This window comes from Paenibacillus sp. sgz302191 (genome assembly GCF_057749925.1).
Window position 1 is genome coordinate 286,260 of sequence record NZ_JBYLHY010000005.1, and the last position, 99,368, is coordinate 385,627.

Annotated in this window: 82 protein-coding genes, 1 pseudogene and 1 riboswitch (1 of these 84 only partly in view); of the genes and pseudogenes, 18 read left to right on the top strand and 65 right to left on the bottom strand. The window is 51.1% G+C overall.

Annotated features, from left to right (window positions below; genetic code table 11):
* Positions 1-3,547: the 3' portion of an invasin domain 3-containing protein gene (locus AC3G2T_RS09805; RefSeq protein WP_488435306.1), read on the top strand. 2,180 nt of this gene lie to the left of the window's left edge; 3,547 of the gene's 5,727 nt are visible here — the last part of the coding sequence; its start codon lies off the left edge, out of view; its stop codon occupies positions 3,545-3,547.
* Positions 3,548-3,634: 87 nt separating this feature from the next.
* Here the strand turns inward: AC3G2T_RS09805 and AC3G2T_RS09810 are convergent, their stop codons facing one another.
* From AC3G2T_RS09810 to AC3G2T_RS09935, 26 genes are all read right to left on the bottom strand, one after another.
* Complete coding sequence (locus tag AC3G2T_RS09810) at positions 3,635-4,594, bottom strand: ABC transporter permease (RefSeq protein ID WP_488435307.1); 960 nt, start codon at positions 4,592-4,594, stop codon at positions 3,635-3,637.
* Positions 4,594-6,099 (bottom strand): sugar ABC transporter ATP-binding protein, encoded by a 1,506-nt coding sequence (locus tag AC3G2T_RS09815; RefSeq protein WP_488435308.1) that lies wholly within the window; start codon positions 6,097-6,099, stop codon positions 4,594-4,596. The genes AC3G2T_RS09810 and AC3G2T_RS09815 overlap by 1 nt, the downstream gene beginning before the upstream one ends.
* A 25-nt stretch (positions 6,100-6,124) precedes the next feature.
* Positions 6,125-7,120, bottom strand: coding sequence for a substrate-binding domain-containing protein (locus tag AC3G2T_RS09820; RefSeq protein WP_488435309.1), 996 nt, complete (start codon positions 7,118-7,120; stop codon positions 6,125-6,127).
* A gap of 120 nt (positions 7,121-7,240) precedes the next feature.
* Positions 7,241-8,725, bottom strand: coding sequence for a sugar ABC transporter ATP-binding protein (locus AC3G2T_RS09825; RefSeq protein ID WP_488435310.1), 1,485 nt, complete (start codon positions 8,723-8,725; stop codon positions 7,241-7,243).
* A gap of 5 nt (positions 8,726-8,730) precedes the next feature.
* On the bottom strand, positions 8,731-9,549 hold the full coding sequence (locus AC3G2T_RS09830; protein WP_488435311.1) for a helix-turn-helix transcriptional regulator: 819 nt from the start codon (positions 9,547-9,549) through the stop codon (positions 8,731-8,733).
* A 222-nt stretch (positions 9,550-9,771) separates the two neighbouring features.
* Positions 9,772-10,890: a Gfo/Idh/MocA family protein gene (locus tag AC3G2T_RS09835; protein ID WP_488435312.1), complete on the bottom strand. Its 1,119-nt coding sequence runs from the start codon at positions 10,888-10,890 to the stop codon at positions 9,772-9,774.
* A gap of 56 nt (positions 10,891-10,946) precedes the next feature.
* Positions 10,947-11,783, bottom strand: coding sequence for a carbohydrate ABC transporter permease (locus AC3G2T_RS09840; protein ID WP_488435313.1), 837 nt, complete (start codon positions 11,781-11,783; stop codon positions 10,947-10,949).
* Positions 11,784-11,795: 12 nt separating this feature from the next.
* Complete coding sequence (locus tag AC3G2T_RS09845) at positions 11,796-12,704, bottom strand: carbohydrate ABC transporter permease (RefSeq protein ID WP_488435314.1); 909 nt, start codon at positions 12,702-12,704, stop codon at positions 11,796-11,798.
* Positions 12,705-12,706: 2 nt separating this feature from the next.
* Complete coding sequence (locus AC3G2T_RS09850) at positions 12,707-14,563, bottom strand: GH32 C-terminal domain-containing protein (protein ID WP_488435315.1); 1,857 nt, start codon at positions 14,561-14,563, stop codon at positions 12,707-12,709.
* A 147-nt stretch (positions 14,564-14,710) separates the two neighbouring features.
* Positions 14,711-16,330, bottom strand: coding sequence for a response regulator transcription factor (locus AC3G2T_RS09855; protein ID WP_488435316.1), 1,620 nt, complete (start codon positions 16,328-16,330; stop codon positions 14,711-14,713).
* 6 nt (positions 16,331-16,336) lie between these two features.
* Positions 16,337-18,118 (bottom strand): sensor histidine kinase, encoded by a 1,782-nt coding sequence (locus AC3G2T_RS09860; RefSeq protein ID WP_488435317.1) that lies wholly within the window; start codon positions 18,116-18,118, stop codon positions 16,337-16,339.
* A gap of 83 nt (positions 18,119-18,201) precedes the next feature.
* Positions 18,202-19,554, bottom strand: a complete 1,353-nt coding sequence (locus AC3G2T_RS09865) for an ABC transporter substrate-binding protein (RefSeq protein WP_488435318.1) — start codon at positions 19,552-19,554, stop codon at positions 18,202-18,204.
* Positions 19,555-19,703: 149 nt separating this feature from the next.
* Positions 19,704-20,714: a Gfo/Idh/MocA family protein gene (locus AC3G2T_RS09870; RefSeq protein ID WP_488435319.1), complete on the bottom strand. Its 1,011-nt coding sequence runs from the start codon at positions 20,712-20,714 to the stop codon at positions 19,704-19,706.
* A gap of 35 nt (positions 20,715-20,749) precedes the next feature.
* Positions 20,750-21,421 carry a class II aldolase/adducin family protein gene (locus AC3G2T_RS09875; RefSeq protein WP_488435320.1) on the bottom strand — a complete coding sequence of 224 codons (672 nt, stop codon included), beginning with the start codon at positions 21,419-21,421 and terminating at the stop codon, positions 20,750-20,752.
* Positions 21,422-22,789 (bottom strand): four-carbon acid sugar kinase family protein, encoded by a 1,368-nt coding sequence (locus AC3G2T_RS09880; protein WP_474679933.1) that lies wholly within the window; start codon positions 22,787-22,789, stop codon positions 21,422-21,424.
* Positions 22,786-23,718, bottom strand: a complete 933-nt coding sequence (locus AC3G2T_RS09885) for a sugar phosphate isomerase/epimerase family protein (protein ID WP_488435321.1) — start codon at positions 23,716-23,718, stop codon at positions 22,786-22,788. The genes AC3G2T_RS09880 and AC3G2T_RS09885 overlap by 4 nt, the downstream gene beginning before the upstream one ends.
* Entirely contained in the window at positions 23,718-24,833 is a 1,116-nt protein-coding gene (locus AC3G2T_RS09890; protein ID WP_488435322.1) for an isocitrate/isopropylmalate dehydrogenase family protein, read from the bottom strand. Before AC3G2T_RS09890 ends, AC3G2T_RS09885 begins: the two co-directional genes overlap by 1 nt.
* 18 nt (positions 24,834-24,851) lie before the next feature.
* Positions 24,852-25,589, bottom strand: coding sequence for an amidohydrolase family protein (locus AC3G2T_RS09895; RefSeq protein ID WP_474679930.1), 738 nt, complete (start codon positions 25,587-25,589; stop codon positions 24,852-24,854).
* 16 nt (positions 25,590-25,605) lie between these two features.
* On the bottom strand, positions 25,606-26,421 hold the full coding sequence (locus tag AC3G2T_RS09900; RefSeq protein ID WP_488435323.1) for a carbohydrate ABC transporter permease: 816 nt from the start codon (positions 26,419-26,421) through the stop codon (positions 25,606-25,608).
* A gap of 14 nt (positions 26,422-26,435) precedes the next feature.
* Positions 26,436-27,314, bottom strand: coding sequence for a carbohydrate ABC transporter permease (locus AC3G2T_RS09905; protein ID WP_488435324.1), 879 nt, complete (start codon positions 27,312-27,314; stop codon positions 26,436-26,438).
* A 58-nt stretch (positions 27,315-27,372) separates the two neighbouring features.
* The gene (locus AC3G2T_RS09910) at positions 27,373-28,710 is read right to left on the bottom strand and encodes an ABC transporter substrate-binding protein (RefSeq protein ID WP_488435325.1); all 1,338 of its coding nucleotides are present in this window, start codon (positions 28,708-28,710) and stop codon (positions 27,373-27,375) included.
* Positions 28,711-28,855: 145 nt separating this feature from the next.
* Entirely contained in the window at positions 28,856-30,109 is a 1,254-nt protein-coding gene (locus tag AC3G2T_RS09915; RefSeq protein ID WP_474679926.1) for a glycoside hydrolase family protein, read from the bottom strand.
* 68 nt (positions 30,110-30,177) lie between these two features.
* Positions 30,178-30,816, bottom strand: coding sequence for a GntR family transcriptional regulator (locus AC3G2T_RS09920; RefSeq protein ID WP_474679925.1), 639 nt, complete (start codon positions 30,814-30,816; stop codon positions 30,178-30,180).
* Between the two features lie 182 nt (positions 30,817-30,998).
* Positions 30,999-31,376 carry a hypothetical protein gene (locus AC3G2T_RS09925; protein ID WP_474680247.1) on the bottom strand — a complete coding sequence of 126 codons (378 nt, stop codon included), beginning with the start codon at positions 31,374-31,376 and terminating at the stop codon, positions 30,999-31,001.
* Positions 31,377-31,432: 56 nt separating this feature from the next.
* Positions 31,433-31,855, bottom strand: a complete 423-nt coding sequence (locus AC3G2T_RS09930) for an SAM domain-containing protein (RefSeq protein ID WP_474679924.1) — start codon at positions 31,853-31,855, stop codon at positions 31,433-31,435.
* A gap of 22 nt (positions 31,856-31,877) precedes the next feature.
* Positions 31,878-32,282, bottom strand: a complete 405-nt coding sequence (locus AC3G2T_RS09935; RefSeq protein WP_474679923.1) for a hypothetical protein — start codon at positions 32,280-32,282, stop codon at positions 31,878-31,880.
* Between the two features lie 590 nt (positions 32,283-32,872).
* On the opposite strand from AC3G2T_RS09935, the gene AC3G2T_RS09940 reads away from it, so the two are divergent.
* Positions 32,873-33,322 carry a hypothetical protein gene (locus tag AC3G2T_RS09940; RefSeq protein WP_474679922.1) on the top strand — a complete coding sequence of 150 codons (450 nt, stop codon included), beginning with the start codon at positions 32,873-32,875 and terminating at the stop codon, positions 33,320-33,322.
* A gap of 271 nt (positions 33,323-33,593) precedes the next feature.
* On the opposite strand, the gene AC3G2T_RS09945 is transcribed toward AC3G2T_RS09940, so the two are convergent.
* Positions 33,594-33,764: a hypothetical protein gene (locus tag AC3G2T_RS09945; RefSeq protein WP_488435326.1), complete on the bottom strand. Its 171-nt coding sequence runs from the start codon at positions 33,762-33,764 to the stop codon at positions 33,594-33,596.
* Positions 33,765-33,864: 100 nt separating this feature from the next.
* Between AC3G2T_RS09945 and AC3G2T_RS09950 the strand changes: the two genes are divergently transcribed.
* Complete coding sequence (locus AC3G2T_RS09950) at positions 33,865-34,272, top strand: DinB family protein (RefSeq protein ID WP_474679920.1); 408 nt, start codon at positions 33,865-33,867, stop codon at positions 34,270-34,272.
* 584 nt (positions 34,273-34,856) lie between these two features.
* Here the strand turns inward: AC3G2T_RS09950 and AC3G2T_RS09955 are convergent.
* From AC3G2T_RS09955 to AC3G2T_RS09980, 6 genes are all read right to left on the bottom strand, one after another.
* Positions 34,857-43,400, bottom strand: coding sequence for an RHS repeat-associated core domain-containing protein (locus AC3G2T_RS09955; RefSeq protein ID WP_488435327.1), 8,544 nt, complete (start codon positions 43,398-43,400; stop codon positions 34,857-34,859).
* 99 nt (positions 43,401-43,499) lie between these two features.
* A complete protein-coding gene (locus tag AC3G2T_RS09960) occupies positions 43,500-43,772 on the bottom strand; it encodes a hypothetical protein (RefSeq protein ID WP_474679918.1) in 273 nt (90 codons plus the stop codon).
* A gap of 48 nt (positions 43,773-43,820) precedes the next feature.
* Positions 43,821-44,096 carry a hypothetical protein gene (locus AC3G2T_RS09965; RefSeq protein ID WP_474679917.1) on the bottom strand — a complete coding sequence of 92 codons (276 nt, stop codon included), beginning with the start codon at positions 44,094-44,096 and terminating at the stop codon, positions 43,821-43,823.
* 54 nt (positions 44,097-44,150) lie between these two features.
* Complete coding sequence (locus AC3G2T_RS09970) at positions 44,151-44,678, bottom strand: hypothetical protein (protein ID WP_488435328.1); 528 nt, start codon at positions 44,676-44,678, stop codon at positions 44,151-44,153.
* A gap of 598 nt (positions 44,679-45,276) precedes the next feature.
* Positions 45,277-46,068, bottom strand: a complete 792-nt coding sequence (locus AC3G2T_RS09975) for a TrmH family RNA methyltransferase (RefSeq protein WP_488435329.1) — start codon at positions 46,066-46,068, stop codon at positions 45,277-45,279.
* A gap of 5 nt (positions 46,069-46,073) precedes the next feature.
* Positions 46,074-46,733 (bottom strand): potassium channel family protein, encoded by a 660-nt coding sequence (locus AC3G2T_RS09980; RefSeq protein ID WP_488435330.1) that lies wholly within the window; start codon positions 46,731-46,733, stop codon positions 46,074-46,076.
* A gap of 147 nt (positions 46,734-46,880) precedes the next feature.
* Here AC3G2T_RS09980 and sspI point away from each other — a divergent pair, with 147 nt between their 5' ends.
* Entirely contained in the window at positions 46,881-47,084 is a 204-nt protein-coding gene (gene sspI, locus AC3G2T_RS09985; protein ID WP_488435331.1) for a small acid-soluble spore protein SspI, read from the top strand.
* Between the two features lie 791 nt (positions 47,085-47,875).
* Here the strand turns inward: sspI and AC3G2T_RS09990 are convergent.
* From AC3G2T_RS09990 to AC3G2T_RS10005, 4 genes are all read right to left on the bottom strand, one after another.
* Positions 47,876-48,970, bottom strand: a complete 1,095-nt coding sequence (locus AC3G2T_RS09990; protein WP_488435332.1) for a Gfo/Idh/MocA family protein — start codon at positions 48,968-48,970, stop codon at positions 47,876-47,878.
* Positions 48,971-48,997: 27 nt separating this feature from the next.
* Positions 48,998-49,627, bottom strand: coding sequence for a ThuA domain-containing protein (locus AC3G2T_RS09995; protein ID WP_488435333.1), 630 nt, complete (start codon positions 49,625-49,627; stop codon positions 48,998-49,000).
* 36 nt (positions 49,628-49,663) lie between these two features.
* A complete protein-coding gene (locus AC3G2T_RS10000) occupies positions 49,664-50,824 on the bottom strand; it encodes a Gfo/Idh/MocA family protein (RefSeq protein ID WP_488435334.1) in 1,161 nt (386 codons plus the stop codon).
* 98 nt (positions 50,825-50,922) lie between these two features.
* Positions 50,923-51,951, bottom strand: coding sequence for a LacI family DNA-binding transcriptional regulator (locus AC3G2T_RS10005; protein WP_488435335.1), 1,029 nt, complete (start codon positions 51,949-51,951; stop codon positions 50,923-50,925).
* A gap of 280 nt (positions 51,952-52,231) precedes the next feature.
* Between AC3G2T_RS10005 and AC3G2T_RS10010 the strand changes: the two genes are divergently transcribed.
* The 3 genes and pseudogenes from AC3G2T_RS10010 (at position 52,232) to AC3G2T_RS10020 (ending at position 53,545) form a co-directional block, all read left to right on the top strand.
* Positions 52,232-53,080, top strand: coding sequence for a diguanylate cyclase (locus AC3G2T_RS10010; RefSeq protein WP_474679908.1), 849 nt, complete (start codon positions 52,232-52,234; stop codon positions 53,078-53,080).
* A pseudogene (locus tag AC3G2T_RS10015) lies at positions 53,059-53,268 on the top strand (EAL domain-containing protein); the annotation flags it as partial. The gene AC3G2T_RS10010 and the pseudogene AC3G2T_RS10015, both read left to right, overlap by 22 nt.
* A gap of 40 nt (positions 53,269-53,308) precedes the next feature.
* A complete protein-coding gene (locus AC3G2T_RS10020) occupies positions 53,309-53,545 on the top strand; it encodes an EAL domain-containing protein (RefSeq protein WP_474679907.1) in 237 nt (78 codons plus the stop codon).
* 40 nt (positions 53,546-53,585) lie between these two features.
* Here the strand turns inward: AC3G2T_RS10020 and AC3G2T_RS10025 are convergent, their stop codons facing one another.
* The 6 genes from AC3G2T_RS10025 to zwf all read right to left on the bottom strand — a co-directional run bounded on the left by AC3G2T_RS10025 (position 53,586) and on the right by zwf (position 60,716).
* Complete coding sequence (locus AC3G2T_RS10025) at positions 53,586-54,362, bottom strand: YheC/YheD family protein (RefSeq protein WP_488435367.1); 777 nt, start codon at positions 54,360-54,362, stop codon at positions 53,586-53,588.
* The gene (locus AC3G2T_RS10030) at positions 54,244-55,512 is read right to left on the bottom strand and encodes a glycosyltransferase family 4 protein (protein WP_474679906.1); all 1,269 of its coding nucleotides are present in this window, start codon (positions 55,510-55,512) and stop codon (positions 54,244-54,246) included. The genes AC3G2T_RS10025 and AC3G2T_RS10030 overlap by 119 nt, the downstream gene beginning before the upstream one ends.
* Positions 55,513-55,821: 309 nt before the next feature.
* Entirely contained in the window at positions 55,822-56,154 is a 333-nt protein-coding gene (locus tag AC3G2T_RS10035; protein WP_488435336.1) for a hypothetical protein, read from the bottom strand.
* 135 nt (positions 56,155-56,289) lie between these two features.
* The gene (locus AC3G2T_RS10040; protein WP_474680245.1) at positions 56,290-57,873 is read right to left on the bottom strand and encodes a peptide chain release factor 3; all 1,584 of its coding nucleotides are present in this window, start codon (positions 57,871-57,873) and stop codon (positions 56,290-56,292) included.
* A gap of 74 nt (positions 57,874-57,947) precedes the next feature.
* Positions 57,948-59,015, bottom strand: coding sequence for a metallophosphoesterase family protein (locus tag AC3G2T_RS10045; RefSeq protein WP_488435337.1), 1,068 nt, complete (start codon positions 59,013-59,015; stop codon positions 57,948-57,950).
* A gap of 165 nt (positions 59,016-59,180) precedes the next feature.
* Positions 59,181-60,716, bottom strand: coding sequence for a glucose-6-phosphate dehydrogenase (gene zwf / locus AC3G2T_RS10050; RefSeq protein ID WP_488435338.1), 1,536 nt, complete (start codon positions 60,714-60,716; stop codon positions 59,181-59,183).
* Positions 60,717-60,915: 199 nt separating this feature from the next.
* Here zwf and AC3G2T_RS10055 point away from each other — a divergent pair, with 199 nt between their 5' ends.
* Complete coding sequence (locus tag AC3G2T_RS10055) at positions 60,916-61,281, top strand: hypothetical protein (protein ID WP_488435339.1); 366 nt, start codon at positions 60,916-60,918, stop codon at positions 61,279-61,281.
* Positions 61,282-61,359: 78 nt separating this feature from the next.
* On the opposite strand, the gene AC3G2T_RS10060 is transcribed toward AC3G2T_RS10055, so the two are convergent.
* Complete coding sequence (locus AC3G2T_RS10060) at positions 61,360-61,803, bottom strand: GNAT family N-acetyltransferase (RefSeq protein ID WP_474679902.1); 444 nt, start codon at positions 61,801-61,803, stop codon at positions 61,360-61,362.
* A gap of 187 nt (positions 61,804-61,990) precedes the next feature.
* Between AC3G2T_RS10060 and AC3G2T_RS10065 the strand changes: the two genes are divergently transcribed.
* Positions 61,991-62,689 carry a hypothetical protein gene (locus AC3G2T_RS10065; RefSeq protein ID WP_474679901.1) on the top strand — a complete coding sequence of 233 codons (699 nt, stop codon included), beginning with the start codon at positions 61,991-61,993 and terminating at the stop codon, positions 62,687-62,689.
* Here AC3G2T_RS10065 and cysK read toward each other — a convergent pair.
* The 11 genes from cysK to AC3G2T_RS10120 all read right to left on the bottom strand — a co-directional run bounded on the left by cysK (position 62,641) and on the right by AC3G2T_RS10120 (position 75,211).
* Positions 62,641-63,642: a cysteine synthase A gene (cysK, locus tag AC3G2T_RS10070; protein ID WP_488435340.1), complete on the bottom strand. Its 1,002-nt coding sequence runs from the start codon at positions 63,640-63,642 to the stop codon at positions 62,641-62,643. The genes AC3G2T_RS10065 and cysK overlap by 49 nt on opposite strands.
* 189 nt (positions 63,643-63,831) lie before the next feature.
* Positions 63,832-65,256, bottom strand: a complete 1,425-nt coding sequence (locus AC3G2T_RS10075) for a M20 family metallopeptidase (RefSeq protein WP_488435368.1) — start codon at positions 65,254-65,256, stop codon at positions 63,832-63,834.
* A gap of 49 nt (positions 65,257-65,305) precedes the next feature.
* Entirely contained in the window at positions 65,306-66,610 is a 1,305-nt protein-coding gene (locus tag AC3G2T_RS10080) for a helix-turn-helix domain-containing protein (protein WP_474679899.1), read from the bottom strand.
* Between the two features lie 132 nt (positions 66,611-66,742).
* A complete protein-coding gene (locus AC3G2T_RS10085) occupies positions 66,743-67,999 on the bottom strand; it encodes an amidohydrolase (protein ID WP_474679898.1) in 1,257 nt (418 codons plus the stop codon).
* Between the two features lie 56 nt (positions 68,000-68,055).
* Positions 68,056-69,588 (bottom strand): AbgT family transporter, encoded by a 1,533-nt coding sequence (locus AC3G2T_RS10090; protein WP_488435341.1) that lies wholly within the window; start codon positions 69,586-69,588, stop codon positions 68,056-68,058.
* Positions 69,589-69,847: 259 nt separating this feature from the next.
* Complete coding sequence (gene lepB, locus AC3G2T_RS10095; protein ID WP_474679896.1) at positions 69,848-70,399, bottom strand: signal peptidase I; 552 nt, start codon at positions 70,397-70,399, stop codon at positions 69,848-69,850.
* Positions 70,400-70,422: 23 nt separating this feature from the next.
* Complete coding sequence (locus AC3G2T_RS10100; RefSeq protein WP_474679895.1) at positions 70,423-71,067, bottom strand: response regulator transcription factor; 645 nt, start codon at positions 71,065-71,067, stop codon at positions 70,423-70,425.
* Positions 71,051-72,124, bottom strand: coding sequence for a sensor histidine kinase (locus tag AC3G2T_RS10105; protein ID WP_474679894.1), 1,074 nt, complete (start codon positions 72,122-72,124; stop codon positions 71,051-71,053). The genes AC3G2T_RS10100 and AC3G2T_RS10105 overlap by 17 nt, the downstream gene beginning before the upstream one ends.
* A gap of 36 nt (positions 72,125-72,160) precedes the next feature.
* On the bottom strand, positions 72,161-72,823 hold the full coding sequence (gene liaF / locus AC3G2T_RS10110; RefSeq protein WP_488435342.1) for a cell wall-active antibiotics response protein LiaF: 663 nt from the start codon (positions 72,821-72,823) through the stop codon (positions 72,161-72,163).
* A gap of 1,421 nt (positions 72,824-74,244) precedes the next feature.
* On the bottom strand, positions 74,245-74,880 hold the full coding sequence (locus tag AC3G2T_RS10115; protein WP_488435343.1) for a PspA/IM30 family protein: 636 nt from the start codon (positions 74,878-74,880) through the stop codon (positions 74,245-74,247).
* Positions 74,881-74,905: 25 nt separating this feature from the next.
* A complete protein-coding gene (locus tag AC3G2T_RS10120) occupies positions 74,906-75,211 on the bottom strand; it encodes a LiaF transmembrane domain-containing protein (protein ID WP_474679891.1) in 306 nt (101 codons plus the stop codon).
* A gap of 160 nt (positions 75,212-75,371) precedes the next feature.
* Positions 75,372-75,520: riboswitch (cyclic di-AMP (ydaO/yuaA leader) on the top strand.
* A 9-nt stretch (positions 75,521-75,529) separates the two neighbouring features.
* On the opposite strand from AC3G2T_RS10120, the gene AC3G2T_RS10125 reads away from it, so the two are divergent.
* Together AC3G2T_RS10125 and AC3G2T_RS10130 are read left to right on the top strand one after the other, a co-directional pair.
* Positions 75,530-76,321: a stalk domain-containing protein gene (locus AC3G2T_RS10125; RefSeq protein ID WP_474679890.1), complete on the top strand. Its 792-nt coding sequence runs from the start codon at positions 75,530-75,532 to the stop codon at positions 76,319-76,321.
* A 176-nt stretch (positions 76,322-76,497) separates the two neighbouring features.
* Positions 76,498-77,202: a polysaccharide deacetylase family protein gene (locus AC3G2T_RS10130; RefSeq protein WP_488435344.1), complete on the top strand. Its 705-nt coding sequence runs from the start codon at positions 76,498-76,500 to the stop codon at positions 77,200-77,202.
* A gap of 58 nt (positions 77,203-77,260) precedes the next feature.
* Here AC3G2T_RS10130 and AC3G2T_RS10135 read toward each other — a convergent pair whose 3' ends face one another.
* Positions 77,261-78,451, bottom strand: a complete 1,191-nt coding sequence (locus tag AC3G2T_RS10135; protein ID WP_488435345.1) for a GNAT family N-acetyltransferase — start codon at positions 78,449-78,451, stop codon at positions 77,261-77,263.
* 558 nt (positions 78,452-79,009) lie between these two features.
* On the opposite strand from AC3G2T_RS10135, the gene AC3G2T_RS10140 reads away from it, so the two are divergent.
* The 5 genes from AC3G2T_RS10140 to AC3G2T_RS10160 all read left to right on the top strand — a co-directional run bounded on the left by AC3G2T_RS10140 (position 79,010) and on the right by AC3G2T_RS10160 (position 84,832).
* Positions 79,010-80,032, top strand: a complete 1,023-nt coding sequence (locus AC3G2T_RS10140; RefSeq protein WP_488435346.1) for a LacI family DNA-binding transcriptional regulator — start codon at positions 79,010-79,012, stop codon at positions 80,030-80,032.
* 166 nt (positions 80,033-80,198) lie between these two features.
* The gene (locus AC3G2T_RS10145; protein ID WP_488435347.1) at positions 80,199-81,518 is read left to right on the top strand and encodes an ABC transporter substrate-binding protein; all 1,320 of its coding nucleotides are present in this window, start codon (positions 80,199-80,201) and stop codon (positions 81,516-81,518) included.
* A 75-nt stretch (positions 81,519-81,593) separates the two neighbouring features.
* The gene (locus tag AC3G2T_RS10150) at positions 81,594-82,478 is read left to right on the top strand and encodes a carbohydrate ABC transporter permease (RefSeq protein ID WP_488435348.1); all 885 of its coding nucleotides are present in this window, start codon (positions 81,594-81,596) and stop codon (positions 82,476-82,478) included.
* Positions 82,478-83,320, top strand: coding sequence for a carbohydrate ABC transporter permease (locus tag AC3G2T_RS10155; RefSeq protein ID WP_474679883.1), 843 nt, complete (start codon positions 82,478-82,480; stop codon positions 83,318-83,320). The genes AC3G2T_RS10150 and AC3G2T_RS10155 overlap by 1 nt, the downstream gene beginning before the upstream one ends.
* 24 nt (positions 83,321-83,344) lie before the next feature.
* Entirely contained in the window at positions 83,345-84,832 is a 1,488-nt protein-coding gene (locus AC3G2T_RS10160) for a glycoside hydrolase family 32 protein (protein WP_488435349.1), read from the top strand.
* Positions 84,833-86,030: 1,198 nt separating this feature from the next.
* Here AC3G2T_RS10160 and AC3G2T_RS10165 read toward each other — a convergent pair.
* From AC3G2T_RS10165 to AC3G2T_RS10185, 5 genes are all read right to left on the bottom strand, one after another.
* Positions 86,031-87,296 (bottom strand): molybdopterin molybdotransferase MoeA, encoded by a 1,266-nt coding sequence (locus tag AC3G2T_RS10165; RefSeq protein ID WP_474679881.1) that lies wholly within the window; start codon positions 87,294-87,296, stop codon positions 86,031-86,033.
* A gap of 19 nt (positions 87,297-87,315) precedes the next feature.
* The gene (gene moaA / locus AC3G2T_RS10170; protein WP_474679880.1) at positions 87,316-88,320 is read right to left on the bottom strand and encodes a GTP 3',8-cyclase MoaA; all 1,005 of its coding nucleotides are present in this window, start codon (positions 88,318-88,320) and stop codon (positions 87,316-87,318) included.
* Between the two features lie 112 nt (positions 88,321-88,432).
* A complete protein-coding gene (gene mobA / locus AC3G2T_RS10175) occupies positions 88,433-89,059 on the bottom strand; it encodes a molybdenum cofactor guanylyltransferase (protein WP_488435350.1) in 627 nt (208 codons plus the stop codon).
* Positions 89,056-89,700, bottom strand: coding sequence for an MOSC domain-containing protein (locus AC3G2T_RS10180; RefSeq protein WP_474679878.1), 645 nt, complete (start codon positions 89,698-89,700; stop codon positions 89,056-89,058). The genes mobA and AC3G2T_RS10180 overlap by 4 nt, the downstream gene beginning before the upstream one ends.
* Before the next feature lie 98 nt (positions 89,701-89,798).
* Positions 89,799-91,118: a molybdopterin-dependent oxidoreductase gene (locus tag AC3G2T_RS10185; protein WP_488435351.1), complete on the bottom strand. Its 1,320-nt coding sequence runs from the start codon at positions 91,116-91,118 to the stop codon at positions 89,799-89,801.
* 191 nt (positions 91,119-91,309) lie between these two features.
* Here AC3G2T_RS10185 and AC3G2T_RS10190 point away from each other — a divergent pair, with 191 nt between their 5' ends.
* Both AC3G2T_RS10190 and AC3G2T_RS10195 read left to right on the top strand, forming a co-directional pair.
* Entirely contained in the window at positions 91,310-91,903 is a 594-nt protein-coding gene (locus AC3G2T_RS10190) for an RNA polymerase sigma factor (protein WP_474679876.1), read from the top strand.
* Positions 91,884-92,672 carry a DUF4367 domain-containing protein gene (locus AC3G2T_RS10195; RefSeq protein ID WP_474679875.1) on the top strand — a complete coding sequence of 263 codons (789 nt, stop codon included), beginning with the start codon at positions 91,884-91,886 and terminating at the stop codon, positions 92,670-92,672. Before AC3G2T_RS10190 ends, AC3G2T_RS10195 begins: the two co-directional genes overlap by 20 nt.
* Positions 92,673-92,765: 93 nt before the next feature.
* Here AC3G2T_RS10195 and AC3G2T_RS10200 read toward each other — a convergent pair whose 3' ends face one another.
* The 4 genes from AC3G2T_RS10200 to AC3G2T_RS10215 form a co-directional block, all read right to left on the bottom strand.
* Positions 92,766-93,254 carry a DUF6147 family protein gene (locus tag AC3G2T_RS10200; protein WP_488435352.1) on the bottom strand — a complete coding sequence of 163 codons (489 nt, stop codon included), beginning with the start codon at positions 93,252-93,254 and terminating at the stop codon, positions 92,766-92,768.
* Between the two features lie 17 nt (positions 93,255-93,271).
* On the bottom strand, positions 93,272-94,018 hold the full coding sequence (locus AC3G2T_RS10205; RefSeq protein WP_488435353.1) for a thioesterase II family protein: 747 nt from the start codon (positions 94,016-94,018) through the stop codon (positions 93,272-93,274).
* A gap of 2 nt (positions 94,019-94,020) precedes the next feature.
* Positions 94,021-97,914: a non-ribosomal peptide synthetase gene (locus AC3G2T_RS10210; protein ID WP_488435354.1), complete on the bottom strand. Its 3,894-nt coding sequence runs from the start codon at positions 97,912-97,914 to the stop codon at positions 94,021-94,023.
* 21 nt (positions 97,915-97,935) lie between these two features.
* The coding region (locus tag AC3G2T_RS10215; RefSeq protein WP_488435355.1) for a condensation domain-containing protein at positions 97,936-99,368 on the bottom strand (1,433 nt) is incomplete at its 5' end.

Here is a 99,368-nt window from a genome sequence, read left to right on the forward strand (position 1 = left end):
GCTGAGCGCCGTGTCGGATAACGCCGACGGCTCCTATACGGCGACGCTCACGGCTCCGACGACGATAGGTACGGCGACGATCAGCGCATCGGTCGACGGCAGTGCGATAACGTCGACGGCCAGCGTTCAGTTCGTGCCGGGCGCGCCGTCGGCGGCGAACAGCACTGTCGACGCGGGCAGCGCCTCGCTTGCCGCTGACGGGACAAGCCAGACGACGGTGACCGTCAGGCTGAAGGACGCTCAGGGACATGCTTTGACTACCGGAGGGTCGGCGGTCGTCATCAACTCGACACTTGGCACGCTGAGCGCCGTGTCGGATAACGCCGACGGCTCCTATACAGCGACGCTCACGGCTCCGACGACGATAGGTACGGCGACGATCAGCGCATCGGTCGACGGCAGCGCGATTGCATCGACGGTGAGCGTTCAGTTCGTGCCGGGCGCGCCGTCGGCGGCGAACAGCACTGTCGACGCGGGCAGCGCTTCGCTTACCGCTGACGGGACAAGCCAGACGACGGTGACCGTCAAGTTGAAGGACGCTCAGGGACATGCTTTGTCGACCGGAGGGTCGGCGGTCGTCATCAACTCGACGCTAGGCACGCTAAGCGCCGTGTCGGATAACGCCGACGGCTCCTATACGGCGACGCTCACGGCTCCGACGACGATAGGTTCGGCGACGCTCAGCGCAACGGTCGACGGCAGTGCGATTGCATCGACGGCGAGCGTTCAGTTCTTGCCGGGCGCACCGTCGGCGGCGAACAGCAGTGTCGATGCGGGCAGCGCTTCGCTTACCGCCGACGGGACAAGCCAGACGACGGTGACCGTCAAGCTGAAGGACGCTCAGGGACATGCTTTGTCGACCGGAGGGTCGGCGGTCGTCATCAACTCGACGCTAGGCACGCTAAGCGCCGTGTCGGATAACGCCGACGGCTCCTATACGGCGACGCTCACGGCTCCGACGACGATAGGTTCGGCGACGATCAGCGCAACGGTCGACGGCAGCGCGATTGCATCGACGGCCAGCGTTCAGTTCGTGCCGGGCGCGCCGTCGGCGGCGAACAGCACTGTCGATGCGGGCAGCGCTTCGCTTGCCGCTGACGGGACAAGCCAGACGGCGGTGACCGTCAAGTTGAAGGACGCTCAGGGACACGCTTTGTCGACCGGAGGGTCGGCGGTCGTCATCAACTCGACGTTGGGCACGCTAAGCGCCGTGTCGGATAACGCCGACGGCACCTACACGGCGACTCTCACGGCTCCGACGACAGTCGGCAACGCGACGATCAGCGCATCGGTCGGCGGCAGTGCGATACCAGCGACGGCCAGCGTTCAGTTCATGGAGAGAGACATGAGCGCATCTCACTCAACGCTCACCGCAAGCGATCTGGTCGTTCGGGCAGATGGCAAAAGCACCGCTTCGATCTTTGTAACGCTCAAGGACGCAGACGGCCATCCGCTAGCCGACAAACGAGTGAGTCTTCAAGCGAAAAACGGACGGTCGATCATCCAGGCAGTTTACGGAGTAACCAATGCGGATGGCATAGCTGCCTACACGGTGAGCAATACTGTAGCGGAGAACGTTGTTTATTTTGCAAAAGTAGAAGCAAGCGGACTATCGCTAGATCAAACCGTGGAGATTGTGTTTACTTACGATCAGCCTCCGGGTATCCGACTGCAAGAGGATCCTGCCGGCCCAACCTTTGGGAGTGTGACCATAACGGTTACTGCATCCGTATACGGTGAATTCAATAGCGTTTCGTCGGTCAAATGGGCGGCAGGAAGACGTTCGATCGCCGATTTCGATAAGATGGGTGTGGAAATCACGGACCGTTTTACCGTGCAAAAGAACGGGATTTATTCGGTCTATGTGGCAGATGCGGCCGGCAATGCGAACGTCAGCCTGATCGAGGTTACGAACATCGTTCCTTTGAGCGGCAATGCGAACTTGACCGGCTGGCAGCTTACAGGCTTGGGTGGGGCGGCGAAGTTTGATTTTAATCCGGGGATTACGAACTATACGGTGAATGTAAATCATTCGGTATTAGGTTTGAAAATGATGCTGACAACCTCGGATGTTTATTCCGCCGTCTATGTGAACGGATTGCAGGCAGCAAGCCATTCGATTACAAATGAATATCCGCTTGTAACGGGCCAAAACACGTTCGAGGTCATTGTCAAAGCTCAAGACGGTTCAACTAAAACGTATACCCTCAACGTGATTCGTTCAACCGAAAGCTCCAATTCCCTTCCCGGTTCCAGTTCCGGTTCAACTAGTCCTTCAGGCGCTGCAAATCTTTCGAGCGATTCGTTTCCGGACAATTGGCTTCTGATAGCGATAAATGACAAAAAGGTTTCCGTGAAAGCCTCGGTTCAAATAGATGCGAATGGATTGAAATCCATCGATATTCTATTAGATACAGACATTCTAAACAGAGCGCTTGACCCGTTATCTGCCGCATTTCAAGCGAATCTATCGATTGCGGTTGAGGATGTGGCGGACAAAATAACTCTGCGGCTTCCCGGCAAAGCTGTCACGCTCATTGCTGAGAAAGCAACTGTCATTGCTTTAAAAACACAACACGGCCAATATCGCCTGCCGCTTTCTGAGATCGTAAACCGGGAATCGGATTGGACGAACGATACGGAAGCTCAAATAACGATCGGGCGTGGCAATGACGAAGCGATACTTGGACTGCAGGATGCGGCAAATAAAGGCGGTTTCCGGTTGGCGGCGGGTCCGATTTATTTTAATGTGCATGTAACGCGTCATGGCGAGACAAAAGAGATTTCCAGCTTCAGCCGTTATGTGGAGAGGATCATTTACTTGCCGACGGATGTCGGAACGGTTTCAACGGCCATGGCTTGGGATCGGAAACCCGATGTGCGTCCGGTGCCGACGGAATTTACCAAAGTAGATGGTCGGCAGGCCGCCGTTATTCGCAGTTTCTCGAACAGCGCTTTTGTACTGGTATACAAACCGTCCCAATTAACAGACGTTCAAGGACACTGGGCCCAAGCTGAAATTGGCGATATGAATAGCAGAATGATCGTACATGGTGTAGATGGAACCCGATTCGCTCCTGAAACTGCTATCACTCGCGCAGAACTCGCTTCTTTGCTTGCAAGGGCGTTGGGTTTGCCGGAAAAAGGAGATGACGCCGTTTTCCGGGACGTAGCCAAGTCGAGCTGGTACAGCGGCGCTGTTGCAGCAGTTAAAGAATACGGAATTATGGATGGCTTCGAAGATGGAACGTTTGGTCCAAATCAGGAGGTATCGCGCCAAGAAGCGATCGTAACGTTCTTTCGAGCACTGCGACTGGCCAATGCCGCTTCGATAACTCCCGGTAAGCAAACGGATTTAACCGCCTACGCCGATAGCCATCAAATTGGCGACTGGGCGCGCGATGCGATGCGTACAGCTATTAAAGAGGGTCTGGTGAAGGGGTATGGACATGAGCTGCGTCCTCAAAAGTCATTGACTCGTGCCGAGACGACCGTGCTCCTTTACCGGGTACTATTAAAAGCAAGATTAATCAATGGAAAAAAATGAAACAAAAGACGAGCCGGACGGCTCGTCTTTTAGATGTATGGTCATCTTGACTATCCTCAGCAATTTATGGAAAAATCCCTTCCGCTTCTAATCTTTCTTTTGCAGCAGCACGGCAATAATGATAATTAGCCCTTTAACCAGACCTTGAAGATAAGGCGACACGCCTATCAGATTCATCGTATTATTTAAAATGCCCAGGATCAAAATTCCGAAAAATGTGCCGATGACCTTGCCGCGCCCGCCTGTCATTCGGGTGCCGCCAATAATAACAGCTGCAATGGCATCCAATTCGTACGATAATCCCGAGCTTGCGGAGGATATGGAGTTCAGTCTTGAGGATTCGATAACGGCAGCCAATCCCACAAGTATGCTGCATAGCATGTATACGCCGATCTTCACTCGATCGACCCGAATCGCGGAAAGCAGCGCCGCCCGTTCATTGCTGCCAATGGCGTAAACATATCTGCCGAATTTGGTTTTATGCAAGAGTACATAAATCACAATGGTAACCGCCAGGAAAATGATGATCGGATATGAGATGCCAAAAAGCTCATTGTTCGCGATCAAGGTGTAACCCTTGACTTTCCCGGCAATGCTCCCGCCATTCGCTATGTAGAGCCCTAACGACCTGGCTGCAGCCATGACACCGAGAGTAGCGATGAATGCAGCAATCTTCCCCTTGGTAATCATGATTCCATTAAGGAATCCGATGGCCGCCCCCGCCCCGAGCGCTGTCAATAATGCGATGGGAATGCTTCCCGTATCATTCAGTATAATGATCGTAATGGCCCCGATAAAGGCAAGAACCGCGCCAACAGAAAGATCAATGCCCCCGGATAGCATCACCACCGACATACCTAGCGAAATAATCCCAATAATGGAAACTTGGCGCAAAATATTTACCAGGTTGTTATATGAAGCAAAATCTCCTCCATTCACGACGACTGCGAACAGAACGATCACTACAAAGGCGATGATTACGCTATATTCCGACCATAACCAGTTCATGTGACGCATAAAAGGTTGAGTCCTACTATTCAGGTTCATTATGCTATTCCCTCTCTTTTGGCGCCGGTCGCATAAAGCATTACCGCTTCTTCAGTAATTTCATCTCTGCACAGTGTGGCTGCGATCTCGCCTTGGTACATGACCTTCACTTCATCGCAAAGCTTCTGCAGCTCGGGAACTTCAGACGATAAAAGAATAATGGCCTTGCCCCTTTCCGCCAATCCCATAATCAAGTGATAAATTTCGCTCTTGGCCCCGACGTCAATCCCCTGCGTTAGCTGATCGAACACGAGAATGTCCGAATCAACCTCAAGCCATTTCGCAAGAATGACCTTTTGCTGGTTTCCTCCGCTAAGTGCGGTAATCAGGACACTGGGGTCGGTCACTTTAATGTTCAACATCTCTTGATATTCAGCAAATTTCGCTTTTTCTTCTTTCGATCTAATCAAACCGCTCCGCGAAAAATGATCCAGTGCAGAGATGCTCATATTTTGCAACACGTTCATATCCTTAATGATGGCATTTTCTTTTCTATCCTTTGGAACGAAGCCAATTCCCGCTTGCAAAGCCTGTCTGGTATTTTTTATATGGCGAGGAACGCCATTGACGGAAATCGTACCCTTCGTTTTATTTCGGAATCCAAAAATGCTTTCAAACAACTCCGTTCTTCCATCGCCGGCCAAACCGACAAAGCCGAGAATTTGACCTTTATGCACGGAAAAATGAATATTTTTGAAAATCCGGCCGCAGCTTAGCTGTTTCACACTCAACGCTTCCGCGCCTATATTCCTTTGCCGGTAATACTCGATTCCGCCCACCGTTTTCCCGACCATCAGCTTCGTAATGCTTTCCTCATCGGCATCCCGGATATCTCCTGTACCCGCTACATAACCATCGCGCAGTACCGTGAATCGGTCGCAAATTTGAAATATTTCTTTTAGCTTGTGTGAAATATAGATGATGCTTACTCCGGATTCCTTCAATGTGCGCATGATTCGCATGAGACTCTCAACTTCGTGCTCGGTTAAGGATGTCGTCGGTTCATCCATGATGATGATCCTCGCATTATCCAATAAAGCCCGAGCGATCTCAATAATTTGCTTATAAGATGCTCCGATGTCTCTGACATATTTTCTTGGGTCGATCTCGATTCCCATTCGATGGAGTGTTTCCGTCGTTTTACTGCACATATCAGCTACATTTAAGAAGCCAAACCGGTTCGTCAATTCATTGCCTAGAAACATATTTTCATATACCTTCAAATCGGCAACGACATTCAGCTCCTGATGTATAAAGCTGATCCCCTTCTGCTTCGATGCCCGAGGATTCGCGAAATGAGCCTTCTCCCCCTGAACGGCCACATCTCCCCGATCCGGCTGCAATACGCCGCCCAAAATATTCATCAATGTGGACTTGCCGGCCCCATTCTCACCTAACAAAGCGTGAATTTCGCCCTTTTGGACAAGCAGTTCAACGCCTTTCAGAACGGGAACTTGATTAAACGATTTGTAGATATCCAGCATCTGCAGTACATGTTCCTTCATCCGCTTCTCCCCGCATTGCATGTAATCAGTAGTTGGCATTCGGATCGTAATATTGATTCACATTGTCCTTCGTTATTCGGTTCGCTTCCAATGTGATCACTTTATTTGCGGGACTGTCGCCATTCAAGATTTTCACAGCTGTTTTTACCGCATCTTTAACCATCAGAGGCGAATATTCAAAGGTTGCCTTGATCAGACTGCTGCCGTCTTGAATCATTTTGTACACTTCCTTGTTTCCGCCTGTCCCGGTGATCACTTTAATATCGGTGCGGTTGGCTTCTTTAACCGCTTGCAGTACGCCAAGAGCCATCTCGTCATCATGAGTAAATACAGCGTCGATTTGCGGTTGAGCTTGCAGTATGTTTTGCATCACGTTCAGCGATTTTTCCTTCTGAAAATCACCGGGCTGGCTTGAGATAATCTCCATGCCCGGGTAATCTTTGATCGCTTCTTTAAAGCCTTCGCTTCTCATTGTCGTTACACTTGAAGGTACACCGATGATTTCAACAATCTTCCCTTTTCCTCCCAGAACTTCCGACAAATATTTCCCTGCGCCTCTCCCGATTCCTTTATTGTCGCCTTTAATTAAAGCAGTAAAATTATCGCTGTTGATTTCCCTGTCCACTATGATCAAAGGAATGCCCGCCGCCTTGATCTTCGCCGCGGCAGGCGTTATCGCGTCACTTTCGATCGGCAGCAGCACAATCGCATTGACTTTCTTGGAGATCAGATCCTCAATGTCGTTCGTTTGCTTGTTCGGATCGGCTGCTGTCGTAATGACATACTCGATCCCTTGAGCCTTGGCTTCATCCTTCGCATTGCTGATGATGGCGCCCAGCCATCCATGGTCGGCAGCCGGGAACGACATGCCGATCACTTTTTTGCCGGCCTTATTATTTTCGCCGGAAGAATTACCGCCAGCACCTTTGGCATTGTTCTCATTGTTTCCTCCGCAAGCAGCCAGCGCCAACATCATAACGAGCGCCAGGATGGCGACGACCCCTTTTTTCACCATTTTCATTGCTGTACCCTCCCAAATTATGAATGTTTGAATCTCGCTTACACGTTCCATTTTCCGGGATTTGGAAGCGAATTCACAGACTGTATCTTGCGCCATCCTTATGTTTTTTTGCGATATACTTTACTCAAGCGGAGATCCTGTAGCAAGCCTGTATATATTCTCTTCCGTCGCTTCATTACGATGCAATTCCGCAACCATCGTACCCTCATACATGACAGCTATCCTTGTACATAATCCGAGTAACTCCGGTACATCGGAGGAAAAAACAATAATGCCCTTCCCTTCCGCCGCCAGCTCGTGAATCGCAGCATAGATTTCACCCTTGCTCCCCATATCAATCCCCCTGGTCGGCTCGTCAAGGATAATAAGATCGCATTCCGATACGAGCCACTTCCCGAGCATGACCTTTTGTTGACTGCCCCCGCTTAAATATCGAACCTCTTGATTCATGTAATCTACCTTAATGCCCAGGTCAATTACCGTATCCAATGCTGCATCCAGCTCGCGCCTCGGGCTTAACAGCCGGCCTTTCAGCATCTTGTCTAATGCGGATATGGTCAGGTTGCTTTTCACACCCATTTCGTGGAACAATCCTTCCTCCATCCGATTTTGGTGGACCAGCCCAATACGAAACGCCTTTGAATTCAAAATATCCTTGTAACGAATCTGCTCTTCTTTCCATAACACCGACCCGCTCACGTTCTTGTCTTGTCCAAACAGCGCTCTCGCCAATTCCGATTTGCCGGAACTGACCAGACCCGCCACTCCCAAAATTTCACCTTCATGCAGCTTCAAGTTCACATCGTAAAAATGCGGCCTTTTGGTTAACCCCTTCACTTCAAATAAGGGTTCACCCTCTCCCTCCAAAATAGGGGGAAAATAATCCTCGAAGTGATGACCGAGCATCAATTGAACCAAATGCTCATGCGTCATACCTTTGATATCGGTTGTGAGCACCCTGCTGCCATCGCGCATGATCGTTACGCGGTCGCAATATTCCAAAATTTCTTTAATGCGATGCGTAATAAACACGACGGAAACCGACTGTTCCTTCAGCTTTCGTATCACGTCGAACATCCTCGCGCTTTCTACACCGGACAAGTAGGATGTCGGTTCATCCATGATCAAAATTTTTGATTTGACAGCTAAAGCTTTTGCGATGGCAACAATAGACCGTTGACTGAAAGTCAGGTCTCTTACCAGAGTACTCGGGTGAACGGAAAATCCCAGCATTTTGAGTAGACTTCGGCTTTCATTTTTCATATAACGAAAGCGTGGAAGGATGCCGGCCATGCACGGCTCCACCCCAAGAAAAATGTTCTCGCTCACGCTTAAATCGGGTACCAACACAGGTTCTTGCTGCAGCATGGCAATCCCCAACGATTGTGCATCCTGTATCGATCTGATTTGAATAGGGGCATTGTCCAGCTCGATTTGTCCTTCATCGGGTTGGATAATACCCGTCAATATTTTCATTAAGGTCGATTTTCCCGCCCCGTTCGGACCGATGAGCGCATGTATTTCACCTGGCGCCAACTCGAAGTCAACCTTTTCAAGCGCTTTTACATTAAGAAATTTTTTACTTATGGATTTTAGCTTGAGCAAGGCAATCACCCCTTTCGGTTATCCCGACTTTTGCGAAATTCTCTGGGCGACAATCCCGACATTTTTTTGAAAATTTGATTGAAATGGGTCAAGTTAGGGTAACCGATTCTTTCTGCAATCTCATAAACCTTCATATCGGTACTCGTCAACAATTTTTTCGCTTCTTCAATGCGGCAGTGAATGACATATCGAATGGGAGCCATTCCGGTTTCATCCTTAAAAACATGAGCTAAATGATGCGGGCTCACATGAACCAACTTGGCCAGCTCAGCTAACGTCAATTCCTTCTCAAAATGAGCCTCGATATATCCCTTCACCAGTTGACCTAACGATGCTGTATTTGCTTGATGCGGCCTTTCCCATTGCCGGATTAATATAACTGCAAGCGATTGCAGGCTGCTGCTGATCATTTCGGAAGAGCCCAAATGGAAGTTCTCAAATTCCCGGCGAATCGTTTCCAAGTAATTTTCAACGGCTTGACGTTCTATACCTAAGGCAAGTACGGGACGCCCTTCTTGCTCGACCAGACTCCCCTTCGATCTGCCGTTGATATGAATTCCTATTGAGACCAAGATTCCTTTCAACGATTGGGATTCCGCCGCATGCAGCTTCATCTCGCTTCTCGGGTGTATCAGCAGCACTTCTCCGCTCTTCAGAGCATAGCTGGCATGATCGTTCATACCCGTACAATATCCTTCCTTCACATAAAAAAGAGAGGTATATTCCTGAGTGCGAATAGGGATAGGAAAGCTATCATTCTCCGTAATCAGCTTGATGGAAAGGAGAGCCGGCGGATCGATGAATAGCTTTTGTTGTTCGCCCAACCGTTTCTCCCCCCTCAAAATTCGACAAATGCTGGTACCTAAAACGTTTTCAATTTATCTTATCGGATTCAAACTCTGCATACAATCAGCAAAATGGGCAAAATTATTTCGGTATTTTGTTAAAAAAAAGAACCGGGTGCAATCCCCGGTTCCTGCCGCTATATGCCTCCTGCCGCCTTTAGCCCTAGAGCCAACGCACCGTAAAGACCGGCGTTGTCTCCATTACCGACTGAAGGAATTCATTTCTACCAGCACCGTATCTTCATAGACGTGCTTCTTGCCGAGGAGAATGTCCTGAAGAAGAACGGGTTGACCGGTCGTCGCCGACTCCAGTGCCGCAAATACAACCCCCAGTGCTTCAAGGCCTTTTTCCGCGCTCGAAATCGGTTCCTTTTGTTCCGCTATTGCTTCCCACAATTCAACATATGAATGGGCGAATGGGTTTTGCACCGTGTCGGGAGCATATCGCGCGATAATTTCCGACATCGGAATAACCATCCCATCTTCCAGCTTTACATGCTGACCGGGACGGAGGCAGCCCTTGCTGCCATAAATCCACATTCCGCCGACAGCTTCTCCATGTGCAGCCGTACTGCACATCCAATGCCCCAGTCCGCCGTTTTCATAGCGGAACACCGTTACCGACGTATCTTCTCCGGTAGGATGTATGACGGTTTCACCGTCAGTCAACGTTTTCTCGAAAATATCCGTATAAGCGAATACTTCTTTGACAGGGCCGTTCAATTCGGTAAATAGATGAGTTCGGTGCACGCCATGATCATTGATCCACCCTGCTCCCGCTCTACCCTTCATATGGCGCCATGCCGTTCCTGCGAAAAACTTGCGGCCGAGCGTAACCGTCGCGTAGTCGAGTATCATGTACACAGAACCGATCATTCCGTCCTTGACTGCCCGGACCATCGCCACATTGGCACTTCCCAACACACTCGGCTCGGATACGGTCAAGACCTTACCGTACGACTTCGCATCGGCTACCATCTTTCTTCCGAATAATGGGGAAATGGCGAGAGGTTTTTGCATTTGCACATGAACTCCGGCGGCAAAACAGTTCTCGGCCACGGTATGATGCAGATCATGATTCAGCAAAACGGAAACCGCGTTCAGCCCGCCTTTTTCCAGCATCCGCCGATAATCCGTATACACAGCAGGCCTGCTGCCGAGCCTCGCTTCCGCCACCGCCGCAAACGCCTCAGCCCGGTCCAGCCTCAGATCGCAAACAGCAGTCAAATCGAAGGTCGTTCTGCCTTCCAGCTTCAATTGTTCCAGCCCTTCAAGATGGGCCATTGAAATCACGCCGCAGCCGATAAAACCAAGCTTCATTTTCAGGAGCCCCCCATTTCCCGCTATTCCTTTGAGGAAATAGCTGTATTGTTCATTCACCCTTTAATGCCGGACATTGTGATGCCTTGAATGTAATAACGCTGAAGGAACAGAAACAGCAGCAAAATCGGCACGGTGGAGATGGTGTTCGCTGCCAAGACTTTGGACCAATCCGTCCCTTCATTGGAAGAAAACGCGGAAATAGCCACCTGAATCATCTGCATCTTCTGATCGTTGATCACGATGAGCGGCCAAAGATAGGAGTCCCAGTTACCGAGAAACGTCATTAAGCCTAGTGTAATTAACGCCGGTACGGCCGCAGGAAGCACAATGGAAACGAAGGTACGCGGCAAGCTCGCTCCGTCCATGCGGGCCGCCTCCATCATTTCGTCAGGAACCTCCGCGAAAAACTGCCGCAGCATAAAAATGCCGAATACGGACAGCATCGAAGGCACGATTAGCGCCTTATAGGAATTGAGCCAGCCCAGATCGTGCATCAACAAGTAGTTCGGGACGAGCGTCACTTCACCCGGAATGATCATGGCGGACATGAACAAAGCAAAGACGACGTTTTTGAAATGAAAACGAAGCTTGGCAAAGGCAAAGGCAGCCAAGGAATTAATCACGAGCACAAGCGCCGTTACCGTTGTTGCCACGAAAAATGTGTTCCATATATAACGAAGGAACGGATTTCGTGCATTAAAGATGACGTTATCGTAGTTGCGGGTCGTCCACTCTACCGGCAGAAGCAAGTGTATTTGAAGCGACGTATATTTAAACAGCTCCTGATACGGGCGAAACGAGCCGGCCACCATCCAAACAATAGGCGCAACGGAGATCATCGCGATCACCATCATGATCAGCATCCTGCCGACCGAACATATTTTGTTCAAAAACAACTCCCCCTAGGCCTCTGCGTCTTTATCAAACAATTTCATTTGCAGCAAAGAAATGGTCAGCACGATCGCGAACAGAACAAATGCGGCGGCAGTCGCATATCCCATCCTCATCTGGGTAAACGCCTGCTTGTATATATAATAGACGGCCGTTTCCGTCGAGCCATTCGGCCCGCCGTTCGTCAATACGAATACAAGCCCTGACAGCTTGATGGCATCAATCGTTGTCATAATCACGACAAAGGCGGTTGTCCGATGTAACAGCGGAAGCATGATTTTGAAAAACTGCTGCAGCCTGTTTGCGCCGTCAACTCTCGCCGCTTCGTACAAATCAGGCGAAATATTGTTCAGCCCGGCCAGGAAGATGATCATGAAAAATCCGGCCCCCTTCCAAATTCCGAGCATAATGATCCCGTTCATGGCCGTATCCGGATTGGACAAGAAGTTCGTCGCCGGCAAATGAAAGGCTTTTAATACATTGTTCAGCAAACCGAACTCCTTGTTATAAATGAGCTTGAATACCGTTGCCGCCACCGCAGTCGAAATAATGACCGGAATAAAATACAGCGTTCGGAACAAGCTTGTCGCCGCAGTTTTTTTCCGGATCAATAAAGCGAGCCCCAGGGCAATACTCGTTTGGATCGGAATGACAATAACCGCAAAGTAAAAAGAATGCTTCAGGCTGTTAAAAAAGGAACGGTCCTTCATCAAATGAACGTAATTATCCAATCCGACGAACACGCCGCCGGTACCCACGAGCGAATAATTTTTAAAGCTGATGATGAACGCCTGTAGCATCGGATAGAACACAAACACAAGCAATAGGGCGAAAGCGGGCAAAATAAAGCCGAGGGCCGTGGCCTGCTCATGTTTCCGATAGCTGCTCTTCGATTTTTGGTTCATGATAGTAGAATCCATCGCTATCCCTCCGCGTTGCTGTCATAAACAAATACGTTGAAATCCGAACTCACGCTGCCGTCTGCGCTAGTCGCTTTGATGACGGCTTGGCCTTGCCTCAGCCCTTTCACGATAACACCGCCTTCGGCCGCCTCAACAGCTGCGACGGAAGCGTCGCCGGATTCCCACTTGATCTGCTGGGAGGCGCCGAGCGGAAGGACTAAGGCTGCCATCTTCCTGCTATCGCCTGCAGGTACATCCAGCGTGTTCTTGGCAAACATAATGCGAAGCGGCTTGGAGCTGTCCGGGTCTTCATCGCGCCAAATCGACCGCATCGGATAATAACGGGCCGTATTCAGCATGACGCCGCCTTCCGCCGCGATCAGTTCCAGACCGCTGCTTGTCGGATCCGGGAAGATGATATTGGAAAGAACGGCCTCGCCGTCGTTGGCAAATACCTCGAGGCTCGATGCATCGACGAAAAACCGGAGCTTCAGCTTATTCTCCTTCAGCTTCACCGGCGCGGACACGGCTTCCGCAAACCCTTTCTCAAACGAGGTCACGCCCGATTGCGTACGATCGACGGTTAGCTGCCCGGTCTTGGCGTCGTAGCTAACACGGGTCGCTTGGCCGTCTCCTTGTCTCAGATGGAAGGTCAATTTCGCATTCGGCTGAACGGTTAATTCCGTTTCCAACTCATAAGACGTACCCCTTATGCCCGCGAACGGGTTATGGTTGGCGGCCAACAGTTGCCGAGGTAAAGATACCGGTTTGCCCCGCAGTGTTTGCAGTTCCTTGATCGGCTCTTGAATTAGCCGTAGGCCTTGCCCCTCGACTTGTCTAAGCCGCAGCTCCCGGGGAATCGACATGTTCCCTTTCCATGGACCGGTAGGCATGGAGAACGGATAGCGCCAGTTGGACATCCACCCCAGCCATATGCGGCGGCCGTCCTTTGCCGGAATATCGGAGTAGGATACGGCTGCATAGAAATCTTTGCCAAAATCTGTCCAGAGCACGTCCGAGGGTTGATTCTCGTTCTTGAACGTCGTTCCGTCGAACGACCCGACGAAGTATTGCGCGGTTGATCCTTTAGTTGCCGCATTGCTGCCGATGCTAACCGTCAGCACCCATTTCTTCTCTTTGGTACCTTCTACAGGCAGCTCGAACAGATCCGGGCATTCCCAGACAGCCGCATGCGAGCCTTGGTCACTGCCGAACTCGCTGGCCATCTTCCACCCCTTCAGATCGGGTGACGTATAGAAGCGGACACGGTTATCGACCGAGACGACCATGACCCAGGAATGGCTCGGTTCGTGCCAGAACACTTTCGGATCCCGGAAATCTTTCAGCCCCGGGTTCGGGATAACCGGATTCCCCTCGTACTTGGTCCACGTTCTTCCTTTATCGTTGCTGTACGCGATGCTCTGGGATTGAGTGCCGCTTTTAAAATGCGTAAAAATCGCGACGAGGCCCGCTTGGCCTCCGAAAAATCCGCTCGTATCGTGCCAATCGACCACCGCGCTGCCGGACCATATTTCTCCCAGCGAATCTCTGGCGAGAGCTGACGGCAGATGCTCCCAATGGACCAGATCCTTGCTCACCGCATGTCCCCATTGTCCGCTGTTTTGATAAAACTGATGATACTCGCCCTCAAAGTACACCATTCCGTTCGGATCGCTCATATTGCCGGACGGCGGCGACAAATGATACTGCTGGCGAAATGGTTCCGTATAATGAATCGGATCGCTCGAATATACGTATGCCGTTCCGCCCTGTGGTAAAACCGTTTTACCGCGACTTGTCATCAGAACCGCTCCTCCAAACCCTATGAGTACGACCGCGGAAACCCCTGCGGCCCATAACCAAGATTTCGTTTTCATGCTACCTCCAAGCTTTGCAGGATGTGCTGTACTTCAATTGTAGAGAAAGGGGCTGACGAAAGATTTCATTTTCATCTGATCTTTTCTTTCAATTTGTTTTGCAGCACGAAAAGCCCGCAGCTTGGGCAGGGGCTCGTCATTTTTCATTTATTGCCGGTGCTTCAACAGCTCTTCCCGGTATTCCTTGGGACCTTTGCCGTACCACTTCTTAAAGACGGTGCTGAAATAACTGGGACTGGAATAGCCGACCAAGGTGGCGATATCTGTCAGCTTCAGTTCGTTTTCCTGCAGCAGCGCCGCTGCCTTGCTGAGCCGCAGGCGGGTCACATAGTCGCTGAACGTAGCGCCGACTTGCTGCTTGAACAAGCCCGACAAGTAGGTTTCATTGATATAAAACATATCGGCCAGGGACGATAAGGTGAGCTCATAGGAGAAATTTTCATCCACATAGTTGCGGATCGCCTCGAGCATCTTTTGGCCGCTGGAGAAACGCGTTTGCCTTACCCGCTCCATCACAAGCTTCGCCATTTCTTGCAGCTGCTCCAGCACTTGCTCCCGCGACGAATAATCTCTGACCGTCATCTGACAATTCCACAAATAGTTTTGCAATGTCGGATCGCCGAGCTCGAACTTTTTGGCCACCGCATTGAACAGAAGGATCATGCGGAGCGTCAAAAACGTAAATACAAACATAGGCGTATCCGGATTCGCGGAGAAGATCGCATGCAACTGCTTCGTGAATGCGGGCATATCCACATTTTCTATGGAATGCATCAGTTTCCGCTCCACTTCCGGCGAAAGGGCGTGCGTCATTTCCAGCATATTGGTGCCTGTGCCCTCCTTGTCCGTATGAACGGTGCTTTGGCTCCACGCCAGCATGCTTGAGGCATAGCCGTCCTTGAGCTGCTTTAATCCGTTAATAGGCTCGCCGATGCCGATGACGCTTTCCACTTTCAAAAAGCTCTTGATGTTGCGTTTCAGTTCGCGCACAAACGACTCCACGAAGCTCCGCGGCTGCTTACGCTCCCCAATCCGAATTAAAAAATGCATCATCGCCGGATGGCTGACCTCGTAAAAAGGATAAATGCTCTCCCATTTCTCCGCCGTTTCCCGGCAAATCATCCGGAAAGCCAGATAGAGCAAATCTTTCCGTTCATTCCAATCGTCCAGCCGCCCTTGCGGAATTCTCATTTCCACCGTAACAAACTGGGCGACTGCATGATCCTCAGCCAAAGGCCCCAGTTGCAGCTGCTGCATCCGCTCTGTGACAGCCGGCACACTAAACCATTCGTCCTTGACCAACTGCCAGATTAACTGCTCCTGCATCATTTGAAGCAATTGATCAAGTTTCATTTGTTCCTGAGCCTGCTCGCACTCCCGCTTGCGGTCCTCCTCCAGCTCTACTGCAAGTTTTGCAAGCATGGCTGTCAATTCACCGCGAACCACCGGTTTTAACAAATAATCTTTCACCCCGAGCTGAATGGCGGCCTTCATATATTCAAAATCGGAATAACCCGAAAGCACGATCATTCGGAGACCGGGGTATGCATCTTTGCATGATTTTATGAGAGCAATGCCGTCCATTTGCGGCATCCGGATATCCGTAATGATCACATCCGGCAAGGGCCGTTCGCCGAGCAACTGCAAGGCTTCCGCACCGCTTGACGCTTCCGAATCGATATGGTATCCCGCGGCATGCCAATCGATTTTGGCCTTAATGCTGTTGCGGACACCCGCCTCGTCATCCACCAGCATCACTCTGTACACATGCAGTCAACTCCTTACAATCGGCAGGTACAGCGTAATCGTTGTCCCTACGCCTAACGCGGAATGTATGCCCAAATCGAATTTTCCCCCGTACATGAGCCGGCAACGCGACAGCACGTTGCGCAGCCCGATGCTCCGCCCTTCGCTGCTCAGAATCGCGGTGGGCTCGCTCTTCCCGATTCCGTCAAGCAAATCACGCACCAATTCCGGCCTCATTCCGATTCCGTTATCCCGGACCGTGAGCTGAAGCCGTTCATCCCGCAATTCGGCTTTGATGCAGATGCGCGCTGCGCCTTCTTTCTCCAGACTGTATTTCACGGCGTTCTCAACGAGCGGCTGCAAAATAAACTTCGCTATGGCAAGCTCCCCGGTCTCCGCCGCTTCCTCCACGGTAACGCTCAACCTTTCTTCATGCCTAAGATGGAGAATGAACAAGTAGTCCCGAATATAGTCCATTTCTTCGACCACCCGGACCAAATCGCTATTCAAATTCAGCGAATACCGCATCATTTTGCCTAAAGCTTCCGTGGCATCCATGACCAGGTCTTCCCTCTTCATCGCCGCCAGACCGCTGATGATTTCAAGCGTATTATTATAAAAATGCGGATTGATCTGGAGCAGCAGCGCCTTGTATTCGGCATTCGTCCTGCGCAGACTCGTTTCGAACTCCGTCTCGATGAGATGTCTCAATCTGAAGGTCATCTGTTCAAACACGCCTGCCACGTAGTCGACCTCACTGTGCCCGTCCCTTACCTTGGGCATGAATTGCACCGCTTGTCCGAATTCGCCGCGCTGCACATACTTCATTGCCCTGGCCATTGCGCTGAGCGGCTTGGTGATGCCCGCGGACAGCCAATATGCCGCCGCCATGGCAAGAAGAAGCAGGAGAATGCTGACAAATAAAATCGTTTGCCGAATATGGGAGATTTTCTCGTAAAGTTCCGTTTCGGGAACGATACCTGCAATGATCCAGTCCTGTGCGGGCAATTTGCGGAAAAAGAACAAATTCGTCTCTTCGCCCCGCCGGATCGGAAACACTCCGTTATCCGCTTCCCGGTACTGCGCATCGATTTGCCCAAGCGCAGCCTTCCAATCAACCCCGCCCTCTGCAATATTTTGATTCAGCACACTCTGCCCTTCATGTGTCAGCAAAATCACGTTTCCCGTCTTTCCGATCGAGATTTTCTCAATCGTGTCTCGAAGCAGGGAAGTCGGATAATTGACTTTTATAACGCCTGCATTTCTCATCGATTGAAGCTGGATCAAAGGAAAAATGAGACTGTTCACAAATCGGGACCTCATATATTCGTCGGGCTGATCGACATCTTTATGCGCCGCCGTCCAGCGCTTGTTCTCCGTTACATATGCCTGATACCAGTTGCTGATCTTGTACGTTTGATCCCTCGTCCATATCCCGCCGGCTTCATCGTCAAAGGCACTGATGGAAATACCGTTGGAATTGTTTACCGCGTAGGATGAAAAATATTCGCGCAATCTTTGCTTGGACAATACCCGCTCTTGAATCGTGCTTTGCGGATTCAATAAAACATTCAGCCAATCCTGCGTAATCCGGCTGCTCAGCGCCTGATTTCCCGTATCCTCTACTTGCTTTAGCAGCGTCGCCGCATGGGAAGCAAACTGATCGATCGTTTGGGTCGTTGAAGACTCGATGGACGCTTTAATAATGTCGGTCGATTCCTTGCTGAAAATATAGGCCAGCAGGGCAAAAGGCAGGATCAGCAGCAGAGAAAAGACGGCCATCAGACGGCTTCGCATGGAAAAAAGCACAATATCCCCCCTGAGTTGACGGATGCCAAACAACAACTACGACAAAGAGACAATCTTATCATGATTCGTCTCATTTGTCTATCTTATTGTTTTTTCTTCTGCGCTTCCGCATCCGCATAGGCTTTATCGATCGTCGTAATCGCTTCCGCGACAGATGCGTCGATCGGTCTTTTGCCGATCGTGACGTCCTCGAACATTTTGTTCACCGCATCGGCCATTTGCGGGAAGATCGGCGTAATCGGCCGCGGTCTGCCGTATTTCTGGTTTTGTGCGACGAAAATATTTTTCGGATACTGGCCGAGCTCCGAAAATTCCTTGGCCACCGAGTAACGGGACGGAATATCTTTCGTCATCTCGCAGTACATCTTTTGCCCGTCATGCCCGGTTACATAATTGACAAACTTCCACGCTTCGTCCGGGTGCTTGCTATTTGCCGAAATTCCGAGCGCCCAGCTTCCGTTGGCGACGGCTTGAGCGGTTTGTTTCGGCAGCGGAGCAATATCGTAGTCCACGCCAAGCTTGAAATCAGGAAATTTATCTTTCAAATTCGCAAGCGACCAGGAACCGTCGATCGTAATGCCCAGCTTGCCGTTCGGGAACGGATCCGGCGGATACTCGAGTGCGGATACCTTATCCTTATTATACAGGTCCGTGAAGAATTGGATCGCTTTCTTCGTCTGCGGCGAGTCTAAGTAGCCTTTGGCCGTTTTGCCGTCAGGGCTCATCAAGTCGCCGCCGAATTGCCAAATGATCGGATATTTGAAATAAGCCGTACCGCCTGCGCTGCCGAAGCCTTGGGCGGGATCGATACCGAAAACGCCTTTAGACGGATCGTTGATCTTTTGGGCCGCGTCAAGCACCTGATCCCAGGTCCAAGGCTCGTCGGGATTTTTGGAAGGGAGCGGAATGCCCTTGGCTTCAAACATTTTTTTATTGTAGAACATGGCGATGGAAGACTCCGTTAAAGGCGCCATATAGATTTCGTTTTGATACGTATATGTCGCCAATGTCGATTTCGGGATATCATCCATATTGCCATCTGCTTTGAAGTACGCGGTAAGCGGCTTTATCGCTCCGGCACTAGCGTACGAAGCGACGGTCGGAGCATCCAGAGCCATAATGTCCGGCGGGCTGCCCGATGCGATCGATACCCGCAGTTTCGTATCATAATCCGAATACGGTACCGGCGTCATCTCCACCGAAATATTCGGGTACTTCTCCATAAAGGATGCGACCAGCTTGTCATAAGCGGCGTTCTCCGTATCGTTTCCCGAGTTTCTCCAAAACGTCAGCTTCACTTTGTCTTCTTTTTTCACAGCAGCATCGGTTTGCTTAGGTTCGGCAGAAGACTTCGCAACCTCGCCTTGACTTGAACATCCTGCGAGCAGTCCGCCGGCCACCACAGCACTGCATATGGCTTGACTGAGTCTTTTCATAACATTGTGCCCCTCTCTTGATTGTCTGTTGTTCTTTCATGTCATCATCTTATCAAATGAAAGGGGCGAATAAATTCAAAATTCTCTGCTTTGTTCTTATAAAATGCTCATCATATGCCTGCATGGTGCCCAAAAGCAGCTTTCAAACGCTACATGGCGTTTGACTGCATGGATTCATAACATGAGAATAGAATTCGCATATTAGTCAAATAATCCAAGCCGGAAGTCTCAAATCCTCCTCCTGACGAAAGGCAGTCTACAAAGTGCTGCTGCGTAGCGATCGCGCTTCCCCCTTTATAGCCTTCGCGTATTTCATATACATACTCTTGCTCTGCGCCACCTCTATTTGTCAGGAAGATGCGTCCTTCCTCATCAAGCCGGAGCTTTCCTTCCGTGCCTTCGATCATCATGCAGCCGTAGGTTGGGGACCGGTTGATAGTTGTGTAGGCGACCCGATTTGCATCGTAAACGGCAAGAATGCCATTTTTAAAATTAGCGAACATAATGGCCAAATCTTCTCCGCGGATAACCGGATTAATCCTCCGGGATTGACAATATACGTTGTTTATTTCTCCGAACAAAAACCGAAACGTATCGATAAAGTGAATTCCCGTTTCAAACATCAGGAACTTTTCCATTTGTTTGAAGTAGGGTTGAACGGGATACGGGTCATTGCCCCATCCGTCGCCTGGACGCATATGAAAATAGGCATAATAAACGTCGCCGAGCTGTCCCTCGTCCATCATTTTTTTGATATGACGATACCATGGCTGCCAGCGCCAATTTTCGTTCACCATCAGCGGAACATTGCGTTCTGCCGCATAATGGACCAATTCCTCGCTTTCTGCGAGCGTTGGTGCAAGAGGCTTTTGACACAAAATGGGCAGTCCCAAATCAGCCGCATATCGAACATATTCAAAATGAGACGCAGGCGGTGTACAAATATCTATAAAATCCGGCTTAACTTCCGTTATCATCCGATTAAAATCTTGAAAACTACGAATGCCGTATTTATCGGCGAGATGCTCCGCTTTCGCAGCATCAATGTCATAAATCGCAACCATTTCCGCGCTGGAAACGGATTGCCAAGCTTCCAGCTGCACATCGGAAAAGTGACCTGCTCCAATAATAACCCCTCGGTATGTCTTTTTCCTCTCCATCTTTCCAATCCTTCCCCAATCCGATTGTTAGCTATTCAAAAAGTTCTACGCGGCTTATAACCCGCATTATCCAAGAAATCCGCCGCCACATCAGAAGATAATGTTTGCAGCGAAATATCGCCTGTTCGTGCCGTAATGATCATTCGGCTTGCCATCTCCAGTGTCTCAAGCGCCATTCTCGCTTCCTTGACGCTCGTATCGAAGACGATCACGCCGTGATTTCTTAGGATGATAATATTGGCCTGCTTGCTTTTCTCCCCGACAGCCGCCCCCAGCGTCCGGGAACCGGGATGAAAGTAATCAACGTAAGCTACCCGCTCCAAATAATACATGGATTCTACGAAAAGCTCGGACATATACGGTATATTCGTGCAAGACATCAACGTGGACCAAAAAGGAGATGCATGAAGAATGGCATTGGCATCCGGCCGGTGCTTATAGATCTCGGCATGCATCGGAATTTCTTTGGATGGCTTCAGAGCCCCCTCCCATTCCATCTTTTCAATGTCCACTTGGACAAGGTCCGCCGGAGATAGCTGCCCCAAGTCGGTTCCGGAACCTGTAATGATCATTTTATTCTCCGACAGACGAGCGCTAATATTCCCGGAATTTCCCCATGCAAGCTGTCTGTCCAGCATATATGCGCCCAATTTGCATAAAATCTGTCTTAATTCAAGCTCTTTATTTTGGAAAATCGTTTCATTCAACTAGGAGCCACTCCTTCCGTCTGCCACTCTCAAGAAATAATCAGGCTGTCCAAGCTGCCCGCCCTTCAGAGCGATCTCAATCCCGTTCATAACCGGGTCTTTGGAATATCCGCGACATAAGGGCGCGCCAGGCGCAGTACGCTGCAACAATTCCAGCGCCTCTATCCCCATCGATAAGGCTGCAAATCCCGAAGTATCTCCTCCCGCCAAAATAACCCGCTGAATGCCAAGCATCTCGACCAGACGTTTGCCGATTTCACCCATTTTGCATCCAATCATTTCACCGGTGCTCGAGATGGGGACGCCTTGCCGGGAAAGCTCGTCATGCAGCAACCTAATGCTGCTGTCCTCCGGTCCGTCCGCGGTGTACAAGATCAAGCTTCTGCCTTCCAGCCACAATTGTTTAGCTTCCTTCAGGATACGATCACAAGCGTCATCGCTTTCATTCTCTTTCAACAATTTCAAAACATCTACTTTCATTTTGCAAAAGCCGTTTCCAGCTGCCTGGTCGATTTGCATATTGGTAACCGGAGAACAGCTTCCGGACAATACGAGGGTTTGCTGCGGTTCCAGGTCCGGTTCAACCCGATTCTCAAATGCATATCGTTCTTTCCAATAGGAGCCAAGAGCTAGAGACATGCCTGAAGAACCTATAACAAACATGGGCTGGCGTTCCGACGCTTCCCCAATCAGTTCGCCGATGGAATGCATATGCCCTTCATGTAGCGCATCCAGCAGTAAGGCATTCTTCTCTTTCCGGAGCAAGCTCTCCCACCAGGCTTTCCGTTCATCTGCGGCAAGTTCAAGGTCCGATACCGAAAATAAAGATATCGTTCCATTCATTTGCAGGGAAAAATGGCGCTGTAAATCGGCCTCCTTCATCGGTGTTACCGGGTGTCTGGACATCGAAGGATGTCGGTCCAGACGATAAACATCCCCCTGAAATGCGGCAAAATGATTTCCAAATACCGTGTACCTTCTTAACTGCGGCGCCGCCACTAAAATGGGAATCGCAGCTTGTTCGCGATACAATTCTCTTCCGATTTCTACGACTTTTCCGATGCTTCCGATTTCGGGCGAAGAATCGGCGGTAGAGCACATTTTGTAATGCAATACCTGCGCATTTAATTGTTGTAATTGCTGCAGAACCGGGCTCAATTCCTTGTCCATCGCGGCAGGGCTCATTGTACGAGCAGTACCGGCTACACCTATGCAATGAACGTGGGAAAAGGCCTTCAGCATATCGTTCGTGGGAGGTTGAATGAACAAAACCGTCCTGACGCCCTGTCCTTCCAACACTTCCATCGCATCCGTCGAACCGGTAAAGTCATCTCCATAGAAGGCCATCCATAATTCATGAGCAGTCATAAATTGCGATCCCCGCTTTCACGAAGGAATTCACGCCATGCCAGTTGCAGCGTACGCTTGGCATTCGCAATGAGATCGGATGGTCTTTCCGCCGGCGCGCATATCAATTCGAAGCTTACCGAGGAAGATCGGGTTGCATGAATATAGCCTGCTTGCAAAAGTGAGTGGAAATAAATTACAAGTTGTTCAATATCATTCTCTCCTGCATGATACCCGAAATAAGGATGAGAGTCCCCATATCTTGCGTCGTCAGTCCGCATTACCGTATTGCCGACATGCACATGGCCGATCCATGGGTTCAACTCCCGGACGGCGGCTGCGATATCGGCTCTTACCATAGGGATATGGCTCAAATCCAACAATAGCTTTACATGATCCGTCGGTTTCATATATTGAAATAAGCGAACCGTATCTTCCACGGAGCCGATCAAACGCTTCCTATCCACATCGTAGTCGAACATTTCCATGAGAAGTTTCATATTGCGCGCTCGCGCTTGCTCGCCGAGAAGCAGGACTGATTCAGCTAATCGTTCGATCGCCAGGCTTCTATTTCCTTCGATATTCGGGCCGCTGATAATTTCAAACATATCGGCTCCGACAGCTTCCGCTTCGTCCAGGGCGTTCAGCATGCGTGCTAAAGCCTTCGACCTGACCGCTTCATCAAGGCTCCCCAAATCCAGCTGCTCTCGAAAAATCGCCGGCTGTGCCAGATAGCTGTTTTTCATACGGCAGATGTCGAGCCTTTTTTTGAATTTGGCTCGGGAATCGGGGTTGCGAATACCTGAAATTTCAATTCTCCGGAAGTAAGTGTCATGCAATACATGATCAACCGCTTGCAGCAAAGATTCATCTTCCTGAAATGCATCCGGATACATCGCATTGAAGATGATTCCCATCTCTAAATGATCTTCAATCCTCGGCGCAAACATTATTTCGCCCACTCGTTCACCGAATGATTCAATGCTTCCACGACCGCATTGCCGACATCCGAAGTGCTGCTTTTACCGCCAATGTCTCCCGTTTTCGCTCCGCCGTTTGCCAAAATTCGTTTGACAGCCTCCTCAATTCCTTGCCCCGCGGCAATAAGGCTGTTATCCGCATGCTTTTCTCCGAGCCAATCCAGCATCATAGAGAGCGATAAGATCATAGCGTATGGGTTGGCGATATTTTTGCCGGCTATGGATGGAGCTGTGCCGTGAGCCGGTTGAAACAATGCATGCCGATCGCCGATATCGCCGGACGGAGCCATCCCGAGTCCCCCAACCGTAGCCGACGAAAGATCCGATATGATATCGGCAAACATGTTTTCCGCTACGACGACATCAAACATTTGCGGGTTCATCACTTGGTACAAAGTCATAGCATCGACATACACATAATCCCGCCCGATATTCGGAAACTGATCGCCGACACTATCATAAACACTTCTAAAATAGGCATAGGAACTAAGAACGTTCGCTTTATCTACGCATGTTACCAAGGATGCTCCGTCTGAGACGCGTCCTTTTCTTTTCTCCGCCAATCGGAATGCATAGCGGGAAATTTTCTCAATACCGGTTCTGGTCATGATGATCGTATCCGTCGCTACCTCGCCTCTTACATTGCAACCGCCTGTACGGGAAGCGTAGAGACCTTCTATGTTCTCTCTTACAATGATGTAATCGATGCCCCGGCTCACATCCCGGAGAGGACTGACAATGCCTTCGTAAAGCTTGACCGGTCTTACACCCGCATACAAATCCAAGTCAAATCGCAAGCGGAAAATAACGTCGCCGTTCACTTCCCTGCCATCCGGATGACGTGCCTCCGGTAAACCGATAGCCCCCATAAGCATTACATCTGCAGCCTTGCAATGGTCGAATGTGTCTTCCGGCATCGTAACCCCTGTCCGCAAAAATCTTTCCGCCCCGGCGTCGAAAGACTCTAATTCAAACCGTGCGTTGCTTAGATGGGATTCTACCGTTTTTAATACTTTCAAAGCCTCGTCGGTAATTTCCGTCCCGATGCCATCTCCCGGGAGGACCGCAATTTTATAAACCTTCATGTCCTTCGCTCCTCAATGTTATAATTTAAAAATCCGCTTGGCATTGTTATGAAAAATATCGTCAAGCTGGGCTTCTGTTAGACCAATGGAACGATATTTCGTAATTTCCACAGGTAAGTTCGTGACATGGTCCGATCCCATGATCATCCTCTGATGTCCGATCGCGTTAATCATTTTCACAACCGTATACGTAGGGCACCAGGACGGCTCCAGAATCATATTTTCGCATGTTTTGGCAGCTACGATGGCTTCATCGGTGTATATCGCGAAGCCTGCATGCGCAAGAATAAAGGTCACATCCGGAAACTTTCGAGCCGGTTCGATTAATAAAGACGGCAAGGAAGAAGGTGTACCCAGACCTGTATGGACGATTACCGGAATATTCAACTTTCGTGCAGTTTCGTATATTTTATTGCAGCGATCCGACAACGGAGAGATGTTATGCCCGTATGGATGCAGTTTAACCGCAATAAATCCCAGGTCCTTCACGCACTTTTCAAGCTGCTGGACATAGGGTTCCTCCTCCATCCACGGATCCAAACTCGCGATTCCGTAAAATTCCCCAGGGTGTTTACTAGCCAGCCGGGCAATTTGTTCATGTACATCCTGGATATTTTCCAGCGTCGGTTGGGGCATCACCAAGCTCGTCGCGACGCCGTTACGTTCCATCGATTCCAGCAACTCTGTTTCTGTTGTCGTTACGCCTGAAAATTTGGAGGTGCCTAGATGAACATGTGTATCTATAATCGAAAGCATACGGATTCCTCCCTTCTTATCCTTTCACTGCACCGGCAGTCATCCCGGCAACTACCTTTTCCTGGAATATGATATACAAAATGACGACCGGAATCATAGCAATTGCCAGCCCCGCAGTCATCGGTCCAAAGTCAGTCATATACTCGCCTTTCATCCCATAGATACCTTGGGTTAAGGTTTTCAGTACCGGATTGGAAATCAGAACGTAGGCGAACAAATACTCATTCCAACAGGACAGCATCGCCAATATGCCTACAGTCGCCAAACCAGGCGTAGACAGCGGCAGAATGACCGAGAAAAAGGTTCGATACCGCCCTGCGCCGTCCATAATCGCCGCTTCTTCCAATTCCTTGGGCAGCGTCCGCATAAAGGATACCAAAATGAAAATCGTGAGCGCTAAATTGCTAACGACATACATTAGAATCAAGCCGACATGGTTATTAATCAGATTGAGTTCTTTAAGGATTGAAAAGGTTGGAATTAGAATGGTCTGTGCGGGAATCATTATTCCTAGGGCAAAAAACGTATAAATCATTAAACTTGGATAAACGCGCGCCAAGATATATGAAGCCATCGCTCCGAAAAGTAAGATTAGCACTACAGAAATGACCGTAATGTAGAAGCTATTAAGAAAGGTTGCTCCAATATTTCCGCTGGTCCATGCCTTGACATAGTTTCCGAATTGCCATACCTTCGGCAGCGAGAACGGACTGCTGTAAATTTCGGTGTTGGTTTTGAAAGAGCTTAGAAACACCCATAAAAACGGAAATAATGTTGTCACGCTATATGCGGAAAGCAGCACATATTTGATCGGTTTCTTTGCTTGAAGCACCGCCAACCCACCTTTCAGTATTCCAGAGAGTCTTTGCTGGAAAAGAATTTTTTGAACAGGACCGTAAACACCAAAGCATATACAGCAATCGTCACTGAAATTGCACTCGCATAACCAAATTCATAGGAAGCGAATGCTTTCATGAATAAATACACGGAAGCAAAAGCTGAAGCAACGCCGGGGCCCCCTTGGGTAATCGCCCAGGAATGCTCGAACGTTTTCAGCGCACCTGTAACACCCAAAATAATACACACTTGCAAAACATCCCACATCATAGGAAGGACAATACTGAAGAAAGTACGGCCCGACGATGCGCCGTCGATTTCGGAACTTTCGAATATTTCTTTCGGAATACTCTGCAAGGCAGCCAGGAAAATAATGAAGAACAAGCCGATCGTTTGCCATACTTGCGGTGCTGCCACGGAATAAAGAACAATGTTCGGATCGGACAACCAGTTTTTCTGGAGAAAGGATAAACCAAGAAAATTTAAAATTTGATTCAGCAATCCGCCCTCCGAATTGTACATCAGGGAAAACATCAAGCCGATCGCCATCGGCGACACGACCACCGGCAGAAAGAAAACCGTTCTGAAAAATTTAAATCCTCTCTTGATTCGGAGTAATAAATACGCCAGAATCAATGCGGCCGGAATTTTAATCGTCAACGTAAGAACGATTATTACTAACGTATTTTTCATCGTCTTCCAATAATCCGAATCGTGCAACAGCTGCGAGAAATTGGAAAATCCAATAAATTCCGGTTTCTGTACCGCATCCCATTCCGTCATGCTGTAGTAAATCGAGTACAGGACGGGCACGATAAAAAACAGTAAAAACAGCAAAACGGCTGGTGCAAGGAAAATAGCGGAAAATAAACTGCGTTTTTGTGTCATGCCATCACCCAATTACAATAAATTTTTTAGGAGGGATGTCGTCCCTCCCCAAACTGTTTTATTTCTTCTCGCCTGCAACGGCCGTCTGTACCTTATTAATAAAATCGTCCGGTTTGATCACGCCTGCAAACAATTCATCCATTGCACGATTGAAAGCTTCCGTGGATTTCGCGCCGGGCAGCATGGATTTCGTAAATGGTACAACGCTGTATGAATTCGTGAAGCTGAATACTTTGGCAGCGAACGGATCCAGGGAGTTCCCAGTCGTTTTCAAGGACTTGGCAGGCATCAAGCCTGCGCCGGCTAACGCAGCGTTCATTTGATCGGACAGCAAGGCATCTGCTACTGCGACAATCGCATCTTTTTTGGCCGGATCTTCGAACGACTTTTTATTTATGACCAAGCTCATCGTATATCCCCCGATCGTGTAAGACGCAGGATCTTTTACCGCACCTTCCATTTTAGGGACATTTATTAATTCCGATTTTGCAGTAGTCTCTTTGCTCAAGTTAGGCAAAGACCATGGCAAGGTGAACAGCATCGCCGCCTTACCTTCATTGTAAGGAACTACAGATGGAGCCCAATCGCCGTTGGCAACCGTATCATCCGGGAATATCTTCAAGGATTTCATCTCGCTGACGATTTGTGCGGCTTTCTTGAAGGCATCCGTATCAAATTTATAATCTTTGCTTATTTTCTCCGCATCTTCTACGCCGCCCGCGAATTGCGTTGCGATCGCCGAATAAAACCAATGGCCCGGGTTGGAGCCTTTGCTGCCCATTGCAAGCGGGATGATACCGTTTTCACGCAATACCTTGGAAACTTGTTTAAATTCCTCATAGGTCTTCGGCGGTTGAAGCTTATACTTGTCGAAAATTTCTTTGTTATACAAGAAGAACGCCTTTGACGTTTCGAGCGGAACCAAATAGGCTTCGCCGTCGACTGCCGTGTCTTTCCAAACTGCATCTGACCATTGATCTTTTTTGACCGATTTGCTTGCCGCAAAATAATCCTTCATGTTCAAGGCGACTTTGCCGTCAATGAGCGGACGCATGTACGATTCCCCCGCCCAGTATAAAAATATATCCGGGGTATTGTTGCTGGCCATGTCCACTTTGAGCTTGGTTTTCAGTTCATCGCCCGGAGCAAATTCTTCAACTAGATTGATCTCCGGATGCTGAGTCCGAAATGCGTCCAATTGCGCTTTGAATACCCCAGCTTTGCCATCCGATCCGCCCCAAGTATGCGCAAAGCGTATCTTTACAGCTTTACCACTCTTGGAGGGGTTTGCTTTTTCATTCGCGGAGTTATTTCCTCCGCTGGGCGAGCAGCCCGCCAATACGAGCATGCCCGCTAGAACCGTAAATACCGTTGATTTGAAACGCTTTCTTAACATTCTTTTTCCTCCCCTTTTTTTTGATTATTGAAAGCATAAAATGCGATCAACCGCAATCATGGAGCTATTGGCCGGCCCTTTCGAAATCGCTTTCAAAACGACCTGATAACGATTTCAGATGTTTAACCGGCGATGGCCGGCTCATTTATAAACTCGCTCTACGCTCCAAAACCTCACCGTTTTTCAAATGTACGACTGCCTTCCACTCCCGATCGCCGGGACGCACATGCCAAGCTAGCTGCCTCCAGTTAGAGTCGAAGTTGACGGTAAACGGTTCCACGTAGTTGGTGTATACGAGTTCACCATTGCAATAGAAATCCACATAGTCAATGGCCTCTGGATACAAGCTGGCGAGGCGAATCCAACGTTGTCCTTCAAATTCCATCTCCGGCTCCAGACCTTGCAGGTAAAATCGATCTTCTTCCGGTATCTCCGGCACTTTGATGCCGATACCCTCAGCCATCCGGTACGCGAAGAATTGGTCCTCTCCACGAGTGATCCCCCAATCGCAAGGCGGCTCCTGCTTAGTCATATTGTTATAGTAACCCCACGAGGTACCTGTACGGTAAGCAACGCCCATATTGCCAATGGCCTGCGAATCTTCGTTGCAGACGACCGGTTTCCCCGGTGCCCACTTCTGTACCTGCCGAATACTGTTGTAATAACTCTGTCTGGTTAAGTGGTTGCCGTGAATAAGGATAACGTCGCTCTCCTTGCATACCCCTTCATCGATGAAGCCCCCTGTACCGCTGCAACCGACCGGTAAGCCGCCGGATTCCTTCCGTGCGATCTCCATGAGTGCCACCATGCCTTCCGGCGTATAAATCAACGGATGCGGCTTTGCGATGTCATGCTCATTGCACACTTCGATTATGACGTTGGTATATCCACCGTCCTTCAGGAATTTCGAGGCAACGCGTACTGCGTTAAGCACCGCGCGGGCGTCCTTGAGTTGGAAAACCTGGCCAGGATAAAAATAGCTGACGATTACGACCATTCCCAGCTCGTCGGCTGCACGAATCAAGCGATCCATACGCGCGGCATAAGCTGGATCGAGCTCGCTCCCGTCCGGACCGAACGGATTGTTGTCAACCGTGTTGTTGTTGATTGTAAAGCAGGACCCTCCACCTTGAAAGCCAACGGTAAACGCACGCAGTCCGTATGCATACCATTGCGGCAATGCGGAAATTAAGTCGTCCGTATTCCGCTCGGGGTTGAATTCTCTCCCGAACCGGTTGTATCGGCTCCGATCGGCTTTATCGTCGAAGATGCCCTGAATGAATCGGGCGTTCATCAATAGCCCGTGCGCTTCAGGACGGCTTCCGGCAATTTCGGAATATATCTTCTGCCCATTGATCTTAAAATGCTCGCCTTGGATGCTTAACACTGTTTTACTCATTCAACTCACTCCCTTTTAGTATCCCGTGCACCGTATACGAAGAATTACAAAAAAAAGAAATGGAATGGTCACTTATTATTTTTCACTGCTTCTATGGATTTACGAATATGCGCGACAGCTGCCCGTTCAGCCTCATCCTCTGACCGGTTTTTTATCGCTTGAATGATATCCATATGATCGCTGATTGTTTCATAAGGAGGGCGCATTAATCCTTTTAAATAGGTAATGCTCAAGACTTGAAACTGATTGAGCATGTTTGATAACATGACACTGTTGGCCTGCTTGGAAATCCGGTTATGAAACTCCCGATCGGCTTCACGATAGGCGGACCAGTCTTCATCCGTTATTTTAGCCATGGCTTCCTTAAAAAGGTTTTCCAATGCTTGAATATCTTCATCGGTCATATATCTTACGCATAGCCGACTTGCCAAACCTTCGAGTACGGCACGGATTTCAAAAGCCGCAATCATTTCTTCAGTGGTGTATTGCTTAACGTACGTCCCTCTTCCGTTGGTTTCGATCAGACACTCCTGGGTAAGTTGAGCAATCGCCTTGCGAAGCGGTGTTCTGCTTACACCCAATTGATCGGCAAGATTGTCTTGAATGATCTTTTCTCCCTGTTTCAATTGACCGTCAAGAATCAACTTTTTTAATGTCTTATAAGTCAATTGGTCCAAATCTTCATACTCGATTTTTATAGCACTCAATTATAATACCCCTCCTTCCTTTTCGACCACTTTCTTTCGTATACGGTGTACGAATATTTGATGGTTATACAGTATCATTATCCCCGTAAAATTGCAAGCGTTATTATAATGTCAGAAAGGATTAGGAAATGTTTGTAGTTCGATTCTGAATGGATTGCTTCGCTCGCGTGTGATGATGTAGTCTAATAAGCCTTTACTGTTAGCATCTTGAGCAATACTTCTCCTTCAGACTTAAATGTTTTATTATTCTCAAGGAATTGCTCTACTTCTGATAATTTTGCAGGTCTATATCCCGGACCTCCACAGCCACATGAATGATAGGTAAATCCGCTATTATATAGAATCTCTACTTTCATCCACTGCTTCACATCATTCTGTTTGGGTGCCTTGAAATCATGTCCCATGTCGTTCATAGTTCCGCTACATTGTGGGCATTTATATGCTCTATTCTGCACATCACGTTTACTTAGTTCACGATCAGATATTTGCTTAAATGCTTTTCTGCATTGAAAGCATGCGTAGATATCTTTATAAGGACCATACATTGCATATCGACACATGATTAACACCTACCTTTCTCCGTGCATTTGGCTACTTCGAGCCTTTTTATTTCCCCTCAACATCGCATACTGTTTATTTCAGCACATGATTCATCTACAAACGCCCTGTATCTGACATACATCACATTTGGATCTTCTTCATTCAAAAAATACTGAACCCAGTAAGCTTCATAATCCCGATTTAATTCTTCTTTCTTTTCCACACAACAAACGATATCTTCCGTTAGATTTGCTGCTGGCAGCCCGTATAGCTCAAGTATTCCCGCTAATGTTTCCAGGAGCTTTCTATCGTTCGGCTTCATGATATCAATACTAAAAAGGTCAAGTTCGGCAGTCATTAAGCATATGAATCCGCTTTCTGTATCCAAGTTAAATACTTCAAATTCCTTTTGTAGATCGGCATCTAACCTTGTGCAAAATCCATTCCTTTGTGAAATTTCTTCAAGCTCTTCTAGCTTGGGTATTTGTACTTGTTTCATAGACTCCACCTCCTGCCTATCTTCAGTCCCACCAGGCATACAAGTATGTATCCGTAATCAATTCATCCGCGTTTGCAGAGAACATCTTAAATTCGTTCCTTATTTTCGGATTGACTTTCTCCTCCAGCGCAAAAAGAGTCGTAATCGTTACTCGATAATCCTTGCGATGAGGGCTTACCGCATATCCCTGTACTAAGACTTGAGGGTGCTTGATCATAAACTCATAAATCTGAGCGACACTCGGCGAACTATTTTCGCGATCTTCCGGATCTATATATTTTTGTCCAATTAACTTCCTCAAAACATCGACATTCACGTAATCAAAACGACGAATGCTTCCCGAACCTCGTTTATTCTCCCACTCTCCAGGAATGTCTAAAATGAGATCTCGGTTTTCGTAATCCATATTAAAAACGAAGTCAGTCATGATCTCCCTCTTCCAACCTTATTTCTAAGCTTAATGTAAGGTTATCCTCGTTAATTCGTACGCCATTTCTTCATCACAAGCAAATCCATTATTCTTGAACCCTCATATCATCTTCTACTCTAGCACCTTACCATTAACTCAAATCCAGAGTTGTCCATCCAAAATCATGAATCTTATTCCTGAAGATACTAAACTCCTCTTCGGATTCAAATACGATCTTACATCGCGGCTCACTGTATAGCCCAATAAAGGGCGGCTTTGCAGTTATATCCCTAACTCCAACGCATTCCTCGCCGTATCTTTCGAAGCAATCGGCAGTTCACGATCCAAAATGATTTTGCCATGTTCATCTTCGAATTCAGGATGAATCATATAGATGCCAGTATTGGCGATGTCATCACCGTCGTAGGAAAAATCACACTCAAAATTAGGTCTTTACTATGCATCTATAAAAACCAAGATCAATCTGCCTAACAATTCTATACTACCACAATTTGATTGGGACAAAACCAGAGAAAACGATTTTGCAGGAATACAAAAATTATTGTGGAACTTCTTTATTCAGAGGAATTTGTTGGAGGGAAAGATAGATGTTGTCTGATACCATAGTTAAATTGATACCCGAAGATATAAACTTTATGCCCGAGAATTTAAAAATTGATCAGGCTCGAACCTTCCTCGAATCCATTTTCGCAACTGCGGTTGTATCTGTTGAGAAATCGGAAAAGACCCAATTCGTTGATCAAGGAGAAAACTTTATTAAAATTACGTGTCCAAATTGCGAGACGATCGTTGATCTGGAATGGTGGCACGATGCGATGGATACCGCTTGGAAAACTTCATTCGAGGATTTACATGCACAACTTCCATGCTGCTTCTCAAATATTTCCTTGCACGACCTTATCTATGATAGGCCAGCAGGATTCTCGCGGCTTATTTTGAGCGTAGAAAATCCCGAAAATGCTCTAAAAAATGAGCAATTACTTGAACTGGAGCAGATGCTCGAAGGTAAGCTACGGCAAGTTATTGCTCGTATCTGAACTTTATTTTTACGCACACACAACCGCCGATTACACGATACAAAACTTCTGCTCTGAAAAAAATTCTTTTGAGGGGTCCCAAATGACAGCAAAGTTGCATATGCGAATCCAAAGACGAGATAGACTTCTGGATAGGACTGGGAATGGAAAATGAAACAATTGATATGGTAAGGTAAAATCTTCTTTCGATCTCAGAAATTGAAAAGCTGAAATCACGTTTTTAAAAATAGTACTCCTTAAAAAGCAGACTGAATCTGAGTGATTTACTTGTTCAATTTATCAATACTGTTTCCTTCAGAACCACAATCAAAGCCCGAACCTTTACTTTTGGGGCATCCGATGAAGGTGGAACTGCAAACACCCCCTCTGGAAAGTCATCTTCATAACGACAGAGTTCTTCTATAAGCTTTTCATTTACTTTTTTCATTGAATTCCCTTTCACGCTAGGCCTTTCCTTTTCATAAATACTACTCACTTCCGAGAAGACACGTTTTCACCCGATACATAATCATCCATCACTTTACTTCTCTATGCCACGTGATTTGGACGAAAACATTTGGTTAATTCCAATTGCTGAAGGAAAAGCATCAGTAGCGGAAATTGTTTCACATCTTAAAAATTGGGATAATTACCTCATCTATACGATTATCCCAGCAATTAAAAATGGCGAAGGAATGTTCTTTCCAAATTTCGATTCGTTTAACAAAAAAGCTTATGAATATGCCCGTTCGGGAATTTCCAAAATAAGTATGCTTGACGAATTTAAGCAAACCCGTCGTCAGTTGGTTGACATACTGCTAACTGAGCCAGATATCGCTACTAAACATGTGCCCGCAAACGGCGTAGAATATTGCCCACATACAAACACGCCCTACTCCTTGCTCTACATCATCCACGAATTTATCGAACATGACATTCATCACAAAAATCAAATTTTATCAGTAATCTGATTCTTTCAGATATTGAGAATGATAGTTTAATTAACCGTCCTTTTGATGGGCGGTTTTCTCCGTCTTTAACATGCTTTTAATTGCTTAACCGTCGTAAAATCGCACATTTACATGTATTCAGCAGTATTCCTGGACAGTTATTTGGGGACGTGGGCTGGTGTGAGTTATAAGATCATTTGAGACAAAACCAACACGTTTAGGGCTGTTTTTATAAGATTGCCTGAGACTGTTTATAACATACGATTGGACAAACCTTATATTTTTATAAGATAAGCTCAGACAAACAATCAAAAAAACATTGTCTTTAAGCCTTGATCACGTTTTTCAATTAAAAAAAACCATGTGTAATGCCCCCAGTCATAGAAAATCGCCGATTGAGAACAGGAATTTATTTGACGCCTACACCCAACTGTATGTAGACAATGGCAAAACCTATAAGGAACACAATATTACAGAATAATGCTCATCCCCGGTTGGATTGCCGGACGTACAACATAAAGAGCTAGGAAACAGCCCCTCTGCTTCCTAGCTCTTCAATTAGGCGGTGAAAAATTTTTTCTATTTTTTACGGCTCAGCATAATCATCAGGTGGCTTCAGACACTCCGTTTTGTGTAGAGCCAGCAAAAACTCCTATAGCTCTAGATATTGCTGTCCCATATTTTTCGGCAAAGTTCTCATAGCTGGTTGTAAATTGCAAAAAGCCGCTCCCTTCAAAAGTGTAGTATATGGTATCATCAGGTAAGAAAACCCTTGTTGTTATGCTGGTTTGCTTGGTGGACATGAATCTTGCTCCCGCTGCGCCGTTTATACCCCCAAAGAAACCGCCTACTCCTCCCGCTATACCAAGGCTTTTACCCCAATTTACATCGTTTCCCTGTGCCATATCCATCAAATTTGCCACAGTTTGCCCCACTACAGTTCCTACCCCATCAGATACGGCGCCTATACCGCTGCCCAGGGCATAAAGCTGTTTCGAGGACATTTGTCCAACTCTGGATGCTGCTGTTGAAGTCAGCTTGCTGCTTACACCAGATCCGACCCCCCATGCTACTGCACCTGACACTGCGCCAACTCCTATTGACGCAAATATATCCGTCACAGACCAATCACCACTAACACCTGCCTTAATCAGAGAGGTTCCCGCGTTTACACCACCAGCAATAACCGAACCTGTCAGCATAGATGTAACAGTGGTAGACGCAACTGCACCTGCTGTAGCACCTGCTGCAACGGCATAAGCCCCCACACCTGTGCCTGCCAGCAGCCCTGCAAGGAAACCAATTCCAAGTCCCGCAAAGATATCTTTGGCTATCTGCCCTCCTGAATGTCCACTTACACCTGCATATATTCCGCCTCCGACAGCCCCTAATGCCGCCCCTGTAGCCGCAGTTATGGCAACAATTGTAGCAAAAGCCATTTGTCCGTCAGGATCAACCAGAGATATGGGGTCATTTCCTGCATATATATAGGGACTGAAATACTGCCCGGCAGAATCCATTGAATAGAAACGTCCAATTGAAGGGTCATACATCCTAGATCGGTAGTTGTAAAGACCTGTTTGTCTGTCCAGTTCCTGTCCTGTATACAGGTAATCCGAAATACTGCCTTCCCCATATGGAGTACACATCATACCCCCAAAAGGACTATATGCATAGGCGGCCAGTACCTGCCCGGATAAGCCATCTGCGACAGCCCTTACCGAAGCTTGATGGTCATTAATAAATAAAAGCTCCCGCGCATCCTTGTACTGCTTAATAAGCCCTCTCGGACCATATATATGACTGGTCACTGTTGTGCTGCCGTCCCCAAATTTGGTCAATTCAACCAATGGATAGTTGTTCAAGCCGTGGATGTAAAGTTTTTTACATGCAGCAGTGGTTTTCAATACCCTCTGTTCTCTTCCGGCATATCCAAAAGAAACTGTATCCCCATCGGCGTCAGTTATGCGGGTCACTTGACTGTTGAATTTATTATAATTAAGCTGTTCAAATCTGCCCGGTACTCTTGCTATGGCTCCGTCAAGATTATATTCACAGCGCCGACTGTTACTGCCAATCATTTCAATCACTTTGTTGCTTCCGGCCTGGTATATATATTCAGTATTCTCTGTCACTCCATCATTTATTGCCAGAATGTTGTTATTGGCATCATAAGTTGTAGGAGTTACAGTCCCTATACTCCATTCATCGTCGGCTGTGTTTTGTGCTGTTCCCAGCCTCCCTAATCCATCATAGGCATAACGGTATTCATAGGATGGCGGAAATAATCCTTCGGTATCGAGCATCAAATACCGGCTTTCTACTGAGGCAATCCTTCCATTGTAGTATGCCGCACCATTGTATCCATTTTCACTATAATAGATTCTTTCCCTAAAATACCTGTCCTCCGTACCGGTTATCCACCCTGGAGAATTGTAGCTGTAATTCCTCTGAATTTTCATATCCCCAACTCCGTGTATGGTTTCAGAGCCGAGCATTTGATAAGCGGAATAGGCAAGTTCAGCATGGCAATTCGGTTGCTCTTCTGTTCCTATCGCACACAACCTGCCTATATTGTCATAGCTGTAGCAGATGTTGATATCCCCTGCGGGATACCGTATTTCGACTGCATCTCCAAGGTTATCGTATTGGTATTTTGTCAAATACTTCTCATTGCCAAAGGAAGGAGCGTATATGGAATAGTCGGTCACATTGCCGTTTATATCATACATGAATTCTTCCACTGACATGATCTCACCATTACTTTCCTGTTCATATACAGTCACTTCGGTCATCCTACCTATTTGATCCGGATTTGGATTTCCATCGGGACAGCCGGGATTGCTGTCATATACGTATTGCTTGAAATGCAGGTATTCCGTATCTGGGGGAAGCCATCCCGTTTCATCAGCATACTGCCAAAGTGTATCAAGGCTGCCATTATAATATGAAACTCCTACAGCGAGAACACGGCCTATCGTATCATACAGCCAGTATAAAATATACGGCCTGGCTGCTGCATAGCCCTCCGGGTTTTGCATAAATCGCAGCTTTCCGGAAGTGGTGTATACATAATTATACATACCGTTTCCAGGCTCAGAACCGGCATCCGGCATCCTTTTTTCTACCAGTTGACCCAGCAGGTTATACTTGTTTTGGATTTTCATGACAGTTTTGCTGCTCTCGTCTTGTGGTGAACGATACCAGTTAGGCGGCAAAATTGTTCTTGTAACTCCAGAAAACTCTGCTGTGTAGGAATAATGCTCTTCATAGGTGCTTATGGCATTATCGGCCTGCTGCGCGTTTTTAATCTCGGCAATTTGGGTTCCGCGCTTATCTGTTATACGCATTTGTACCCTGCCATTTTCATCCTTTGTTGTCTGGACAAGATACTGTCCAACCGGCAATTGGAGCGGTTCCTGCCCTGTATTTGCATGATAGGTAATGGTCTTGTAATGATTGCTCGCCAGGTTGACTGCATAGGTGCTGCCCGGCTTTCCTACAGCAATTTCACGTCCCAAGGGTGATGCCTCATAGACTTTTCGTGAAAATGGATAGCCTTCATCGTCAGAGTAGCCATCACCACCCGGGCTGTAATAAAGGCCTACTTCTCCTCCCATTGTGCCATTTTCCCAGTTCATTACAGCAAAGTCTTTGCGATAGGCTAATACGGGTATTGCCTCTTCCGGTGCCAGCTGTGCTTCTTTTGTCGTACATGCCTCCTGCCCTATATCATCATAAACGACTCCCGATACTAGAGATTTTCCATCTATTAGCTGTTGGGTTTGCCTTGTCTTGCCTGATCCGTCTGTATATACTAAACCTGTAATTGGCTCTTTTACAGCCATGATATTGCTCAGCGCAACAGGTTGGGACAGCAAAAGGCCAAACCTTCCGGATATTTGCTGCTGCGCGTTATACCCAAATATCTGGATGCCGTCTCCATAAAACAATAAGGTATTTTGAGACACAATGACGAGCCAGTTGGTTATTTTCATTTCCGGCTGCAGCTTTGTCATAACAGCAGAGCTTGATACAGAATAGTCGTACAGCTCCCACTGTCCTGAGGCAGCATTCCATAATACCTGCATACTATCGCCTATACGTACCCCTACATCCGTAATGATAGGTGCTTCTCTGGTGATGATAAATTCTTTTCCATCATAGTCTATGCATAGGACGGGACGGTCGGATAATTGTATCTGCCATTTTCTGTCCATGATCACAGGATGTATGCTGATTTTAGCTGCCAGTGAAGCAAATTTCTCCATCAGCATTGGCGGCATTCCACCGCTGTTCATTTGTGCTATACAATCTTTGTCCATCTGTATGCTTTCCTTTTGTGACAATCCTTCCATACTAATACAGACACAATAGTTATTCTGATAGTCTGGCCTTATCATATCAAGACTTATACTTTCATGTCCGAGATAGCAAAGTGTACCTTCATTTATTTCAAACTGCCCAGGGACATCAGTTTCAAAAAACTGCTGCCAGTCAGGATAGCTGTAGAAATCAATGTACCTACCGCCCAAACGTGCCTGAACTTCCAAGGTGCTATTGGGATACAAGGGATCAAATGAATGGTTTCTTTTCCTTGAATAAGCTGTACTGGAAACCTTCGCCATATTATCATCAGGCCCTTGTATGCCTATCGTCCTTTGATATTCATCAAATATATAGCGAATTACTTCTCTGTTTGAACCCAACTGGGCAAGTGTAAGGCAATAATCCGGATCATACACCATACCGTTGTACGTGCACAGGAAAGGTGAAAACCTTATATCATCCAAAAGGTAACTTTGGGTTGTTTTATTGTTATCAAAGTAGATTTCAATCTCAAGATTTCCCCCCTCCTCCGTTTGTGGAACAGCGATCCTGCTGCTTATATAGCTCCACTCCATACTTGTAGGTGGTATGACCGATATCTGTCTTGATATCTCCTGCTGATCTTTTTTCAGTATGACATGACAGCCCGCTTCTCCTGTGTCGCCGTCAAAGCCATCCGGTGTCTTTATCCAAAAGCTCACAAGGTAAGCATTGCTGCACCTAGCTATCTCCAGCTTGGTCTTGAGACCATCTAAAGCTGCTCCCGGCCTTATTTCTACACTGTTTTTGCCACAGTGGCCCTCACCTATCACCAATCGGGCATTGGCATCAAACTGCCAATCATGCGTATTCTCATATTCTTCGAAGCTGCCGAACAGCACCTCATCTGCATTTGCATTTACAAAACCTGCAATTGCCAGCATTTGTTTCTCATCATACTTTGCAACCTGTTTTATGCCGTCAATATCAATCATTTCGCAAAGCAAGCCTTTACTGGTCCGTTTTACCGTCTCAGCTACCTGCACCCATTGGGTAGGTATGCTTTCACTTTGGAATGGGAAATCGGGTGTGTCGGTATATGTACTCAGCATATACTGTTTCCATGATGCAGGAATCTGAAGGATTTCTTCGCCTGTATCCTGTTCCCATAATTTCCACGTTTCCACTTTCACACCGATTATAATTCCATCTACCATGCTTTTCTCCTGGATCACAGGAGTAAGATAGTTTAAACCTGTCGCAATTTCATATCCTTCAAAAAGGTATTTGTTTTCTGTGCTGATGATTTCCTCTTGCCCATTTATATTATAATTGCTTGTTTGCACAAGTGAATCCTGACCGTTTACAAGGTTTTGCTGGTATACCGCAGTGTTCTCTACCCCATCCGTTATAGCCGTTTCACCACGCATCCTGACATACCCGTTAACCAATGTATATAGATTCTGTCCATCCGACCTTGTTGTATATGCCCTCCACGAAGTGGTGACAGCTTCCACACACTTATCTTCATTGTTGTATGACTTTTTCTTGTATAGCATGCCATCTAACAAGCTGTAATAATTCTGCTCGTCATTTCCTTCCAAAGTGGATGGATATGCATGGGTGTTCACATCAGGCATAATGCCATTGAAATAATTGTAGACCGTATATCCATATTTGCCGGTTCCGCTTCCGTATAAAGCTTTTACCTCATAGTATTTTGCAACCGTACATGAGGGGTCTGCCAAAGCACTCTGGAAATTATACTGGTAGCTTGTATAGTCAGTGTTATATCCGTCATTGATCGCAATGGAGGTTACCGGATAATCCTCAATACTTCCTGCAATATGATTGCTGATGTATTTATTAAGCTGTATGCTGCCGGCTTCTTCAAACTTTTCACCTTTGGCATATAGCGCAAGCATCCCCCCCCTTGAAGGTGCTTTGCCATTTAAATTTACTTCAAGACCTGTTTGTATGCTTTCGGCTATTTTCCCGACAATCTGGTAATACACGGCATCTTTCATACTGCCATTCCGGTTGATATAGATATTCTCACTTCTGCTTACCTTGCCATCCGACAAGTAATAAGCCGTAGTGCTTGTGGGATTACCCTCATCGTTACAGTTCAGGGCTATTATAATCTCAGGGGCACAATTTATTACCGCCCGGGTATCCACTATATTGGGCATGATATAAACAGGATTCTGTATGGGATTATTACCGTCCGGCTTAACCCAGTTTGTACCGCGATAAAAAATTTCCTTATCGAAAGTCACATAATCTGCACCAGCTGTGGGGTAGTATTGCAGCTTATATTTATATTTGTCATGCCACGGCATATCGCCGGGCATATCATATGAACCGGTGCCTGATGCAGGCTGGTACAAATGGTACTTAGCTACCGGATCGGTATGGTAGGATTGATCCACTCTTGAAGACAAAATCAAATCCTCGGCATAGCCATACCAATTAAATACCATTTTGCTGTCCGATGAGCCCTGATCCATGCTTTTCCCTTTCCACTCAGCCCCATTATAGCGGTACAGGAACGGGCCACTGGCAACAAGACTGTCCTCGATAATCCCCGTCGAAATCCAAGGCAGTATGGAGGTGTACATGTAAAATTTCTGTGCTTGCGTCTGCTGCCGGATCGTTGTGAATCCTTCGTCCCATTGAAATATCAACAGGTTATATTCACAACCGGTGGTATAATAATAGCTTATATATGCAAACGCTGCCATGGACTGCCCTGCTGCCCACTGGTAAAAAGGACTACCCGATGAATTTCTGGCCAGTTTTATCTGGGTGGGAGAGTACTGTGGACCATTATGCCACTCGCCTTTACCATCCCGGTAGAACATTTGCATTCTGTTGTTTTGCGAATCATTTCGGGGGCAGTCCATAACAATGTAATACCCGTTTCCTGCGGTCAAAGAAACATCACTGCGATTAGGATTGGGGCATGCTCCCAAATCTTCCTCTATCCATTTTTTTTGCAACATATCCCAACTCAGTCTTGTCATTTTGTTATCCGGGGCATTCTCTGACGCGTTATATACAATAACGAAGCTGTCTCCCGCAACAGACTGCGGAAGCCATTTATTGTAATTAAAACTCGCTTCATAAGGCAGATGCCACTGTCCTTGGCACCATTCGTTTTTGTGAAATACAAAGACCTTGTTCACTGGAAACGAAGTGCCTTCCGTTTTGTACAGCAATGCAAAAAAATCATCTCCTGTTTGCACATTCAAGCTTTCAATATCTATGTTTTCTTGAATGTCTCCACTGCCATTAACAACCCATGACCATCCATACCATTTCCCTACCCAGGAATATACCGTCAAACGCATGATGCTGTTGTCCTCACTGTACCATATCACTACAGCATAATCGCTGCCATACCATATTCTTGGAGAACCTTTGCCCGGCCATGGGTTATCAATCTGCATGCTCCTGTCACACAGCTTCAGTACATTTTTTTCGTATGTGTATGTAACACTTCCTCCATCGGGATATGTGATTTTCCTGACGCCCCCTCTATGCTGATTGGGGTCATTCGTCCAGATATACTCAAATAGGATGCCCGGCAGTGAATTTCCATCAGGGTTTTTTCTCACCATATTTGTCAAATAGCGCTTATTGAAGTGAGGGTTGCTGCTGTCATCCGATACATTTTTGATGCAGAAATCAAATTGCACCGAGAAAAGACGATGCCCGTTTACGCCATGAACCTGGATGCTGTCAAGATACTTGGTCTCATAGCAATCCTGATAGGGATTGGGACTATTATCCGGTACTTCCTTATGAGGATCAGCATACTCCGTGATTTCCTTGTCTCTATAAAAGTAAATGACCTTCCTCCCAAATACGTCAGTTATACTTTTCAAATAGCACGCCTTTGTATATACCCTGCCACTTTCGCTTCCAACCTTTTGCTCTACAGTTTCGTACTCATATTGAATGGTATCACCCCAAAGGCTTGATGCAGTATGCATATTCCATACTCTGGGATACTGCTCCTGGCCATCTGTAAGACTGCTGCTTCCTATCCAGTTGCCCCAGCGCACCCCCCATTGTATCTGGTTCTGTCCACAGGTCTTATTGCCATTATTGTCTATGTACACCCCTCCGCCAAAGGAATAGGTGATTCCATTCTCTTTTATTACAACCCAGCGTTCAAAGTCGGGATAGTAGGATATTTTCCAGAATTGATAGTCTACCGTTTCATACCCCAGTCCTCCATCGTATACCAGCAACCTCTCATCCTTCGGTAGGATTTTATACTGCGTCTCATTCGCATAGTCGGTTACAAGCCAATTTTCATCTGCCTGCCGATAACATACCTTGGCATTAGTACCTATACGTATCCCGTTTTTATGAAATAGACCGGCTAGTTCATGTGATATTTTTCCCTCTGCCAGAAGTAATTTTGAAGTAGAAGGCAAATCAAACAAAGATATTTCTACTGTTGTCCTGACCAACGCCAGGGCATTTCCGCCCGTTTCCAGCGTGTAATTGATGTTAGGAGTCTCATAGGCATTACTGTTTTCCCTGTAAATCCTGTCATATGGCATCTCCCAGCCCAACCCCATTATTCCGGTAGGGGCTTGTTCATTTGTTTTGTTTATCTGTGATTGGACATTGCTAAGATAAATAGCGGTCACATTGACATCCAATCCGTTTCTGCCGCTCAAGCTGACGATATTCTCACTGAAATTGACATCTCCACGAAAAAGGTTCACACTGTTTTTTATATCGCCGACCGATTTGCTGTCAAATTGGAATGTTCGTATTTCAGGTATCTGAATTTGATTCATGGTGTTATTTTTTTCTCCCATGTCAAGCCTCCCACTTAGCTTGGATACGATATTATAGGGCTCCATATGCTGATTACATATGAAACCCTATTATTATTCGCTGTGTACCTTATTTATTAATTACATCTCTACGACACACGTTATATTAATAGTACCGGTTGCATTGTTGCCGCTGCTATCATTTCCCTGACATATTGCCTTTACTGTTACTTGTTTACCTTTAACAGTAGTTTCACATTTGACAGTTGCCTTTTTTAAGTGGTTGTCGCTCCTAGGATATGAAAGTTGATACCCTTGTACAAACGCCGTTGCGCTTAACAATTCTTGTTGAAATATAAATGTGGCGGAATCTCCGTTGCTTACAGCCTGACTTACAAATACTATCGCCATCATATTCCACTCCTTTACTTCTTGAGTTATAGCAGGTTAGGCCGTCCTAGTTTATTCAAGCTCAGCCAGGCATAAAATATCAACATTTCCAGGTGCACGATTGTTGGAATCATCATACATCTCACATGTAGCAGATACCGATACATTATTTCCCGATACGGAAATAATTGATGCTTTGACTTTCTGTTCTCTGACATGGTTGTCACTATTAGAATATTCCATCGTATATCCTTGCACTAATGTACTAGCACTTGCCACCTTTGATGGAAACGTAAAGGTATGTGTCTTACCATGTCCTACTGTTTGACTCAGACTCTTAAAAGCCATTTCACTCCACTCCTTTTCTGATTTTATACATCAACGAGAAACATGCAGGAGGTATCATACAACTGCTATACATGTGATATCAACACTTCCATAGGCATAGTTATTGGAATCGTCATGCATTACACAGGTTGCGGTTACTGTCACCTGTTGTCCAGATATACTTGCAATTTCTGCGTTGACATTGATTTTCCGGACATGGTTGTCACTACTAGGATATCTCACAGAATAGCCCTGAATTCCCACGGTTACATCAGAAACCTTCTGGTTGAACGTGAAAGTGTAAGACTTCCCATGTTCAACATTTGCATTATTAAATACTAACGCCATAAAAACCTCACTCCTTTTTTTAATCAGTTGGAGAAACGCGAGGAAATCACTGCCTGCCGTCTCCCATTCGTCATTCGAGAGGTGCCGGAACATGTCGGGTAATTGCGCCTGCTCTATGCGGACGAGCTTCTCCACAATCTGTCCGACTTCCGAAGGCGTGGGATCGAATTGCACGCCGATGATCCAATACAGCGTTTGGCGAATCAGTTCCTCTCGTTCCAGGCTTCGAAGCTTCGAAGTATCCTTGCCCGCCAAATCCAACCACAGCCGATGCGCTCGGCTTGGAGTCTGGCGTGCTTGGCCTGCCAAGCGGCAAATGCGGTATCGCGGAAGGTCGTCCAGCTTTTCGACTGCAAGGCTCTCAACAACGCTTCTTCCCGATCCGCTCCCATCGCCACCATGATGATGATCTCCCCGTGGGATGTAGAATAAATACCAACTGGCTGGGTGCAGCCTTTTTTCGGGTCACCCCCCTATAAATGATGCAGCAGTCAAAAGTTTTGTTAACTTAAGGGCAAGACATCGTACCGCTGCTCGTAACGATAATTATATATTCAAAAAAAGGAAAAGTATGTCAAACCAACTCAACAGTCAGCCCTATATTTGGTCCAAGTTCTTAAGTCAGATGTATGGTGACCGGCAAAGTCACCGTCAGCACATTAGGCGCGCGGTTCATGAACCATACGCGTTCGCTTTGGATTTCGGCGTCGCTTCCGCATCATCTTCATATATAAACCAGATGGCATCAAAATCCTTGTATTACAAGGGTTTTGATGCCATCTGGTTGTCTCGTTTTGATGTTATAATCAGTCTCAATTTACGTTATAACTCACACACAGGAATTATTGTTTGGTCACACAAGCCGCTGACGCGAAGCCTCGAACAGCAGCACCGTCGCGGCCATGGCGACGTTGAGCGACTCGGCCTGACCCTGCATCGGGATGATGACCTGCACATCCGACAGCGCCGCCACCTCCGGCGAGACCCCCTTGGCCTCGTTGCCCATGACCAGCCATGTTGGCCGGCGCAGGTCCGTTTCGTAGCACGAGCGTTGCGCTTGCAGGCTCGTGGTGACAAGCTGCACACCGCGTTCGTGCGCGCGCGGCAGCAGCTCCAACAAATCTGCCTCCACGATCGGCAGATGATAAAGCGATCCCATCGTCGAGCGGATCGCCTTGGGATTGTACAGATCGACCGTACCTCGGCCGATCACGACGGCGCCGGCGCCGACCGCATCCGCGCTGCGTATGATCGTGCCGAGATTGCCGGGGTCCTGGACGCCGTCCAGGACGACCGCCAAATCCGGCCCGGCCGCAAGCAGCTCCTCCGCAGTCAGGCCTTGCTTGGCTACAACGGCCAAAACCCCCTGCGGCGTCTGCGTATCCGAGCATTTTTCCAGCACAGCCTGACTCACCGCTATCCGCTCCACATGAGCGGGTACCGCTTCCACCAGGCTGCCGGGCAAACCTTTTTCCTTGCTGTAAATAACGCTCAGCACGGGGGCTCCCGCCCGAACCGCTTCCTCCACCAAGTGGTAGCCTTCGATCAAATATTTCCCCTGCTTGTCCCTGCCGCGGCGATCCAGCAGCTGCGCCCATTCTTTGACGCGGGGGTTTTGTACCGACATAATTTCAATATGTATCATGATCCCTACTCCGCAAAAGTCACTTCAAAAGTTTGAAGATCCGTATTTTTCCCTACGATGACCAAAATATCATGCTCCTTAAGAGGCTCTTCGGCGCTCGGCGGGATGATCAGGTTTTGGCCCTGTTTGATAGCGATGACGTTGCAGCCATATTTGGCGCGAATGTCGAGATGCCGCAAGCTTTTGCCGATCATCTGCCGCGAGACTTGAACCTCCACGATGCTGTAATCGGCGGAAAGCTCGATATAGTCCAAAATGTTAGATGAAATCAGGTGATGCGCGACGCGCTGGCCCATATCTCTTTCCGGAAAAATGACTTTATCCGCGCCGATTTTTTTCAGCACTTTTCCGTGCAGTTCGTTCACAGCTTTCACTACGATCGTAGCAATGCCCATTTCTTTTAAAATGAGCGTAGTCAAAATGCTGGCCTGGATGTCCTCCCCGATCGCTACGATAACAACGTCAAAATTGCGTATGCCCAGAGCCCGGAGCGCGTCCTCGTCCGTCGAATCGGCTTGAACCGCATGAGTGACCAGAGGTGAAATTTCCTGTACGACCGCTTCCCGGTCATCGATGGCAAGAATCTCAAATCCGAACTGCGACAAAGTTTTGGCAACACTCGCACCGAACCTGCCTATGCCGATAACGGCGAATTGTTTCTTCATTCGCGTTCATCCTTCCCTGCTTTTGACATAAGTTCAATTATAACATACATCAGGCGGCATCTCACTTTCGAAAAAAAGCATAAAGCATGAAGCCGCGCAAACTTGAGCATATTAGAAAAGATAACGAAAGGGAAGCGAGGTTCTTGCATGAACATCACCTTAAGACAGGCTATCATCCAGCGCGTCCAAAATAAATCGAACGACGAGCTTCAGGAAATTATTGAGGAATCCATCGGCGGAGAAGAACGCGTGCTTCCGGGGCTGGGCGTTCTTTTTGAAATTATTTGGCAGCACAGCAACGCAGACATCCAGAACGGGCTTGTCGACACACTTAAGGAACATCTGGAATAATCCGCGCGCCAATCGAGCCTCGGGGCCGGGCGCATAAAAGCGGCAGCCACGGACGGGAAAATCAGTCCTAAACTGCCGCTGTTTAATACCCTAAAAATCGTCCATCATCATGCCATTGTCCGAACATCTTATTTATACGGGAAACGTTTATGATACAAATTGGTATCGTTCTGCACAGACCGGATATTGTCGAGCTTTAAGCCTAATTGATCTAACCGTAGGACACGTTCTTTATTAGCTCTGTCCAGTTGCTGTTTTTCAGGCTGCCCTGGAAAGTCGCGACAGTCAGTTAGGACTATGGGAAACAGTGAGGCCCTAATTGGAGGGACAGCCGCTTTTTCTGGGCGTTAGCCTCTTCTTGTGAGTCGCTGAACTGAACAAAATGGGCAGTAGACATCGTCGTAGGGAAAAACCTGCGAAAATGCAGGTTTTTCCTCCAAAATTAGCTTATTTTTGCGAAAAGCCTGCAAAAGTGCAGGAATTTTTGCTAAAAGTGAACCTGAGCCCCTGTCCGCGCTGAAAAGCCTGCACAATTGCAGGAATTGTTCGTGGCCAGCGATCAAGGACGCAAATTCATGTATTTTTGCAGGTTTTCTTCGTACAGCCGGGCAGATTGTAGTTATCGCCACTAACGCGGGGGGGTTCAACAGCCTGAATACTTTTAAAAATAACTACTACTGATACATGTATATTCAGTGTTTCTCCGGCACCGGTTTATCCCTCGCCACCCCTACCGCTCCGCATAAAAAAACACCCCCTCGCACGAAGGAGAGGGGAGTGTTGTAAAACTATTATAGTCCGGAAAATACCGGAAGGGGTGCAGGCTTTTCACAGCTGCTTTGCATGATGTAGTGCTTGCCTTCGGCAGATGCGTCATGAAACCCATGCATCGCTTCCAGTACATGGTACGCCAATTCGCCGTTCGCGCGGTGCGCCCCGGTGTCGCCGTCCAGCAGCGCATGAGCCATCGCGGCTACGCCCAGCCCGCGCGAGTTGTCCGTATAGCCGTGAGTCAGCGGAATCGGCTCCCAGTCGCCGCCGTGCCTGTGCAAATAAACCGGCCCGCCGAACGTATTCGGATCAGGGACGCGCAATGTGCCGCGGCTGCCGTAGATTTCGATATTCGGAAGCTTGGTGCCTCCCGAAATATCGAAGCTCGTGACCAGCGTGGCAATCGCTCCGCTGTGGAAATCAAGCACGCCGGCTACGTGCGTAGGCACTTCGACCTGGATTTTTTGGCCGTATTTCTTCTGGCTCGTAATCGTCCGCTCCGGGTAACTGATGCCCGCGGAACCCGTCACGCGGCGGATCGGTCCCAGCAAAGCAACGAGCGCCGTCAAATAATACGGCCCCATATCGAACATCGGCCCGCCGCCCAGTTGATAATAAAACTCGGGATCGGGGTGCCAGAACTCGTGGCCCCTGGCCATCATGAAGGCTGTCGCCGCCACCGGCGTGCCGATCCAGCCGTCTTCGATCAGCTTGCGGCACGTCTGAATGCCGCCGCCGAGGAACGTGTCCGGCGCGCTGCCGACAAGCAGCCCTTTGCTGCGCGCCTTCTCCAGAATGCGCTGCCCGTCCTCGCGGGTTACCGCCAAGGGCTTTTCCACATATACGTGCTTGCCCGCTTCCAGCACTTGCAGGCACACTTCCGCGTGCGCCGCCGGAATCGTCAAATTGATCACGATGTCTATGTCCGGATCGGCCAAAAGCTCGCTAACGGAATACGCTTTGGCGATTGCAAATTCTTCCGCTCTCGCTTTGGCCCGCGCGAGGTCCAAATCCGCGCATGCAGCCAGCTCCAAATGAGCGAATTTCGGAATATTGGTCATATATATCGCGCTGATATTGCCGCATCCGATGATGCCAACCTTGATCTTCTTCATTCCAGTTCCATCCTCCTGATCTGTCGCTTATCTGGCCGCCCAAAGCATCCCGCGGCGCATCAATTCAAGTGTCTGCGGCATGCTCACGATGTTCGCCTGATGCCCGAGCGAGCAATAGTAAACCTTGCCTTGCCCGTACGTTTTCGTCCAGACCACCGGCATTTCCACATCGCCGAAATCGGTCACGGCATGCACCTGAATCGCCGGGTCGATATGCATGTAATATTTTTCCGAGACAACGACAAAATCTTCGATCCCCTCGGTCAAAGGATGCGCTGCGTCCTTAATTCGCACGGTATAGGTAACGCCGTCGTTGCCGGGATGGGCTACCCACTGGCCGCCGACCATGTACTGATACTCCACCTCGTTGCGGAACGAATCCCCCATTCCGCCGTGGCAGCCGGCAATTCCCGTACCGCCTTCCTGAACGGCGGCGATCATGGGAGCAAGCTGCTCCTTCTCGATCTTGCCCATCGTCCAGACGGGAACGATCAGATCGACGCTTTTCAGCCGTTCGGCGTCTTTGAAACTGTCCAGCGTGTCGGAAATTTCGACCTGGAAGCCTTCTTCGCGCAATACGCCGCCCAAAATGGCCGCTACTTCCTCCGGCTGATGGCCGTCCCATCCGCCCCATACGACTAACGCTTGTTTGCTCATATCCGGCAATCTCCTCTCGTTTCTAGCCAATCTGTTTTAAACTTCGCTGATTCGCACCCACCGGCGCTCGGCGATCGATTGATCGACGGCTTCCAGCACTTCCTGACATTTCACGCCATCCACAAAATTCGGAACCGGCTGGCGGTCTTCCGACAGCGCGTTCATCAGCTCCACAACCTCGTGAAGAAACGTATGCTCGTATCCGATCGTATGGCCTGGAGGCCACCAGGCATCCATGTAGGCGTGCGAAGGATCGGTTGCCAGCACGCGGCGAAAGCCCTGCACATCCTCCGCATCGTCCGTAAAATAAACCTGCAGCTCGTTCATCCGCTCAAAGTCGAACTTCACGCTGCCCTTGCTGCCGTTGATTTCAAAAGCGTTCGTGCAGCGGTGCCCGGGAGCGAAACGCGTCGCCTCGAAGCTGCCGAGAGCGCCGCCGGCAAAACGCGCCATGAACAGCGTCGCGTCGTCGACCGTAACAGGCCCGCGGGGGGCATCCTTGCTGCCCTTCGCGCTGAGACCTGTCATCGAGGCCGGCATCGGGCGTTCTTTGACGAACGTCTCGCTCATGCCGATGACCTCCGTCATTTCCCCGATCAGGAAGTGCGCCAGATCGATCAGGTGTGCGCCCAGGTCGCCGTGCGAGCCGGAACCGGCGACTTCCTTTTGCAAGCGCCAGACGAGCGGGAAGTCCGGATCGACGATCCAGTCCTGCAGGAACCAGGCGCGGAAATGATAAATCTGGCCGAGGCGGCCGTCGGCCACCAGCTTTTTCGCCAGCTGCACCGCCGGAGCGAACCTGTAGTTGAAGCCGACCATGTGCTTCACCCCGGCCGTCTCAGCCGCCTGCAGCATTTCCCTTGCGTCCGCAAGGGTCAGCGCCAGCGGCTTCTCGCAGAACAGATGCTTGCCGGCCTTGGCCGCAGCAAGCGCGATTTCCTTGTGCGCGTCGCTCGGCGCATTGATATCGACGATGTCGATATCCGGATGCGTGACCAGCTCGCGCCAATCGGTGACGTGCCCTTCCCAGCCGAACTGCTCGGCTGCGGTTTTGACACCGTTTTCATCACGGCCGCAGATGAGCTTCATTTTCGGTACGGCCGTTTGCGGGAAAAACATATGTAAATCCCGGTACGCATGACTGTGCGCCTTCCCCATAAACTTGTAACCGACCATACCTACGTTAAAAGACTTCATTCCCATTTCCTCCTCTTCGGTATCGGATTCATGCATGTCCCGGAAGTCTGTCCGTTGAACCGGCGAACCGCGGCCCCGGATAGTCCCCTGGAAATGTCTCAGTTGTTGTTCTGCGAAGATTGACGCACCACAAGCCCGGTGGGCAGCTTGATCTGAAAAGGCCCGGCCGCTTCGACGCCGCCCGGCACCTGCTCCAGCACGCCGCGCGCCGCTCTCTTGCCCATTTCAAAAAAGGGCACGCTCACACTGGTCAGCGGCGGATCGCTCAGCTTCGCGGCATCGGAGTCGTCGCAGCCGACAACGGCAAAATCCCGCCCCGCCGTCCAGCCCCGCTCGCGCAGCCCCTGCATCAGCCCGATCGCCATGCGGTCGTTGGCCGCGAAGACGGCGTCCACCTCGTGCCGCCGCTCCCACAAAGCCGCAGCGGCTTCGTAGCCGCTCTTTCTGCTGTAGTTGCCCTCCAGCAGCCATGACGGCGATACGTCCAGCCCCGCTGCGTCCATCGCTTTCAAGTACCCCTCCAGCCGGTCCTTGCTGTTCGAATAAGGAGGCGAACCGTTCAGGAAAGCGATCCGGCGGAAGCCGGATTCCTGCAAATGGCGGACCGCCAGGTAGCTGCCCTGCACATGATCCGCGTCCACAACGCTCAGCGGCATCCCCTCAAAACGCTGGTTAACGAGACAAAAAGGGAACCTCTGCTCATGAAGCTGCTGCAGCGACTGGCGCTGGGCCGGCGTATCCTGGGAGCCGAGTATGACACAGGCATCCACCTTCTGCGAACGATGCAGCCTGGTGTAGTCGACCTCATCGTCCGGCGACAGAAACATAAGCAGCATGTCATAGCCCTGCTGTTTCACTTCCTCGCCTATGCCGCTCAATATTTCCGAGAAATAATACGTGGAAAAAAGATGCACCTTCGGCACGTACGGCAGCACGACACCCAAATTGCCGCTGCGCCTGCGGGCAAAGCTCTGCGCGATCGCATTCGGGTGATAATCAAGCTCCTTGGCCGCTTGCAGCACGCGCTCCCTCGTCTTGGGCTTCATCGGCCCCACACCGTTGAATACCCGGGATACAGTCGCTTCAGAAACCCCTGCCAGCTCGGCGACCTCTTTTCTTGTTACCATGTCAAGCCTCCACGACGATTCCCTAACCTGCTTCAAAAAGGGAGCCGTTCATTAAAATGTACACGCGTACATTTTCTCATCCGGTTCCCGATTTTGTCAATATGCAAGGCGAAAGCAACACAATATTTTTTTCAGACAGCCGGATTTCGCCAATCAATTACAAATTGTATGTTTAATTGACTATATTTTTCCATTACCACCTGATTGTGATGTTGTATCCGTTTGCAGTTCGTTTTATCATTATTGAATGACTAATTATGAAGTGGAATGAGTGATCTTATTGAAATCAGTCGGTAGCCTGTTGCGTGAAGCCGCATCGAGAATGCTAGGAGCCGTCCTGGGAGATAAACGGCCTGCTGCCGCACAACATTCGTTCCAAACGGTACCCCGGATTCATCGCCGGAAAGAGCTGCTGGCTTTGCTGGATTCATCCGTCCGCGTCCTTCGGCAAGGAAAAGCGGCCTCTTTTCGGACTATTATACTGCTCGATATCGATCGTTTTCGCGATCTGAACATTTCGCTCGGATACTTGTCCGGCGATTTCCTGCTGAAGGAAGTCGCCCGCCGGCTGCTCGCCGTTCCTTCGTGCATACATGCGATCCGCTCCGGTGACGACGAATTTTTGCTGCTTATGCAGGCGCCATCCGAACGGCAGCTGGCCGCCGGCCTGGAACAGGTGCAGCAAGTCTTTATACAGCCGTTCGACATTGCGGGCGAAGAATGCTACGTCAATGCCAGCATCGGCAGCAGCACGATCGATATCAGTCCCGATACGCTGGAAGAAGCGCTCAAGCAAGCCGATCTTGCTCTTTTTGCCGCCAAACATACGGGGAAAAACAAGCAGGTCGCCTTCGACGGCATGATGGCGGTGCGTCCCATCCGGCAAGTCCGCATGGAGACCGAATTGCGCAGGGCGATCCAGAAGGACCAACTGACGCTGTACTACCAGCCCCGGCTCGATCTTTCGAGCGGTGAAATCATTTGCCTGGAGGCGCCGGTCAGATGGAACCATCCGATTCACGGGATCATTCAGCCAAGCGAATTCATTCCTCTCGCCGAAGAGAGCGGTTTGATCATACCGCTGGGCGAATGGGTGCTGCGCCATGCATGCCTGCAAAAGAAAAAATAGCTGGAACCGGAATCATCAACTACCAGTTGGCCGTCAACATTTCGCCGTGCCAATTTCAGGAGCCGGATTTTGCCGATAAAGTCATTCGCGTTATTGAGCAGACCCGCCTGGATCCCAGTTTTCTGGAATTCGAAATTACGGAAAGCTCGATCATGCACAACCTGGACAAAACCGTGTCGATTCTGGAAAAATTAAGCACGCTGGGCATTTCCATTTCGATCGACGATTTTGGCATCGGCTATTCGTCCTCGCGACCACAACGATCTGGCGATTACGCACGCGATTATCCATCTCGGCCATACGCTCAATCTGCAGGTCGTCGCCGAGGGTGTCGAAGAAATCAGCCAGCTGGAAATATTGCGGGAAACGAAATGCAACACGATTCAAGGCTATTTGCTAAGCCCGCCGGTCTCAGCTGTCGAGCTGGAGACGCTGATTTCCTGCAAATCTTTAACGCTGCAATAGCGAAGCTGCACCCCAAGGAGGATGCAGCTCTGACAGTTCCTTATCGCCCCTTGCGCAGGGGCGTTTTTTTCTTCACCGGAGTGTACAGGCCGTGCCATCTGGCGTACCGGATCACTTTGGCGAAAATGCGCTTGTCTTTCAGCTTGCGAAAAATGTACGGATCGGGCGATGTGTTGACCTCCAAAATCCACGGATGCAGCTTTTTATCGACCGCTACGTCGAGACCGATTTCCTTAACTCCCGGGTGCCGGGCATGCATGGCTCTGGCAACCTGGACTCCCAACGTCCGCAGACGGCCGATAAACTGCTCCCGCTCGGTTGCGTTCATGTAGCCGGCAAACAGAGCATCCGCCGGTTTCAACGTTCCGCCGTTATGGAAATTCGTCACGATTTTACGGGGATGAGCCACCCTCCCGATGATTCCGGTCGCTTCCCATTTGCGCTGGGGGGACTGCTGCACCATGACTCTTAGATCAAAACGGCTCCCTTTATATGTTAACAAATGTATGCCTTTTTGAACGAGATAAGGACGATTGCGCGTTTTTTGAACAATTGAAGCGTACAGCTTGTCAAAATGCTTGAAGCGTCTTTTGATTTCCCCGGACTGATACGAGTAAGGATGCTCCGCCTCCGGCTGCCAATCTACCCGCATCACCCCGTTCCCGAACGTACCTACGTCGGGCTTGACATAGACCATTTTATGGCTGCCAAGCATCTGCTCCAGCGATTCGCCGGTCATCCGCTTCGTCGCGGGAATGCTCGGCCTCAGCTTCTCGGAAGCTTGAATCGCTACCGTTTTGGCCCATTTGCTGTAAATATATCTTCGCAGTTTCTGCTTCATGTCCTTCCTCCAGCTGCGTTCTGTAAAACTCGGCTAATGACTGGGCCGCCGCCTGCCAGCTGAAGCGCTGTACGGCGTCCTTGCGCGCCTGTTTTGCCAGATTTTTCGCCCATGCTTGATTTGCTGCGACTTCCACGATCGTTCTTGCAAATGATTCCGGATCTTTATAATCTTTGACGGTAATTCCGTTATGGCCGCTGCGAATGATTTCGTTGATGCCGCCGTTCGCCGAAGCAACAACCGGGATGCCGGAAGCCATAGCTTCCACGTTGACAAGCCCGAAAGCTTCATGCTCTTGCGACGGGCATACGAAACAATCCGCGAGCCAGTAAATTTCATGCAGCTTGGCGTGAGGAATGTGGCCCAAAAACTTCACAGGTACACCGAGTTTTCCGGCCTGCCTGCCCAGCTCGGTTTTATAGCTCTTGCACCGGGCTTTGCCGGCAATAAGCAGCCGGGCTCCGGGCACTTTTTTTCTGGCTGAATGGACAGCGTTGATCAGTACGGAGATCCCTTTTCTCTCGATAATCCGGCCGATAAAAAGCACTTGAAAGCTTCCGCGAAGCCGGTATTTCTTTTGAAACCGTTCCTTCTTTGCCCGAGACGCCGGGCGGAAACGGGCGACGTCCGTGCCAAGGTGAACTTTGGTAAGCTTGCTCTCCTGGTTCGGAAACAAGGCCGCCAGCTCATCTTGAAGCGAGCCGCTGTTCGCAACGATCCAGTCCACCCGGGACAATTGGGCATCCGCAAGCTCGACGGAGGTGTGCGGCGGCTGGACGAAGGTCAGGGAATGAAGGAATAAAGACACCGGCGTATGCGGCAAAAGCTCTTTGATCGCGGCAGCGTACTGCGGTCTGTTGTCCACTTGAATCAGGTCGTACGCTTGACCTTGAATGGCGTCCAGTACGGCTTGCAAATACGTATCCGGACTGCCCCCCGGCACCCTGACGATCGTCAAGGAGCCCTGCTTGGCAATACGCTTGTAACGGGGATTCCGTCTGCTGATAACCGTTACCTGATGGTGCTCAGCCAATTTGCGGGCAATGGCGTAAATGCATATTTCCACCGAGTTTCCAAGCAGCGGCGGCACCGGATATTTCTCGGGAGCGACAATCAAAATGTTCACGGAAGGGAGCCACTTCCTTGCAGGGTTCGCCCTGCGCTTTTTTGAACCTGTACCTATTGTATGAAGCGCCGGCCGTTTTGGCGACTCATCCCGTCCATATCGGATAAGCCTCTTTCGAGGCCAAAATCGGGCGGCCGACTACGCATGCGCTTAGCGCGCTCTCATACCACCGTGGATTTCATCCTAATCAGGTCAACTGCGTGCCCAGAAACCCACACGCCAGAGCCGGTCGCACAACCCGCGAAAAAAACCTGCACTTTTGCAGGTTTTATCAAGTGGCTGCGGCGATGCATGCGGTGGTGGCCTCGGCTATGCTCGCGTCGAGAGCCTCGACGTTGCCTGCGGCGGAGGCTCCGGCGATGCAAGGAAAAAACCTGCAAAAATACAGTTTTTTGCCCGGATGTTACGCTGGCTGCGGCATATTCCTGCAAATGTGCAGGCTTTTCGACGCGAACAGGGGCTCTGGTTCATTTTCACCGAAAATTCCTGCACAATCGCAGGCTTTTCGCCAAAATGAACCATTTTTGCGAAGAAAACCTGCACTTTTGCAGGTTTTATCAAGTGGCTGCGGCGGGAGCTGTGGCACTCCATGCGGCAGGGGGCTCCGGCGATACCCACGGCAGAGACCTCGGCTTTGCCCACGGCGGGGGCCCCGGCTATGCTCTCGGCGGGGGCCTCCGCACCACCCGCGGCGCCCGCCCTCGCGGGCACAAAAAAGAAGCTGCGCCCAAGCTCCAAGCTCGGGTGCAGCTTCTTATATGATCGCCGGGTTCTCGCTTACGGCGCGTTCGTCAAAAACTGGGCGGTTGGATTTTTTTCCATCGCCGAACGCAGCGCGTACTCGCTTTCGAACAAGCCGACATAGTTGCCCTTCTTGTCTTTGACAAGCTGGGAATTGATGCGGAACTTGCCCGGGTCGATCTTCTCGTCGACAATCCAGCGGGCAAACTGGAAGTTTTGCCGCTGCAGCTGAATATCGACGCCGTATTCGTTCTTCATGCGGTGTTCGAACACCTCGAACTGCAGCTGCCCGACGACACCCAGAATCGTATCCTCGAAGCCGATCGTCGTGAACACCTGAATCGTCCCTTCTTCCGTCAACTGGTCGATTCCTTTTTGATACTGTTTATGCTTCAGCGCATTTTTGACCGTCACCTTGCTGAACAGCTCCGGCGAGAAAGTAGGCAACTCGTCGAAAACAATCTCCTCTCCCTGGCTGAGCGAATCGCCGATCCGGAAAATACCCGGATCGAACAGGCCGATGATGTCGCCGGCGAACGCTTCCTCGACGATGTCGCGGTCCTGCGCAAGGAACTGCTGCGGCTGCGACAGCTTGATATCTTTGCCGGCGCGAATGTGCTTCACGGTCATGCCGCGCTCAAATTTGCCCGATACGATGCGCAGGAAAGCTACGCGGTCGCGATGAGCGGGATTCATGTTCGCCTGAATTTTGAAAACGTAGCCCGAGAACTTCTCCTTCGTCGGTTGAATGACGCCCGCGGTGCTGCTGCGCGGCTCAGGCTTCGGCGCCAGCTGCAGGAAGTTTTCCAAAAACGTCTGCACGCCGAAATTGTTGATCGCACTGCCGAAAAACACCGGAGTCAGCTCACCTTTGAGCACCTTCTCCATATCGAACGGATCGCCTGCCACATCCAGCAGCTCGATATCCTGGCTCAGCTGCTTGTGGAGGAACTCTCCCGCAATCTCTTTGACAAGCGGATCGTCCACACCGCTGACTTTGCGGACCTCGATCTGCTTGTGATCGTCGCCCTGGAACAGTTCGAGCTGCGTTTTCTCACGGTCGTAGACGCCGCAAAACTGCTTGCCCGAGCCGATCGGCCAGTTCATCGGATAAGAGCGGATGCCGAGCACTTCCTCCAGCTCTTCCAGCAAATCGAAAGGATCGCGGCCTTCGCGGTCCAATTTGTTAATAAATGTAAAAATCGGAATGCCGCGCATCCGGCACACCTGGAACAGCTTCTTCGTCTGCGCCTCGACCCCTTTGGCTACGTCGATCAGCATCACCGCGCTGTCCGCCGCCGTCAAAGTCCTGTACGTGTCTTCACTGAAGTCCTGGTGACCTGGCGTATCGAGAATGTTCACGCGGTGGCCTTCGTAGTCGAACTGCATCACGCTGGACGTAACGGAAATTCCGCGCTGCTTCTCGATTTCCATCCAGTCCGAAGTGGCGTGCTTGCTGGCCTTGCGGCCTTTTACCGTACCCGCCAGCCGGATAGCTCCCCCGAACAGGAGCAGCTTCTCGGTTAACGTCGTTTTCCCGGCATCCGGGTGGGAAATAATCGCGAAGGTGCGCCGTTTGGCGACCTCCGATTCCAAAACTTTATTGACTTGCGTCGTCATCTGGTTAGTCCTTTCATTCGACATTTCCGGATCGCCTAAGCCGGCAATCCCTTACCTTGCCTTGCAATCCGAATCTACACATTCGCCTTCTGCAACGGAACCGTCCAGTTCGCTTCCCCGATATAGGTGCGGTTGCTGAATTCTCTGCCCCGCAGCACCACTTTATCCGCATATACTTGCACGTACAAACCTTGCGATTTGTTCTTGGCCTCCTGCTGATAGGCGCGATTGAGCGGCCGACCGACAGAGGAATTGTGGAAATAGTGAAAATGTTCCTGCACATAATGCGGGGTGCCGTTCTGAAAATCCATGTGGCGGTGCCCGCAGAACACAAACACGTTTTTGTACGGCTTCAGCGCTTCCCTGAATGCCTTGGCGCGGATCAATTGATGCGACGCCCCGTTCGTATCGCCCGTCGGCAATGGCTGGTGTGTCATCACAAAAAGCGGTTTCCCCGGCACATAAGAAGCTTTGAGCCGCTCCTTGAACCAGGCCATCTGCTCATCGGAATACCAGGCGCCTTCGCCGACGTCCGGTTTTTCCTGCACGTACGCTTCCTGTGAAAGCAGCAGCATTGTGTGCCCTTTTGCCGTGTACTCATTGTACGGCTTGCCGTATCCGAAAAACTTCATAAACTGCTCTCGTGAAAGAGCGTCGGTCTTGCCGTTGGGCACCGCTTTCTGGTCCCAACTGTTCGATTTGTTGATCCAGATCGTATAGTAATCATGGTTCCCCATGTTCGCATGTACCGGCGGCAGCTTATAGTCGTTTACAATGGATTTCAGCTCCTTGTAGTCCCGTTCCGTACCCGTATCCGTCAAATCGCCGGTAATGATGATCGCATCTACAGGGGAATCGTAATGAGTAATATCGTCAAGCGCCTGCCTCAGCTTGCGCACGGTCTGCGGATCGCCGGCCGTGACATGCAGATCGCTCAAAATAAAGTAAGACATAAGCAGCCCCGACTGCGGCAGTTCCGCAGCGGCAGCGCCCTGAATCGGCTCCCCGTCCGCAGCATGGGCGGAAACGGCTTCCTCCTCAGGAAGAAATCTCTTCTTCACCAATTGGCTGAAAAAAGCACTGGCGCCAATAAGACCCGCCCCTATAAACATGAGCCATCTGAGAAACGCTCTCCGCGACATTCCGCACCTCTATCGTAACGAAGCCTATTTAAGCAAACTTAATTATATCATAAAATTGCCGCGCAATGTGATGGATCCCCTTCCATCGGACACAAAGCCGCAAAGGGCAGCCTCTCCATCGAGAGCCGCCCTCTGCGCAGAGCCGCCGGATTACAGCGGCATCGATTATGTCAAAACCGAAGTCTTCGGTTCCGTTACCCAGTCGACTTCCCCTTCGTTTTGCCCGTTGATCGGCCACCATTTGAAGCCGTCCTGCGCCAGCAGCTCCTGCGCTTGTTCCGGTCCCCAGGAGCCTGCCGGATACGGCCGCAAATCGCTCGGGCTCTCCGCCCATGCCGCGGCGATTTTGTCCACGTACTCCCAGGCGAGAGCCACTTCGTCCCAGCGGGTAAAGTAAGTGGAATCTCCGCGGGTCGCGTCGTACAGCAGACGCTCGTACGCTTCCGGCGTGTTGAACCCGACTTGGCAGCTTTGGCAGAAATCCATCGCAACCGGCACGATCACGCCTTCGGAGCCCGGCTGTTTGGCGTTCATTTTCAAATAAATGCCTTCCATCGGGTTGACGCGGAATACGAGCAGGTTCGGCTGCAAGTCATGCTTTTTCGCCAAATAGACGTTGTTCGGAATGTTTTTGAATTCTACGACAACTTCGGTCGTTTTGACCGGCAGCCGTTTTCCCGTACGGATGTAGAACGGAACTCCGGCCCAGCGGAAGTTGTCCACAAACACGCGAGCGGCAAAATACGTCTCCGTCGTCGACTGCGGATTCACCGAATCCTCGCTGCGGTAAGCGGGAAGCGCCTTGCCTTTGGCGGTGCCGTCCGTATACTGGCCGCGGACGACGTTCTCGCGGACTTCGTCGCTGGACTGGAAGAGGCGCAGCGAGCGAAGCACCTTCACCTTCTCATCCCGGATATCTTCCGGATGCAGACGGCTCGGCGGCTCCATCGCCATCATCATGAGCATTTGCAGCATGTGGTTTTGCCCCATGTCGCGCAGCGCTCCCGAGTGATCGTAGTACCCGCCCCGCTCCTCGACGCCGACCGTCTCGCTTAGCGTAATCTGGATGTTGGCTATGTACTTATTGTTCCACAGCGGTTCGAAAAACGCATTGGCAAAGCGCACAAACTCGATATTTTGCACCATTTCCTTGCCTAGGTAGTGGTCGATGCGGTAAATGTCTTTTTCCTCGAAAACTTGACGCAGTTGGCCGTTCAGACGCTCGGCGGAAGCCAGGTCGTATCCGAACGGTTTCTCGATGACCAGACGGTGCCAGCCTTGCGTTTCCAGCAGACCGCCTTCGCGGAGGTTATAGGACACATTGCCGAACAGCTCGGGCGCGAGCGCCAAATAGAACAGACGGTTGCCGCCTGTTTGGAACTGCTCATCCAGCCTGGCCGTCAATTTGTTCAGCTCGTGAAAACCCGCCACGTTGTTAATATCCAGCGACATGTATTCGAAATGCTGCGCAAAGTTCGCCCATTCGGCATCGTCTTTGATTTGATAGCGGGCGAATTCCTTGATGGAATGCAGCACATCGTCGCGGAACTGATCATTTGAGCGGGGTCTTCGAGCCAGACCTACTACCGCAAAGTTTTCGCCCAGCTTGCCTTCGCGATACAAGCTGTAGAAGGCGGGGAACAGCTTTCTTTTGGCCAAATCTCCTGTAGCGCCGAAAATATAGAATACAGCTCCACTCATCTATGCATCATTCTTTCTTTATTGGGATTGGGTATTAAGCATAGCATACATAAAATAGGTGAGGGATTCAACTTTTCTTTTCATCAATTTTCTCAATAACCCGACTAAATTTTATTGATAAATAGACATCTGTCCATACCGAAACAAAGCCGGGCGAATAGGCTATAGTAATCAACTGACCCGGAGGTGTAATACGATCATGCAGCGAGTGTATCCCATAACCGAGGAAACCTGTTCAGCCTTGTACGGCAGACCGGTGCTCGTTTATTTAAAAGACGGTTCGGAAGTTACCGGCCTGCTGAGCCGCGTGGAGAAAGGCAAGTTCATTCTCAACGATTTTTCGGCGGGCGTCTCCAATTTCACTTTCGATCAGGGGAAGAGCGTGTCCGGCAAAAGCAAAAGCAAAGGCAAGGGCAAAAAATCGGCGGCCAAAGCGTCCGTCCAGGCTTTCCCGGCCGAACCGTTCCCGCAGCCTTTCGGCGAAGTGCCCCCGTTCGAAGGCTTCGGCCGCCCGACAACCGTTCCGCTGGGGACGATTGCCGTTTTGTTCGCGCTTGGTTTCTGAACCGCACAATGCTCATACGAGAACCGAAACAGGGCTGTGGGAAATCCACGGCCCTGCGTTTTTTCACGATTGTCCTATTCAGCGGATAGACTTGCTCATCATATAACAGCCCAGCTCCGGATAATACTCCTGCACTTCATATCCTCTCCGCAAATAAAAATGGTATGCCCTCGGATTGCTGTCATCTACGAAAAGCCGTGCGGTTCGGCACCCTTTGGCTTTACCGTATGCTTCGCCGGCGCTCATCAACTTCTGCCCCCAGCCGCGGCTCTGGTCTTTGGGGGCCACCGCCAGCATGTCTATATACAAAACACTCGACTTGCAGATCAGTGAAATAAAGCCAAAAGGATACCGGTTGCCCTTCGCCGCGACCAATGTGGCGCATTTGCTCAGCCTCTTGCGAATTTCCGCTACTGTAGCTGAAGCGCCGGCGTTCGCCGTTTTTGAAAAAGGAACCAATTGATCGACGACCAAGCGATGAATGACGGAATCATCCAAGGAAGCTATTCGTTTACGAATCATGCTGCACCGCCCTCACAAGAAGCAATAATGCTATCTTATGATCGCGATTCGCACGTTGACCCAGCCTCTTGTTCCGTAGACCGGATTATTTGACGGTCAATTAGCCAATTTACCCCAGACGGAAGCGGTGATATAGTAGAAGTAGGCGGAATATTCGGATAAAAGATGAGAAGAGAGGTGATCAACTATGATTAATGCCTACCCTATTACGATGCTGAACAGCTACCAGACAACCAAAGATTACTATAAAGTAAGCGCGGTCCGCAGCGTTAGCGGCAGCGGCGCGTACACATCCCGGCAATTCCTGAATTTGCCGTACGAGCAATTGCCCTACAAGCAGTTGGCGCGGTCGGCGGCGCAAAGCTTGTCCGGGCTCGTCCAGTCCGCCCAGAACGCCAAGCAGTCCGCACAAGCTTGGCTAAGCAAAAGTGCCCGCCTGGATCTTCGTTCGGAAGCCGACAGCGAAAAAGCAATCGCCCCCCTGGAGAAATTCGTAGCTTCTTATAACGAGTTTCAAAAAAGCCTGAGCGAATCTCAGGGGCAGCTGAACCAAACGCTCGCCTTGGGGATGGAGCAGGCGGCCAAATCCTACAAGCTGGAGAGCCTCGGCATTACGCCGCAGGAGGACGGAAGCCTGCTGCTTCAGGTCGATGAGTTTAAAAAGCAAGCATCCGGGCGCTTCGCCGACGTGTCGAAGAAGCTGAAAAGCTTGAGCGGCTTCGCTTCGCTGCTCAGCAGCACCGCCGACAAGCTCGGACAGCTTCCGACGGATGCGTTCTTTCAGATGCAGCGCTCGTCTTTGCAGCCTTACGGCCAATACCGCCCGCAGCTGCAAACTTATCTTCCGGTGCCGATGACCGGACTGCTGCTCGACGAGCGGATGTGAGCAGGGTCCGGAAGCTCCGCCTGGAACAGCGGTGTCGACAAATAGCGCTCCCCGGTGTCCGGCAGCAGCACGACGATTTTTTTGCCCTTGCTGCCGGGCCTTCGGGCAATTTGCGCCGCCGCATATACGGCTGCACCCGACGAAATGCCGACGAGCAGCCCCTCCGATCTGCCCAGTTCGCGCGCCGTCTCGAACGCCTCCTCGTTTTTCACCAAATAAATCTCATCTACGACCGATTTGTCATAAATACTCGGGACGAAGCCCGGTCCCAGGCCCTGAATCTGATGCGTTCCCCGCTTGCCCCCCGACAATACCGGGGAATCGTGCGGTTCCACCGCAACGATCTGCACGGACGGCTTGCGCTGTTTCAGCACCTCGCCGACGCCCGTAATCGTGCCGCCTGTACCGACGCCGGCAACAAAAATATCGACCTCGCCGTTCGTATCCCTCCATATTTCCTCCGCCGTCGTACGCCGGTGAATGTCCGGGTTCGCCAGGTTGTCGAACTGATGGGCGATGAACGCGTGCGGAATTTCCTTCGCTAGTTCCTCCGCTTTCCTCAAAGCGCCGAGCATGCCCTCGGCTCCCGGGGTAAGCAGCAGCTCCGCTCCCAGAGCCTGCAAAACGCTTCTGCGCTCCACGCTGAACGTCTCCGGCAAAACGATGATAAGCCGGTATCCCTTGACCGCCGCGACAAACGCAAGCGCAATTCCCATATTGCCGCTCGTAGCTTCAATGATGACCGAGTCCTTGTGCAGCAATCCTTTCTCCTCGGCATCCTGGATGATCGCATAGCCGGCACGGTCTTTGACGCTCCCGGCCGGGTTGAAATATTCCAGCTTGCCGATCAAGTCCGCCTCAAGCCCGTGGCTCGCTCCGTATGCGGCAAGCTCAAGCAAAGGCGTATTACCGATCAGCTCCGTCAAGTTTTTGGCGATAGGGGGTCTGCTCATATTCATTCCTCCGATTCAAACTGTTATTTTTCCCATTAAATTAGTCGGCAATATAGCTAACGATGCTGTACGGAAACAAGCAGCAAGCTTTTCCGCTCAAACGAAAAATACCTTCGAAGGTGGAAGGTATTTTCATTATGAATCCGTTAGTTACCATTGTAGCAAAACCTTCAGCCATTCCGCAAATTCCTATGAAACCGGCGGAACCGGCTGCTTCTTGGCGGACGGCTTTACATCCTTCGGGATGGGGCAAACGTAGCTTCGCCCGTTCAGACGTTCCTTCAGCTCCCGCTTGGCATCCTCCAGAACCTGCGGCTGCAGCAATACGTCCAGCGCCGTAGCCGCCATAACCTTGGCTGCATGCAGCATTCCCTTATGGGCGATGGAAGAAGTGCCGAGCGTTACCCACTGCCACGAATGCGGCGGCGAGCCGACGACGAAACAGGCTGTCGTGCATTGAACCGTAGGCGCGATCCAGCTTACGTCGCCGACATCCGTCGAACCGTAAAGCATGGAGGGGCCGTCGTGCGGATTCAACCGGTCAGCCAGAGCCTTATCCCGCATCCCGGCGGGAATATTCGGGGCGCTGTTTTTTTCCGTCTCGGTCAGCGTTTCCCGCAATTGCCCGGCCCATTGCAGCTCGTTCCGGTCAAAATCCGGTAATCCGAGCTGTGTAAAGCACTCGAACATCACCCGCTCCAGTGTATTGTTGGGCACCAGATTGGAGCAAGCTTTGTCAAATACAATGCTCACTTCCGTACCGGTCATGAGCGCCGCACCGCGGGCGACATCGCAAACTCTTTCGTAAATTTCCTGCGTCTGGTCGAGGCGGGGAGCCCGGATCAAATACAGCACTTCAGCATGGGCCTGAACGACATTCGGAGAAAGCCCTCCTGTATGGGTTACCGCGTAGTGAACTCGCGCATCCGGCACAATATGCTCCCGCAAATAGTTGACCCCTATATTCATCAGCTCCACAGCATCCAGAGCGCTGCGCCCAAGGTGCGGACTGGCGGCGGCATGGGCGCTTCTGCCCTTGAACCGATAGCTGACCTGGTAATTCGCCAGCGAATCGACCGACATCACGCTGTTGTAATCCATCGGATGCCAGCAAACCGCAAAATCGATATCGTCGAACAGCCCCTCGCGGGCCATAAAAGCTTTCCCGGAACCGCCTTCTTCCGCAGGGCAGCCATAATAACGGACCGTTCCGGCAATTCCCCGTTCTTCCATCCATTCCTTAAGCGCAACCGCAGCGGCAAGCGAACCGGTTCCCAGTAAATGATGGCCGCAGCCGTGGCCGCTGCCCCCGGGAATGAGCGGCTCTTCCGCCAGCGCGCCCGGCTTCTGGCTCATTCCCGACAGCGCGTCATATTCGCCGAGAAAGGCCGCAACAGGCCCGCCTGTGCCCCAATTCGCCACAAAAGCCGTCGGGATGCCGCCGACACCCCGCTCCACTGCAAAGCCTTCTTTCTCCAGCATGCCGCTCAAAAGCTCGGCGGAGCGGAATTCTTCAAAGCGCGTCTCCGCGTATTCCCAGACGGCATCGCTGATTTGGCAATAAACGTCCCGTTTTCGCTCGATCAATTCGGCGATTTTTTGCAAACCGTTCATGAGCATTCTGTCATCTCCTTTTGCGATCCGCTTTAAGTCATTTCAGCCGTCATTTCGTTAAGCGGTATATTTTGCGCGGCCTGCCTCTGACCGACTGCAGCTCTTCGCCTTCGTATTCGGCCAGGCCAAGCTCGCACAGGCTGACCATAATTCGCTGCGCATTCCGCTTGGTCATGGATAAGTGCGCGGAAAGATCCGAGGTCGTAAACCCGTCCCAGGACATCCGCTGCACCAGCGCTTCGATTTTTTTATACGTTTTGATGCTGATGTTGCCCTTGTTCAGCTTTTCCAGCAGCGCTTTATCATTGGAGCGATACGTATAGGTCAATTCGGCGTCACTGCCGACGCCTTCCGTAATCAGGCCGTTTTCCTGCACGACAACGATGCCCTTGCCTTCCTTCTCCTTGGCGTACTGCAATCCTTTGCGCGCATTAATCTCGGCGGACAAAGCGGTTTGCCCAAAGCCTATCCCGATTGAAACCGGCACGCCCGCCTCAAGCGAAATTTGGCTTACCGTATCGTTCAACAGCTTCATTTCGCGTTCAATGGCTCCGCGGGAACTGAAAATCTGATACTTCCCGTCCCCGATTTCCATCAGGGAGCCGTCGATTTTTTCGCAAAACTGCAGCAGCATCTGCTTAACTTTCAGCTCCAGATACTGGATATGGTAGCGTGTAGCCGCTTTTTCCGCGATCAGGTCATATTGCTCCAATAAAATGATTTCCACCGCAATTTGCGTATCCTTGAAATACGAACTTTTTGCCTGCTCCACCATGACCTTGATCGCCTGGCGGATATCCATCCTCGTCATCTCGATCCGGTATGCGGGCGCGCCCGCTTCTTTGAGGAGCGTGTACACGTAATTCATGCAGGTGAGCGCTCCCTGCGTCTTCCCTTCCCTCAGCTGCTTTAAATGAAAATCGACGATGAGCTGCGGGTCGTTGTAATCGAACATTTGCAAATCAAAACAAGCTTCCGGCACCCCGGCCTCCTGCAGCGATTCGTTGAAATCCAACTCCTCCGACCCGATCATATCGATGGAAAACCGGCTTTTATCGCCCCGCTGTTCCTGGCGCATTTGCAGCAAAGCTTTGTAAAGGCTGGCCCCGGTCGGCTTGCAATAAACGACATTGGCGCTTGCTTGCAGCATGTCTTTTGCATGCGAATAAGGGATAGGCCCCGAAAAAAACCAGCCGTCCACTTCATGTCGGTGCGTTTCGATAATCGTTCTCGTTTCTTGCGGATGATAATACGGATAAGGGGTAAACGTGACCGGATAGGCAGCTTCGCGGGCTACCTCCAAAATTTTATTAACAGACGGCACGGGGCCGATAACTCCGAAACGGTAAACCATGCGCGAATTGCTCCTTCATCGCCAGACTTTCCTACTCTAATGATTATAGCAAGATTACTTTGAGGCAGAAAGAAAGGCAGGCAGCATCCGGCGATCCATGGTGATTGTGTTATGCCGGGAGCAAGCTGACGATCAAGCGAGCATTCTTCTGGCAATTCGTTCCAATAGCCGAACGCCATGAGGCAGCACGGATTCATCGATATCAAAACGCGGATGATGATGCGGCGCAGGCAGATCGGCTCCGATAATCATGTAGGTTCCCCGGCCGCCCAAATCCTGAACCCGGCGAATCATGAAGCTGGCGTCTTCGCTGCCCATCGCGCTGCTTTCCCCATTTTTGACGGCGGTGAAGCCTTCGATATGCGCAGCTTCTTCAACGGCAATCGCGACAAGCTCTTGATCGCAGGCGATCGGAATCGCTGCGCCGATCACTTCCACACGGTGCTCCAGACCGTGCATCTCGGCGCTATGGGCAATAATGCGGCGGACCCGCTGCTCCAGCTCGTCATTCACTTCCTGGGAAACGGATCTTGTTTCAACAATCATTTTGGCATAGTCGGGAATAATGTTGGCAGCCGTTCCGCCTTGCAGCACGCCTACGTTTACACGCGTCGAGCCCGTACTGAATCTTGGGATGGCATGAATGTTAAGGAGCGCCGTAGCCGCGCCAAGCAGCGCATTCCGCCCTAACTCGGGACTGGCCCCGGCATGGGAGGCTACCCCGTGAAAATGAGCCGCAAGCTTCGTGCTCGCCAAAAATCCTTCAGCTCCGCCATGAAACTCCCCGCTCGGCACGCCGGTTCCCAGATGGTGGCAAAAAATCATATTTACGTCGTCCAGGTGGCCTTTTTGTACGATTGCATAGGCGCCTCGGACGCCTTCCTCCGCCGGCTGGAAAATAAGCTTGACGGTACCGTGAAATTGACCGTCCGCCAGCTTTGCGGCGAGCCCCAGGCCGATCGCCGTATGCCCGTCGTGCGCGCAGGCGTGCATGTTCCCCTCATACGCGGAGCGAAAGCCTCCCGCCTGCGGCGCATGGCCCGCATCCCTGCTTTCAATGATCGGCAGCGCATCCATGTCGAAGCGGAACGCGACGACCGGGCCGGGAGCTTTGCCTTTCAAAGTCCCGATAACCGCGGTGTAGCCGCCCTTCATCCGGCTGACAATATCCGGATCGGCGCCGTCGCGCAGCGCTCGCGCATAAGCTTCCTCCAGCGCGTCTTCCTCAGGCAGACCACGGCGCGATTCGCCGTCCATAGCGTCCTGCCCATATATGACTTCATAGCCTAATGCGGTTAGCTGGCGAACAACATGCGAAGCCGTGCGGAATTCAGTGAATCCGACCTCGGGATGAGCGTGCAGATCGCGGCGCAGTGCAATAATATCCATATAAATCACTCCTGTATTCTTATCTGTGGTCAAGTTTCATTCGGATGACAGCGGCATTACATTTTCGGATACACGCCCGGCCCGATTGGAAGACCCGCAAAATACCAGATCACCAGCAGCGTTATCCATACAAGGAAGAATGCGATCGGATACGGAAGAATAAGCGAATAGTAGGTGCCAAGCTGTGCGTCTTTTTTATACTTTTGCAAATAGCCCAGCCATAGAGGCAGGAACGGCGATATAGGCGCAAGCGGGATAACCGAGGAATCCGCGATCCGGAATACGATTTGCGCGAAAGCCGGATGAAAGCCCAGCATCATAAACATCGGCACAAACACTGGCGCCAAAATGGACCAGATCGCCGAACCGCTGGCAATAAACATCGTTAGCAGCGCCGACAGAAAGGCCAGACCGATAAAGACGGGCGCGCCGGTCAAATTCAGCTTTTCCAATACATCGACGATGCTCAAGGCCAAAAACTTGCCGATATTGCTCCAATTGAAAAAAGCGACAAACTGGGAAAGCGGAAATACCATAATAATAAAATTGGCCATGTTTTTCATCGGGTCCTGCAAAAGCTTCGGAATATCATTTTGGTGCTTGATAGCCCCTATGACAATACCGTAAGCAAGCGCTATGACAAAAAAGAACATGATGATCAAGGGAACGATACCGGACATAAAAGGCGAAGGTACGACACCGCCTGTAGCCGGATTGCGCAGGAGCGCCCCGTTCGGCACGATAAGCAGGGCTACGACGGCGATATAAACCAAGGCGACAATGCCTGTGATGCGCAGCGCTTTATTTTGCAGGGGTGTCAGCCGCTCCAGCTCCGCTTGGTGCTCACCCTGGTATTTGCCCAGTCTGGGTTCGATGAATTTATCTGTAATAAAAGCCGTCAGCAAAGTCAGGACAACGACCGAGGCGCTCATAAAATACCAGTTGTCCAGCACGGATACGGAAACTGCCGGATTGATGGATTTGGCCATGTCCGTGCTGATCCCGGATAACAGCACATCCGTGGTCACAATGAGCATATTGGCCGTAAACCCCGACCCTACCCCGGCCAGCGCAGCCAGAAAGCCTGCAACCGGGTGACGCCCGACGGCCAGAAACATTAAAGCTCCGAGCGGCGGCATAATAACGACGGCGGCATCTGAGGAAACATGGCTGAAGAAGGCGATAATGACGACAAAATAGCTGGCATATTTGGCGTTCACCATGGAAGCCATCTTGTACATGACAGCATCCAGCAAACCGGTTTTTTCGGCCAAACCGACGCCGATGACCAGCGCCAAAATGTAGCCGAGAGGGGTAAAGCCCGTAAAGTTTTTGATCACATTAGGCAAAATCCATTGAATGCCTTCGGCGCTAATCAGGCTTTTGACATAAACCGCTTCCTTCTTGACGGGATCAAAAGCGGAAATTTGAAAATAAGACAGCAAGAACGTGATGACCATCAAAATAGCGATTAAATACACAAACAAAAGAAACGGATTCGGGATTTTATTGCCGATTTTCTCGACCCATCGAAAAATTCCTTTTTGTGCGAATTCCGATCCCGGGCTTGCTTGCTGTATGGCTGCCATGTTAGTCCCCCTCTAAAACTAATTAATGAATATATAGCGAATATTTCGTTTAATTCATTATATAGAGAAGCAGGCTCATTTTCAATATAAAATGTAAGGTTTTATTACAAAAATAACTGAAGATTTAAGCTTAAATTCACTCAAACGCTTACAAAACGGAGTTTTCCTCACATCGCTTCGCGCCGCTTCAACCGTTTCGGCCAAAAGAAAAGACCTTCCGGCCTGGGGCCGGAAGGTTTTCATAGCTATTAACGAAATACTAGAACATCTTTTTGCCAAGCACATGATCCAGCGGAATAAAGCCGATGACCCGGCTGTCCATGCTGTTGTTGCGGTTATCGCCCATGACGAAGATGTGATCCGCCGGAACCGTCCACGTTTTGCTCGAATCCTCGCGCATTTTCTCGTTCAGGTAAGGTTCGTCAAGCGGCTCGCCGTTGCGGTATATTTGATGATCCTTGTATTCCAGCACATCCCCGGGCTTCCCGATCACGCGTTTGATCCAAATGTGCCTGTCGTCAGAACGGGAGAACAGGCTGAGCAGCGGACTGTCCAGCAAATCGTTCTTGAGCGATCGCTTGAGGTCAACCCGGCTGTCGATGATGACGATATCTCCGTAATTCGGCTCATAAGAGAACGTATGGGAGATCTTGGACACAAACACCCTCTGGTTGTCATGCAGTGTGGGGTCCATGGAGTGTCCGCTTACTTTGGTCGATTGAAACACAAAAACACCTAAAATGACGACGAGTACGAATGAGATCGCGATGGAGCCGAACCAGCTCCATATTTGTTTCAACAATTTCACCATTGCAACGCTCCCTTGTTCGGCCGTTATTCCGCCAAGCCATGCTTGAAAGCATAGATGGCCGCTTGCGTTCGATCTTCAACGCCCAATTTGGCAAGCACATTCGTGACATGAAACTTCACGGTTTTTACGCCGATGAACAGTTCGTCGGCCAATTCCTGATTCGACTTGCCTTTGGCAATGAGGCGCAGCACCTCCATCTCACGTTCGGTCAATTCTTCATGGGGAGCCGTCTCCGCCTTCGGCTGGCGAAAGCGGTTCATGATTTTGGACGCAACCTGAGATTCCAAAATCGACTGCCCTTTGACCGCGGCGCGGATCGCCTGGGCGATTTCGGAAGCCCGCGACGTTTTGAGCAAATAGCTGAACGCGCCCGCTTCGATAACCGGATACATTTTTTCGTCATCCAAAAAACTGGTCAATACAATTACTTTACACTCCGGATACAGTTGAAGCAACTTTCGCGTCGTCTCGATGCCGTCCATCCCTTCCATGACGAGATCCATCAGCACGACGTCGGGCCTGTACTCCTGGGCAAGCCGTATTCCTTCCAGGCCGTTGCTGGCCTCTCCGACCACTTCGATGCCTTCTTCCGTGCCGAGCACGGCCGCCAGTCCGATCCGCACCATCTCGTGATCGTCCACCAGCAAAACTTTAATATTCGAGTCCATTCGCTTCTCCTCCTGAATTGGCTAAGATCGGCACACGAATCTCGATCCGGGTTCCCCGATCCGGCGCAGTAATGATGTGCAGATTGCCGCCGATTTCGTTGACTCGCTCTTTCATGGACACAATTCCGTACGACGTATGCTTCTTTGCGTCCAGTTCAAACCCGACCCCGTCGTCGCGAATCGCCAGACGGATGCCGTCGGAGCGGTGCAGCAGCTTGACCTCCAGCTTGTTCGCCTTGGAATGGCGCAGCGCATTGGAGAGCGCTTCCTGCACAATCCGGAACAAGTGGTCCTCGATCCCTTTCGGCAGCCGGATTTCGTCGTCCATATCCCACGAAATGTCCATCGGCACTTTGGCGGACAGCTCCTTCAGCAGCTCGACAAGCCCTTCGGACAGCCGCTTGCCCTCCAGATGAACCGGGCGCAGATGCAGCAGCAGCGCTCTCATCTCCGATTGCGCAACGGACGCCATCTCCTCGATGAGAAAAATTTGCCGCTGCGCTTTCTCAAAATCTTTATCAAGCGTCCGGCCGACCGCCGTAGCCGTCATTGAGATGGCGAACAGCTGCTGGCTGACCGCATCGTGAAGCTCGCGCGCCAGCCGCTGGCGCTCCTCGATAATGGCGGAAAATCTCGCTTTTTCCGCCAGCTCCGCATTATCGTTGGACAGACGCTGCAGGGAAGTCACCTGTTCCTCCCATTTTATCATAACTCGCCCGAGCTGCTCGCCGAGCCGCCCGATTTCGTCCTCGCCGATTTCGAACCCGGTCCGGATGAACTTCCCTTTCTCAAGCTGTACCATCGTTTCCATCAGCGGTCCCAGCCTGCGGGTTATGCGGTTGCTGTTCCAGAAGCCGTACGCCGCCCCGATCCCGATCACGATGCCGAACGCCATAAGGCTGAATTGAACGCCCTCCTGCCAGGAACGGAACGGCTGGATCAAACTCCGCGAGTTCAGAAAATATATAATGACGCCGAAAATGACCAGACTGAAGAGAATCGACTCGCCCATGCTGCGCCATATCATATTTGTAAGTTTTCTTTTATAGCCGTCCAAGCGCGATTGTCCCTCCCAAAACCGGTTAAAAAGCGATTACAAAATTTTGATATCGACATCTCCTACGATGTAAGAAAGAACTAGTTTCACGCGATGGTCCGTATGCTCGAAATTCTGGGACTTCCAAACAAGCTTGTTCATGACGCCGGCTTCTCTTTCCCTGTCCGCCATAATTTGTCCCAGCATGACCGACGAAGTTACGGAAACGCCTATATCTTCCGGCACTACGATGTCAACGTCGCCGATGACGCCCTGCAGAATGACCGTAGTCTCCTTTTGCTCCAAAATGGCCAGCGACAGGTCGATATACGTCTCCCCGATCATGTACCAGATGCTGCTGTTGCGTAAAATCCAGGGCTCTCTGCCGAGCCGGATGCTGTCTATAATCTTATGCTTCTGGATGTACGTATCGTCCTTGTGCAGACGCTTCGAACGGATGAAGTACAGCCCCAAGGAAATCAACACGACGGAAAGCGCGATCGACAAATGATTGCCGAACAAAATAATAGCGCCTACTGCGATCAATACGTAGCCCTTATACTCTCTGTGCGACCGTAGCCTATGGATGCCGAGCAGGATGAGGACAGCCGCAAGTATGGGAAAAAAGCCGATCAGGTGATCCAAAAGCAAAAAAAGACCGGCTCCGATCAGCAAAAGCGCTGTATTCCGGCTGCGGTTGTTTTTGGTTTCTTCTCCCATGTTGCACCTCCTCTGGCTGCGCGGATAGTAAGTTTGTTTTGCAAGCGAATGACAGCAAAACGAAAGCCGGCCGGCCCGATACCCGGTTATGGCCACATTTTCTTAGCATACCATAACAATGTACGGCCTCCAAGATGCAAATGCTTGAGGCGGCAGGGCACCCGCCGGCGCCGGGCCGGTGCTGACGCAGCTGCAAGGGGCCGGCGACGACGCTCAGAAAGCAAATTGACGATGCTAGCGCTGCCGCTCCTTGCCTTCCCGGTATGGGACGCACCCTCCGCACAGTGGCCGGTTATGAAGCGGCTCGGCAGACCGGACCGGGCTTCGCTGGGCTGAGCTGAGCTTGGCAGGCCCGACTGGCCGACCCGGGCCGGAGACAGGACCTGCGAACCCCCATGACGCCGTAGACGTCACCCTACAGAACGAATCCAACCCCCCTATACCCGGCAAAAAGCCTGCACAATTGCAGGAATGCCGCGCTATCAACAAACAAGAAACTGGTAACCCCCCCACGTTAGAGGAGATAGTCACAATCTGCCCGTCTGCACGAAAAAAACCTGCAAAAATACATGAATTTGCGTCCTTGACCGCTGGTTACGATGAATTCCTGCAAAAGTGCAGGTTTTTCACCGAACACATGGACTCAAATTCACTTTCAGCGAAAATTCCTGCACTTTTGCAGGTTTTTCGTCAAAACAAGCCGATTCTGCGAATAAAACCTGTACATTTGCAGGTTTTCTCCCTACCAAGCTGTCCCTGGCCCAGTTGTACAGTTCCACAACCTGCACCGGGAGAGGGGCGCGCCCAGAAAAAGCGGCTATGGACCCAACCGGTTCCCCTAACCCTCTCGGAATGTCGCGACTTTCTCGGGCAGCCTGACTTTTGCAGGTTTTCTTCGCCCGACCAGGCAGTCGGACAGATGGGTGATCTATATCTTTCCAGTGCAGCATTCCTGCAAGCATCAGCCTGCCCAAAAACCCCCACGTTAGAGGAGATAGTCACAATCTGCCCGTCTGCACGAAAAAAACCTGCAAAAATACATGAATTTACGTCCTTGACCGCTGGTTACGATGAATTCCTGCAAAAGTGCAGGCTTTTCAGCGAACACGTGGGCTCAAATTCACTTTCAGCGAAAATTCCTGCACTTTTGCAGGTTTTTCGTCAAAACAAGCCGATTCTGCGAAAAAAACCTGTACATTTGCAGGTTTTCTCCCTACCAAGCTGTCCCTGGCCCAGTTGTACAGTTCCACGACCTGCACCGGGAGAGGTCGCACCGCGCGCAGCTCCCAGCGCGCGGTGTTTCGCTGCACGACGGCGGTCGGTCGACGGGCGCGCCCAGCCTCGGCCTTTATTTGCGCGCGGTTACGCCAAGGGGGCCCCTCCCGCTTTCCTCGTGCGCCCAGCCAATGCACGGCCCCGCGCTACTTCGCGCGCGGGCCGCCTCTCTCGCCGCTGCTGCGGCTCTGCTGCCACTCCTTCTGGAGCTTCACGCGCATCGTGCGCAGCTCCTGCTTGACGTTGCAGCCCGCCTCCTTCAGCGTCTCGGCCGACATGCGGCCCGCTTCGCGCAGCCCTTGCCAAGCCTCGCGGCCCGCGTTTTCCAGCTCGCGCAGCGTGTCGCGGGCCTGGGCCCCGTGCAGCCCGCCATGCGGCTGCACATCGTCCGCAGCGGCGGCGCGCAGCCGCTGCAGTTCCTCCGCGAGCGCCAGGACTTCGTCCTGGGAGCTCGCGTACTGCGTGCGGTAGTGCCCGCACGCCGCTTCCAGGCGCAGCTTCTCCTGCAGCGCCGCCCGGGCAAGCTCTTCCTCGCCGGCGCGCATCGCCAGCTCGGCCTGCTCCGCGCGGAGCCGAGCGAGCTCCTCCGCGTTCACAAAGTGCTGACGCAGCTCGAACGTCCGCTGCAAAGTCTCTTCGTAGCGCTGCTCCAGCGCCCGGATCCGCCCGCTTGCTCCCGTCTGCGAGCCGAAGCCCCCTCCTTGCTCATTCATCGAAAAGCGCTCGGCGGTATCGTGCCAAGCCGTTTCAGCCATTTTACCGATTCTGTTCAATACCTTCATTAACCCCACCCCGGCCTATTTAAGTTTACAGATCGAACCGATCCGAATGCGTGCGTCTGCCCAGCAGCCTGAATCCATAGCCGATCAGCACAATCGCCAATGCGAACGCGATGAAGCCCGACAATTTCACGGCCAGGATCAAAGCTCCCGCGGCGGCGATCAGCCAGCCGATCTTCTTCCCGTTGCAAATGCCGACATAGCCGAGCCCAACCATCGAAAGCGGCAGCAGGTACCCCATAAGATGAAGATGAATTCCGATTATATGGGATGCAATGATCAAGCCGACCGCAATAAAAATCAAGGCTAATCCTCTATTGCCTTTCATGGACATGCACGTTCCCGCCTTTCGCTCATTCCTTATGCTACTAGCGTATACAAAAGAGACAAGAAGCAAAACGGACCCGCGACTGTTTTTCGACCTGGACCAAAGTCTAGGTATTTCTCAGACCTTCCACATTTTGGCCGTTGTTTCAAGCAAAATACCAATGTTAAAATAATTGGAGCCGAATCCGGTGTGTTCCAGCATCGGTACGGGGGACGATTTAATTGGGGTGAATATTTGCTGATTGTCGAAGCAGACTAGGGAGAACCTTCTTCCCGAACCCGTCAACTAACCTCGGAGGCTTTAATAAGAAGGAGGAATAGCGAATTGAATACGGCTATAAAAGGACTCGCTGGCCTTGCTGTATCTATTACAGTTCTGGCAGGAGGCTTTCTTTCGCCGCACCATGCCAAAGCGGCCGAAATGGAAGTAAAAGTGCAGGTAGACAATGACCTTGTCGGTTTTCCGGATGCACAACCTTATTTAGACACGAATCATTCCACGCAAGTCCCCATTCGCTTCGTAACCGAAAAACTCGGCTATACGGTCCAATGGGAAAAAAAGGGCAATCAAATTAAAGTAACTTTAAACAACGGCAAACATACGATTGCATTGGCATCAGGCGATCAAAAAGCGGTCATCGACAACACCCCCGTCGACATGGGCACCCATGCCGGGTTTCAGGACGGCAGAGTGTTCGTTCCGCTGCGATTCATTTGCGACGCTTCCAAAATTCCGATTCAATGGGATGCGGACAGCAAAATGGCCATCTTAAGCAAAGACGGAAGCCAATATGCGCCCAAGTTTGAAAGCTTTAAAGCAACCGCTTACTCGGCCGATCCTTCCGAGAACGGCGGCTTCGGCGCCGTCGACTACATGGGAAATCCGCTGGCGCTGGGGACAGTCGCCGTAGATCCGACGGTCATTCCGCTCGGCACCAAGCTTTACATCGAAGGCTACAATTTCGACGGACTGCCGGTAGGCGGCATGTATGCCTATGCAACCGACACAGGCGGTTCCGTAAAAGGCAATCATGTGGACATCTTTATCCCCGGCTCCAAAGAATCGCTGCAGCAATTCGGCATCCAAAACGTGAAAGTGTTCCGCTTGCCCAGTTAATTTCGGCAAAGCAGGTCCTTGGAGATCCTATTCTCCATGGGCCTGCTTTTTGTATTTGAGCGAATTTGCCTCACAAATATTGCCTCTTTTCCTCCGCATAGGTTCGGTTGGCAGGTCAGACAATAACCTCAGACTGTTTGGAAGCAAGCCTGCTTCAAACTTTAAGGGGGAGACTTATGCCAAAACTCCATCGCATGATGATTGCCGCCGCGCAGCTTGCCGTCGTTTTGAATGTGACGACCGCCGCCATGCCGGTGCCGCAAAGCGAGGTCGTTTGGAATGTGCAGACCGATCAAAAGCTGGTCGCGCTGACGTTTGACGACGGGCCCAATCCGGTGTATACGCCCCAATTGCTGGACGTTCTTAAGCAGTACGACGCGAAAGCGACTTTTTTTGTGCTCGGCAAGCGCGTGCAGATGTATCCGCAAATCGCCATCCGGGAAGTGAACGAAGGGCATGAGATTGCCAATCATACGTACGATCATCATTATTTGAAACATGTCAGCCCGGACAAATTGAAAGAGGAGATCGAACAGACGCAGGAAATTATTTTCGACATTACCGAGCAAATTCCTCACGTGTTCCGTCCGCCCGGCGGCTTTTACGATCAATCGCTGATCGAATTGGCCAAGCAGGACCGGTTCACGGTTGTGATGTGGTCCTGGTACCAGGATACGAAAGACTGGCGGAAGCCGGGCGTCGACAAAATCGTCCGGTCCGTGCTCAATAACATTCATAACGGCGATATTATTTTGTTCCACGACTTGCAGGGAGACTGCTCGCAAACGGTGGAAGCTCTCAAAATCGTGCTGCCCGAGCTTAAAAAGCAGGGCTATCAATTCGTAACGGTCACCGACCTGATTTCGAAAATGAACAAATAAGCAGCGCAAAAAGACGGCCTCACGGTTCATCGTCCGCTGCGCCGCCTTTTTCCGTTATTTAAAAGAAATCCGCCAAATATGTAGTCCGTTCGGGTATCGCCGAGTCCAGCCGCCTAGCCGTCGCAGGGCTGCCCTGCAGGCGTTCCGTCTCCGCCAAAAAGACGGCTTTTTGATAACCCATAAACAAAGTGGTCAGCGTTTGTATCGAACAACTGAGCAATTGCTCCTCATTCGGCAGGACGCTCCCGGAGAGCTTCACTACTTCCACAGCGCCGGTTTGTGCATCCGCCCGCACTTGAAACACGCCGTTGTTCCATTCCGCATGCTCGTCAGCGACCCGCAAGTACAGCGCCTCCTTGATTCCGTCCGTCCGGAACGGGTACTGGGCCAGGAACGATTCCACATCGACGATTCTGGCCATGAAGTAAGGAACTCTCTCCTGCTTGAATGCCGGATTAGGCACCAAAAACGGGAGCGCGTCGTTCACAGGGGCTTGGACAAGCACCTTGTCGATCATCGAATCGTGATCCGCTATAAATTTCCACAATCCGCGCCGTGCCTCCTCGTCCAGAAACACAAGCTCATGAATCGTCATGATTTTGTCCTTAACCTGATAAAACACATAGCCGGTATGCTCATTGCGGGCATTGAGATGGACGCCAACCGTTCCTTTTTTAAACTTGAACCAGCGGTTGTTCCACCATTTCAGGTCCCGCTTCAGCATGCCGTTATAGCGGACCGCGTGCTTTTCATAAATCGGATTCAAAATCTCCGGATCTTTCCCGATGCGCATCACCCTGCTGCCTGCGGCCGCTTGAAAGCGGGGGAGCTTGTCGTGCGTGATTTCGTATTTGCAGTATTCCGAATACATTTCCCAGCCGAATTTGCGGTAAAACTCAAACTTGAACGGATGCAAAAAGGAGAGCGTCTGACCTTTCTCTTTCATCTTTTTCAATATGAGAACGAGCAGCTCGGATACCATGCCGCCCCGCCGGTATTCCGGCCATGTCGCTACACCCGAGATGCCGCCCATTGCAAAGCTGCGCCCGTGCAGCCACGTTTCCAAATCCAGCAAGGTCAGTTTGGCCGCCAAACGCCCGTCCGCGAAATATCCCAGAACGGCGTCCGGATCGGTCAAGTCCATTCGATCCTGAAATTCCTCCGGGGTAAGCTCCAATTGAAAAGCAAATTCGGAAAGCGCGACGCTATCCGCCACTTCTTCCCGCTTTAATGCGCGAATCTCGCCCATGGCGATCACCTCTTCGTTCGATTATTAGCCCGTATCCTTCGGCAATTTCATAGTAACACAAAGAGCGGCCGCATTTCGCGGCTGCGTGAAAATCCGGCTTCGAACGAGACGAAATCCGGAACCGTCGGATCAAGGCCTACGGGACACGTGTCCAATCAACCCATCCGCTCCGCACATACACTATACAAGAAATTTGAAGCCTTTACTTTACAATCCAGGAGGGAATAATATGTCGTATTCATATGGCTATGGTGGCTATGGTGGCCATGGTTGTGGCTGCGGAGCTCCTGTAGGAGGTTTTATGACTTCGCCGGCAACAATCCTTGTCCTGTTTATCCTGCTTGTCATCATTCTCCGCACATTTCATATTTAATCTGTAAAGAAACAAATCGTATATGCCAATAGAACTATAAATTGGAAGCAGGCAATAACGCGGGCCGTTATGATCTGCTTCTTCTTCCATGTCCGATGTTGACGAAACAGCGCGGTTATGATAATCTCATTATGTGAAAACGTTTACCCGTTTTTCATTAGCTTTAGGAAATTGGAGATAAACTTATGGCCGATTATACGATTAAAGATGTTGCCCGAATGGCAAACGTATCGATTGCAACCGTTTCCAGAGTGCTGAACGGAACGAAACGCGCGAATCCCGAAACGCGGGAGAAAGTGATGAGAGCCGTCGAATTAACCGGCTTCAGACCCAACGCATTGGCGCGCGGGCTCGTGAACAAGCGGACTCATGTAATCGGCGTGATGCTTCCCGAAGTATCCAACGAAATATTCGCCCAGGTGATCAACGGCCTGGAAAGCATTTTGGATGCCGAAGGCTACAGCATTTTTTTGGCCATCACCAACGGAAACGAAGAAAAAGAATTGAAATATTTTCAATTGTTCGAGGATAAAAAAATTGACGGGATCATCCTTTCAGGCGTGAAGTATTCGTCCAGCCATAAGCAATTTTTCAGCAAAAAGCAAATCCCTGCCGTCGTCATCGGCCAGCAATTTCAGCTTCAAGGCTTGCCTTCCGTGGGCATCGACAATGTCGAGGGCGCTCATAAGGCAACCACGCATTTGCTCGATAACGGGCATACCAAAATCGGATTCATTTCAGCTCCGCTCTATGACCTGGCTGTCGGGGTCGACCGTTTGAAAGGCTTCAAACAGGCCATGAAGGACCGGCACATATCCGTATCCAAACAAAGCATAGTTCAAGCCGATTCTTTCAAAATAAGCAGCGGATACGAAGCGGCGAAAGCAATGTTAGCGCATACATTTAAACCTACCGCGATATTTGCCGCGACAGATAGACTTGCGCTCGGGGCGATGAATTATTTGTATGATCATGGCTGGACAATTCCGCAGGATTGCTCGATTATCGGCTTTGACGACATCGAAATCGCCTCCCTGGTACAGCCCAAATTAACTACCGTCCAGGTTAACTATGCGGAATTCGGCACCCAAGCCGCGAATATGCTGCTCGAAATGCTGGAAGACAATACGAAAAACTTGAAAAACAGCATTATCGTGCCGACAACCCTTGTGATCAGAGACAGCGTGAAAGCCAACGGGGAGCCGTAAAATTTTTTTTGATATTCAGGAAAACCTTTTCCTAAGTTATATATGAATAATGTCCCATTATTCGGAAATTTTAAGGAGGTGATCCGGGGCGAAGTTATTGAAGGACATCGTTTTAAAGCAGCAACCGTATATGCATGGACAATTTTATTTTAGGGGGAAAACCGACATGAAAAAATCAGGTCTTGTTATTTCACTGGCAGTAATGCTTGTATTTGCAATGATTGCAACCGCTTGCGGGAAAAGCAGTTCCGGCGGCACAGCTTCTTCGACGCCCGGCGGCAGCGGCGGCTCCGCCGACAAACCGGTTAAAATCACGCTTCTCGAATCGAAAGGCGGCGAAGTTACGAAGCTGCTAGCCGATGCCGGAAAAGAGTTCACAAAAGCGAACCCGAACATTACCGTTGAAGTTATGTCGACCGGAGACGGTCAATCTCCTTACGAGAGAGCCGCTACGCTTTACGCGGCAGGCACGCCTGCGACGCTCGCCATGCTCGATGCCGGCGACATCGTCAAGTTCAAAGACAAAGCCGCCGATCTTTCCGGCGAAAAATGGGTAAGCGATTTGGCGCAGCCTAACCAGATTGACGGCAAAACGTTGGCGTTCCCGTTCTCGGTCGAAGGATACGGCCTTATTTACAACAAAGCCGTGCTTGACAAAGCGGTCGGCGGCACTTTCGACCCGGCTACGATCAACACGACTGCCGCTCTTGAAGAGCTTTTCAAAAAAATTCAAGCGTCCGGCCCTGCTCCATTGACGATCGGCAGCATGGATTGGTCGCTCGGCAACCACTTCCTGGCTCTCGCTTACGCGGCGCAGCCGGACGGCAACGTGGACAAGTTCCTCAGCGGCTTAAAGTCGGGCAGTGTCAAAATAGCCGACAACGCGGCGTACAAAGGGCTAATCGACACCTTCGACGTCATGAAAAAATACAACAAAGGGAAAAACGATCCCCTTTCCGTTACTTACGAGCAAACCGCGGCTTCCGTAGCCAAAGGCGAGGCCGGCATTACGTTTAACGGCAACTGGATGATCAGCGAATTGCAAAAAACGAGCGCGAGCGGCGAATACGGCTTCATTCCGGTGCCGGTGAGCAACAACGCAAGCGACAAAGCAAATTCCGCCATCGCAATCGGCGCGACCAAACAAATTTTTATCGATAAAACGAAAAATACCGAGGAGCAGCAAGCCGCAGCCAAAAAGTTCCTCAACTGGATCGTGTACGATAAGGCAGGCCAGGATTTCCTCGTCAACAAGGCGAGCATCATTCCGGCATTCAAAAACATTACGCTCGAGCCTAAAGATTCTCTTGCCAAATCGATCAAAGCTTACAACAATGCCGGCAAGTCCATTCCTTTCGCAGGCAACTACGTACCTGGCGACCACTGGAAAGTGCTTGGCGCTTCGATGCAAAAATATCTCGTGGGCAAGGATGACCGGGCTGCTCTAGCGGCTGAAATCGAAGATTACTGGAAAAATGTGAAGTAACATTTCATGTCGATGGATGGGACCCATGGTCTTGTCCATCGACTCTCAATTCATATCGAAGCGGAGGAGTACCGCGTGATCTCTGAAAAAAATGCATTCAAGAGAGCGGGCCATCAACTTTTTTTTACCGGCCCGACGCTTTTCGCGTTTTTGGCGGTCGTCGTCGTTCCATTTATATACGGCATTTATTTGACCTTTTTTCAATGGGACGGAATCGCGACCGAGATGCCTTTTGTGGGCGTGAACAACTATATCGCCGTCTTTCATGATTCTAAATTTTGGGGCGCCATTTGGCTGACCCTCAAATACGTCGTTATCACTGTCGCTCTAGTTAATGCAATAGCTTTCTTATTGGCTTATTTCGTAACTTCGGGAAACAAGGGGCAAAATTTTTTCCGCACCATCTTTTTTGTGCCGAATTTGATCGGCGCGCTTGTGCTTGGATTTATTTGGCAGTTTTTATTCAACAGCTTTTTTGTTGCCATCGGTCAAAAATTTGCTTTGGAAATATTCGCGACCTCCTGGTTGGGCGATGAACATAAAGCTTTTTGGGCGCTTGTCCTTGTTACGGTTTGGCAAAATGTCGGCTACATGATGGTTATTCTCATTGCCGGTCTGATGAGCGTGCCGAAAGATGTACTGGAAGCGGCGACGATTGACGGCGCAAGCAGTTGGACCCGGCTTACCCGCATGGTGCTGCCGCTGATGGTGCCGGCGTTTATCGTTACGATATTCCTGACGCTGAGAAACGGATTCATGATCTACGACCTGAATTTGGCGCTGACGAAAGGCGGCCCGTTCGGAAGCACGATCATGGCTTCCATGCACATTTATAACAAAGCGTTTCAGGCTCACGATTACGGATTGGGTCAGGCGGAAGCTTTCATTTTGTTCTTCCTGGTCGCAGGCGTAACCACCCTTCAAGTTTATTTCAGCAAAAAATTGGAGGTTGAAGCCTAATGAGAGCAAGTCATCTCGTTCAACAAACACTTATTTATATCATTTTATCGGTGGCGCTGATTGTTTTTGGCTTCCCTTTTTTGCTGGTTTTGCTGAATTCGTTTAAAACGAACGCGCAAATCGTCGAATCGATCGTTTCTTTGCCGACTTCGCTTCATTTTACGAACTTCGCCATTGCCATGGATAAAATGAATTATTGGGGCAGCCTGTGGAATACGGTCGTGATCACGCTCCTGAGCGTTGTATTGATCTCGCTGCTGACCTCCATGACCGCTCATTATTTCGTGCGGAACAATACGAAGCTGAACAACACGTTTTTTTTCATGATGGTCTCCTCGATGATCATCCCGTTCCAATCGATTATGATCCCGCTCGTTTCCGTATATGGCCAGAAGCTGGGGTGGATTCAAGCGCAGCCGCAGCTGACGCTGATTTTCATGTATCTCGGATTCGGCAGCTCGCTCTCGGTGTTCATTTACCACGGTTTTGTGAAAGGGATTCCCCTTGAGCTGGAAGAAGCGACGCTGATCGACGGGTGCAACCGGCGGCAAACGTTTTTCAAAATCGTGCTGCCGATCTTAACGCCGACTACCGTCACGATTGGCATTTTGAACATATTGTGGATCTGGAACGACTATTTGCTTCCCGTTTTGATTTTGCAAAATGCGGGGCAAGACAAGCTGACTTTACTGCTCGCGGTAAAAGTGTTCAGCGACACCTACTCGACCAACTACGAGCAGTTTTTGCCGGCAGTCTTGATGATTGTGCTTCCGCTGTTCATCGTCTATATGTTTGCCCAGCGCTACATTATTCAAGGGGTTACGCAGGGTGCGATCAAATAATTTCGGAAAGCGCAGGTATGTCAAGTGGGACGATTAACGCAATTCACGCATAAGGAAGCGATAGAAAAAGCCCAGGCTTCGATTGAAGCGGCGCTCGCCAAAGACATTCCGGACCCGCACCGGCTGCTTTATCACGCGAGTCCGCCGGTCTATTGGATGAACGACCCGAACGGCTTGATTTTTTATAATGGCGAATATCATTTGTTTTATCAGCATAATCCGTATGCTCCGACTTGGGGAAACATTCACTGGGCGCACATGAAAAGTAAAGATCTGATTCATTGGGAGCATCTTCCCATTGCTTTGGCCCCGAATGAAGAGTATGACATTGACGGATGTTTCTCCGGCAGTGCAATAGAGCATGAGAACCGGTTATACGTATTTTATACCGCAAATATATTTACTTCGCCTCAAGGTTTGCCCGACGATTTGTTCCAGCAGCAGTGCATGGCGGTGTCGGCGGACGGAATCGAATTTGCGAAAGCCGGCGTGAACCCGCTGATTTCCGCTCCTCCGGCCGATATCGGCCAAACCAATCATTTCCGCGACCCGAAAGTTTGGAAACATAACGGAATTGGGTACATGGTGCTCGGAACGAAAAAAGACGAACGCGGCAAAGTGATCCTGTACCGGTCGAGCGATTTGACGCGCTGGGATTTTGTCGGCGTCCTGACCGAAAGCGACGGCACGATGGGGTACATGCACGAATGCCCGGACCTGTTCGAATTGGGGGGCAAACATATTTTAGCCTTTTCCCCGCAAGGCGTGGAAGGCTGGGGAGCGCCGAACGTATCGGGATACTATGTCGGCGAGCTCGATTACGAGCGCGGAACATACGAGCATGGCCGATTCCGGCTTTTGGATGAGGGGTTTAACTTCTACGCCCCGCAGACGATGACGGATGATCGCGGTAGGCGGATTTTGTTCGGCTGGATGCCTATGGAGGAAGGTACCGGCAAAACTTGGGCAGGCTGCATGACGATTCCGAGAGAGCTTCGCTATTCCGAAGAACGCGGGCTGCAAATTCAACCGGTCGACGAAATGAAGCTGCTCCGCCGCAATCCGATTGGCGAGCACAACTACTGTGTTGCGCCCGGCCGGCTGCATACCATCCGGGGTATTTCCGGCGAATGCGTCGAGCTGAGAATCCGGGTCGATCTGCAGCAAACGGATGCGAGCGGGTTCGGCTTGCAGGTTCGGGCGTCGGAAGACGGCGAGCAGAGAACGGTCATTCGATACGATGCGGCCGCAAAGCAAGTCGTTTTCGACAGAACGCATTCCGGCGGCGGAGTCGCGGGAATCAGAACGTGTCAAATAGCGGAGTCCGATAACGGGATTTTGACTTTGCATTTATTTTTGGACCGGTCGACACTGGAGCTGTTCGTTAACGAAGGCGACCATGTGATGTCCGGATATATATTCCCGGAGCCGACGAGCAGGGATATCCGCTTTTTTTCGGAAAACGGATCGACGTTCATTCGCGATATCGATTTTTGGGAATTGGCCGTTTAATGAGAAAAACCTCTATCGAAGTCTTTCGAGGATGCCGGCATAGCATGAAAAACCTATGAATGACCAATATCACCAGCCATTCGCAGATAACCTGCAAAAAAGAGACTTTCCAAAAACTTGCCCACTGTCAGTTGAGCACGTAAAATTCTGCGAAAGTCAGACAGTGGAACTCGCGCAGAGCCGGATGGCCTGAACGCCTTGCTGTCTGGCTGCGCGGAGAAAGAAAGCCTGCAAAGTGCAGGTTTTCTTTCGTTCATACGCTGAAGACGAAGCATTCCTGCATTTGTGGCATTTTTGCAGGTTTTTTGCCATTATCGAAAATTCCTGCCACAGCCTGCCTGCCTGCACGAAGAAAACCTGCAAAAATACATGAATTTATGTCCATGATCATTGGCCACGAAGAATTCCTGCAAAAGTGCAGGCTTTTCACCGAACACATGGACACAGGCTCACTTTCAGCAAAAATTCCTGCACTTTTGCAGGTTTTTCGCCATAATAAGCCAATTCCGCAGGAAATACCTGCACTTTTGCAGGTTTTCTCCCTACCAAGCCGCTTCCTGTCCAATTATGCGGTTCCACGACCTACACCGGGAGAGGCGCGCGTTGGAGCCCCACTGCCCCCACTGATTCCCCTAACCTTAACAAAATGTCTCGACTTTCTTAGGTTTTTCACCCCAGACCAACCTGCCAAGCCGCCATATGACCACCCGCCGTGCAGCACTGCAACCTGCACCGGGAGAGGCGCTCATTAGGAAAGAGCCATTGCACAACGCCAGCACCACAGTCTTTGGACGGCAAGAACATGTGTTGCAAAAGCGTCCTGATGGCGTTAAAAAAGTGCGCGGTACCCCTTTCATGACGCCGGGCCGCGGTGTTCATTGAATCTACGCTTGCCAAAACCCGAGAATATATAAATTCTTATATGTCAAGGATAAACGACTCCGTCGTCCTTTTGGGACGAGCGCATTTATCAAGGTAGATGCGAAGCAAAAGTATAAAACATATACTTTCTTATCTACTGAGATAAACCTCTATCGAGGTCTTTCGAGGATGTGAGGGCCGCGTTAAGAGGTAGGTTTATTCGCCGATAAGAATGCTGTTCTACGCGCTTTAGCGCTGTAAAGAATTAAACATTTTTATGCGGTCAAAAAAATGCAAAAAAGCAGCACTGGAGCCTCCCGCTCCGATGCTGCTTTTTTCATGCTAACGGATAAATGAGTACCGCATCGCCTTGCCGTCTGCCGCTCCCTCCCGCCGGGAGCCAGATGAGGCAATCCGCCTCTTTGATCGACACCATAATGCTCGATTTATCGATGCCCGCCGGCTTCACCCGCAGGCTGCCGTTCTCCACGCGGGTCGTACCTCTTATATAGCGGGGATAGGCCGAGCCTTTCTCATAATCGACATCGAGAAAAGCGCTGACCGCTTCCGGATATGGGGATTCGCAGCCCTGCATCGCCAACAGGCTCGGCCTGACGAACAATTCGAATCCGACGAAGGCCGCTCCCGGATTGCCGGACAAAGCGAACAGCAGCTTGTCCTGCCATACCGCAGCGCTGGTCGGCGTCCCGGGCCGCATCGCCACTTTGTTGAATAAAAGCTTGCCGTCCCAGCGCCCGAATACGTCCACCAGCACGTCGTAGTCGCCGACCGATACGCCCCCCGACGTAATGACGAGATCCGCAGCGGCAAAAGCTTCGGCCAACGCCGCCTGGACGAGCGCCGGTTCATCCGCCAAAGCGGGCATGATCACAGGTACGCCGCCGGCGGCTTCCACCTGAGCGGCAAGCATGTAGCTGTTGCTGTTGCGGATGCGCCCCGGCTGCAAAGCTTCTTCGACGTTCAGCAGCTCGGAGCCTGTGGAAAAGATAGCCGCTACGGGCTTCTTGTACACGCTCACTTGGCTGCAGCCGAAGGAAGCGAGAATAGCGGCTTCCCCCGGGCCGATCCGCGCCCCCTGCCGAAGCAGCAGCTCGCCGGAGCGGATTTCTCCGGCCACCTGCGTTATGTTGCTTCCTTCGGGGAGCGCTTTTTTTATAAGCACGGACGAAGCTTGTCCGTGATCGGGATGAGCGAGGCTGTCGGTCATCTCCAGCATGACGATAGCGTCGGCCCCGTCCGGCACCGGCGCTCCGGTCATGATGCGGGCCGCCGCCCCGGATATAAGCGTCTCCCGCGGCATCGTACCGCTTGGAATATGCTCGGTGACGGCGAGCCTGACAGGCTGTTCGGGAGACGCCCCGCGAATATCTTCCGCCCGCACGGCGTAGCCGTCGACGCCCGATCTGCGAAAGTGCGGAACCGGGTGATCCGCATGCACCGGGCCGGCCAGCCTTCTGCCGTATGCGGAAGCCAGCGGGACCGTCTCGATAGCGGTGCGGATCAAGTGGCTGTGAAGCCGCTCCCGGGCTTGCTCGACGGAAATCGCCGTGCGCCCGAATTTCAAGTTCATACTGCTGCTCACGAATAGCTTCCTCCAGTCCTCAGCCGCCGATCTGGGACATCCGCCGCATAGTAGGCATGTGGGATTGCTCCTGATTCATCAGCGCCAGAGCCATCTCATGATTTTGCGGTTTGATGTCCAGAGCGCGGAAAAACAGTTGTTCAACGGCCGCGTCATCCCCGACATATTTTCTGACGTTGAATTCATCCGACCAATATAAGCAGGGCTTGATGTTGCCGTCCGCAGTCATTCTCAGACGGTTGCATGTTTCGCAAAAATGGTCGCTGATCGGATGAATGAGCCCGAAAGAGCCCTGCGCCCCCTCGATCCGGTAATCCCGTGAAGGACCGTTTCCGTACACCGCTTCAGCCGGCATGGCGCTCCAGCCTTTGGCCGCGCAGCGGTCGAGCACAGTGCTTAGCGGAATGTAGCGGCTTTTCCATTCATCGTCCTGATGCCCGATCGGCATATATTCAATAAACCTCACCTGAATGGCGCGGTCGATGGTCATCTGCAAAAAATCCTCGATTTCATCATCGTTGATGCCTTTCATGAGCACTACATTCAGCTTGATGGGCACAATCCCCAAGCGGTAGGCCGCTTCGATGCTTTCCAGCACGCGCCGGATGTCGCCGCCGCGGGTAATGAAAGAAAAGCGGTCCGCTTTCAGCGAATCCAGACTAATATTGATCCGGGTCAGCCCGGCCGCACGAAGCTTTTCGGCGCGCGAGGCAAAATAAATGCCGTTCGTCGTTAAGGCGATATCTTCAATTCCGGGGATTGCCGACAGCATCCCGATCAATTGATCCAAATTTTTGCGCACAAGAGGCTCTCCGCCGGTCAATCTCAGCTTGCGGACGCCGAGACCTGCGAGCACGCGCACTACTTCCGCAATTTCTTCAAAAGTCATCAGTCTGCTTTCGGGCTCAAATTCCATTCCCTCTTCAGGCATACAGTAAACGCAGCGTAAATTGCAGCGATCCGTAACGGATATGCGCAAATAATCATGCACACGCCCGAATCGGTCTATGAGCTGTTTTGGCATAAGAGTTCACCTTCTCTCTATGTCAATTATGGCATATTTCCTCACAAAAGCACAGTGATTCAATGAGATATCCTCATAATTAAACTTGTCAAAATAAAGAAACTAGCTGTCCTCACTCTTCAATGTGAGATTTCATTCCATTAAATACAGACTCGTACTCCTCCGGCGTGTTGAGATTCGCCGCAAACTGCGGCGGTATGCCCCGCTCCAGAAAAAAGTCATCGTCCGCCGCCAACCAGTCGATCCGGTCGAGCAAATCCATCAGCCGGTGCTGCTTCTGCCGCAGCATAGTATCCGCTGCCGCGCCGATCCGCCTGGCGTAGACGCCGTGCAGCGGATGCCTGCGCCCGCCGATCACGGGCACGACCGCATCGCAGCCCGCTTGCGCAGCCAGTTCGCTCATCGCCCGCGCCGCTTCCGCGGAGATGAACGGCATGTCGCAGCCGACGATCCACAGCAGCTCATGCTCCGCCGCCATGCACGCGGCGTGTATGCCCCCGAGCGGCCCCGCCTGCACATACAGGTCGGGGATGCAGCCGACTGCCGTATCCGCAAATCCGGCAAGGACCGGCTCCACCGCTTCCGGACTGTTCGTAACGACGAGCGTCCGGCGGCAAAGCTTCGCCATTTCGGCGAGCTGTACGAGCAGCATCGGCCTGCCTTCGTAAGGCAGGAGCGCCTTCATCCGACCGCCCATGCGGCGGTTCAGCCCTCCGGCCAAAATGACGCCGGCGATCATGGCTCCAGCTCGGCAAGCCGCTTCTGAAACGACTGCCGCCAGCTTCCGGACAAAGCCTCTACGGCCAAAATACGGCGGATGCCCTCGACATTGTCCTTGTCATGATATTTAATCCGGTTGGCATAAGCGACCGTTACTCCTGCGGGATCTTTGGCGAGCAGCTTCACCTTGGGAGAGACAGGAATCGCGCCTTCCTGCAAAACCCGAAAATAATACCCGGTAAAACCGCTATCCTGCACCCGGACGGGCAAATCGACGACATCGTACCGCTTCGCCAGCTTAAAACAAGGCTGTCTCGGCTGAGACACCTGCACGACCGCATCTCCGATCTCATACGTGTCGCCGATGCCCACTTCCTCTTCCAGAAGCCCGCGCACCGTCAAATTTTCACCGAACGCTCCGTACGTCATTTCCTTTTCCAACGTGCTCTCCCAGTAAGCGTAATGCTCCACGCAGTAAACGCATAGCGCTTTATCCTCGCCGCCGTGATAGACCAGGTCCGCCTGGCCGTCTCCGTCAAGCTGGGTTTTGGACACATGCAAAGGAGAGCTGACCGGAGATTTATAAATCCCCGTAACCAGCTCTTTTCCGCCAAACTCAAACGTCTGCGGCATCCCGACATTAACAGACAAAATTTCCATAAACCATACCCTCATTTCCGATCAGCGCCCGTTTTCATAACTATATCAAAAAACGCCGGGAAAGTCAGTCAGGTATTCCCCTGATTTTACCCTTGATATTACCCTCGGTTCACCCACGCATCGTTATCGTAGCCTCTCACTTCCCAATATCCGATGTGCTCCTTGTCGATCAATTCGATAGCCTGCAGCCATTTGACCGATTTGTAGGCGTACATTTTCGGTACGATCAGGCGTACCGGACCGCCCAGCTTTTGCGGGATCGGCTTGCCGTCCATCATGACGGCGACCATCACGTCGTCCATCTCCGCCTGCTCCAGCGACAAAGCATCCGTATACACTTTATCGCCGGAATAAAATTTGACAAATTTGGCGTCCGGCTTAACCCCGGCCGCTGCCAGCAGTTGCTTCAGCGGAATGCCTTCCCAAGTGCAATTGTAAACCGACCAGCCGGTCACGCAGTGAAAATTGCTCACCTGCACGGTGCGCGCGAGCTTCAGGAACTGCTCCCAGTTCCACACCGCCGGGCGCTCGACAAGCCCTGATACGGCGAACTGCCACGTATCCGAGGAAAAGACGGGAATTTCCGTAACCGTGTACACGCGGAAATTTCCCTGCGCCCCGCCGCCGATGACAGCGGCGGAGTCGGGCAGTGGCTCAGGCGGCGGAAGCATGCGGTTGCCGTCGGCCGAGGCCACCTCGGCGATGTCGCTGCCGCCGGTGTCCAGCGCGCCTTTCAGCCAGCGGTAAAAGGCGGGGCCGACCCCGATCACGAGCAGCAGCCCTGCAGCAAGCCGCAGGAACGATGCGCGTGTGATCGGCGAATCTTTCAGCGCGGCGATAACCGCCTGCGCTGCCTTGTGCGCCGCCGACGGCTGAGCCTCGGCGGCGGCGGGTTCGGGCTCGGCCGCCGGCGGGGCCTCGGCGGGCCGTGCCGCGGCAGCGGCGGCTTGCTCCGCGCGCTGGCGGCGCTTCAGCCATCTGCTGCGCGAGATGGCGTGGTAGAGGGCATACGGCACTCCGAACCAGGTCAGCAGATCATGGATGAGGAGTGCCGTGTTGTTCCAGGCCGGCGGCAGGTGGCGGAACTGCCACAAGACGACGCCCGACGCGCTCCAGCCGAGCAGGAGCGCCAGCACGAGCAGCAAATTGCCGCGCTGGCCCCTGCGCCCGCGGATTTGCCGCCAGTGCTTGCGGATCATCGGCGCGTACAGCGCGATGAGCAGAATCGAAGCGACGCCAAGCACAATGTGCAGCTGCTTGAGCGTCACCCTGAAGCCGCCGAGATCCCCGCGAATCGCGCCGATGCTGAGCACGACGCCCGTAATCGTCAGCAGCAGCAAAACCCACGCGTTCCAGCTGTGAATCCGATTGAGCCGTTTGCCGAAGGACTGCTTCAGCCAGCCTCTTTTGTCATCCATGATCCCACGTCCTTTTTCAATACGTTTCGTTACACTCAGCATAACGCATAAACATTAAAAAAGGCTTATGAAATCGGGAGGCGGACAAATATTTTTTAGATAGCATTAAATCATTTAACTATTTACCTTTTTATGCAATAATAAACTTATATACCAATATATTGCTAGTTTACAACTGGAGGGCCGACTGAATGGAGTCAGAAAATAGCAAATTATTGCTGCTTTTATCCCCTAATTTTCACGCTTTGAATGCCGGTTTACAGGAAGAGGTTTTTAAGCTTTACTATTATTTGAACTATAGTTCGATTATGTATATGGTAAAAGACCATGGCGCCGCCGAAGATATTATTCAGGAGACCTTTTTGAAAATTTTATATAAAGGGCCGAATCTCGGTGACGAGAAGCAATTCATCGCCTGGATGAAGGTGCTGGTCCGTAATGCAACGATTAATTATTTGCGCAAAGCAAAAAAAATCCGTAACGAAGTCGACGTAGAAAGCGTCTTTTTTAAAGATGAGCCAATCGCCGATCTCGAACCTGTCGAAGCTCAAATCGAAGCCATTCTGCTGGAAGAATCCATTGCAAAAAATTTGAAAAACTTAAAGTTCGAGTACCAGCTGCTGATCGAGCTGAAATGGAAGAATCAACTCACTAACAAGGAAATTGCCTCCATGCTCAATTGCTCGGAAAATACGATTAAGCAGAGACTTCATCGCGCCCGTGCGGCATTAAAGAAAAAAATGAAGCTGAAATGGGGAAGTTTGGATGAAAAAGGAAGAACTTGAAAAGCTGTTTGATGAGGCATTTTCCAAAGCTGCGGGAAAAATGCCTTCCCCCCATATCCCAAGCCATAAAGACGCCTGGCATCAAGTTCGGCCCAAAATCAAGCGGATGCAGCGGCGAAGAGCGATCCGCAAAGCGTCTGTCAGGATCGGCGTAATCGCCGCTTCCGTATTGCTCGGTGCCATCCTGTTTGGAAACCCGAAGGTTTCAACGGCTTTTACCCCGCTTTATCAAACGGTGGAGGAGCTTCCGGATCACATGATCTCCTTCTTTTTCGGAAATAAGGACACCCCCGGTACGAAAGCCAAAACCGCTCCTCCCGGCCCTGCGGAAGTTTCGCCAACCAAGCACAATAATGAGACCGAAACGATAATCATTGACCCGAATAATTCCGGCGATAAGCTTGCTTTTGCTCCTCCCCGTTTCGACTATATTCCCGACCGGTACCAGTTAACGGAAACCAGCGCAAATGTAAATTCGGACGAGCAGAAGTCGAAGCAAATCTTTTTTACCTTTACCAATCAGCAGCAGCAAGTGCTGCGCATTTTCCTCAGCCGGCTGGAAGACAATACGACGATCGGCTCGGGGGCCGGACAGGATGAACCGATGGAAACCGTTCGGCTTGACGGCGGGACGGCTTATTTTACCGCCGCCAAAGACGGCGTCAACAAACTCGAAGTGCTGAAAGCCAATTATTACGTTTACATGATCGGGAGCATTTCAAAGGAAGAGATGATTAAGGTGGCCGAAGGCATATCCCCTTCCTCTTGAAAGCAAACTGGAAAACATCCGGTTCGGTCCGGTCCGTACTTTAGGGCGCGTGCGTCCGGATGCTTTTCCTGTTTCATGCGGGTTCCACGATGGTCAATCGACCAGGAGATAATCCGAAAACCGTTCTCCCTGCTCGTACGTCCCGCCACTCGTCACCCAATGGACCGTTTTCACCCGGTAATAATACCCGGTAGGCACGGTATATGACGTGCCGTTGGTGTATACGTCCTTGCCGGATGTGCTGTAAGCTGCTCCGGAATCCACGTTTTGCCACACCGTACCGCTCCATTTTTGCAAATACAGCGTTATCCCGATCGAATCCACCTTTTCATAAGCCAGAGTCGTTCCGGAAATGCTCACTTTGCCGGAGGATTTTTGCGACAACTGGTTGAAGCCGTCCAGCAAATACTTATGATCCGGGTTAAAAAAGCCCAAAATGCCGAATTCCGCAACCGGAGGCGGAGTCTTCGCACCGCCATCCCGGATGGCCGCGGCATGGCTTGTGACGCTGAAGGCCGAGAACATAATTAAAAGGACAAGCGTGTACACCGCAATTTGACGTTTCACAATTTTTATCAACATGATTCATCCTTTCGAAATTAGGAATACAGCCTCTTTCTTGACATTTCGGCCGTTAAGATGGACCGGATCGCTCCCGCGACCTTCTCCTTTTCCGTCTCCGCCAGCAAATACATATGGCCGCCCCGGAAATCATGGTAGCGGACGCGCCGGGCCCATTTTTTCCAGACAACCGCATATTTCATGCATTTCTCATCTTGCTCTCCGTTGAAAATAAACACAGGTGTCTCCAGGACCGAATGGTCGTTATGCTTAAAGCTTTCCAGCGCTTTAAAATCCGCTCTGAAGGCCGGCAGGAAAAAGTCAAGCACCTCCCTCGCCGCCGCCATCTCCGGCGGAATTCCGCCAATGCTGATGATGTATTCAAGCAGCGCTTCGTCATCGAGATGGCTGACCGTTGTGCGGATGATATTCGGAGGCTGGGCTCCTGAAATAATGACCGCTTGCGGAACAATCCCCTGCCGCTCCAGCTTTTGCGTAAGCCGGTACACCATCAGTCCGCCCATGCTGTGCCCAAACAGGACAAACGGCTTGTCGAGCCGGGGCAGCAAGGCCTGCCGGTAAAGCTCCGCCAGCTGCTCGAAATCGTCAACCAGCGGCATGCGGTTGTTCCCGTGACCCGGAGGCTCTATGGCCAGCATTTCGCCGTAACCCTGCAGATAAGGCTGCAGCGGGCGAAACGACGCGGAATATCCCCCCGCGAAAGGGAAGCAGATCAATTGCGGTTCGTGGGACGCATGGCCCATTTGCCGGATGAGTTCGTTCATACTTATTTAGCCTCCAACATGCAATATTGCTGCTGTAAAACCCGTCCGATGATCGATGCATTCAAGGAAACCGGATGCCCTTGCAGCATCTCATCATGCCTGCCATAGCCTTGATGCTTCAGGAAGGACGAAGTTGTCGCTTCCTCCCACGCCGACAGCCAGGCGGGCAGAACGGCTTCGGAGCCGTCGTTTTGCGCCTTTATCAAATGAATCTCCGCCGCGATCCGGCCGGAGAGCACCATCTCGACATAATACGTGTAGCTGGCTTTCATTTTGCGCGAAAGACCTCGCCGGATCGTCTCGATTTGCAGGTAAGGATTATCCTTGTTCGCTTCCATCAGCAGCTTCACATCGTGCTCCACCGTTCGTCCCTCCAAATTGCTGACACCCGTTTTCCGGTAAGCATCGACCATAATGACGCGGTCCACGGAGCGCCCCCGCGCTTCCAGGGCTTTGGCCGCCTCAAACGCCAGGCCGCCTCCGGCCGAATAGCCGAGCAGGGTGAGCGTTCCTTCCGGCTGAAGCTCGATCATCATGTCGGCGTATTGCCGGACCCGGTCCTCCGCCTCGATAAAATCGAAAGCGTACAACCGGTACTCCGGCAGCTGCTTCGCCAGATCATGAAACAGAATCCCGTAACCAAGCACCGGCGGGAAAACGAACAGGTTGCTTTTCGCCTCGGGGTTGAACGTCGTCATTTCCCTGGGGTGCCGCGTTATCGGGCTTTGACCGGCCGCTTCATCCTGCAGGCAAGCCGCCAAGGCGCTGATCGTCGGCGCTTCAAATAACGTTCCGACCGGCACGTCCCGGCCGAACTCCTTGAGGATTTGAGCGCAAAGCGCCATCGCCTTCAGGGAATGTCCGCCCAAAGCGAAGAAGTTGTCGTGTACGCCTACCTGCGACACCCCAAGCACCTCGGTCCACAACCGGACCAGCCTCGATTCGGTGCCGTTCCGCGGCGGTGTTTTGGCCGCGGCCGCACTCCGGCTTTCCTGCGGTTTGGGGAGCAGCCGCCGGTTGACTTTGCCGTTGGCCGTCAGCGGCAGCTTCTCCAGTTGAACGAACGCGGAGGGAACCATATAGGCGGGCAGCACATCGGCCAAATAGCGGCCCAGATCCTCCGCCGTCAGGTCGGCCCCCCGCTCGCCGACCACATAGGCGTATAAAGTCATATCCCCCATTTCACTGCGGTCTGCGAGGACGATCGCCTCTTTGACACGCTCATGGCCAAGCAGCCTGGTCTCGATTTCGCCCAGCTCGATCCGGTGGCCGCGCACCTTCACCTGATCGTCGATGCGGCCCATAAATTCGATGCTGCCGTCCTCCAGCCATCTCGCCAAATCGCCGCTGCGGTACATGGTTTGCCCCGGCATAAACGGATGCGGCACGAATTTCGCCGCCGTTAAATCCGGGCGGTTCAAATACCCGAGGGCCACGCCTTCGCCGCCAAGACACAGCTCGCCCACCGCTCCGACGGGCTGCAGTTGATTCCCCGGGCCGAGAATATAAGCGCCGGTCAAAGTCAGCGGCTTGCCGATGGGAATCGAAACGGCCGATCCGGAAATCTCCTGATCCACGGGATGGAACGTGGCAAAAACGGTCGTTTCGGTCGGGCCGTACACATGGATGATTTTGCCCGGACCCATGCCTTCCAGCGCCTTTCGCACATGATTTACCGAGGAGCGCTCCCCGCCGAACAAAACCTTGCGGATGCCGCTCATCCACGCGGTACCGGCGTCAACCAGCAAATGAAACAGCGCGGTCGTGACGAACATGACCGTAATCCGCTGCCGCTCGATCAATTGCATCAGCTTGCCGATGTGCATAATCGTTTCGCTGCCGGCGACGACCAGCTTGGCCCCGTTCAGCAGCGCCCCGAACAGGTCGAAGGTGAAGCCGTCAAACGCATAGTTCGATAAGGACAACAGCGTATCGTCCGGGCTAATGTCGATATAGTTCGTATGCCTGACGACCCGGGTGATGTTGGCGTGCGTCGTCAGCGTGCCTTTCGGATTCCCGGTCGTTCCTGACGTATAAATCACGTAAGCCAAATCGTCCGGGCCGGCCGCGGGTGCCGGATTTCCCATATCACCGCAATAAAGCGCCGGATCATCAAGAATCAAGCGAGGGCCTTCATGAAGCCCGGCAAGCCGATCTTCCAAAACCCGCTGCGTAAGCAGTAGCGAAGCGCCGCTGTCCTCCAACATGTAGCGGATGCGCTGCTCCGGATATTCCGGGTCGATCGGCAGATAAGCGCCGCCGGCTTTCAGCACGGCCATGATGCCGATAATCATCTCAGCGGAACGGTGCGCCAGCATCCCCACGATCGTGCCGCGGCCTACCCCCTCAGCCCGAAGCTTCCGGGCCAGTTGGTTGGCCCGCGCATTCAGCTCCGCATAGGTGAAGGTTGCTTCTTCCGTGACCAGCGCAATTTGGTCGGGCTTCCGCTTGACCTGAAGCTCGAACCACGCCGGGATCGGCAGCCGTACGGCGGGATGACGGGAGCCCTCGGCAACCTCGGGGTTAAACTCCGTCAACAGCCGGCGTTCTTCCTCCCCGGGAACAAGGCGCACTTCTCCAAGCCGAATGTCCGAATTTTGACAGACCTGATCGATAATTTCCAACAGCTGCTCCTGTAAACGCCCGATAAACGAAGGCTCAAACACCTGTGCGTTGTAGGCGATTTTCAAAATCAGCTCGTCGCCGGGCGAAGCCATCAGGTTCAGGTCGTAATTGGATTTCTCGTCCACGCTCGTGTGGCCCGTCGTAAAGCCCAAGTCCCGCTCCTCCTGCAGCGGATCGGTCTCCTGCAGCGGATAATTTTCAAACACGATGATATGATCGATTAATTCCGGCTGTCCCGCCTGGCTCTGAATATCGTAGAGGGGCACGTACCGGTGCGCCTCCGATTCCAGCAATTGGTCTTGAATCACGGAAACCAATTGTCCGAAAGACATCTCTTCACCAAGCCGGATCCGGCTCGGGACGACATTGATAAACAAGCCGACCATGCTCTCCACGCCGGCGATTTCCGCCGGGCGGCCCGAAGTGACCGTGCCGAATATGATATCGTCCGAGCGCTGATACCTGCCCAGCAGGACCGACCAGGCCGCCTGAAGGGCGGTGCTGAGCGTCGCCTGCCGCTGCCGGGCCAGTCCGGAAAAAGCACTGGTCCGCTCTTCGCTTAGCTTGAAATACGTTTCCGCCGCTGTATATCCTCCCGGAGCGGAAGGCTTATTGCGCTGCTCGGAGAACGTCGTCTGCCCGGCAAAACCGGCCAAATGCCGTTCCCAATGGCTCAGCGACTTTTCCTTGTCCTGCCGTTCCAGCCATTTGATGTACTCTTTATAAGGCTTGACCGGCTGAAACCGGCACGGCTCGCCCTGCCGCAAAGAGCGGTATGCCTGGAACAGCTCCCGGGTGACGATGCCGAAGCACCAGCCGTCCAGCAAAATATGATGGTAGCTCCAAACCCACTCGTACCGGTCCGGTCCTGTTTGGAACACGGCAGCCCGCATCGGGATTTCCCGGGATAAGTCGAAGCCCGTTATTTTGTCCTGACGCTTGTAAGCCTCAATGCGCCGCTTCCGCTCATCCTCCGCAAGGTCCGTAAGATCGATTTCCCGAATCGGCAGCTGTCTCTCCTTGAGCACAACCTGGACAGGACGCTTCATTTTTTCGTGGACAAACACAGTGCGAAAAATATCGTGCCGGTCCACGATCGCATCCATGCTCTTCTGCAGTAATTCCGTGCGGAAATCCCCCTTGACCGTGATGGCGATCTGCTCGATATAAAAGCTCTGGCTTGGATGCAGCAGCGTATGAAACAACATCCCTTCCTGCATCGGCGACAAGTAATAAATATCCTGCACCTGGTCCTTAGAAAATTGACTCAATTCGTTCGCCCCCACTGCAAGTTAGTTTAAATTTTCCGCCAGTACGTCGAAAATGTCCCCGACTTCCTCCATCCGCAAATCCCCCGCGCTGAAATCGCTTGGCGTAAACTCGCGGTCCTCCTTGGCGGTGCAATGCTCGATCAGCTCAAGCAGATGCCGCTTGAAGGCATCCATCCGGTCTCCGATCGTACTGCGCAAATACTGCTGCTTGTTGAAGGAGCACGTGACGATCAGGCGGCCGCCCCGGACCAGACCGCTGAAGTTCAACGCGTAGAGGCTTTCCGATTCCCGGCTGGTCTGATGACCCATGTCATAAGGCGAAGGGCCAAACAGCTCCGTCTGTACCTCTTGATCGAATTGGCCCAAGTAATTGAAGCTGATTTCCGGCGCCAGCTCAAACCGCAGCCCCGCTTTATGCGCCTCATCCGTCAAATAGCGCAAAATCCCGTAGCCAACCCCTTTATGCGGAACGGAGCGCAAGGTTTCCTTCATGCTTTTGATCAAGTCCGGCAGCGGAGCGGAACGGTCGATATCCAGCACGAGCGGATACTGTGCGGTAAACCAGCCTACCGTGCGGGAAATGTTGATTCCCGGAATGATCTCTTCCCGGCCGTGCCCCTCCAGGTTGATCGCCATGGTCGGTTCCCCCGTCCAATCCCGGATCGCCAGGCTGAGCGCGCATAATAAAATATCGTTCATTTCCGTACCGTACGGCTCGTGAACCTTCGTCAGCAAGAGGCGCGTCTCTTCCGGCGAAAGCTCAAACGACAGGGCCCCCGCGTCCTTCACTTTGCGGGAAGCGGCCAGGTTATCCTTCGGAAGCGGAATGATGTGCGCCGTTTCCAGCTCCCGCCAGTAATACCGCTGCTTCAGGAAGGCTTCGGAATTCGCATAGTCCGCAAGTTCCGCCGCCCAGTCCTTGAAGGAGTTCGTTTTTTCCTGGAATGCAATGCGCTCTCCTCTCGCCGCCTGCCGGTAACCGGAAACTATATCCTCCAGCAAAATGCGCCAGGATACGCCGTCGACGACCAAATGGTGGATGGCCAGCAGCAGATGGTCGCCTTGATCCGTTTGGAACATCGCCGCTTGCAGCAGCGGTCCCCGGTTCAGCTCGAACCTGCCCTGCACCTCGTTGGCATGGGCGGAAATGCGCCCTTCCAAACCGGTTATGCCGCGCAGATCAATAATCTCCAGATGGCAATCGTCCTCGACCTTGGATAAGCCCTGGTTATACTGCACGATCCGCTCGTCCTGCTGCGTAAAAACGATGCGAAGCGCGTCGTGGTGCTCGAGTATGCGATTCAGCGTTTCCCGGAGCAGTCCGGGGTCAAAGCCGGACGGCGCATGCAGCATAATCGACTGGTTCCAGTGATGGCGATCGGTAAAGTTCCGTTCGAAAAACCACTGCTGAATCGGGGTCAGCAGCACTTCGCCCTGTACCGGTCCCTGATCTG

Coding starts and splice junctions, on each gene's coding strand:
- AC3G2T_RS10090 (WP_488435341.1), bottom strand. CDS start 69,588: ATGGCAGCCATACAGCAAGCAAGCCCGGGATCGGAATTCGCACAAAAA.
- AC3G2T_RS09990 (WP_488435332.1), bottom strand. CDS start 48,970: ATGAAGAAGATCAAGGTTGGCATCATCGGATGCGGCAATATCAGCGCG.
- AC3G2T_RS10040 (WP_474680245.1), bottom strand. CDS start 57,873: ATGACGACGCAAGTCAATAAAGTTTTGGAATCGGAGGTCGCCAAACGG.
- AC3G2T_RS09820 (WP_488435309.1), bottom strand. CDS start 7,120: ATGAAAATGGTGAAAAAAGGGGTCGTCGCCATCCTGGCGCTCGTTATG.
- AC3G2T_RS10075 (WP_488435368.1), bottom strand. CDS start 65,256: ATGAACGGTTTGCAAAAAATCGCCGAATTGATCGAGCGAAAACGGGAC.
- AC3G2T_RS10120 (WP_474679891.1), bottom strand. CDS start 75,211: ATGTCCATGAAAGGCAATAGAGGATTAGCCTTGATTTTTATTGCGGTC.
- AC3G2T_RS10000 (WP_488435334.1), bottom strand. CDS start 50,824: ATGAAGTCTTTTAACGTAGGTATGGTCGGTTACAAGTTTATGGGGAAG.
- AC3G2T_RS10140 (WP_488435346.1), top strand. CDS start 79,010: ATGGCCGATTATACGATTAAAGATGTTGCCCGAATGGCAAACGTATCG.
- AC3G2T_RS10085 (WP_474679898.1), bottom strand. CDS start 67,999: ATGGATATTATTGCACTGCGCCGCGATCTGCACGCTCATCCCGAGGTC.
- AC3G2T_RS10130 (WP_488435344.1), top strand. CDS start 76,498: ATGCCAAAACTCCATCGCATGATGATTGCCGCCGCGCAGCTTGCCGTC.
- lepB (WP_474679896.1), bottom strand. CDS start 70,399: ATGGTGAAATTGTTGAAACAAATATGGAGCTGGTTCGGCTCCATCGCG.
- AC3G2T_RS10180 (WP_474679878.1), bottom strand. CDS start 89,700: ATGGAAATTTTGTCTGTTAATGTCGGGATGCCGCAGACGTTTGAGTTT.
- AC3G2T_RS09955 (WP_488435327.1), bottom strand. CDS start 43,400: ATGGGAGAAAAAAATAACACCATGAATCAAATTCAGATACCTGAAATA.
- AC3G2T_RS10100 (WP_474679895.1), bottom strand. CDS start 71,067: ATGGACTCGAATATTAAAGTTTTGCTGGTGGACGATCACGAGATGGTG.
- AC3G2T_RS10200 (WP_488435352.1), bottom strand. CDS start 93,254: ATGTTGATAAAAATTGTGAAACGTCAAATTGCGGTGTACACGCTTGTC.
- AC3G2T_RS09965 (WP_474679917.1), bottom strand. CDS start 44,096: ATGGCTTTTAAGAGTCTGAGTCAAACAGTAGGACATGGTAAGACACAT.
- AC3G2T_RS10155 (WP_474679883.1), top strand. CDS start 82,478: ATGAGAGCAAGTCATCTCGTTCAACAAACACTTATTTATATCATTTTA.
- AC3G2T_RS09935 (WP_474679923.1), bottom strand. CDS start 32,282: ATGACTGACTTCGTTTTTAATATGGATTACGAAAACCGAGATCTCATT.
- AC3G2T_RS09930 (WP_474679924.1), bottom strand. CDS start 31,855: ATGAAACAAGTACAAATACCCAAGCTAGAAGAGCTTGAAGAAATTTCA.
- mobA (WP_488435350.1), bottom strand. CDS start 89,059: ATGATCGCCGGCGTCATTTTGGCCGGAGGGCTGAACCGCCGCATGGGC.
- AC3G2T_RS09810 (WP_488435307.1), bottom strand. CDS start 4,594: ATGAACCTGAATAGTAGGACTCAACCTTTTATGCGTCACATGAACTGG.
- AC3G2T_RS10080 (WP_474679899.1), bottom strand. CDS start 66,610: ATGGTTTACCGTTTCGGAGTTATCGGCCCCGTGCCGTCTGTTAATAAA.
- AC3G2T_RS10115 (WP_488435343.1), bottom strand. CDS start 74,880: ATGAAGGTATTGAACAGAATCGGTAAAATGGCTGAAACGGCTTGGCAC.
- AC3G2T_RS09835 (WP_488435312.1), bottom strand. CDS start 10,890: ATGAAGCTTGGTTTTATCGGCTGCGGCGTGATTTCAATGGCCCATCTT.
- AC3G2T_RS10045 (WP_488435337.1), bottom strand. CDS start 59,015: ATGTCGCGGAGAGCGTTTCTCAGATGGCTCATGTTTATAGGGGCGGGT.
- AC3G2T_RS10145 (WP_488435347.1), top strand. CDS start 80,199: ATGAAAAAATCAGGTCTTGTTATTTCACTGGCAGTAATGCTTGTATTT.
- AC3G2T_RS09845 (WP_488435314.1), bottom strand. CDS start 12,704: ATGGATTCTACTATCATGAACCAAAAATCGAAGAGCAGCTATCGGAAA.
- cysK (WP_488435340.1), bottom strand. CDS start 63,642: ATGAGCAGACCCCCTATCGCCAAAAACTTGACGGAGCTGATCGGTAAT.
- AC3G2T_RS10185 (WP_488435351.1), bottom strand. CDS start 91,118: ATGGATGACAAAAGAGGCTGGCTGAAGCAGTCCTTCGGCAAACGGCTC.
- AC3G2T_RS09980 (WP_488435330.1), bottom strand. CDS start 46,733: ATGAAGAAACAATTCGCCGTTATCGGCATAGGCAGGTTCGGTGCGAGT.
- AC3G2T_RS09925 (WP_474680247.1), bottom strand. CDS start 31,376: ATGTGTCGATATGCAATGTATGGTCCTTATAAAGATATCTACGCATGC.
- AC3G2T_RS09895 (WP_474679930.1), bottom strand. CDS start 25,589: ATGCTTTCGATTATAGATACACATGTTCATCTAGGCACCTCCAAATTT.
- AC3G2T_RS09915 (WP_474679926.1), bottom strand. CDS start 30,109: ATGAGTAAAACAGTGTTAAGCATCCAAGGCGAGCATTTTAAGATCAAT.
- moaA (WP_474679880.1), bottom strand. CDS start 88,320: ATGCCAAAACAGCTCATAGACCGATTCGGGCGTGTGCATGATTATTTG.
- AC3G2T_RS09890 (WP_488435322.1), bottom strand. CDS start 24,833: ATGAAGGTTTATAAAATTGCGGTCCTCCCGGGAGATGGCATCGGGACG.
- liaF (WP_488435342.1), bottom strand. CDS start 72,823: ATGGGAGAAGAAACCAAAAACAACCGCAGCCGGAATACAGCGCTTTTG.
- AC3G2T_RS09995 (WP_488435333.1), bottom strand. CDS start 49,627: ATGAGCAAACAAGCGTTAGTCGTATGGGGCGGATGGGACGGCCATCAG.
- AC3G2T_RS09865 (WP_488435318.1), bottom strand. CDS start 19,554: ATGAAAAGACTCAGTCAAGCCATATGCAGTGCTGTGGTGGCCGGCGGA.
- AC3G2T_RS09850 (WP_488435315.1), bottom strand. CDS start 14,563: ATGAAAACGAAATCTTGGTTATGGGCCGCAGGGGTTTCCGCGGTCGTA.
- AC3G2T_RS09940 (WP_474679922.1), top strand. CDS start 32,873: ATGTTGTCTGATACCATAGTTAAATTGATACCCGAAGATATAAACTTT.
- AC3G2T_RS10060 (WP_474679902.1), bottom strand. CDS start 61,803: ATGATTCGTAAACGAATAGCTTCCTTGGATGATTCCGTCATTCATCGC.
- AC3G2T_RS09815 (WP_488435308.1), bottom strand. CDS start 6,099: ATGAAGGAACATGTACTGCAGATGCTGGATATCTACAAATCGTTTAAT.
- AC3G2T_RS10005 (WP_488435335.1), bottom strand. CDS start 51,951: ATGGTAACAAGAAAAGAGGTCGCCGAGCTGGCAGGGGTTTCTGAAGCG.
- AC3G2T_RS10190 (WP_474679876.1), top strand. CDS start 91,310: ATGGAGTCAGAAAATAGCAAATTATTGCTGCTTTTATCCCCTAATTTT.
- AC3G2T_RS09960 (WP_474679918.1), bottom strand. CDS start 43,772: ATGATGGCGATAGTATTTGTAAGTCAGGCTGTAAGCAACGGAGATTCC.
- AC3G2T_RS09870 (WP_488435319.1), bottom strand. CDS start 20,714: ATGGAGAGGAAAAAGACATACCGAGGGGTTATTATTGGAGCAGGTCAC.
- AC3G2T_RS10065 (WP_474679901.1), top strand. CDS start 61,991: ATGATTAATGCCTACCCTATTACGATGCTGAACAGCTACCAGACAACC.
- AC3G2T_RS09880 (WP_474679933.1), bottom strand. CDS start 22,789: ATGACTGCTCATGAATTATGGATGGCCTTCTATGGAGATGACTTTACC.
- AC3G2T_RS10205 (WP_488435353.1), bottom strand. CDS start 94,018: ATGAACGAACTCATCCGGCAAATGGGCCATGCGTCCCACGAACCGCAA.
- AC3G2T_RS10195 (WP_474679875.1), top strand. CDS start 91,884: ATGAAAAAGGAAGAACTTGAAAAGCTGTTTGATGAGGCATTTTCCAAA.
- AC3G2T_RS09885 (WP_488435321.1), bottom strand. CDS start 23,718: ATGTTTGCGCCGAGGATTGAAGATCATTTAGAGATGGGAATCATCTTC.
- AC3G2T_RS09905 (WP_488435324.1), bottom strand. CDS start 27,314: ATGACACAAAAACGCAGTTTATTTTCCGCTATTTTCCTTGCACCAGCC.
- AC3G2T_RS10055 (WP_488435339.1), top strand. CDS start 60,916: ATGCAGCGAGTGTATCCCATAACCGAGGAAACCTGTTCAGCCTTGTAC.
- sspI (WP_488435331.1), top strand. CDS start 46,881: ATGAACATCACCTTAAGACAGGCTATCATCCAGCGCGTCCAAAATAAA.
- AC3G2T_RS09975 (WP_488435329.1), bottom strand. CDS start 46,068: ATGATACATATTGAAATTATGTCGGTACAAAACCCCCGCGTCAAAGAA.
- zwf (WP_488435338.1), bottom strand. CDS start 60,716: ATGAGTGGAGCTGTATTCTATATTTTCGGCGCTACAGGAGATTTGGCC.
- AC3G2T_RS09910 (WP_488435325.1), bottom strand. CDS start 28,710: ATGTTAAGAAAGCGTTTCAAATCAACGGTATTTACGGTTCTAGCGGGC.
- AC3G2T_RS10135 (WP_488435345.1), bottom strand. CDS start 78,451: ATGGGCGAGATTCGCGCATTAAAGCGGGAAGAAGTGGCGGATAGCGTC.